Origin of the sequence: Shimia abyssi (assembly GCF_003014475.1) — a bacterium.
Classification (GTDB): domain Bacteria; phylum Pseudomonadota; class Alphaproteobacteria; order Rhodobacterales; family Rhodobacteraceae; genus Shimia; species Shimia abyssi.
Genome location: NZ_PYGJ01000003.1, coordinates 282,599 through 392,277 on the forward strand (window position 1 = coordinate 282,599; position 109,679 = coordinate 392,277).

A 109,679-nucleotide genomic window follows, 5' to 3' on the forward strand; every position below is an offset into this window, starting at 1 on the left:
GCTTGAGAATGTGCCGCGTTCCGGGCCTCTGATCATGATTGCGAACCATCCTTATGGCATTTTGGACGGGTTGATGATGGGCCACATCCTGAGCCAGACGCGGGGTGATTTTCGCATTCTAGCCAATCAGGTGTTTCGCAAGGCCGAAGATTTGAACCGGGTGGTGCTACCGATCAGTTTCGACAACACCAAAGAGGACGTGAAATTGAACCTGCGCACGCGCAAGGTGTCGTTGGATTATCTGGCGAATGGTGGCGCGATTGGCATCTTCCCCGGTGGCACGGTGTCGACCGCAGAAAAGCCGTTTGGCACACCGCTTGACCCCGGTTGGCGCGGGTTTACAGCGCGCATGATCGCCAAATCCGAGGCGTCGGTTTTGCCTGTTTTCTTTGATGGACATACGACGCGTTTGTTCCAACTGGCCAGTCATTTACACGTGACACTGCGCATGGGTTTTCTGATCCGTGAGTTCAAAAAACGTGTGGATACGCCGGTGCGCGTTGTTGTTGGCAAACCGATCGGTAGGGATGTGCTGAATGATCGCGCCATGGACACACGCAACTTGATGGACTTCCTCCGACAAGAGACTTATGCTTTGTCCCCATCGCCCATGAGAAATCTGGGCTATGGTTTTGAATTTGAAGAGAAATACCGCGCTTGATCGGGCGTGTCGGATGGGAAAAGATGGCAGTCGGAATTTTTGACAGTGGTCTGGGTGGACTGACAGTGTTGGATGCCGTGACAAAGCGGCTTCCTGAGCAATCGTTTGTCTATTTTGGAGACAACGCGCACGCGCCTTATGGGGTGCGGGATGCGGACGATGTCTATGGTCTGACGACCAAGGCCGTGTCGCGCATGTGGGATGCGGGCTGTGATCTGGTAATTCTAGCCTGCAACACGGCCAGCGCTGCCGCGCTCCGGCGGATGCAGGAAAGCTGGATCCCAGCTGACAAACGGGTGCTGGGCGTGTTCGTGCCATTGATTGAGGCGCTGACCGAACGTAGCTGGGGCGATAATTCCCCGCCGCGCGAAGTGGAGGTCAAGCATGTGGCGCTGTTTGCGACACCGGCAACGGTTGCGAGCCGTGCCTTCCAGCGTGAGCTGGCCTTTCGCGCCATTGGCGTGGATGTCGAGGCGCAAGCCTGTGGTGGGGTTGTGGATGCGATTGAGGATGGCGATCTGATTTTGGCCGAAGCATTGGTGCGGTCGCACGTCGATGCGTTAAAACGCAAGATGCCCAACCCGCAGGCGGCCATTTTAGGGTGCACACATTATCCGCTGATGCACGAAACCTTTCAGGATGCACTGGGGGCGGATGTGAAGGTGTTTTCGCAGGCCAATCTGGTTGCGGAGTCATTGGCGGACTATTTGCAGCGCCATCCCAAGATGACGGGAACCGGAGCGGATAGCCTGTTCCTGACCACAGGTGACCCGCGACGTGTTTCGGACCGCGCGACGCAGTTCCTGCGACGAAGGATCACGTTTGAAGCAGCGTGAACGCTGCGCCTCTCGTAATTCGTCTATTTCTCGACTACATATCGCCCAGAACTCAGGGCTGTGCGCGTGTGATGTCACGCGTTTCAGAAAGGAACAGGTCGTATCATGACCCATAAAATCGCAATTCTTGGTGCCAGCGGATATACAGGCGCAGAGCTGGTTCGGTTGATTGCCACTCATCCCAACATGGACATTGTGGCACTGTCGGCGGATCGTAAGGCTGGCATGGAAATGGCCGCGGTATTCCCGCATCTACGCCATCTGAGCCTGCCGACCCTTTGCAAGATCGATGAGATTGACTTTGCAGATGTGGACCTGTGTTTCTGTGCGTTGCCACACGCGACCAGCCAGAAAGTGATCCGGAATTTGCCCAAATCGCTGAAGGTTGTGGATCTTTCCGCCGATTTCCGGCTGCGTGATCCTGAAGAATACGCCAAGTGGTATGGCGGTGCGCATGATGCACTGGAGTGCCAAGCCGAAGCGGTTTACGGGCTGACCGAATTTTATCGTGACGAGATCAAGGGCGCTCGGCTCGTGGCGGGCACTGGCTGTAACGCGGCCACCGGGCAGTATGTTTTGTCGCCACTGATCAAGGCCGGTGTTGTTGATCTCGATCATATCATTCTGGACCTGAAATGTGCAGTCTCTGGTGCAGGGCGGTCGCTTAAGGAGAACCTTTTGCATGCTGAACTGAGCGAAGGATATCATGCCTATGCCGTGGGGGGGACGCACCGGCATTTGGGCGAGTTTGACCAAGAGTTCAGCAGGTTGGCAGGGCGCGATGTGAAAATCCAGTTCACACCGCATCTGGTGCCTGCAAACCGGGGTATTCTGGCGACAGCCTATGTGCACGGGAGCGCACAAGAAGTGTATGATACGTTGGTAAAGACTTATGACGGTGAGCCATTTATCAAAGTTCTGCCCTTTGGCGAAGCACCGAGCACGAAACATGTTCGGGCCTCGAATTTTTGTCATATTGGCGTGGTCGCGGACCGGATAGACGGGCGCGTGATCGTGGTTGCGGCGCTTGATAATTTGACCAAAGGCTCCAGCGGGCAGGCGTTGCAGAATGCCAATCTGATGCTGGGAGAAGCGGAAACGGCTGGTTTGATGCTGGCACCTGTTTTCCCGTAAAGGGGCCAAGTAGGGGAAAAAGGATGAAAAACCTCAAGAAGAGACGGCGGATACAAGTGATTGTGGTCGCGTTTGTGGCTTTGGCGGTTTCGACGGCGCTTATCGGGTATGCGATGCGCGACGGGATAAACTTTTTCCGATCGCCTAGTCAGGTGGCCGAAACACCCCCGGATGCGAGCGAAGTGTTCCGTATGGGTGGTTTGGTTGAAGAGGGCACATTGGTGCGCGGTCAGGGCGAGACGGTGACGTTTTCGGTAACGGATGGCGGTGCTTCGATTCCCGTGGCTTATAGGGGTGTGTTGCCTGATTTGTTTGAAGAAAATCAGGGCATGGTTGGCACGGGGCGTTACATCAACGGCGTATTCGAAGCTTCTGAAATCCTTGCGAAACACGACGAAACATACATGCCGAAAGAGGTGGTGGACGCGCTCAAGGAGCAAGGCGTTTACGTGGAGCCTGATACGGAAAGTTAAACTGTTTTTTCTCGTACTTTTGGAAAGGCCCGACCGGGAAAACGGTACGGGCCTTTTTGATGTGTCGCGTCTTGCGTACGGTGGTCTTGGGCGGGATTAACCTCTTTGCGGCAAGGTGATTGGCGTTGCAAATCGCGAGGAAACGCCATGCAGGATGTCAGGCAGATCGCCAAGGAAATCGTTGCTCGTGAAGGGGGTTTTGTAAATGACCCCGACGATCCGGGCGGCGCCACAAAATACGGTGTCACGATTGGCACCGCGCGCCAGCTGGGGCTGGACAAGGACCGCGATGGAGATGTTGACATCAATGATGTTCGCGCGCTGAGCCGCAGCGACGCTGAAGAGGTTTTCCTCAAGCATTACTTTGTGAAACCCGGTGTGAACCGGATGCCATATGCGCTGCAGGCCTCGGTTTTCGATATGTATGTCAACGCCGGTTCAAACGCAGTGAAGATCCTTCAGCGTTTGTTGGGGCAGATGGGGCACAAAGTGACCGTAGACGGCGCGATTGGGCCACAGACGATTGCCGCGGCTGAGGCGGCGGCTGCGGCGGCGCCGGATCATCTGGCCGATGCTTATGGGATCGCGCGGCGGAATTATTACCTGTCAATCGCAGATAAGCGGCCCAAAAGCCGCAAGTATGCGCGTAGTCGTTCCGGGGGCAAGGGTGGCTGGATTCGCCGAGCGGAGGAGTTCATCTCGCCGCGCTACCACCTGAGCGATGAAGAGTTTCAGAAGAGGGTTTCGTCATGGGCGTGATCGAGAAGCTTATCTCGCTGGTGTTTGGTGGTGGCCGCAATGCGGTCAAGGAAACGGCCGAGGTGTTTCGCGAAAACGCCGAAGCCGGCGCGCAGCGGGCAATGGACGTGCAGGTTGCAGCTATGAAGGGGTTTTCGGCCGAGTTTCGACAGGCCGGGCGTGGAAGGTTTGACCGGTTCATGGATGGTATGAACCGGCTCCCACGTCCGGCCATGGCGTTGGGCTGTTTGGGATTGTTCGTTTCGGCCATGGCGAACCCGGTTTGGTTCGCAGAACGCATGGCTGGCATTGCACTGGTGCCGGAGCCGCTTTGGTGGTTGCTTGGCGTGGTCGTGAGCTTTTATTTTGGCGCGCGTCATCAGGCCAAAGGGCAAGAGTTTCAGCGCGCCATTGCCACCAGCATTGCAAGCGTGCCTCAAGTTGTTGAAAACATTCAGGATGTGCGCGCTTTGAAGTCCGAAGAGGGCAATGCGGAAACCGCAAACCCCGCAGATGCGTTACATGATAACCCGGCATTGCGGGACTGGCAGAGGGCGCGGGCGGGGTGACCGCGACAATGTGATCACCCGGAATTGTCGAAACCGATTGGCCGCGCCGTGTGCGCGGCCTATATTCGAGGCATGATAGTAGAGCTCGGCCATTTCGCCCTAATCCTCGCCGCCATCACCGCCATGGTGCAGGCTGTTATCCCTCTTATCGGTGCGCATAAACGCTGGCCCGGCTGGATGGCCGTGGCGGAACCTGCGGCGGTGATCCAGTTTTTGCTCACAGCACTTTCTTTTGGCGCGCTAACCTATGCGTTTGTTCTGTCGGATTTCTCGGTTCAGTTGGTGACAGCCAACTCGCACACGCTCAAGCCGATGCTTTACAAAATTAGCGGCGTTTGGGGGAACCACGAGGGATCGATGCTGTTATGGTTGCTGATCCTGACATTGTTTGGTGCCTGTCTGGCGTGGTTCGGGGGCAACTTGCCACCCAGCTTGCGCGCGCGCGCACTGGCGGTTCAGTCGGCTGTGGGGGTGGCGTTTTTTGGGTTTATCCTGCTGACATCTAACCCTTTTATCCGTATGAAAGATGCGCCCTTTGATGGGCGCGGGCTAAATCCGTTGTTGCAGGATCCCGGCTTGGCGTTCCATCCGCCATTTTTGTATCTGGGGTATGTTGGACTTTCGATGGCGTTTTCATTTGCCATTGCCGCCTTGATCGAAGGCCGGGTCGATGCGGCTTGGGCGCGTTGGGTGCGGCCTTGGACCTTGGCGGCGTGGGTGTTTCTGACCATTGGTATCGCGTTGGGATCGTGGTGGGCTTATTACGAGCTGGGCTGGGGCGGGTTCTGGTTCTGGGATCCGGTTGAAAACGCGTCCTTTATGCCATGGCTTTTGGCGGCGGCGTTGTTGCATTCCGCGATTGTGGTTGAAAAACGCGAGTCGTTGAAAAGTTGGACCATCCTGCTGGCCATTCTGGCCTTTGGATTCTCACTGATCGGGACATTTATTGTGCGTTCTGGCGTGATCACCTCGGTGCATGCTTTTGCCAATGATCCGGAACGCGGCGTTTATATTCTCGCGATTTTGGCGCTGTTTACCGGAGGTGGGCTGACGCTTTTTGCCGCGCGCGCATCGACGATGGAGGCCAAGGGTGTGTTTGGCATGGTCAGTCGCGAAAGCGGGCTGGTGCTGAACAATATCCTGTTGGCAGTAAGTTGTTTTGTTGTGTTTGTGGGTACTATCTGGCCGCTCGTGTCCGAGATATTCTTTGTCCGTAAGCTGAGCGTGGGACCGCCCTTTTTCAACATGGCATTTACGCCGTTCATGATCGTGCTGGGCATCGCCATGCCGATTGGTGGCATGTTGCCGTGGAAACGGGCCAAGCTGGGCAAGGTCATTCGACCATTGCTGCCAGCGTTGGCATTGGCTGTGTTGCTGGGTGGATTGGCGTGGACGTTGCAGACCGGGCGCAGCCTGCTTGGACCTGTCGGCTTGTTTCTGGGCACGTGGATGGTGTTTGGCTCGGTAACGGACGTGTATACGCGCACCGGCAAAGGCGCGATTGGCGCAAGGCTTGGTCGGCTTGGCCGATTGCCGCGCGCGGATTGGGGTAAGGCCGTGGCCCATGCGGGCATGGGAGTGACCATGATTGGGGTGTCTGGCCTGATGGCTTGGGAAGAAGAAGACATCCGCGTGGCCTATATTGATCAGCCTTACATGGTTGGCGCTTATGAGCTGACCTTACAGAATGTGCGCGAGGCGCCGGGTCCGAATTACCTGTCGACCAAGGGCACCGTTCTGGTACGCAAGGATGGTCAAGACGTTGCCGTTTTGGAACCTGAAAAGAGAGTCTACCCGGTATCTGCAATGCCCACGACAGAGGCGGCGATTGATTATCGTCTGATGCGTGATGTGTATGTTGTGGTGGGTGATCCGCAGGACGATGGCGGATATACGGTGCGCACCTATATTAAGCCGCTGACGAACTGGATCTGGATCGGTAGCGCCTTAATGGCGCTGGGTGGGATCTTCAGCCTGTCGGATCGACGCTATCGTGTGGCGGCAGGGGCTCGGAAATCCCCGACTGGGGGAGTGCCTGCAGAATGAGACTTTGGCAAGTTCTGACGCGCGCGGCGATGGTCGTGCTAATCGCATTGCCGGTTTGGGCGGTGCAACCGGATGAAGTATTGGACGATCCAGAGCTCGAGGCGCGCGCGCGGGTTATTTCCAAGGATCTCCGATGTCTGGTGTGTCGCAACGAGAGTATTGATGAATCCAATGCAGACCTAGCGCGGGATTTGCGTATTCTGGTACGAGAGCGCCTGAGTGATGGCGATACCAATGACGAAGTGATTGATTTTGTTGTCGATCGATATGGCGAATATGTGTTGCTGCGCCCGCAAACCGGTGGATCAAATCTGCTATTATGGGCTGCGGGCCCAATGGCATTCCTGCTTGCGCTGGTGTTGGCGGGTGCCTATCTCAGACGGCGTAGCGTCGCGCCTGAACCGGTGGCAAACAGTCTGAGCAATGAAGAGCAGGCGCGTCTGGACGAAATCCTGAAAGACTGACGTCAGGTTCCGCTTGGAGCGGTCTGGCCGGGGTGGCAATGTCACGCTGAAGCGGAGAGAACGAATGATCTACCAGACTATTACCCTTGATATAACGGATGGCGTTGCGATTTTGACGCTGAACTTGCCGGATACGATGAATGCGCTGACCCAGCAGATGCGGGCGGAAATTACCGACGCGATGATTCACGCGGGACAAAACGCGCGTGTTGTTGTTCTTACAGGTCAGGGGCGAGCCTTTTGCTCGGGGCAGGATCTGGGCGATGGTGGTAGTGCGGCGAGCATGGATCTGGAGCGTGGATTGCGGGATGAATACATGCCCATGATCCGGGCCGTTCGCGAGTGCCCGGTTCCGACAATCTGTGCCGTCAATGGCGCAGCGGCGGGGGCGGGGGCAAACCTTGCGCTGGCGGCGGATGTGGTGATCGCAGCAGAGAGCGCTTATTTCATGCAAGCTTTTGCGCGTATTGGCCTGATGCCCGATGCGGGCGGAACCTATGTGTTGCCGCGCGCAATGGGTACAGCCAAAGCGATGGGCGCGGCATTGTTTGCAGACAAGATCACGGCGCGACAGGCGGATGACTGGGGTATGATCTGGGAAGCGGTCGAGGATGATGCGTTTGATGCGCATTGGCGTGACCGTGCAGCACAGCTTGCCGATGGTCCAACCGAAGCTTATCGCCGTATTAAACAGGCGCTTCGCCAGAGCTGGGACAACGATTGGCAGGGGCAGATGGAGAACGAAGCGCGTCTGCAAGGGCGGCTTGGCAAGAGCCGCGATTTCCAGGAAGGCGTTGTTGCGTTTCTGGAAAAGCGCCCCGCGAAATACGAGGGGCGCTGAGCTGCGTTATTGCCTGAGACGGTTGATAAGCGCGAGCGCCTCGGGCGGTGGTTTCTGTTCCAGCCGCCGATATGTGCGCCCGTCGATGGTGCGCGTGGCCAGTTTGTGATCGATCAGCGAACGGCGCAAAAGTACATGATCGGCAAAGGCTAGCCCCTGTTTCAACGCCTCGTTCACCTCTTTTTCGGTCATATCCTGATGCGCAGGTAAGCGCGCCCAGAATGGCCATAGGCACAGGCCCTGCACCTTGGTTTGTTTTGGCCAGCGCGCCATGCGGCCTGTTTCGTCAAACACTCGTAGGGCGCGTTTTAGGGCCAGTTCGTCAAGCGGCTCTGGTGCTGGCTTCGCGCGCAGATGTTGGTGGTTTTTGTACCCGGCAGATTTTGCGATCAAGGCCAGCATGGCGGCGTGGCCGGGTATACCATCTTGATCGGCAAGCGATTTACGCAAGGTTTTGGCGAATCCCGTAACGTCGGGAATAAAAAGTGGGGTCGCGTCTTTTGACATGGCGCGCATCCTTTTGACTGATCGTGCCGCCCAAGGGTGAGGTCGATGGCCGCCCTTGTCGACGGCACGGCGAAAAGCATGCTGTCGTTTAAATCAAACAGGTTTAGCGTGGTCAAATGACCGGCGGCGCCTCGGTGAACTGCGGACCGTGAACCATCGCTAGGCTAAGCCCGCAGGCATTGCAACAAAAAAGGCAAAACTGGAAACCGTTTGGCTCGGGTTTTTGGTGGCCTAATTTGTGGCAATTGGCCTATTGTCAAACGCCTATTCGGATTTGCCTGTCCGCGTAACAGTTTCCATTTTCTGAACCACCCAAAAAAGAAACGCCCGGCATGCCAGATGCCGGGCGTTTTTCTTGGAACTCGGAGCGTATTAGCGGCTCTCGATGTCGACATAGCCGCGCTCGTTTTCACCGAGATACAGCTGGCGCGGGCGACCGATTTTATGCGCCGGATCTGACAGTTGTTCTTTCCACTGCGAAATCCAACCAACGGTGCGCGACAGCGCAAAGATTGGGGTGAACATCGAGGTTGGGAAACCCATCGCTTCGAGAATGATGCCGGAATAGAAATCCACGTTCGGGAATAGTTTTTTATCCGCGAAATAGGGATCTGCCAGCGCGGCTTCTTCCAGGGCCTTGGCGGTGGCAAGCACAGGGTTGTCTTCGATACCTAGCAGGTCCAGCACTTCGTCTGCGGACTGTTTCATCACCTTTGCACGCGGATCGAAGTTTTTGTAAACGCGGTGCCCAAAGCCCATCAGGCGGAAAGGATCGTTCTTGTCCTTGGCGCGTGCTATATATTCAGGGATGCGATCGGGGGTGCCGATCTCCTTGAGCATTTCGAGGCAGGCCTGGTTTGCGCCACCGTGGGCAGGGCCCCAAAGGCAAGCAATGCCAGCAGCAATACACGCAAACGGGTTTGCGCCAGAAGACGAGGCAAGACGGACAGTCGACGTAGACGCGTTCTGTTCGTGGTCGGCATGTAGCGTAAAGATACGGTCCATGGCGCGGCTGAGGATCGGGTTAACCTCATATTCCTCGCAAGGCACGGCAAAGCACATACGCAGGAAGTTGGACGCATAATCCAGATCATTGCGTGGGTACACAAATGGCTGACCAATTGTGTATTTGTAGGCCATTGCAGCAATCGTTGGCATTTTTGCAATCAAGCGGTGCGAAGCCACTTCGCGCTGGCGCGGATCGGTGATGTCGGTGGAGTCGTGATAAAACGCTGACATCGCGCCAACAACACCAGTCATGATCGCCATCGGGTGCGCATCGCGACGGAAACCGCGGAAAAAGTTCATCATCTGTTCATGCACCATAGTGTGGCGCGTGATGGTGGTTTCAAACTCTTCCAGTTCGGCGGCGGTGGGCAGATAACCGTAGAGCAGCAGGAAACAAACCTCAAGATAGTGAGATTTGCCGGCCAGTTCATCGATTGGATAACCGCGGTGCAGAAGGATACCTTCTTCGCCATCGATATAAGTGATTGTCGATTCACACGACGCCGTCGAGGTGAAACCTGGGTCATAGGTGAACACACCTGCTTGACCATAGAGCTTGCGAATATCCAACACATCGGGACCGGCTGTGGGCGAGTGGATCGGCAATTCGTATGACGTGTCGTCAATCGTCAAAGTCGCGGATTTTGGTGTGTCAACCATAGGGTTTCCCTTCATCTTCGGCCCGTGTTCCGCGCGTCGCACGGCCCAGTCGGGCGGTATTATTGGTCGAAGCGCAAACCGGTCAGCCGGTTGGCGTCTCTGTTTCGTACCTGACTGCGTCTTCGAGCCGCGCGATGGTTTCGTCGCGTCCCAAAACGAGCATCATGTCAAACACGCTGGGCGTCACTGCACGCCCGGCGAGAGCTGCCCTAAGGGGGCCGGCCATCTTGCCGAATTTGATATCCTTTGCCTCGGCAAAGCTGCTCGTGACGGCCTCCAGCCCGTCTCGCGACCAGCTAGCATTTTGCAGCTGCGGCGTCAATTCTTTCAGTATACCACGGGATACTGAATCAAGGTTTTTTGATGCTTTTTGATCATAGTCCAGTGGGCGATCAACCATCACAAATTGTGCTTTTTCAAGTAGTTCCGGGAAAGTCTTGGCCCGTTCCTTGAGGCAATACATCGCATCCCGTAGTAATACGGTCTTTGCCTCATTTAAGGTCGGCAGGTCCTTGGCCACTCTGAATTCCACCAATTCTTGCAGCAATGCGGCATCGTCCGAGGCGGCGATATGCTGGCCGCTCAGGTTCTCAAGTTTTTTTGTGTCAAATCGGGCTGGGCTTTTGCCGATGCCATCAAAGTCGAACCAGTCTTTTGCCTGATCATCGGTAAAGAACTCGTTATCACCGTGGCTCCAGCCCAATCGTGCAAGATAGTTGCGCATACCGGCGGCGGGGTACCCCATGCCCTGATATTCTTGCGCGCCCAACGCGCCGTGACGTTTGGAGAGCTTTTTGCCATCGGGACCGTGGATCAGCGGAATATGCGCCCAGACCGGGACGTCCCAGCCCATGGCCTCGTAGATTGTCATCTGGCGCGCGGCATTGTTCAGGTGATCGTCGCCCCGGATGACGTGGGTTACGCCCATATCATGGTCATCAACAACAACTGCCAACATGTAAACCGGTGTACCGTCCGAGCGTAACAGGACCATGTCATCAAGCTGATCATTTCGGATGGTGACATCGCCCTGCACCTGATCGCGGATCACTGTTGCGCCTTCCTGTGGTGCCTTAATGCGAATGACAAAGGGTGCGTCCGGGTGCGTGGCAGGATCTGCGTCGCGCCATGGGCTGCGATATAGCGTCGACTTTCCGGCGGCGCGGGCCTCTTCGCGGAACGCGGCGATTTCGTCCTGTGTTGCAAAACACTTATATGCCTTACCTTCGGTCAGCAGTTGGTGCGCCACCTCTGCGTGCCGTTCAGCGCCGTCAAACTGGCTGATTACGTCACCGTCGTGATCAAGACCCAGCCACGCCATTCCCTGAAGGATTGCCGCTGTTGCTTCGGGTGTTGACCGTTCGCGGTCAGTGTCCTCGATCCGAAGCAGAAATTTGCCATCGCGTCCACGCGCATAGAGCCAATTGAACAGCGCCGTACGCGCGCCGCCAATGTGCAGAAATCCAGTAGGAGAAGGGGCAAAGCGGGTGACGACCTGGCCTGTCATAAGAGGTTTAACCTTTCAGTAACCTTGGGTGTTTAGCGTTGGCGTCTGTCTATCGACCCGTCAGTGAGAGGACAAGGCTTGCGCGCCGTCAATGCACTTGGCTTGGCCCTGTTGGGCCAGCGGGGATACTTGTTTCCTTGGGTGCCAGTTTGGCTGGCGATTGGTATTGGTGTGTTTTTCAGCCAGCCCCGAGAGCCGGATGTGCTGGTGTTGCTGGCCGCTGGTGGGGTGGGCGCGTTTGTCTTTGTTGGTGCGGCCTTCCTTGGTGCGATTGGCCGAATTGTTGCGTTTGCGCTCGCGATGTCTGCGTTTGGGTTTTGCCTTGCTGGGGCGCGCTCACACATGGTTGACGCGCCTGTCCTCGGATTTCGCTATTATGGCCCGGTCGAGGGCAGGGTGGTCGGGCTGGATCGATCTGCTTCGGACGCCATGCGCGTGACTTTGGCCGATGTGCGCCTGTTTGATGTGGCTTCGGACCAAACTCCGGCACGTGTGCGAATTTCGCTGCATGGCGCTGAAACCTTGGCAGAACCGGCGCCCGGAATGTGGGTTGGTATGACTGCGCATCTGTCGCCACCTTCGGGACCGGTTGAGCCAGGTGGCTTTGATTTTCAGCGCCACGCGTGGTTCCAGCGGTTAGGTGCCGTCGGGTATTCGCGGGTTCCGGTGGTTGAATTGGGGCCAAGGCATCGCGGTGCGCATGTGTTTGCATTGCGAATGCGCCTTTCCAAAGCGGTTCAAAACCGTTTGCCGGGTGCCGTGGGCGGTTTTGCGGCGGCGGTGACGACAGGGGATCGTTCGGGCATGCCTGTGGGCACCATCGAGGATTTGCGTATTTCGAACCTTGCTCATTTGCTCGCGATTTCCGGCCTGCACATGGGGCTTTTGGCCGGGTTTGTATTTGCGGCGGTGCGGGTTGGATTGGCGATGATTCCCGCCGTAGCGCTCAGAGTGAACTCCAAGAAGGTCGCGGCTGTCGTCGCGCTGGTGGCATCGGCGGGCTATCTGATGTTGTCGGGAGGGAGTGTTTCGACACAGCGGGCGTTTCTGATGACGTCGGTGATGTTGACTGCGGTCCTGATGGATCGGCGCGCGCTTAGCTTGCGAGCTGTTGCGGTGGCGGCTGTGTTGGTGCTTGTGTTGCGGCCCGAAGCCCTGTTGGGGCCGGGATTTCAGATGTCGTTTGCGGCGACAACAGCGTTGATTGTCGTTTTTGGCTGGTTGCGCGAAAGGGAAGTGTCATTCGGCCCAAAATGGCTCCAACCGGTGATCGCAGTTGTTATTTCCTCTTTTGTCGCCGGAATGGCCACCGCGCCCTTTGCAGCGGTGCATTTTAACCAAATTGCGCATTTCGGTCTGCCGGCAAATCTATTGTCGGTTCCGATTATGGGCACGGTGGTGGTGCCCGCGGCCGTTTTGGCGGCGTTGCTTTCGCCGTTTGGATTGGAACAGGTTGGGTTGGTTCCCATGTCCTGGGGGCTGGAATGGATCCTGCGCGTGGCGGATTTTTTGCGTCACTTGATGGCGCGCGAGGCATGGTTCCCAGCCCAGACCGTTGGGTTCTGCCACTCTTGGCACTCGGTGGAGTGACGATGGCTTTGTGGCAGGGGCGGTTCAGATGGTCCGGCCTTTTGGTGCTGCTGCTGGCGTTTGGGCTTTGGAGCGAAACCGAGCGCCCGAATGTTCTGATCGCTGAAAATGGCGGGTTGGTTGGTGTTTTGACCAAGGACGGGCGCGCCATGTCAAAGGCCAAGGGGCAAGGATTTGTGGCGCGGAACTGGCTGGAGAATGATGGCAGCCCTCTGGATCAGTCGGCGGCAGCCAGCCTTTGGCAAGATGATATGCCGTCGGTGCAGGAAAACGCGCTCGGCGATGGCGGTCGTATTATTCATGTTCACGGAAAAAAGGGGCTGGCGGCATTTCAGAGCTGTGATCCAAGCGATGTTGTCGTCTTTTCAACAGCTTACTTGAAGGACGCGGCATGCGATGTGTTTGATCCGCCCCGGCTAAAGACACTCGGGGCTGTTGCCATTCGGCTGGAAGAAGGCATTCCGCAAGTGATCACCGCGCGGCAGGTGAGTGGTCAAAGACTGTGGAACACCGGACGTGAGCGATAGCGCAAAATTTTTGTGCAGTTGTGTGCCAGTGCGAGGATCAGTAGCTACGGATCAAGCCAACCAGCTTGCCTTGAACTTTGACCTTATCCTCTGGAAAAACGCGGGTTTCATAGGCCGGGTTTGCTGCCTCAAGCGCAATGGACGTGCCGTTGTGGTGAAACCGTTTAAGCGTGGCCTCCTGATCCTCGACAAGTGCAACGACGATGTCACCATTATCTGCCGTGACTGATTCACGAATAATGACCACATCACCGTCATTGATCCCGGCTTCGATCATCGAATCGCCTTTGACTTCAAGTGCATAGTGAGATCCACCAGCCGAAAGCATCTGGCCGGGAACGGCCACATGATGGTCAACATGGCTGATCGCCTCAATCGGGACACCGGCCGCAATTTTACCCATGACAGGCAGCTCGCGCGCATAAAGCTTCACTTCTTCCGGCGTTACGTTGGCTGCTTGCGCGGGCGACGGGTGCGGGCCGTCAATGACCTTGGGCGTAAAGCCCGGCGCAGTTGGTGCACCACCCATGCTTTCAGGGAGCTTCACGATTTCAATGGCGCGCGCCCGATGGGCGAGGCGCCGGATAAACCCGCGCTCTTCCAAGGCCGTGATCAGCCGGTGAATGCCTGATTTGGACCGCAGGTCCAGCGCATCCTTCATTTCATCAAAACTGGGTGGCACGCCATCGCGCGTCATACGCTCGTGAATAAATTCCAGCAGGTCGAGTTGTTTTTTGGTCAGCACGATCAGCCCTCCGCAGCAATTGTTCCTTTTGTTCTATTCATGTTCTGGTTTTGTGTCAATTATTTTGCGAACATAAGGGAAACACGTGCGGATTGTGTGTGCTTATGCGTGTTCGGTGAGCACTGAGTTCGCAGATCAGATCGGCAAGTATTGTAGGTGTGACCCGGCGTTCTGTGCAGGGTCATTTGGCGGGCGAATTGCGAGTGCGTTGGCTTGGGACAGGATAGAAAGTAGCGAGCTGTCCTGGTTTTCAAACACGGTCAAGGTGCCATTTTCCAGCCGCGCGCGCATATAGTGCTCGCGTGGGCCGTTTGGTGGGATAGGTGCGGCGAGCGGGGCCGATAAGCGCGGCGCAGTGGATTGTCCCAGCCCAAGCATGGCCCGGATCACGGGTTGTACAAAAATATGTCCACACACCATGGCCGACACCGGGTTGCCTGGAAGGCCTATCATCATGGCACCATTGGCCAATCGCCCCGCCATAAGAGGTTTGCCGGGGCGCATTGCAATTTTGTAAAAACTGCGCTCCATCCCCAAATCCTGGGCCACGTCACCGACAAGATCGTGATCCCCTACAGAAGCCCCGCCGATGGTGATCATCAGATCCGCGTCATCAGCAAGCGAAAACGCCATTGCCAGCGAATCCTTGGTGTCGCGCGCAATCGGAAGCAGCCGAGCCTCTGCTCCGAGATCACGCAACATTGCCTGAAGGCCAAAACTGTTGGACGCGATGATCTGGTCGGGGCCGGGCACCTCGCCGGGCATGACAAGTTCGTCTCCCGTGGAAAGGATCGCAACGCGCGGTTTGCGCATCACCGGAACCTCGGCAATATTCATGGCCGCCAAAAGGGCAATGTCGGACGGGCGCAGCACGCGTGGCGACTCTATGTGTTGCCCTCGTCGAAAATCGCCACCTGCGGGTCGGATATGGAACCCGTGATCAAGGTTTTCAGAGATGCTGATGGTGTCACCGATACGCTGCACATCCTCTTGGATAATGACCCGTGAGGCCCCTGCGGGAACGGGTGCGCCGGTAAATATGCGCACGGCTTGGCCTTGTGTGACGTGCCCATCAAAGGAATGGCCTGCAGCGGCTTCTCCGATCACATCGAGTGTGGCACCTGGTACGGCGTCAGCTTCGCTTACGGCGTAACCATCCATAGCGGATGCAGAAAACGGTGGTTGATCACGGTTGGCGGAAACAGGCGCAGCAAGACTACGCCCATTTGCCTGCGACAGCGGGATGGTTTCGGCTGGCAGAGAATTGGCCAGCGAAAAGAGGTGATCGAGTGCGTCAGATACGGAAATCATGATGCCTCGTAGCGGCCTGATTTGCCGCCGTCTTTTAGAACCACGCGGATGCCGCCGATTTCCATGGCCTTGTCGACCGCCTTGGACATGTCATAGACGGTGAGCGCGGCGATGTTGACGGCGGTGAGGGCCTCCATCTCGACGCCGGTCTGGCCGGTGGTTTTCACCGTGGCCTCGATACGCACGCCGGGTAAGGAGACGTCTGGGGTCAGTTCAACGGCGACCTTAGTGATGGGCAGCGGATGGCAGAGTGGGATCAGAGTTGAACATTGCTTGGCGCCCATGATCCCGGCAAGGCGTGCGACCCCCAGCACATCACCCTTTTTGGCGCGACCTTCTGCAATGATATCAAAGGTTTCTCGCGCCATCTTGATCCAGCCTTCGGCCACGGCCACGCGTGACGTTACCGCCTTGTCGGACACGTCAACCATATGAGCGTCGCCCTTTGCATCAAAATGGCTGAGATCGTCGGCGCTGGGTGTGTCGTTCATTACATGGCCCCGGCGGTCAGAGGGTCAGTGAGCAGGTCGCGGGTCGCATCTTCAACGTTTTCCTGACGCATCAGGCTTTCTCCGATCAGGAAGATGCGTGCGCCGTAGCGAGCCATGTCAGCAAGGTCAGCTGGTGTGTTGAGACCGCTCTCGGAAATGATCAACCGATCGGCGGGCACCTGCTTGGAAAGGGTTCTGGTGGTGTCCAGTGTGGTCTCAAAGGTTTTCAGATTGCGGTTATTGATGCCCATCAGCTCGGATTTGAGCAAGCTGGCGCGCTCCAGCTCTTCTGCATTGTGTACCTCAAGCAAAACGTCCATGCCCCAATAAAATGCAGCATCTTCGAGTTCCTGCGCCTGCGCGTCGCTAACCGAGGCAAGGATGATCAGGATGCAATCTGCGCCCAAGGCGCGGGCTTCGGCGACCTGATAGGTGTCATACATGAAATCCTTGCGCAGCGCAGGCAGGTTTGTCGCTTCGCGTGCTTGGCTCAGAAAGGATTTGTCACCCTGAAAGCTGGGCGTGTCGGTTAGAACTGACAGGCAGGTCGCCCCGCCGTCTTCGTATGCTTTGGCCAATGCTGGTGGGTTAAAATCGGCGCGGATCAGTCCCTTGGAAGGAGAGGCTTTTTTGACTTCGGCAATCAGCCCATAGCCCGAGCGTGACGCCATTCGCAGCGCATCGGCAAACCCACGTGTCGGGCTGGCTTCGCGCGCTTCCGCCTCGATTGCTTCAAGCGGTTTGGCGGCCTTGTCGGCTGCTATTTCTTCAAGCTTGTAGGCTTTGATTTTATCCAGCACAGTTTGGGTCATGGTGTCGTCCAATTGATGGTTTGCTCGCCGCGATCAGCGAGCCATGTGTTGATACGCGAGAAGGGGCGAGAACCGAAAAAGCCACGCCGCGCCGAAAGGGGCGAAGGGTGGGCGGTTTCGATCATCAGATGGCCCGCATCCGCTTTGTCGCCAGTTTTAGGCGATGTAATGTGAGGTGCAAGGGCCTGAGCCTGTTTTCCCCACAATACAAAGGCTGTGGGACGGTTTGAAACTTCGGCAAGGATCTGGTGGGCGAGGGTTTGCCAACCCAAATGCTTGTGCCCGTTCGCTTCGCCTGCGGGCACAGACAGCACCGTATTGATGAGCAAGACGCCTTGTTTCGCCCAAAACCGCAGGTCGCCGTTAGGGGGTGTGCCGCCAAGATCCTCTTGTAGTTCCTTGTAGATATTGTTGAGCGAGCGCGGCAGCGGGGCCACGTCTGGTTCCACTGAAAAGGCCAGCCCATGCGCGTGTCCGGGGGTCGGGTAAGGGTCTTGTCCGAGAACGACGACACGGGTTTGGCTTGGCGATGTGAGCTCGAGGGCGGTGAAACGCTGGGAGGCGGGGGGCAGGAGGGTGCGTGCATCACCCGCGAGCGCGGCGTCGATGGCTTGTAACGTGTCGCGAAAGAAAGGCAGGTGGGACCAGTTGGCGGGTGGGGTCATAGAGTTACTCACACCGCCTGAGGCGGCAAGATCGCGCAATGCAGGTGAACGACCGGCTCAAGTTGCGGATGTCGCTTTGGCCAGTGCTTCAACCTTAGCACGCGCTGCACCGCTGTCGATGCTTTCACGTGCCTTTTCAACGCCTTCCTTGAGGTTGGCTACTGCATCCGCAACAACAAGTGCCGCCGCAGAATTGAGCAACACCGCATCACGATATGCCGATTGTTCACCGCTCAGCAATGCGCGGAACGCGTTTGCGTTGTCTTCGGGGGTGCCGCCAATGATGTCTTCGAACGGATGCACAGGTAAGCCAGCGTCCTCGGGGTGTAGTTCAACGTCGCGAATGGTGCCGTCGATTTCCAATGCCGAGACCCAGCTGACACCAGTGATGGTCAGCTCATCCGTGCCATCCGAGCCATGTACCAACCATGCGCGTTCTGAACCCAGCTGGCCGAGTGTTTCGGCCATCGGGCGGATAAGATTGCGCGTAAAGGCCCCGGTGAGTTGGCGCTTGACGCCTGCCGGGTTTGTAAGAGGCCCGAGGATGTTGAAAATTGTGCGGGTGCCAAGCTCAGTCCGTGTCGGCATCACATGCGCAATCGCCGGGTGGTGCATGGGCGCCATCATGAACGCAATGCCGCAGGTATCCAGCGCATTTTGCACGACGTCAGGGCCAACCATGACGTTGATTCCCATCTGCGATTGCACATCTGCCGTGCCCGACTTGGATGACAGGTTTCGGTTGCCGTGTTTGGCGACGGTCACACCTGCGCCAGCGGTCACAAAGGCCGTTGCCGTTGAGATATTGAGCGTGTGCTTGCCATCCCCACCTGTGCCGACAATGTCCATCGCACCTGCGGGCGCGGTGACGGCGTTGCATTTGGCGCGCATTACAGCGGCGGCGGCGGCGTATTCATCAACCGTCTCGCCGCGCGTGCGCAAGGCCATAAGGAGGCCTCCGATCTGGCTTGGTGTGGCTTCACCTTCGAACAGGGTTTCAAAGGCCGTCTCGGCCTCGGCTCGGGTCAAAGGACGGTCAGCGGCGAGGCCGATCAGCGGTTTCAGGCGATCACTCATGCCGGAACGCCTTCTGTCATGGTGTCGAGGAAGTTCTGGAGCATCGCGTGACCATGCTCTGACTTGATCGATTCAGGGTGAAACTGAACCCCTTGGATCGGCAAGTCCCTGTGTTGCAGGCCCATAATGGTGCCATCCTCTAGTTCTGCCGTGATTTCAAGGCTTTCCGGAAGAGTCTCGCGTTCGACGATCAGCGAGTGATAACGGGTCGCCTCAAACGGGCTGGGCAGCCCTTTGAACAGACCCTTGCCCGTGTGTTTCATGGTGCCCATCTTGCCATGTACGATCTCGTGGCAGCGGATTACATTGCCACCAAATACCTGCCCGATAGTCTGATGTCCTAGACACACGCCCATGAGAGGTGTGCGCGTTTCTGCGGCGGCCTCGGTCAGGGCGAGGCAAATACCGGCCTGATCAGGATCACAGGGACCGGGAGAGAGCAGAATGCCCGAAGGATTCATGCCCATGGCGTCCTGTACGGTCAGCGCATCGTTGCGCCAAACCTGCACATCAGCGCCGAGTTCGCCAAGATAGTGCACTAGGTTGTAGGTAAAACTGTCATAATTGTCGATAAGAAGCAGCATTTTCTCGGTTCTTGTCCCAAAGATACGAAACAGGGTAGAGGCCGGGGCCTTGGTCGCGGTATACATGCTCAGGCTTGGCACAAAGGGTCAAGGGGGGCGCGGGCAGTATCGCCCCAATAAACGAGACAAAACAGAGGGCAGAGCACATGTTGCGTGGATTTTTGTCAGGTATCCTTTGGGGCGGTGTTGTCGTCGTGGTGGTGGTGAGCGTAGCGTCTTTGTTGGCGCCTTTGCCAGCGACGGTGAGCCCTCAGACCACTGCTGTAGAAGGCATAGAAGGGTCCGAAACCGCACCGAACCAGGGGACGGATGCAGGTGCGTTGACTGAAACGTCGAGCACAGATGCGACCGTGGAAGACCCGTTGCAGACCGATGTTGCGGAACCCGAGGCCGGAGAGATACCACCGCTGACAGATACAGAATCAGCGCCCCGCCCCGAAGTTGGTGCTTCTGATAGTGCGTTGAATACGCCGGATAATCCAGATGCGGGTGGCGCGGTACACGTCGAAAGTGAAAACCCGGTTCTGCCTAATCCGCAGGCGGAAAACCCAAGCACTCCCGCGCCTGAAGACGAGCCGTCGATTTCCAACAACCCGCCACAGCCACAGGCGCCAGAGGTGACAGAGGAAGGCGCGTTCCCGACCCCCGCGCCGACTGAGACGGTCGATGGCGGGGCAGGGGAAGCTGTTGATAATGAAGAAGAAGTTGCTGATCTGACTCCATCGGCCGAAGACGGCGCGCCGGATGCTGAGGCCAGCGACGAGTCACTTTTGACCCCTGCAGGCGACCTAGATGAAAGCTTTGAACAGCGCACATCCGAGCGGTTGCCAACGGTGGGCGAAGACACAAGCGAGACGGAAGAAAGTGCAGCGCCCGCGCCACGCCCCTTTGTGGCAAATGCCGAACCGCTTGATAACCCTGCTGGTCAGCCGGTGATGTCGATTGTGCTGGTGGATGTTGGCGATGAGACTGTGAACACCGAAACATTGCAGAGTTTCCCTTATCCTCTGAGCGTTGCGGTTTCGACTTTGGACGCGCAAGCTGCAGAGAAAGCTACGAAATACCGAGAGATGGGGTTTGAAGTTCTGGCCCTAATCGACCTGCCAGCTGCGGCGGCTGCAGCGGATGTTGAGGTCGCGATGGAAGCACATCTGTCGGTGATGTCAGAGGCGGTTGCGGTCATGGAAGGGTTTGATGACGGGTTGCAAGGCAGCCGCGAAGTGTCGGATCAGGTGACCGATGTTTTGGCTAGCGAAGGCTATGGAATGTTGATGCTTCCCAATGGGTTGAACACCGCACAGAAGCTGGCGGCCAAGGAAGGCGTGCCTTCTGCTACCGTGTTTCGAGACTTTGACAGCAAAGGGCAATCCGCAGTTGTGATGCGCCGTTTTCTGGATCAGGCGGCGTTTAAGGCGGCGCAGACGGATGGCGTGGTCATGGTGGGGCGCATTCGCGAAGATACCATTGCGGCGCTGCTGCTGTGGGGGCTTCAGGATCGCGCGAGTACGGTGGCATTGGCCCCGGTCTCAGCCGCGCTGAACACCATCGACTGAGCGCGCGAATCAGTTGCGCGCAGGCAATAGTTAATAGGCCAAACGCATGTCGGCAGAACGTCGGTATCGCGTCGGTATAACATCGGTATTTTTTCCGCACGAAGAGCGTTACCTGTGCGCTCGGTCGCTTGGGCGTTTGGCAACCTATTTGTTGCAGACTGACGTGTTGGTCCGGGTGCATCGGGGCAGATGCCGCGAATTGCTCTCGCTCAGAATACGGTTTTGCCACCGCGAAGCGGTAGCCTGTGTGGCTTTGTGATTTGGGCTGGCGGGGGGCGGAACGAGCAATGCGAATGCCTGATGATACCCACGCTAACCCCTCGCGCATTGCCTGTTGCAAACCCATAACCGAAAGCCTGACGCATGCGCAGCCGGTTTGGATTTCTGGAGCTTTGCTCGAAACCTCACCGATTCCCGGCTTTTGTGGTACGGTAGAAAAAGTAGGGCAGGAGGGAACGCGATGTCATTGAATGTGGTCGGAAGCGGCTTTGGTCGAACGGGTACGATGAGCATGAAGCTGGCTTTGGAGCAGCTCGGGCAGGGGCGATGCCATCATATGGAGGAAGTATTCGAGAATCCTTGGCAGGCGCCGTTTTGGGCGGCGGCATTGCGTAATGAGCAAGTCGATTGGGACATGCTGCTGAATGGGTACGGGGCCACTATGGATTGGCCTTCAGGGCATTTTTGGCGAGACCTGTTGGCGGCTAATCCGGACGCCAAAGTGATCCACACAACGCGGTCAGCAGAAAGCTGGTGGGCAAGCTATTCCGAAACCATCATGAAGTTTCTGGAAGTCGCCGTTGACGACCCGGCCAATCAAGGGGTGGGGCGCGAAATGAGCGAATGGTGCGTTACAGCGTTTGGTCGCACATTTGGTGCGGACTATCGAGACCGGGAGGGTGGTCTGCGCTCGTTTGAGCGGCGATTGGCAGAGGTGCAGGAAGCAGTGCCTGCGGATCGATTGCTGGTGTATCCGGTAGGTAGTGGATGGGAACCACTGTGTGAGTTTCTGGAGGTTCCGGTGCCAAAGGAAGAATTCCCACGTTCAAATGACCGGTCTGAGTTTTGGGAGAATTTTTCTCCTGATGCCGAGTAAGAGCAGCGTAAAATACTGCACATATCCCGCTTTGCAGGCGGGTTGAAAACCGACTGCAAAGCGTTATGCATTCACATTGTCCAACTGATTTCTTGGCTAGCGTTTAGTCATTTCGGTTGCCGCCAAAGCGGGCTGCATCAGCAGCGGCGCGGCGGATGGCGTTGGATTTGTGCACGGTTTCCATGAACTCGGCCTCGGGATCGCTGTCATAGACAACGCCACCACCGGCCTGCACATAGAGCTTTTGATCTTTGACGATGGCGGTGCGCAGGGCGATGCAGATATCCATGTCGCCACCTGAACTGAAATAGCCCACTCCACCCCCATAGACGCCGCGCTTTTCCGGCTCCAGCTCGTCGATGATTTCCATCGCGCGCACTTTGGGGGCACCGGACACAGTGCCTGCGGGCATACCGGCAAAGAACGCATCCAGCGCGTCTTTGTCATCGGCCAGTTCGCCCACGACGTTGGACACGATGTGCATCACGTGGCTGTAGCGTTCGATGATGAATTGTTCGGTCGGGCGCACGGTGCCGATTTTAGAGACGCGGCCCGTATCATTGCGGCCCAGATCGAGCAGCATGAGGTGTTCGGCCAGTTCCTTTTTGTCCGCGAGGAGATCCGCCTCAAGGGCGTTGTCCTCCTCCGGGGTGGCGCCGCGGGGGCGGGTGCCTGCAATGGGGCGAATGGTGACTTCGTCGCCAAAGACCCGCACGAGAATTTCGGGGCTGGCCCCGACAACCTGAAAGCCGCCAAAGTTGAAGTAGAACATGAACGGCGACGGGTTGGTGCGGCGCAGCGAGCGGTAGAGCGCGAAGGGAGGTTCGCGAAATTCCTGCGTCCAACGCTGTGCAGGCACGACCTGAAAGATGTCACCGGCGCGGATGTAATCCTTGGCCTTTTCGACCGCTTCCATATAGCCCGATTTGGTGAAATTTGACACCGGGGGCGCGATTTCATGCGCGTCGCCAAGGTTGCGGGCGGCCTGAGGCATGGCGCGTTCGAGGTCGCGCACGGCGTCCATCACACGTTCGGCGGCCTGCGCATAGGCGGCACGGGCGGATTGCCCGTCAGAGGCCCAAGCAGGCGAGACCACGGTCACTTCGCCTTTGACGCCATCGAGCACAGCTACGACCGAGGGGCGCAGCATGACCGCATCGGGCAGGCCAAGCGGATCAGGGTTGACGTTGGGCAGGTGTTCCACAAGCCGGATCATGTCATAGCCGAGATAGCCAAAGAGACCAGCTGCGGCCTGTGGCAGATCGTCGGGCAGGTCAATGCGGCTCTCGGCGATGAGGGCGCGCAGGTTGGCAAGCGGGTCGCCATCCTGATCCGTGAAAGCGTCGCCGTCAAAGCGCGCAGTGCGGTTGATGCGGCTGGTGGTCCCGTGGCATTGCCAGATCAGATCAGGTTTCATTCCGATGATAGAGTAACGCCCGCGCACTTCTCCTCCGGTAACGGATTCGAGCATAAAGGCGTCTTTATGCGCGCCGGTCAGCTTGAGCATCAGCGACACAGGTGTGTCGAGATCCGCAGCAAGGCGCGCATAAACGATCTGGTTCTGTCCGGCCTCGTAGGCCGGGGCGAAATCCTCAAAGGAGGGGACGAGATCCACGGAACGATACCTTTCGTGGCTTATTGTATCTGCACGTGCACTGCATCCAGTGCCTGCTGACTGATGTTGATGTCAAAGCTTTGTTGCAGGGCCTGTGCGTAGGCGTCAAAAATGTCCTGCGAGATGCTTTGACCAGCCTGTTGTGTCACACCGGTGACCAAGGCGGCAATCTGGGGCGAGTCGTTTTGCGGCGCGTTGATTGCGTTCAGGCGCACAAGCGTCAGGCCGCCCGCATCCGAAATAGTACGGATTTCGCCCGGCTGCATCTCGAACACCTGAACCATGAAGTTGGCAGGGGTGCCGGGCACAAAGGCTGAGCGATCCTGACCAGTTTCTTCGATGGCATTGAAGCCGAACGAGGTGAAATCGGTGCCTTCCTGAAGGCGTGGCATCAGGCGGGCGACAAGGGCGTCGAGCGCCGCAGAGGTTTCTGCGTTGGTCCACGCAGCAACCACATCGGCGCGCACATCTTCCAGCGGGGCGGGGTGCGCCTCGGTGTCGCCTTCAAGACGCACGGCAAAGATGCCGCCGTCGCGCAGGGTTTCGATCTGTGGGAAGTCGCTGTCGGTGACGGATGCGGCCAAGGCGCGGAATGCCTCGTAACCCGCAATCGGGTCGGTTGCACCGGGGTGCCAGTCAAGCGTGCCGATTTGCATGTCGGTTTCGTCCGCCAGCTCTTCGAGGGTGGCGCCGGCGGCGAGCAGATCGTCGATATCGCTAATCTGGGTTTCGATCACACGGCGGGCACGATCGGCGGCCAGCTCATCGCGCAGCACAGGCAGCGCGTCTTCAAAGCTGGTAGATTGGGCGGGCAGGATGGCGTTGACGCGGAACAGGGCCGGGCCGAGATCGGAGGCAACGGGGCCTGCGATTTCGCCGGATGCGGCGGCAAAGACCACCTCGCCGGATTGACCAAGGTCGGCCTGGGTTACATCGCCCATGTCGACATCAGACAGCGTCAGGCCGCGCGATTCGACCAGCGCCTCAAACGTGGTTTCGCCCGCGTCGATCTGATCTTTGGCAGCCTGTGCTGCTGCCATGTCGCCCAGGACAACACGTTCGACCAGTCGGCGCTCGGGGCGGTTGAATTCGCTGTCACGCTCTTCATAGCGTTCGCGCAGGGCGGTTTCATCCACCTCGACCTGATCGATGATCATGTCGGGCGAGAGCCATGCAAAGGTGATCTGGCGCGTGGCGGGCACCATGAACTGATCAGTGTTGGCGTCATAATACGCCTGAACCTGCGCATCGTCTGGCGCGGGGATCGGGCGGGTGAGGTTATCTGCGCTCAGGCGGGTCCACGTAAAGTCGCGCTGTTCTGCGACATAGGCAATCAACGTATCGGCGTAAGAGGTGGGCATGGTCACGCCCGAGATAATCGCGCCTTGCAGGATCGAGCGGGCGGTGTCTTCGCGCATGCTGTCTTCGAATTCAGACTCGCTCATACCAGCCTGTTCCATGGCAAAGCCGTAGGCGTCGCGGTCAAATTCACCGTCAAGCCCCTGAAAGGCGGGAATGGCGAGCAGTTCGCGGCGCAGGTTTTCGTCGCCAATTGAGATGCCCAACCGGTCGGTTTCTGCATCAAGCGCGCGGCGGACCACGAGCTGGCCAAGAACGGCCCGATCAAGGCCAAATTGCTGGGCCTGAGCAAAGCTGACATTCTGTCCGGTCTGCGCACCCAAGGCGCGCAATTCGTCCTGAAGGGCGCGGAAATACTGGTTAATAGTGATTTCCTTGCCGCCGACATCACCAATGGTGCGGTTGACCCCTGAGAGCGAGGTGGCCCCAAAGCCTGCAAGTCCCAGCATGAGCAGCCCCATGAGGATCCACACAAAGATATTAGAGGTTTTTCCCTTGGACATATCGGCCCCCTGCGGCTTGGGATTTTTTATCTGTCGCGGATGTCTACGCGGTTGGTGCAAGGGGAGCAAGGGGGTGGTGTGGATGAGGGGGAAAGAGAGCGAAATCGGTAATGCAATGTGGGGGCCAGCCCCCACCCCCCCGAAGTATTTTTGGCAAGATGAAGAGCGCGGCCTAGTAGTGCGCGGTTGCGAGACGGGCGAACAACGATTGAATACCGGTTCGGTCGATATTGGCAAAGGCGATACGCAGTTGCCGGCGCCCGGATGGTTCATCGGAAGGCATGAACATGGTGCCGGGTAGTGCGAGAATGTGGTGATCGCGCACGAGCGCCTGTGCGAGCAGGTCGGAGGGCATATCAAATGGGTGTTGCAGGTAAGCGAAATAGGCGCCGTTACCCATCAGCGTCCAGCCTTTGGCCGTAAGGATCGGCATGGCGTCGGTGATCGCGGCGCGGCGGTCGAGAATTTCGTCACGCTCGCCTGCAAGCCATTGGGCAAGATTCTGCATTCCCCATAGGGCGGCGTGCTGGCCCAGCTGATTGGGGCAGATCGCAACTGTATCAAGGAATTTTTCCGCGCCCGCCAGCAGAACGGGGGAGGCGACCATGGCGCCGACGCGGTGGCCGGTGAGGCGGTAAGCCTTGGAAAACGAGTAGAGTTGGATCAGGGTGTTGGGCCAGTCAGGATCGGAAAAGAGATCATGCGGCGCGCCGGTCTGGGCGTGAAAGTCGCGGTAAGTTTCATCAACGATCAGCTTGAGGCCGCGAGATTTCGCCAACTCGTAAAAGGCGCGCACAAGGGAGGCGGGATATTCAACACCGCCGGGGTTGTTCGGAGTGACAAGCACAATCGCGCGGGTGCGTTCAGTGATCAGGCTGGCCGCCCGAACCGGATCCGGCAGAAGTGCCTTGTCTGTCGCCAGAGGCACGGCGTGCAAGCTCATCATATCGAGCCACATTTTGTGATTGAAGTACCATGGTGTTGGCAGAATGACTTCATCGCCCTCGGTGGTCAGGGCGGTGAGCGCGGCGCAGAACGCCTGATTGCAGCCTGAGGTGATGGCGACCTGCTCTGGCGTAATGTTGCCGCCATAGGCGGTGGACCATTGGGTCGCGACTTCGGCGCGCAAGGCAGGCAGGCCAAGCACCGGACCGTAAAGATGAGCCTCGGCCACGTGGAGGGCCGTTTCGGCAATCGCGCGGCGCAAGGGCTCGGGTGGGGGATCGACCGGTGCGGCCTGACTGACATTGATCAGCGGCTTTGCATCCGTAAATGTCACACCGTCCAACCAGCGGCGCGCCTCCATGACGGGTGGGGGAAAGGTGGTGGCGGTCCGGGGCAAGGTCATGGCGCAGCTCCTGAAAAGGCGTTGAGGGCGACCCTAAGTGTGAGCTGTCAGGGTGGCAACGCTCTGCGCCTTAAATGTTCCAAAAATTCTTATGTCGAAATAGGGGCGCCAACCGAGACTGAGTATTCGCGCGGGATGCCTTGGGTGATGGTGAACCAGTCGGACGCCTTGGTGCGGGTTTGATGCGCATCAAAGGCGGCTTGGGTGGTGAATACCTCGGCCACTGTAAAACGCCCCGCGATGTTGGCGTCTTCGACAACGTCAAAGGAGAGGCAGCCCGGTTCCGCGCGGGTCAGGGCGATGTGATCGGGCAAGGCGACACGCACGGCGTCCAGCCGGTTGGCGGGCACGTCTATATGGCCGCTCAGGAACACTCGGAGGTCTTTTGCATCTGTCATTTTGGCTGAAGCCTCCGAGTTGTTGCGTGAGGATTTAGTCGGTACCGCGGTAGGGTTCGACATATTGCAGGGCCATGTCCCATGGGAAGAAGATCCATGTATCCTGTGACACTTCGGTGATGAACGTGTCGACCATTGGGCGGCCTTTGGGTTTGGCATAGACGGTGGCAAAATGCGCGTTGGGATAAAGGTCGCGCACCAGTTCGAGGGTTTTGCCGCTGTCGACCAGATCGTCGATCACCAGAATGCCGGTGCCGTCGCCCATCATTTCCTGGTTGGGGGCTTTGAGTACTTCGGCTTCGCCCTGGCTCTGGTGGTGATAGGATTTCACGCTGATGGTGTCGACGGTGCGGATGTCGAGCTCGCGGCTGACAATCATCGCTGGGGCCATGCCGCCACGGGTAATAGCCACAACAGCTTTCCACGCGCCATTGTCAGGGCCCTGGCCATCCAGCCGCCACGCCAGTGCACGGCTGTCGCGGTGGATCTGGTCCCAGCTGATGTGGAAGCCTTTTTCGTGGGGCAGACGTTCGCTCATCTTGGTGTCATCCTTGCCTTCGATCTGAGTTGCGCCCTTCTATCAGAAGAAACCTGCAGCGCAAATGGAACCGTTTTCTGGCTGGTGCGGCGGGTTTTCGGGTTGCGCTATGTCAACGTGGCCAACGGGGTGGTGGCGTATACTTGATGGGTAAGAGCGGTTTTGTGAGCGGACTTAACGTCTGACACTTGGCCGGGCAGAGTGTCCGGTATCATCGCGATATGCGGCGTTGCGCATCGCTCCCGAACCGCCTTCGGCACAGTGGGAGATGAGATATGTTCAAGACAATTGTTGTGGGGCTCGACGGGTCGGAGACGTCGGACAGGGCCATGCGTGTGGCGTGTGATCTGGCGAAAACCTATGATGCGACGCTGCATCTGGTGCATTCGCCGCAGCCACAAACGGTGGCTTTTGCGACCGGAGCTATAGCGGGGTATCATATGGTCACAACGATGCCGTCCGAAAAGGTGGTTCGCGCTGCGGCCGAAAAAGTGATGGACGCGGCGCGCGAGATTGCGCGGGATGTTGGTGTAACTGTTGGAGAAACCCGCACTGATCGGGGCGACCCGGTGGCTCAGATTATCGATTGCGCCGAAGGGCTTGACGCCGATCTAATTGTGACCGGTCGTCGGGGGCTTGGAAGCTTGGGGGCATTGGTGCAGGGCAGCACGTCTTTGGGTGTTAGTCACAAGGCGCATTGTGCTTGTCTTTCAATTGTTTAGAAGGCGATGTTCATTTTGGATGCCATCCGTTCAGTTGAGAGTTCGGTGCGAGACTTGCAATGTCTGGCCAAGCCTGTAGCTGTTGACGCAACAAGGTTTGTTCCAGAGGCGGTTATATGGTGTTTTGGAAATGGTGCGGCGCGGGCTTGGCGGTTTTGCTGTCTGGCTGTGGGTTTGGCGGCTATGATCCGGTACAGTTTGAGGTGAATGGCGAAGCGATTGTGGCGCGTGGGGTCATTGATGCGTCAACGCTGCGTGCGTTTGACGAGATCACGGCGCAGTACCCGGACAACAAGGTGCTGGTTTTGCAGAATGTTCCGGGCTCGGCAGATGATGAAGCCAATCTGGTTCTTGCTCAGAAAGTGCGGGCGCGAGGGTTCAACACGGTGGTACCTGCCAGCGGAATGGTTGCATCTGGGGGGACGGATTTGTTTGTGGCCGGGGTGAACCGGGAACTGAAAGCGGGGGCCTGTGTCGGTGTACATAGTTGGGCCACGATTTTTTACGAGGGGCGCGATCTGGATCGGGATGATCCGGATCACCAGCCTTATCTTGATTTCTATGACGTCATGGGCATTCCGCAGTCATTCTATTGGTACACGCTGGATGTGGCTTCGGTGGATGACATTCACTGGATGACGGCGACGGAGGCGGACCAGTATCGAATGACGACCAGAGGTGGTGGCGCGTTGGGAGCAGATGCCAGTTGCGAGGCGCGGTTCTGATTTGGCGTAAAAACACCAGCGTTGCGTTGTTGGTGCTGCGCTGACAAGCTGATCCCATTCGCCGCGCCACCGGGGTGCGGCATTTCAGATTAGGATTGTATATGCCTTACCCCAAGTTCATTACAGACTTTCCCAGCATTGATGTACCGTTTCCCGAAGACGTTGTTGAAACGGCGGTAATCCGGTCTGACCAGGGGTTGGTCGCATTCTTCACCTTTCTCAAGGACATGGAATTGCCAACGCATTCGCATGGCGCGCAGTGGGGGACGGTTGTTGAGGGGGAAATTGAGCTGACCATTGGGGATGTGACCAAGGTGTATCGCGCAGGCGACAGTTATGACATTCCGGCCGGCGTGGAGCATGGGGCCAAGATCACGGCGGGTGCGCGGGTAATTGACGTGTTTGTAGAGGCGGATCGCTATCCGCTGAAAGAGTGATGTTGAGCGCTAGTCGCGAGGGATGCCGCGCATGAGCTTTAGGCTGGAATTTGTTGATACATTGCCTGACATACGCGCATTTGAGGCGCTGATGGTTGAATATTACCAAGTGATGGCGGGCAAGGTGGCCGCCATTGGCGGGCCGGTTTTGTCCGCACAGGAGATTGCGGCGGATACGATTGCGCATTTGCCCGAGATGACGCCGCCGGATGGGCGTTTATTACTCGCGATCTCGGATGAGGGCGCGTTGATCGGGTGCGGCGTGATCCGGCGGGTTCGCCCGGATGCAGCGGAGTTGAAACGCATGTATGTGCGCCCAGAGGCGCAAGGTTTGGGGCTTGGTCGACAGTTGTTTGAGATGCGTATCAATGAGGCGCGCAGAATGGGGTGCACAACCCTCTATGCCGATACGGTCAAGGGCAATCGGGCCATGTTAGCGATGTATGAAGGATATGGGTTCCGCTATATCCCTCGCTATGCAGAAAACGCCAATGGCCCGAAATTTGAGCCGTGGTTGGTGTATCTGGAGTACCGCTTGGATTAACGGGTCGCGACCAAGTAGCGCCCGTCAGTCACGGAGATTTGGGGCGGTATGCCGGTTGCCTCAAAACGGGCATAAGCCGGGGCGAGAGATTGCCAGAAGTCGAACCATTGGTGGGTTTTGGCCTGCGCCATTCGTTCGCTGGTCATGCGAAACGGAAAGGCGTGCACCGGAACATGGGCCTGTCCGCCGTTCAGGGCGGCCTCGACCAAGATATAGATTTCCTCGATCCCGGCGTCAGTCATGGCGTAACACCCCACCGAGACGCAATTGCCGTGCACCATGAGGTAGCTGCCGGTGCGCCCTTGAGCGCGGTCAAAGCTGTTTGGGAAGCCGAGGTTGAAGGAGAGATGAAAGCGGCTGTTGGGGTTTAGTGCGGATTTGGCGACGCGGTAGAACCCTTCGGGCGATTGGTGATCGTCCTCGGCGAGTTTGGGGCCAAGCGTGCCGGAATAGTTGCAGATATCGTAGCTGCGAAAGAGCTGGAACCGGTCGCCTGCGTCGACCCAGAGTTCAAGTTCGCTGGTTTCCTTGAAAATACGAATATAGACCGGTGCGCCAATGCGGAGGTTTTGTGCCGACAGGGCTGTCGAGAGGCGGGGCGTCTGGAACGCGCGCACCTCGGCAATGTTGGCGCGTGGACGCAAGGGTTCGGTTATTTGTGGCGGCAGATGGTCGCGCAAAATAAAGGCCCCGCCGATGGCGAGGCCCAAGAAAACAAGGAACCGCAGCAGCCAACGCATCGGCGCGCGCGCTTATTTACCGGCGTCGATGTCAGGCGCGTCGACGGCCTTCATGCCAACAACATGGTAGCCTGCATCCACGTGCAGGTTTTCGCCTGTCACACCACCGCCAAGATCGGAGAGCAGATAGAGCGCCGAATTGCCGACATCGTCGATCGTCACGTTGCGGCGCAGGGGCGAGTTCAGCTCGTTCCATTTCAGGATATAGCGGAAATCGCCAATGCCGGACGCGGCCAGTGTTTTGATCGGGCCTGCCGAAATGGCGTTGACGCGGATACCGTCTTTGCCGAGGTCTTCGGCGAGATATTTGACGGACGCCTCGAGCGCGGCCTTGGCCACACCCATGACGTTATAATGCGGCATGACCTGTTCTGCACCGTAATAGGTGAGGGTGAGGGCAGAGCTGCCTTCGCCCATCAACTTTTCGGCGCGTTGCATCACGGCGGTAAAGGAATAGACCGAGATGTCCATGGTCATCAGGAAGTTGTCTTTGGACGTGTCGACATAGCGCCCGCGCAGCTCGTTCTTGTCGGAAAAGCCGATGGCATGCACGATAAAGTCGATCTTGCCCCATTTGGCTTCGATCTCGGCAAAGGCGGCATCGATTGAGGCGGGATCAGACACATCGCAGTCGATCAGCGTTTCAACGCCCAACTTCTCCGCGAGCGGCACAACCCGTTTTTTGAAAGCGTCGCCCATATAAGAGAAGGCCAGCTCTGCGCCAGCGTCGGCACAGGCTTTGGCGATGCCCCAGGCGATTGATTTGTCGTTGGCCAGTCCCATGATCAGGCCACGCTTGCCCGCCATCAGTTGATTTGACATCCCGTCCACTCCGTCTTTTGTGCGTTGCTGGGCCAGAGAAATTGGTCCAGATCATGTTCGGTCCCGTTTAGGCGATAGTATCTGTTGCTTCAAGGGTCGTGACCTGCATGAGTGACCTTAAGGCAAACTGTAGCGTGGAGAACAGTGTATGAGTGAAAGAACAGGAATATTCGCCGGCGACGATCCGTTCGCGATTGCGCGCAGCTGGCTGGCGGAGGCCGAAAAGAGCGAACCCAACGATCCGAATGCGATTGCATTGTCGACGGTGGATGCAGACGGTTTGCCAAACGCGCGAATGGTTTTGTTGAAGGATATCGAGGACGCGGCGTTTGTGTTCTATACAAATTACGGCAGCGCGAAAGCACAGGAAATCGATGCGTCTGGAAAGGCGGCATTTGTCATGCATTGGAAGTCATTGCGCCGCCAAATCAGGGTGCGCGGAGTGGTCGAGAAAGAAGAGGGGCCGCAGGCGGATGCCTATTACGCATCTCGATCGCTGAAAAGTCGACTCGGTGCATGGGCTTCGCGCCAGTCAGAGCCGCTGTCATCGCGCAGTTCGTTGATGGCAGATGTAGCAAAAATAACAGCCAAGCTGGGGCCCAATCCCGAGCGTCCGCCGTATTGGGGTGGTTTTCGTATCACACCTGTCGAAATCGAGTTTTGGGCTGATGGGGCGTTTCGGTTGCACGACCGTTTCCGTTGGCGGCGCGAAGGCTCTGAAAAGGCATGGGAAATTCACCGATTGAACCCATGACATTCACGTAACGTGAATGACAACGCCTTGAAGGGGCGTTGTTTTTCCGCTTGCCGCGCCGGATCAATTGCCGCAGAGTCTTTGTCATCATGGGGATGATATATGACTAAGGTAAACGTTTTGACGGCAGATGATGATGGCGTCACGAGAATCTTTGGTGAGGTTAAGTGGTTCGATCCGGTAAAAGGTTTTGGGTTCGTCGTGTCAGAAGAAGGTGGGCCGGATATTTTGCTACACGCAAATGTCCTGCGCAACTATGGACAGAGTTCGGTCGCGGATGCGGCCAGAGTAGAGATCGGGATTCAGGAAACGGATCGCGGTGTGCAAGCGGTGGAAGTGTATCGAATAGATCCGCCCACGCAACAATTGGCGATCCCGTTGTCGGATTTTCAGGATCTGGACGAGGAAACCATTCGCTCGGCTCCGCTGGAACCGGCTCGAGTGAAGTGGTTCGACAAGGGCAAGGGGTTTGGGTTTGCAAACGTGTTTGGCAACTCGGACGACATTTTCCTGCATATCGAAGTGCTGAGACGGTCGGGGCTGGCGGACCTGCAACCGGGCGAGGCGCTTGCTTTGCGGGTGATCGAAGGACGTCGGGGCAGCATGGCGACCGAAGTGCAGGCCTGGGAAAATGCGGCGATCCTGGATGGGGACATGTTCGAGGATTGATGCGCCTGACATTGTACTGGCGGCGCACAGTCGCGCCGCTGGGAGCATTGATTCTGGCGATTGGCCTGAGTGCAGGGACCAGTGACGCGGCTTGTTCCGACGCGTCGTTAGAAATTCGCGGCGACTGGGGACAAGCGCGGTTTTCCGTGGAAGTTGCCGATACCGAGCGTTTGCGCAATATCGGTCTGATGCACCGCACACAAATGCCGAGCAGTGCCGGAATGCTGTTTGTCTATGACAGACCGGGACCGGTGTCTTTCTGGATGCGTAATACACTTATTCCCTTGGACATGTTGTTTGCAGATGAGACCGGAGTGGTGCGCCGCGTGCATTCGCGCGCTGTCCCGTTGGATGAGACAGCGATTCCCGGTGGGAATAAGATACAGTATGTCCTTGAGATTAATGGTGGATTGGCCGAAGCGATGGGAATCGTGGAAGGTAGCCAGATGCGCCACCCTGCGATAGCGGGTGATGTCGCGGCGTGGCCTTGTGGCGAATAAGGCCAAAACAAACTTTCTCGAAAAATTCTTTCGACAGGCGCGATTTGGGGCTTTTCATTCCGCAAGTGCAGCGCTAAACACCCGCCACGGTCCGGGGCGTAGCGCAGTCTGGTAGCGCACCTGTTTTGGGTACAGGGGGTCGCAAGTTCGAATCTTGCCGTCCCGACCATTTTCTACAAGAATACAACGTCGGTGGGTGTCAGTTTCTGACACCCACGTCGTATTTGCAGAACTGCGTATATTGCAGAACAACGCTGTCATCTTCGATATGCAACACACCGTAGTGCGGTGGTTCCTGTGCGGGTTCGAAGCTGTTCCAATCCCATTCCGGCCGTGGCGGCGGTGCCTGAATTGACAAGGCGCCAAGTGTGGCAAATGGAATACCGCGTACTGTGCCGGCGGTGGGGCGATGAACATGTCCGGCAAAGAGGTGTTTGACGTGATTGTGTCTCGCAAGCAGGCCGAGCAGGGAATCGGCTTCCTCCAGCATGATCTCATCCTGTTTGGGCAGGTGTAGCGCCAGTGGCGGGTGATGCATGAAGATATACGCGGGTTTATCAGCGGAGTGGGTGAGCACGTCATCAAGCCACGCAAGGCGCGTCGCACAATAGGTGCCAGCGTCTGAACCGGGCTTGTGGGTATCCAGACAGAGTATCGTACAATCGGGGAGTTCGACGACGAATTGCACGAATTCCGACGTTGTGGTTTCCGGCAACGTCAGGTTTCTGCGCAATGCCGGGCGATCATCATGATTCCCCATCATTGGATAGAAAGGGATGGCGGAGGCGTTTAGATGTATTGCGAGACTTTGATAGTCACGCTCAATGTCGTCGCCCACCAGATCACCGGATAAGACAATAAGGGCTGCGTCGGCGTGATGAGTATTTGCATGCTCGATGGCGGCCTCGAGGCGGGTGCGTGGGTTGAGACCCCTGATTGTGCCTTCGGTCTGAAAATGCGGATCGGTCATCCAGATCAGTTTGGTCATGTGGGCCTCTATATGTTGTGGCTGGATCGCGGAATTGTCAGATGTGTGCGCTGGTAGGATGTGGAGGAGGCTGCCGCAATTTTGAGCAGAGCGGAAGGGCGCAACGGACCATACGCCAGCGAATCGCAATGAGGTGGTTGGTGGTATTGTGTCGTTGTCGCAACGTTAGGGTAAATGTTGTATGCAGTAGAATTTTATCCCCAGATGTTGTGGGGAATTAGGGCAGGGTTTATGCCTCAACTCGTTTTTTTCTTGTGCCACAAGGCATTCCGCGACGGTCCTGAAACAGGTAGGGCACGCGCGTTAATCACCCGTTAACTTTTGGAATCGCAAACACCGTCCGAGCGGCATGGCACGGCGAAGTGGTCAACCGGGAAAATCTTACCGAATCGAAAATAAAGGCGTTGACCAAATGCGCGGTGATACGTCAGATTGTGGGGGCGGTTCAGCACAGCCACAAGATATAGTGGTTTCGAGCCAGGCAGGGACGGGTATCCAGTGAACTCCGGTAAGTCCGGAAGAAGGCCATCGGCAGCGTAAAGCTTTGCCGTGCCGGAAGAGTTTTCCTTGCCGCCACGTGAGTGGACCGTTCGCAACGCACACGCAATGACGTGGGCCGGGGACTATGACAGCTGGATTAATGGGGCAGCAATGAAAATTGAACGTAGATTCACCAAGGCAGGGCAGGACGCTTACACAGAGCTGGATTTTGTGACCACAGAGTCCGAAATCCGCAACCCGGATGGGACCATTGTGTTCCGGCTGGACGAAGTAGAAGTTCCCGCGCGCTGGAGCCAAGTGGCCAGCGATGTGATTGCGCAGAAGTATTTCCGCAAGGCAGGTGTGCCCAGCGAAATGAAGAAAGTGCGCGAAAAGGGCGTGCCTGAGTTTCTGTGGCGCTCGGTTCCGGCCAATGACGATGTTGAGATCGGTGGCGAAACCAGCGCCAAGCAGGTGTTTGACCGTCTGGCAGGGGCATGGACCTATTGGGGCTGGAAGGGTGGCTATTTCACCACCGAAGAAGATGCCCGCGCCTATTTTGACGAGATGCGCTATATGTTGGCGACACAGCGTGCGGCGCCAAACTCGCCCCAGTGGTTCAACACAGGTCTGCATTGGGCCTATGGGATCGATGGACCGGCGCAGGGGCATTATTATGTCGACTACAAGAGCGGCAAGCTGACCAAATCCAAGTCGAGCTATGAGCATCCTCAGCCGCACGCCTGTTTCATTCAGTCGGTTGCTGACGATCTGGTGGGTGATGGCGGCATTATGGACCTGTGGGTGCGTGAAGCGCGGCTGTTCAAATATGGGTCTGGTACAGGCACAAACTTTTCCTCCTTGCGCGCTGATGGCGAGAACCTTTCGGGCGGCGGCAAGTCGAGCGGGTTGATGGGTTTTCTCAAGATCGGGGACCGGGCGGCAGGCGCGATCAAGTCGGGCGGCACCACACGCCGCGCGGCCAAGATGGTGATCGTCGATGCGGATCACCCCGATATCGAGGAATACATCAACTGGAAGGTCAAAGAAGAACAGAAGGTTGCCTCAATCGTGGCAGGTTCAAAAATGCACGAGCAAAAGCTCAACGGCATTTTTGCAGCGATCAAGGCGTGGGATGGGGCCGAGGTTGACGCCTATGATCCCAAGGTCAACGACACGCTGAAAGCGGCCATTCGCGATGCGAAAAAGGTCATGATTCCAGAGACATATGTCAAACGCGTACTGGACTATGCCAAGCAAGGTTATGCCAGCATCGAGTTCCCGACCTATGACACGGATTGGGACTCTGAGGCTTATGCATCTGTGTCGGGTCAGAACTCGAACAACTCGATCCGGGTGACGGATGCATTTCTGAAAGCTGTGAAAGACGATGCAGACTGGGAACTGATCCGCCGTACGGATGGAACGGTTGCCAAGACGATCAAGGCACGCAAGCTGTGGGAAGATGTGGGACACGCTGCATGGGCCTGTGCCGACCCCGGTATTCAGTATCATGATACGGTGAACGCATGGCACACATGCCCCGAAGATGGCGAGATTCGCGGATCGAACCCGTGTTCGGAATACATGTTCCTGGACGATACGGCCTGTAACCTTGCGTCGATGAACCTGTTGGCGTTCCTCAAGGATGGGGAGTTTCAAGCAGAGGATTACATCCACGCCACACGCCTGTGGACGGTTACGCTGGAGATTTCGGTGACGATGGCGCAGTTCCCGTCCAAGGAAATCGCGCAATTGTCCTATGATTTCCGTACCTTGGGGCTAGGATACGCCAATATCGGTGGCCTGTTGATGAACATGGGCCATGGATATGACAGCGACGAAGGCCGGGCGATGGCCGGGGCATTGACAGCGATCATGACCGGTGTGGCCTATGCCACCTCGGCGGAGATGGCCGGTGAGCTGGGCGCGTTTGACGGGTATGCCCGCAACGCCGAGCACATGAAGCGGGTGATCCGCAACCACCGGCGCGCCGCGTATGGTCATACCGAAGGGTACGAGGATCTGGCGGTGAAGCCGGTTGCGCTGGATATTAGTAACTGTCCGGATCAAACGCTGGTGGCGTTGGCGAAGTCAGCGTGGGACGAGGCGCTGAGCCTTGGCGAGAAAAATGGTTACCGGAACGCGCAGACATCTGTCATCGCGCCGACGGGTACGATTGGTCTGGTCATGGATTGTGACACGACCGGGATCGAGCCTGACTTTGCGCTGGTGAAGTTCAAGAAGCTAGCGGGCGGCGGCTATTTCAAGATCATCAACCGGTCTGTGCCAGCCGCACTTGAGAACCTTGGCTATTCCAGCGCGCAGATCGAAGAGATCGTGTCTTATGCGGTGGGACATGGCAGCATTGGTAATGCGCCGGGCATCAACCACACGTCATTGATTGGGCACGGGTTTGGCCAGAACGAGATCGACAAGGTTGAGGCGTCGCTGGCGTCGGCCTTTGATATCCGGTTCGTGTTCAACCAGTGGACACTGGGCGAGGCGTTCTGCACCAATGTGCTGGGCATTCCGACCGAGAAGCTGAACGATGCGGGATTTGATCTGCTCACGCATCTCGGGTTTTCGAAGAAAGATATCGACGCAGCCAATGACCACGTCTGTGGGACAATGACGCTTGAGGGCGCGCCGTTCCTGAAGAAAGAGCATTATCACATCTTTGATTGCGCGAACCCTTGCGGGAAAAAAGGCAAGCGTTATCTAAGTGTTGACAGCCACATCACTATGATGGCCGCTGCGCAGTCGTTTATTTCGGGTGCGATTTCCAAGACGATCAATATGCCAAATGACGCCACAATCGAGGATTGTCAGCAGGCCTATGAATTGTCGTGGTCGTTGGGTGTGAAGGCCAATGCGCTGTATCGAGACGGTTCAAAACTGTCGCAGCCATTGGCGGCGGCGCTGGTCGAGGATGACGACGACGCGGCGGAAATTCTGGAAAGCGGATCGATGACCGAAAAGGCCGCGGTGCTGGCTGAAAAGATTGTCGAGAAGATCGTCGTTAAAGAAGTGGCCCGTGGCCGCGAAAAGATGCCGGAGCGCCGCAAAGGCTATACCCAAAAAGCGGTTGTTGGCGGGCACAAAGTGTACCTGCGCACGGGTGAATATTCGGACGGATCTTTGGGCGAAATCTTTATTGATATGCACAAAGAAGGTGCCGGTTTCCGGGCGATGATGAACAACTTTGCCATCGCGGTGTCGGTTGGGCTTCAGTATGGTGTGCCGCTGGAAGAGTTCGTGGACGCGTTCACGTTCACCAAGTTTGAACCGGCGGGCATGGTTCAGGGCAATGACAGCATCAAGAATGCGACCTCGATCCTGGACTATATCTTCCGCGAGTTGGCGGTGAGCTATCTGGACCGGACCGATCTGGCGCATATCAAACCGGAAGGAACGTCGTTTGACGATCTGGGCCGTGGCGAAGAAGAAGGTGTGTCCAACGTGTCAGAGCTGAGCGAAAGCACGGCGACGCGGTCTTTGGAAGTGCTTAAGCAGATTTCGTCGACCGGATATCTGCGCAAGCGTCTGCCACAAGAGCTGGTGGTGCTGAACGGGGGCGCTGGTGCGACCGCGCTAAGCAGTGCGGCGGATCCTGTGGCGACATTGGAGACATTGGTGCCGGAAACCGCGACGTCAACAACAACAGCTGCTTTGTCTGGCACAACGGTGGCGAGCTCGGGCGGTATGGACGCACGGGTCAAGGCCAAGATGCAGGGCTATGAGGGCGAAGCCTGTGGCGACTGTGGAAATTACACGCTGGTGCGCAACGGCACCTGTATGAAATGTAACACTTGCGGGGCAACCAGCGGGTGCAGCTGATCCTGGGGGAGGACCTTGGGTAGGGGGCTCCGGCCCCCGACGAAACAAAGAGACACGGAGCGGGTGCGCTCGCTTCGACGACATTCAGGCCGCAGGCAAAAAACATCGAGCGGTAATATAGAGTGAGCCTGAATGGCGAAACTGGGGGGCTGGATAGCCCCCCATTTTTTTGCCGACTCGAAATGGCGATGTGGCGGTGGCTTGCCGATGGTGGTTTGGGGCTGTTCTTGGCAGGGAATGGCCCGTTTTGAGCGAGCAGGTTGCCGGGATTTCGCCGAAATGGCCGAGACGCATTTGCGCAGGCGTGGCACCGCGCATGGTTTGCTGGGTTAACGGCAATTATTGGCGGGAAATGGTGTGGTTGGCGATTCCGGTGTGACGAATGTGCGGCGGAGTGGTGTGACTGAGGGCGTCCGGACACGACACATACAGTCATATAGGAGAACCAGACATGACTATGATAAAACCCGTATTGGGCACCGCCCTGACCCTGATCATTGCCGCATCTGTGCACGCACAATCAAACGCGGATGCAAATGGTGACGGGCTTTTGACCATTGAAGAGGTGGTTGCGGTTTACCCTGATCTGACCAATGACGTCTTTTCTGCGATGGACACCAATGGCGACGGTGTTTTGGATGCGGATGAGGTCGGGGCCGCACAGGACGCGGGCCTGATGCCGCCAGCGGACGGCTAACGAGAGACTGGCGGCGGTGGGGATTTCCTCACCGCCGCATTTTTTGTGGGTTTACGCGGGCAGATGGATATTGAACCGGCGGCGCAACGCATGATCCAGAATCGGATCAAAGCGGGCGGTTGACGGTTCGGACAACATTTTCTGTTTGCGCGTAGTGGCGTTTGTGATCAGGTCAGGTTTGTCTTTTTCGGCCCATTCTTTGGGTGAGGTTCGATCTCCAAGTGTAGGATAAACATGATCAATCTGCATTCGGCTAAGGGTGGCGTCCGTACCAAGATAGTGACCCGGCCCGCCGACGCAAACCTCGCGGATTTGTTCGAGCGCAAGCGTGGCGTCGTCGACCTCGATCCCGCGCACACAGCGCAGGGCCTGTCCGATCAGATCATCGCCTAGGATCAGGGATTCGTGGCAAAATCCCAGCAGTGAGGCGTGCATCCCGGCGGCTTCGTAGACCATGTTGAGACCGGAAAGACCGGCCATCACATTAGAACACATCTGTTCCCAACCGGCCTGCATGTCGGGCAGTTTTGAATCGCTGGCCCCGGCAGCGGCACCGCCGGGCAGGCCGTAGAATTTGTGCATCTGCGCGCAACCCGCCGAAAGCAAAGCCTGCTCGCCGGACCCGACGCTCATTGCGCCAGTCCGCAGGTCAAGGCCAAACGGCCATGTGCCAAAGATCGCCGGATGCCCGGGTTGAATCGCGTTGACATAGACCAGACCAGCAAGGCATTCGGCGGTGGCCTGAACGATGGCCCCGGCGATGGTAGAGGGCGCGGTGGCACCTGCCATTCCGGCAGAGAGCAGGAGCACGGGCATACCACCGCGTATGCATGCCTCCATCACCTCGCAGGATTCGGTGGCAAATTTCATCGGCGGCACGACGAAGCAATTGGAATTGCTCAAAAAAGGCCGCTCGCGCCATTTGTCTTCTCCGCCCGCGATCATGTATAGCATTTCAAGCGCGTCGGGGATGTAGGCCGGGTCAGTAAAGGAGGTGCCAATGTGTTTGGTGGTGCCAGAGCAGCACGCGTAGATGGTGTTGAGGTCCATCTCGCGGTTGTCGACCACGTCGCGTGCGACCATGGGGCGCTGGAGGAAGTGGATATTGTCGAGCTGATCGGTGATGCGGGCCGCGTCGTGCAGGTCCTGGAGGGTGCTTTCGCGGTAGGTGCGTCCGTCGGGTTCGACCATATGCACGGCAGCGCCCGCCGTACCATAATGCACGCGGTGGCCCGATAGATGCATATCATTGGCTGGGTCACGACCCGGTAAAGTGATGTCTTTACAGGCAATTGCGAGCGTGTCTTCGACCAGCGCACGCGGAAAACGCAAGCGTCCGTCATCGCCGAGAATGGCACCTGCGGCCGTCATGATGTCGATGCCGCTTTGGGGGGCGTCGATCAGGCCGATCTGTTCAAGCGCGTCCATTGCCGTTTCGTGGATACGCTGCATATCGGCGTCGCTGAGGGTGCGCAGGGTGCCGCCCTCCATACCGGGACGAATGGGGCGGATATCCTGGGCGAGCGGGGCAGCACGAGCGGCGCGACGCGCGGCGCGGCCTCCGGAACGACGGGTAGCGGGTGATGTCATGTGAGTTAAGGTCCTGTTCTGTCTGATAAAACTAAATTTCTTCAGACAGTCAGGGGCGCCCACGCGCTGCACGACCGCGTTCGGCCCCAATGGTGATGACCACCAGCTGAATTTTACAGCGAATACCCTGCATCACGTCTCCCTTGGGTGAACTGTGCGGGGGCGTAGGGGAGCTGTCTTATCCAAAAGCGACATATGTCGCTTTTGGACCAGCTTACATAGGTTACGAGGCGTTTGCAGAGGGTACTGCAAGGGTTTGGGCAAACGTCACAAGGGTCTGCAAAGATTTGGTGAACTTGGAGTCTTCGACCGTCATGGCTACACGTATGTGGCCCGCCGCAGATTTGCCAAAGCTTTCGCCGGGCATAACGGCGATGTGGTGGGTATCCAGCAGGGCATTGGCGAAGTCTTCGCCGCTGAGACCGGTTGGGCGGATATCGAGCATGAGGTACATTGCGCCCTGCGCCGGGATCAGGCTAACCGTGTTTTGACCGGCAATAATGTCACGCGCCAAGGCGCGGCGGCGGCGGAAAGGTTCGGCTATTTTTGCTTCAAGGTCAGGGCCTTGGGTCAAGGCGTACTCGGCTGCATCCTGAATAAAGCCGGGCACGCCGTAGGTGGTGTGCGTGGCGAGGTTTGCCAGGTGGTCGATTACCTCATCCGGGGCACATATCCAGCCGATGCGGGAGCCGGTCATGGCGTGGGATTTGGACATGGAGCCCACCACGAGCGTGCGCTTGGCCATGTCGGGTAGCGCGCGGGGCGAGATGTGTTCACCTTGCCAGACCTGAGTGTCATAAACCTCATCCGAGATCAGCCATAGATCATGCTCGCGGCAAGTCTGGGCGATGCCTTCGAGGGTTTCACGGCTGTAGACCACGCCAGTTGGATTATTGGGGCTGTTGATCAAGAGAGAGCTGGCGCCTGCGGCCTCGGCGGCGATGTCTTCTGCGCGCGGTTGGAACGCTTCGTGCGCGCGGGTGGGGATGGCGACAGGGATGGCCCCTACGCCGCGGATCGTACCGGGGTAAGTGGCATAATAGGGGGCAATGTAGAGGGCGCGGCCGCCGGGTGAGCACGTTGCCATATGGGCTGCAAACAAGGCCGACTGACCGCCGGGTGTGATCAGAATATTTCGGCTAGTGGTTGGCACGCCGGTGCGGTCCTGAATGCGGGCGGCGACCGTGTCGCGCAAGGTTTGGATGCCGGGCACAATGGCGTAGCCGGTGTGCCCACCTGTCGCGGCACGATCCATCGCGGCAAGGATCGTGGGATCGGTGCGGATATCGTGTTCGCCAATGGTCAGTTCGGTGACGGGCACGCCGTCTGCGATCATGCGGCGGGCCTTGTAAAACACGTCCCAGCCGTCAGAGCCGCCGCCGGTTATATTGGAAATGCGTTGAGATATCTGCATGGTCGTCGTGCCTTGAGAAATGGTCGATTGACCGAGTGGGTCAGAGCGCGTGAGATTCGTCAAATGAGAAATTGAAGGCGCGGTGTTTTGGGGGCACTGCCCCCCATCGCCATGGCGATGTCCCCCGGGATATTTGGGCGAAAGGAAGGGCAGGGTTGCGTGTGCGTTTGAAGCTTTCGGAATTGGCGTGAATGGGCGGCGCAATGCGGATGTGGAGATAAAAGGCGATTTCTGCGCGGTTGGATTGGAAGATGTGCAAAGGGCAGATGACGGCGTGCAGTGGACTGAAGGCCGCAGTGCATTCAGACTGGCAAGCACGCCGACCTTGAGCAGGTCGTGCAAGATTATTTTCCCACGTCTGAGGGCGTGTCGCCCATGAGGTAGCGCGGGCCGGTGCCACGGGAATGTGCGCGGTCGTCTGGGTTGTAGAGCTTGCATTTTTGTAGCGAAAGACAGCCGCAGCCGATGCAACCATCCAGTGTGTCGCGCAGTTTTTGCATTTGCGCGATGCGTTGATCGAGGTGGCGGCGAAAGCGGGCAGAAATGCGTTCCCAGTCGCGTTTGGTGGGTGTGCGGTTTTGCGGCAAAGTGGAGAGCGCGCTGCGGATTTCGGAGATTGTGAAGCCAAGATTCTGTGAAATTCGCACAAAGGAAAGGCGGCGGATATCGGCGCGTTCGAACCGGCGCTGTCCGGAGGCGGTGCGTGTGGGGTGCACGAGGCCTTCGTCTTCGTAGAATCGGATAGCGGATTGGGCGAGGCCCGTGCGGGCCGAAATATCGCCAATTGTCAGGCCGCGTGTGGCAAGTGGTTTGATTTGCATGATTAAAATCATTTGACCTCAAGTTAACTTGAGGAATTAGGATAGTGTCATATCAAGTTCAGGAAAAGGAAAAATTGAAATGAGACTGGAACATGTGAACGTGACCGTGCCCGACCCCAAAACCTGTGCAGCAGTTTTGTGTGAGGTATTTGGGTGGCACGTACGCTGGGAAGGGGAAGCCAAGGATCAGGGCTTTACGGTGCATGTGGGGGATGCGGACAGTTATCTCGCGCTATATGCGCCAAATGCGGAGTTGCAACCGATGGGTAACACCTATGTCCGCGTTGGCGGGTTTAATCACGTGGGCGTGGTGGTGGATGATCTGGCGGCGACCGAAGCACGGGTGAAGGCGGCGGGGTTTGAGCCGCATAGCCATGGAGATTATGAGCCGGGGACGCGGTTTTACTTCGATGGCCCGCATGGGATCGAGTTTGAGGTGGTGCATTATGATTAGTGTATTCAGGCGCTTTCAACGCTGGATGGGTGCACCGTTTTTGAACCCGATCGGGCGGCGAACGCGCGGGCGGCTTTATGCAAGGTGCTCTGGCTGTTAGGTGCGTGGCGCGAGCGTGGCTTGAAGCTTTTTGGTCAGGCTTGAACGGATGATGTCGTAAGATATGGCGATCCGGTGGGTGAGTTCCGCCGGGTCGCTGTCGAGTGGAAGATGGATCCAGCTGCGATGAAAATAGGGGGCCTTGATGCCGATACCCGCGTCGATCAGCATTTGGGCAGTGTCGGTATCTGGGGTTTTGACAGAAACGCCAGTGCCCGCGCTGCCGATGCATGCAAACATCTTGCCGCCCACTTTCCATGCGTCGTGACCACCACCGAAAGGATCGGAACATTCGGTGCCGGGTAGGGATGCACAGATCTGGTTAACGGTTTCGCGGCTCATGCGGGCAGAGTGCCGCGACAAGGTGGGAGACGTCAACAGGGTTGACCCTCTGAAGTCGCCTGCCTATGGTCGCCGTCATGAACACGCTGTGCACCATCATTATTTGCTGCATTCCCTGCTGAGACAACTCGGCGGGCCGTTCTTCTGTTTCCAACATGATCTGAAGTTGTTAAGCCCGCCGCGAGGTTAACTGTGCCTTTTATCCGGCGCGTGAGGACGAGATATGACGACGATCAGACTGCATAACACCAAGACCCGCAAGAAAGAGGTTTTTGAGCCGATTGAGCCGGAAAATGTGCGGATGTATGTCTGTGGGCCGACGGTGTATGACCGCGCCCATATCGGCAATGCGCGCCCGGTGGTGGTGTTTGATGTGCTCTATCGTTTGTTGCGCCATGTTTACGGTGCCCAGCATGTGACTTATGTGCGCAATTTCACGGATGTGGATGACAAGATCAACGCGCGCGCAGCCGAGAGCGGGCGCTCGATCGGGGAGATCACGGCTGAGACAAGTCAGTGGTATCTGGACGATATGGGTGCGTTGGGTGCGTTAGAGCCGGATCATATGCCGCGTGCGACCGCGTATATCGCGCCCATGGTGGCCATGATCGAAAAGCTGATCCAAGATGGGTTTGCCTATGCGCGTGATGGGCATGTTTTGTTCCGGGTGCGGGCATATAAGCATTACGGCGCGCTATCGGGGCGCTCGGTTGATGACATGATCGCCGGGGCGCGGGTTGAGGTGGCGCCCTATAAGGAAGATCCGATGGATTTTGTGCTGTGGAAGCCGTCGAGCGACGATTTGCCGGGATGGGGCAGTCCCTGGGGGCGTGGGCGTCCCGGTTGGCATATCGAGTGTTCGGCCATGGCAAAGGATCTGCTGGGCGAGACTTTCGACATTCACGGCGGCGGCAACGATCTGCAATTCCCGCACCATGAAAACGAAATTGCGCAGAGCTGCTGTGCCTCGGGTCATGCCGAGGATGGTGAGGGCTTTGCCAATTACTGGCTGCATAATGAGATGTTGCAGGTCGAGGGTAAGAAAATGTCCAAGTCTTTGGGCAATTTCTTTACCGTGCGCGATTTGCTGGATCAGGGTTTTGCTGGGGAAGTGGTGCGGTTTGTGTTTTTGAGCACGCATTATGGCAAGCCGATGGATTGGACGGCCAAGAAGGCGGGCGAGGCAGAGGCGACGTTGCGCAAGTGGCGGACGCTGACCGAGGGCGTCGAGCCCTCGGACAACGTGCCCGCGCAGATTGTGGCGGCTTTGGCGTATGATCTGAACACGGCAGGGGCCATTGTTGAATTGCATAAACTGGCGAACGCGGGCGATGGTGCGACGTTATTGGCGGGTGCCGGGCTGCTTGGGCTGTTGGGCGAGGAGATGGGCGACTGGGCGCGGGGTGTTGATCTGAGCGCGTATGCCGATGCTTTGGCCGTTGCGCGGGAGGCAGCGATGGCGAGCAAGGATTTTGGGGAAGTGGATCGGCTTAAGGCGGCGTTTGTGGCCGCTGGGGTTGAAGTGCGTATGAGCAAGGCTGGTGTGGAGCTGTTGCCGGCCGCTGGGTTTGATGCGGGCAAGCTGGAAGGGGTGCTGTGATGAGCAAAGAGCGCCTTTATCTTTATGACACCACGCTGCGAGATGGGCAGCAGACACAGGGGGTACAGTTTTCCACCGGGGAAAAGGCGCAGATCGCCGATGTGCTGGACGCCTTGGGGGTGGATTATGTCGAGGGCGGCTGGCCCGGTGCCAATCCGACCGATAGCGAATTTTTCGAGAGCAAGCCAAAGCTGAAAGCGACATTTGCGGCCTTTGGCATGACCAAGCGGGCGGGCATGTCGGCGGAGAATGACGATGTGCTGGCGGCTGTAATGAACGCCGGAACGCAAGCGGTGTGTCTGGTGGGCAAGACCCATGATTTCCATGTAGAAACCGCGCTGGGGATCACGTTGGCCGAAAATGCCGAGAATATCGCCAAATCGGTAGCGTATCTGGTGGCGCAGGGGCGAGAGGCCCTCTTTGATGCCGAGCATTTTTTTGACGGGTACAAGGCCAATCCCACCTATGCGCTGGAGGCGGCAAAGGCAGCTTATGACACGGGCGCGCGCTGGGTTGTGTTATGCGACACCAATGGTGGCACGCTGCCCAGTGAGATTGGCGAGATCACGGCGGCGGTGATTGCGGCGGGGATACCGGGGGATCACCTGGGCATTCACACCCATAATGATACAGAAAACGCGGTGGCCGGGTCACTCGCAGCGATTGACGCGGGCGCGCGGCAGGTGCAGGGCACGTTGAACGGGCTGGGCGAGCGGTGCGGCAACGCCAATCTGACCACGTTGATCCCGACTTTGCTGCTGAAAGAACCCTATCGCAGTCGGTTTGAAACTGGTGTGAAGGTTGAAGCGTTGGCGGGGCTGACACAGGCGAGCCGGTTGCTGGATGATATCCTGAATCGGGTGCCGATGCGGCAAGCGCCTTATGTGGGGGCGAGTGCCTTTGCCCATAAGGCGGGGCTGCATGCCAGTGCGATCCTGAAAGACCCGACAACTTATGAACATATTGCGCCGGATGTGGTGGGCAATGCGCGCATCATTCCGATGTCGAACCAGGCCGGGCAATCAAACCTGCGCCGTCGTCTGAGCGAGGCGGGGTTGGTTGTAGAAAAGGGTGATCCTGCCCTGGGGCGAATTCTGGATGTGATCAAAGCGCGCGAGGCCGAAGGGTATAGTTATGACACTGCGCAGGCGAGTTTCGAGCTGTTGGCGCGTGATGAGCTGGGCCTGAGCGAGCGGTTTTTTGATGTGGAACGCTATCGGGTGATTTCAGAGCGGCGGCGAAATGCACGCGGCAATCTGGTAGTGGAGTCCGAGGCGGTGGTGACGGTGCAATTGCCAAGCGGGTCCAAGCGCAGTTCGTTCTATAAGAATGAACATGCCGACGAGATGAGTGATGATGGTCCGGTGAACGCGCTTTGGCAGGCCTTGAAACAGGATCTGGGGCCGTATCAGGAAAAGATTGCCGATGTGCGGCTGGTCGATTTCAAGGTGCGCATCACCAATGGCGGCACGGAGGCGGTCACGCGTGTGATCATAGATTTCGAGGATGACACAGGGCGGCGATGGGCCACGGTGGGCGTATCGGCCAATATTGTGGATGCCTCGTTTGAGGCCTTGCTGGCGGCGCTGAACTGGAAATTGACCAAAGACGGAGCCGTGCGGGCAGGGTGATGGATTGGGACGCTTTCTTTGCGGTGCACAAGGACCTGCCACGCGAGGGGCCGGGATCGGATAGGGATGTAGCCTGGGCGCTGGCTTTGGCAGAGTTGCCAGAGGGTGCGTCTATTTGCGATGCCGGTTCAGGGCCGGGGGGCGATGTGGCTGCATTGTTGCGGGCACCGGACGCGCGGGTTCTTGCGGTCGATAAATTTGAGAGTTTTGTAGCGCAGGCGGCAGCGCGGTACCGGGATACGCCGCGTGTACAGGCCGTGGTTGGCGATATGGGCGCGTTGGAGCAGTTGAACAGCGCGCCGTTTGATCTGATCTGGTGCGCCGGGGCCCTTTATTTCTATGGTATCGAAGAAGGTTTGCAGCGGTTTTCCAAGGCGTTGAAACCGAAGGGCGTGGTTGCCTTTTCCGAGCCGTGTTTCTTTGTTGATGCACCGTCGGAGCGGGCGGTTGCGTTCTGGGATGGATACGAAGCCGGTTCGGTGGATGCGGTGCTGTCGCGGGTGGCGGCGCAAGGGTTTGAAGTTTTGGGACACCGCGCAGTGTCTGATGCGGGATGGGAGGCGTATTTTCAGCCGATGGAGGCCCGGATTGCCGGTTTGCGGGATGTCGCGGATGCCCGTTTGAGAGAGATGCTGGATATCTGCGCTGAGGAAGCGATGCATTGGCGAGAGGTGCGCAAGGAAACCGGTTATGTGTTGGTGGTAGCGCGTAAATGTGAGGCGACATCGTGAGCGACGTTGATATGGCGTCCTGTGCTGGGATTGTTGAGCGTGGCGATCCGGACCGGTTCATAGCAGTGATGGCGGCAGCGCCCGCAGCGCGAGAGACGCTATTTCCGATTTATGCCTTTAATGTCGAAGTGGCGCGCGCGCCTTGGGTGACGCAGGAAACCATGATTGCTGAGATGCGGTTGCAATGGTGGGCGGATGCCCTGGGCGAGATCGCAGAAGGACCTACAGAAGAGCGTTTAGTGCGCCGCCATGAGGTGATAACACCCATGGCGGCGGTTGTGGATGCGACCGGAGCAAAAGTGCTGCAGTCGCTGGTCGAGGCGCGGCGCTGGGATATCTATAAGGATCCGTTTGAGGATGAGGCGCATTTTGAGCGGTATCTTCAGGCCACGGCAGGTGGTTTGATGTTTGTCGCAGCGCGCGCCTTGGGGGACGTGCCTGAAGAGGTTGCGCGCGATGTGGGCTATGCGCAAGGGCTGGCCAATTGGTTGCGTGCCATTCCGGCGCTGGAGGCGGAGAAGCGGATACCGTTGGTTGATGGGCGCGAGGAGCCTGTGGCGCGTTTGGCCGCAAGTGGTTTGGAACGTCTGAAACGCGCGCGGTCGCGTCGGTCGGCTGTGAGCAGAGCGGCGCGAACTGCGTTTTTGGCGGCATGGCAAGCGGGCGCGATATTGCAGCAAGCAGCAAACGAGCCGCAGCGCGTGGGTGCCGGGGCGCTTGGGCAGAGCGAGTTCGCCCGTAAGGGTGGCTTGATGCTGAAGGCGATGACAGGACGCTGGTAAAAGAGCCGGGTGTGGGGGCGCTGCCCCCTCTTGGCACCAGGGCCAATTCACCCCCGGGATATTTTGGGCGAAAGGAAGATATGGGCGCTTGAGGAGGGGTTATGCCTCTTTCGGGCGCAGCATCAGCCAAAGCAGGGAGCCGCCGGCGAGCATCAACAGGGGAGCCATGGCGAGGTTGACAGATGTCCAGCCAGCCACCGCGCTTCCGCCTGAACAATTCATCAGGCCGCCTGAGGCCAGCGACGCGACGGTGACCCCGCCAAAGACGATGACGTCGTTGAGGCCTTGAATGCGCCCCTGTTCTTCGGGTTTGTGTGCGGCTGCGAGCATGGCGGTGGCGCCGATGAAGCCGAAATTCCAGCCAATGCCCAGCAGAATCAGGGCGAGGAAGAAATTTTCCAGTTCGACTCCTTGAAGGGCGACGGCCCCGGCTGCGGCGAGAATGATCAGGCCGGTGCCGACGATTTTTTCAACGCCAAAGCGGGCAATCAGGTGACCGGTGAAGAAAGACGGCGCGAACATTGCAAGTACGTGACCGGTGACAATATCGGCGGCGTTGTTCTGGTCAAATCCACAGCCCACCACAGCCAGCGGTGTGGATGTCATAACAAGGTTCATGAGCGCGTATGTCACCATGGCACAAATGACGGCCACCGCGATACGGGGTGTGGTGATCAGCTGCCAACGGGTACGGCCCTTGGGGCTGTCGGCGCTTGCTGGGGTGGGAGGCGGAATGTTGATGAACAGGAATAGCGCCGAGCCGACCACATTGATCACGATCACGGCAAGGTAGGCGCCGAGAAAGGGTATGATCATGGCGTCAGCCGTGACCTTGACCAGCTGCGGCCCGATGATAGCGGCGGCCAAACCGCCGGCCATGACATAAGAAATCGCCTTAGGGCGGAATTCTGGTGTGGCGGTATCGGCGGCGGCAAAGCGGTAAAAACCTTGCGCGCTCATGTAGATACCGGTCAGGAACGAGCCCGCGAGGAAGACAGGAAACGAGCTTAGGTAAAGGCCATAAGCCCCGACGGCACCGCCAAGCGCGCCGCCCAAAGTGCCGACCATAAAGCCGACGCGGCGGCCATAACGCTGCATGATGGCCGAGATGGGGGTGGCCGAAACCATTGAGCCAAGAACAATCAGCGAGATCGGCAAGGTGGCGAAGCACACATTGGACGCCAGCGACTGGCCGGCAAGGCCGCCAATGGTAAAAATCATCGGCATCTGCGCGCCCAAAAGCGCTTGGGCCAGCACGAGAATGATCACGGTGCGGCGGGCGGTTGTGTCGTTTGAGCGGGCGTCAGGAATTGCTGTCATGGGCAAAGCGTTAACTTGTTCACAGAGCAAGGTCCAGTGCTTGCGATCAGGCACGGTACCAACGTAGTGTGGCGCGTATAAAAGTGGGGCGCGCCATGTCGGTTGGACGGATTATTAAGAGCGATGCCTGTGTGGCGGAAGGTGCGGCATGGCTGGCCGATCGAGACGTGCGATTTGCCCGCGCGTTGGAGGAAACCGGGCCGTTGCCGTTGCGATTGCGCGCGGATGGGTTCGCGCAATTGCTGAGCGCGATTGTCAGCCAGCAGATCAGTGTTGCGTCGGCCAATGCGGTGTGGGGACGCCTTAAGGAGGCCAAACTGACCGGGCCCCGCAAAATCATGTGGGCCAGTGATGAGGATTTGCAGGCCTGTGGCCTTAGTCGTCAGAAAATCCGCTATGCGCGGGCCTTGGCCGAGGCGCGGATCAACTATCGCGCATTGCGCTCAGCGCCCAGTGATCAGGTGATTGCAACCCTGACCGAGGTCAGCGGGATTGGGGCATGGACCGCCGAAGTGTACGCGATGTTTTCGTTGGGGCGGGCGGATGTGTTTGCGCCGGGGGATCTGGCGCTTCAGGAATCGGCGCGGATTTTGTTTGAGTTGGACGCGCGCCCCAAGGAGCGGGCGTTTCGTGACATGGCCGAAGATTGGGCGCCGTGGCGATCGGTGGCGGCGCGGCTCTTGTGGTCATACTACCGTGTGGCCAAGGCGCGTGACGGGATCAGGTAAGCCCTTGCAACCCGGGATCAGAGCGGGCAGGACGGTGCGCAAGTCTGAGACAAGAAAGGGATGGCCATGACACGGGTTTTGAATACGCAGCGCCGCGAGCCGGTTTCCGGTGATACACGCTCGGCAGTGATCTTTCTGCACGGCTATGGCGCGAATGGCGCGGACCTGATGGGGCTGGCGGATCCGTTGGCGGAGCATCTGCCCGATACGTTGTTTCTGTCGCCGGATGCACCTGAAGAAATACCGGGCATGCCTATGGGGCGGCAATGGTTCCCGATCCCGTGGATCGACAATTCGTCGGAAGAAGAAAGCGAGCGCGGGATGCGCGCTGCGGTGGATGATCTGAATGCGTTTCTGGATGCGGTGATGGTTGACGAAGACCTGTTGCCGGAACAGGTTGTGCTGTTCGGGTTCAGTCAGGGCAGCATGATGAGCCTGCATGTGGGACCACGGCGCGAAGATGAGCTGGCCGGGATCGTGGCGTTCTCGGGGCGGTTGTTGTCGCCGGACCTGCTGGAGGATGAGGTGGTCAGTATGCCGCCGATCCTTTTGGTACATGGGGACCAGGACGACGTGGTGCCAGTGCAATCCTTGCCTGAGGCGGCAGAGGCCCTGCAAAAGGCCGGGTTTAAGGACGTTTACGCCCATATCATGAAGGGCACCGCACATGGGATCGCACCGGATGGCCTGAGCGTGGCGCTCGCGTTCATGCGTGACAAGTTGCATTTGGGTTAATCCATGCGCGACGTTTTCAACGCCTGACACATGCGTTCGATTGCCGCGCGAACACCGGGCAAGTGGCGGTCATCATTGTGAGTGACAAGCCATTGATCATGGCTTAGTTCTTCGATGATGTTGTCTTTGCGTTCAAGTACCGGAAAGGCGTCACCAATGAAGGTGGGTAAAAGCGCGATGCCATGGCCTTGTATTGCGAGGTCGAGGCTATTGCGTGGTGTGTTGACTTCGCATCCAAACCGGTCGGCGCCGTGCCGTGCCAGCCATCGCGCCGATGGAGTTTCTGCCAGCACATTGATCCATAAAGGTGAAGCATTTTCAGTGCCGTATGGCGCAAAGCTAATCTTTGATAAGCGGCGGCTGGCGAGGTTGCCACCAGTTGGGCGCTCGTTTCGAAACCCGATTACGATCTCGCGTCGCGTGAGGCTGAGTTTTTCTTCAGACGCAAAGAAGCGCAGGCGGATATCTGGGGGTGAGCCGAGAATGTTGTTAATGTTGTTGAGCAATGCGAGCGATGTCCATGAGCCGGCAGACACCTTGACCAGTGGGAGTGCGTCCTGTTTTGCGGGTGCGAGAATGCGGGCAAGACGCGGTTCCAGATCTGTCAGATCGCTCAACAGCGTTTGGCCCTGGGCTGTTAAAGTATATCCTCGGTCGTGGCGGTGAAACAGGTCGCGCGCCAGTCGTTGTTCTAGTGCCATCATGCGTCGCCCCAGTGTGGCGGGGCTGTTGCCGGTTTCACGGGCGGCGGGAGAGAGCCCGCGATGGCGGGCCACCGCGAGAAATAAGCGCAAATCATCCCAGTTTTCTGAATTCATCATGTTCTTTTCATCCATGAAACGATCTTTGCATTTTGTTTCGTTTCGTTGTGGCACGATGCTCGCTAGATCTAGGGGCGGTCAAGGGTTTATTAGAGCCGGGACGTTAAGAGGTGTTTAGAGATTGTTTCCGCAATCAGTGTCCATTCCCTGAGGCGCGGCCAGCTGTCGAGCTGTTGCGCGAAGATGCGTTTATGGAATGCCACGGGAGTGCGGGGAGTGTGATGGTTTGGCGAATTGTTCAAGTTCCCGAAAATCTGATTGGGCTAATCCGTATTGTGGGGCGTAGGTGTGTGAAACGGTGCAAGGCACGGTTCGTCTGATAGGCGTTTTGGGGATCTTCACTCAGAAAAGCTGAACTGAAAGCAGCGCGTTTAGAATGGCTGTCGGAGAATCCTACGGTTGATCCGACCTTGGTGGCGATACAGTTCAATCAATATCTGATCGGCACTAACGTGCGGCTATTGGATCAGGGTAGCATCAACCTGTTCACGATGTTGGCGTGCATTTTTTGAGCAGATCGGCTTGTGGATAAGTGTCATGGGAGCGTTACGTAACCGGGATAGGCATTTTGCTGTGCCTACATTATCGTGAGACTTGCCAGAGGCTTGCCACGAGATATAGTGGACGAAACTGCAAGGGCGAGTGCTCTCGCCCTCGAATGGGATACCGGCAATTGGCGGCCGGAGTTCGAAGGGGCAAAAGGCTACGCGATATGGACGGCGATTTCAGGACAGAATTTACCAGACAACCCGCCGGTGCGCGGCAACATCCGGCATTGGTGTTAAACGCGGATTATCGCCCATTATCCTATTATCCATTGTCGCTGTGGCCGTGGCAGGATGCGGTCAAGGCAGCCTATATGGACCGGGTCGATATTGTGGCTGAGTATGACGAGGTGGTGCGTAGCCCGTCGACGGTGATACGCATACCCAGTGTGGTGGTTCTGAAAGACTATGTGAAACCTCAAAAGCGCGTGGCCTTCACGCGCTTTAATTTATTTCTGAGGGACGAATTTTGCTGTCAGTATTGTGGGAGCAAGGGGGATCTGACGTTTGATCATGTGGTGCCGCGCGCGGCGGGCGGTGTGACCAGTTGGCAGAATGTGGTGGCTGCGTGCAGCCCGTGTAACCTCAGGAAAGGGTCCAAAAGCCTGCGACGCGCGGGTATGAGCCTGCGCAAGCCGCCACGTCAGCCGGGCGCAGAGGAGCTACGCAATATGGGGCGCAAGTTCCCGCCGAATTTCCTGCATGAGAGCTGGATGGATTTTCTCTATTGGGACGCCGAGCTGGACGCGTGAATTGGGAACCTGACCCCAAATGAGCGCCCGGGTGCCCGGGCGCGCAGGATGTGGCGCTGGCGCGCCGGAATGGGGGCGCTGCCCCCGTTACAGCAAAGCTCTGACGCCCCCGGGATATTTTGGGCGAAAGGAAGCGATGGTGTTCGTTAGGCCTTGGCCCGCGTGAGCATGCCATAGAGATCGCGGGGATCGTCCGGGTCGGCGAGCATGTCGAGATCGATGTGGAACGGGGTATCTGCCACCTTGTCGCGGATGTATCGCAGGGCGGAGAAATCCTCTATGGCGAAGCCAACGCTATCAAACAGAGTGATTTGGCGCTGATCGGTGCGCCCTTGTGTGGCGCCGGTGATCACTTGCCAGAGTTCGGTGACAGGGTGATCTGGGGCAAGTTGTTGAATTTCGCCTTCGATCCGGGTTTGAGGGGGGTATTCCACAAAGATGTCGGAGCGGGTGAGAATGCCGGAGGCCAGTTCAGTTTTGCCAGGGCAGTCGCCACCTATCGCGTTAATGTGCACGCCTGATCCAACCATATTGTCGCTGAGTATGGTGGCGTTTTGTTTGTCGGCTGTGCAGGTTGTGAGTATCTGCGCGCCTTCAATTGCCTGTTCCGGCGAAGTGCAGGGGATGACTGTAAGGCCGGTGTGCGCGAGGTTGGCGGCGCATTTGCGGGTTGCGGCCGGGTCTTTGTCATAAAGGCGCACGGTATTGAGGCCAATGATGGCTTTCATCGCCAGGGTCTGGAACTCGGATTGAGCGCCATTGCCGATCATCGCCATGGTGTGGCTGCCCTTGGGGGCAAGGTGTTTGGCGGCGACGGCGGACATCGCAGCTGTACGCAGGGCGGTGAGGATTGTCATTTCCGTGAGCAGCACCGGGTAGCCGGTGTAAACATTGGCCAGAAGGCCAAAGGCGGTCACGGTTTGCAGGCCTTCGGATGTGTTCTTGGGGTGGCCGTTGACATATTTGAAGCCATAGGATTCGCCATCGGAGGTTGGCATAAGCTCGATCACACCGACGTCGGAATGGCTGGCGACCCGTGGGGTTTTGTCGAAAAGTTCCCAGCGGCGGAAATCTTCTTCGATGTAATCCGCCAGATCACGCAGCACGGTTTCGATGCCAATGTGATGCACAAGGCGCATCATGTTGTCGACGGATACGAAGGGAACGAGGGCTTTTTCAGAGGGGGGGAGCATTCAGGATATCCTCGGGTTGCGATGGGTCAGGTGGATGCCAGCCAGCATACAGCGTACGGATCCACCTGCGGTTTCGATTGTAGGAATGGAAAGGGGAATTGGTTGGGCCGATGTCTCGATTGTGGTGATTTGATCGGGGCGCAGCGCATCAAGCGCGCGCGAGGAGAGAGCAAGGATGCGATGGGTGCCGGAGAGCTCTAGCGCATTGCCTGCAAAATGCGCGATCTGGTCACGGGAAAGATCAATAACCTGGCGGCCGGATTGTTCCAGACGTTCGGTGATAACGGTGCGGCGGCACGGGTCGACGATCATGTCGAGGCAGATCAGCGCGTAGTTGGTGCCAATGCCCATCATCACATTGGTGTGGTAGACCGCATGACCATTGGCGTCGCGGGCCTCAAATGCGATGGGTTCATAGTTGAAGTGCGTGCAAAATCGTTCGAGCAGTACCGGATCTGCGCGGTTGGATTGTACGGTATAAGCGACGCGCTCGATGTGATCGAGTACCATGGCTCCGGTACCTTCCAGCGCGAGGTCGTCGGCCTCGAGCCCGGAAAAGTCAATCACGTCTTGTACGCGATAGTCGCGTTTGAGCATCTCGATAATGTCATAGCGCCTCTCAAGGCGGCGGTTTTGAGCAAACATCGGGTAAATGGCGACATGGCCCCCGGCGTGGGTCGAAAACCAGTTGTTGGGAAAAACGCTGTCTGGTGTGTCGGTGGAGGTGTCGTCAAAGACATGTACAATGACACCGGCACGGCGCAGGGTTGCGACAGCGTGGTCAAATTCACGGAGCGCGGTCTTGGCAATGTCAGGCGATGCATCAGTAGTTTGAAACGCATTATCGCCCGAAGTTTCGGGGTTGGAACAAAAATTGTGTGGGCGCACCATCACAACTGCATTTGGGGCTTGCATCGTCGTCATGAGAAGCTCCGGGTAGGGCGGTCAAAGACGCGGCGACCAAGAGCAGAGGCGGCGAGATCGACCATGAGTTTGGCGGTTCGGCCACGCTCATCAAGGAAGGGGTTCAATTCAACAAGATCCATCGAGGTGACGAGGCCGCTGTCATGAAGCAGTTCCATGACGAGATGTGCCTCCCGCACGGTGGCCCCACCCGGGACGGTGGTGCCGACGGCGGGGGCGACGGATGGATCAAGGAAGTCCACATCGAGCGAGACATGCAGCATGCCGTTTTGGGCGGCGACATCGGACAAAAAGGCAGTGAGAGGTTTGCTAATACCGAATTCGTCAATCTCGCGCATGTCATGGGTGCGGATGCGGGTTTGCTGGATGGCGTGGCGTTCGGCTGTATCGACCGAGCGCAGGCCTAGCAGACAGATATTTTCTTGTGGCACCGGATCAGCGACCGGTGGGAACTCATCAAAACCAGCACAGCCCGAAAAATACGCCACTGGTGTGCCATGCAGATTGCCCGAGGAGGTTGAATGCGGTGTGTGAAAGTCGGTATGGGCGTCAAGCCAGAGCACAAATTGCGGGCGGTTCTGGCTGGCTGCAAAATTTGCCACACCGGTGACTGTGCCTGCAGAGAGGCTGTGATCGCCGCCCAGAAATACCGGCGTGCCGCGCTCCATTGCCGATCGGGCAGCTTTGGTCAGGGCCTTGGTCCATGCAACGGTTTCGTTTAGGGCGAATGTTTGCACATCATTCGTATCGGGTTCAAATGGGGCCGGGGTCACATTGCCGAGGTCCTGTACGGTGTGTCCCAAGTCGGTAAGGCTCTGTTCAAGGCCGGCGGTGCGATAGGCATCTGGGCCCATGAGGCAGCCGCGTCTGCGTTTTCCCGAGTCAACGGGGGCTCCGATCAAAAGGCAAGTAGTGGTCATTTTTGTATCCGGTTCGCAATGGGTTATCCATTTGTGTCTCCGTAATGGGTTGAGTTACAGTGCCAATTTTGAGCATTATGAGCGCATTATTTACAAAACGGATGCAAAAATGGCCATAATGGATGACGTGGATCAAAGGCTGATTTCAGCGCTGCGCCATGATGCGCGCGCGTCGCTTTCTGATCTTGCGATTCTGCTAGGTGTGTCGCGCACGACAGTGCGCGGACGGATCGAGAAATTGCGACAGCGCGGGGATATCGTCGGGTTCACAGTCGTTCTTCAGGGCGACACCAAGCGTGATCCTGTGCGCGGACTGATGATGATCGGGATCGAAGGGCGCGGGGCGGATAGGATTTCGCGCCAGCTGGCTGGTTTAACGGCGGTACGGGCGATCCATTCGACCAATGGGCGCTGGGATCTGATATTGGAAATCGGCACCGACACGCTTGAGGAGCTGGACGCGGTACTGGAGCGCATTCGGCGGCTGGATGGCATCGCCAATAGCGAGACTAACTTGCTTTTGGCGACAAAGAAGGCGGGTTAGGTGCGCATGCGGGCGGCGTAGAGCCAGAGAATTGCTGCGCCAAGTGAGAATATCGCGTTTAGGTTGGCCATGGTAAGGCCGAGCATTTCCCACGGTATTTCATCACAGCGCACCATGGGGGCGGTCATAATCTGGTTGAACAGTTCGTCCGCAGAGAGGTTTTCGATGCTGCCAGAGGTGCATGTTGAGGGACCTTCCCAGAGGCCGCGCTCGACACCGCTGTGAAAAACACCGATGGCGCCGGTGGTGGCAGCGGCGAGGGCGGCGAGATAGGGCAGGGCGACGCCGCTAAACAGTAGGGCAAGGATACCAAAGCCCGCTGCGCCCCAATGTGGGTAGCGTTGGTAATAGCAGAGTTTGCAGGGCGGATACCCGCCGATATATTGAAACGCCCAAGCACCAAGGATCATCGAGACCGAAAAGGCGGTGAGCAGCAGGATCAGGGTACGGCGCGAGATCATCATAGATACCTTACGAGCATAAAGCCGCCAAAGAGCAGCACGAGAAAGAGCGTGGCGACCAGCCCGAGGCGCTTTTCAATAAAGTCGCGCACGGGTTCGCCAAATTTCCACAACAGCCCTGCGACAAGAAAGAAGCGGATACCGCGCGCAAGGATGGATGTCATAAAGAAGGTCATGATTGGCATTCCGGTCCAGCCGGACATTATGGTGATGACCTTGTAAGGAAAGGGCGTGATGCCTGCACCGAGAACGGCCCAAAAGCCGAAGTCATTGAAGCGGGTCGAAAATTCGGCCATGGCGTGCTCCTTGCCCAGAGAGGCAAGGATCGGCTGGCCGATCTGTTCAAAAGCAAATGCACCAATCGCGTATCCCAAAAGACCGCCCAGCACGGACGACACCAGCGCCACCAGCGCGATCAGCCATGCGCGGGATGGCCGGGCGAGAATCATCGGGATCATCAGGATATCGGGCGGGATTGGGAAAAACGAGCTTTCCATAAAGCTGATGATCGCGAGCGCCCAGAGCGCGAGGGGATGATCCGCGAGCCGCATTGTCCAGTTGTAGAGCCCTTGCAACATTGGATTTCTGACCTCTTGATATGATGTCTTGGGTAGGGGATTGCGCGCGAAGTGCAAGCAAAATTTGTTGCGTCTTTTTGTGCCTTTTTGGGCTGGACGTCGCCCGCAGGCTTGGGTAGATCAAGGGCGTTGCCCAAGTGGCGGAATGGTAGACGCAGGGGATTCAAAATCCCCCGTCCTAGCGGACGTGCCGGTTCGAGTCCGGCCTTGGGTACCATGGAAAAGGCAGAACGCGGTGAAAGCCGGTTCTGCCTTTTTCTTTGGTGTGCTTGCTTCTTTACTGGCGTAACTCCAGCTGCTGACCAAAGAAAATAATATGAGCCAACAGGTGATTGAGTGGTGCGCCGAGAGAGTGCGTGGCTTGACTCTTTCCAAGCCAAGGGTGCGGGCTAATGCCTCTCTGTGCAGACCACGAAAGCAACACGCTGCTTGACACGTCCAAAATGCTTCACCTAATTTGATCCGGTCTGGGCAGGGCTTTTCAGAAAAAAAGGCTGCCGTAAGCTGCATGGCACATAGCTTAATCCGACAGGGCCGATCCGCGACTTTTTGTTGCGCGTCTGTTCGAAAGGATAAAAAAATGGACACATTGGTCTCAATCAACATCGCCGCCCTGTTCGAGGATAGCCATTCTGCGCGGCGCGCTGTCGATGCACAGATCGCTGACGCGATCCAGCGACATGGCGGATTCGTTATTTCGGATTACCCTGGTGCGAAAGACATCGATCGCTGTGCAGAAGAGATGTTGCGGTATTTCGATCTTGACGACGTTGAGAAGCTGAAAACGGCAAAAATCTGCACAAGGGCGGACGCGCCCAATATCTATCGCGGTTACGAGTCGAACCTTAAGCCAGGCGGTTTTGCGTATAACGAGATGTTTGACGTTGGTCCCAAAAGCCCGTCAGCCGCGCCTACTTTAGGGGCGCTTCCATTTGCCGAAGAAAACGTTTGGCCTGAGACTGATCCTACGTCCGGCTGGCGGCAAGCGATGGACTGGTATTATGAGACGTCTCATTCTGTTGCGATGGCGGTGCTTCATTCGGTGGGGCGGTCGATTGATCTCCCGGCCGCGACGCTGGAAAAGATCTTTTCAACGGGCAATTCGACATTGCGCCTGATCAACTATCCGCTCCCACCGGAGAGAGAGGCTGTTTCGCGCGAAAGCAACCCGGACGGTTTGATCATCTCAACCTCGTCGCACACAGATGGTTCAGGTTTGTCTATTTTGTGGTCTGCTCAGCGCGGGCTACAGGCTTGTTCTCCGGAAGGAGTTTGGCGCGATGTTCCGCAGCAGGCCAATTGCCTGTCTGTGCATCTGGGAGATGTTGTCGATGCGATGAGTGATGGGCGTATACCCGCAACGCCGCATCGCGTGGTTGGCCACGGGGTCCAGCGACGGTCTGTCGGATTTTTCCTCGAGCCGCGATTGGATGCGCAGCTGGGGTCTGCCGCCTTTGCAGGAACGATTGATGATATTCGAAACAGTTATGGTTGGATGCTGCAAAAACGCTTTAGCCGCTATGAAGGATATCAGGGTATTATTGAAGCGCCGGATTGACCAGTTTCCCCTTTTTGATTTTCACGCTGGCCGCGCACAGAGGAAGGTGAGCCAATCGCTGATGCGCCGGTGACGGTGTTGTATGCACCATATTTGCGGTTCAGGTGACAGTGAACTGTCCCATCATGCCGCAATCTTCGTGTTCAAGGATGTGGCAGTGATACATGTATGGCGCGTCGGCGTTGGCCTGATAGTCGAACTTTACCAGAACCTCGGACCAGCCTTCTTCGACATGCACCATGTCTTTCCAACCTTGTGCATAGTTGGGCGGGGGGGCGCCGTTTTGCGTTAGAATGCGGAAAGAGCAGCCGTGGATATGAAATGGATGCAACATGTCATCCACGCTGATCCGCCAGATTTCGGTGTCGCCTTTGCGCACTTGTTCGTCGATCCGGTCCATTTTCATCGGCTGCCCGTTGATGCCCATTACACCTTCGCCACACACATTGCCCCATGCGAGAGCGAGCGCGGCGAGGTCTGCGTTTCCGTCCATATTGAGCTGGAAGCTACGCGTGACAGTCGCCTGTGACGGGTCAGGCGAGGACAGGTTTGCAAGCCGGTTAGGCATTGTATCTGCGGCGCCTTTGGTCCCGTTTGAGATTAGCGAGAGCGCGGTGAGGGTTTGATCGCCTCCGAAAAGGTTGGCAAGGAAGCCACCATTGCCACCGTTTAGGTTTACTTCAAGGGCATTGGCCCCAAAGGCTGCCATGTCCACCAGCACTTCGTAGCGTTCGCCGGGCGACATAAGAATGCTGTCAGCTTCGACCGGTGACGGCAGGAAGCCGCCATCCGAAGCGATAACGGTGATCGGGCCGGATGCCATGGACAGCCCCAGAAAGCGCGCGTTGCAGGCGTTGAGGATACGCAGACGGACGAGGCCTGTTGGAACTGGCTGGGACACTGGCGCGATCGCACCATTAACGATCAGCGTGTCACCTTCGAATCCGTCTTCAAAGACTTCGCCAGTCAGTACGTATGACATTTTTCCGTTTGAATCGAAGGTCTTGTCCTGAAGGACAAGCGTGAAGTCATCGACACCATATGTCTTGGGAAGGTCAGCCGAGAGGCTGGCGTCGTCTTCGATCAGCATGACGCCAGCCAGCCCCTTGTATGTCTGTTGGGCTGTGTTTCCGTGCATGTGGGAATGAAACCAGTTCATCGAGGCGTGCTGGACAATTGGGACATCAGGCGACCATGTCGCATTCGGTGCGATTTCCTGGTGAGGGCCACCGTCTACGTCGCCGGGAATGTGCAGGCCGTGCCAGTGGAGTGTTGACGTCTCGCCAATGCCGTTTGTGATGTCAAACGGCAGAGTTTGCCCCTGTTTCACTCGGATCACGGGGCCCAGGTAGCTGTTATTGATGCCAAATGCTTGACTGGCCGCGCCATTGCCAAAGTCATGCGTGGTATTTGAGAGGCTCAGTGCGATGCGTCCATCTATGCCGTCAATCAGGTCAGTCATCTGGATTTTTGGAAGCGGTCGTGTGCCCGATTGCGCCCAAGAAACAGTGCCTCCGGCGAGAATAATCCCGGCGCTGGTTGTTTTTAGAAACCCTCGGCGATTCATTGAGCTCTCCAGTTTTGTCAATTATGGTTGATAAAGTGGCGTGTTGGAAAGGTTTGTCAACTGTGATTGATAAAAAAGACAGCGATTTTCTAGGGCAAAATATCAAGGGCATGATGATGGTGCTGATCGCGCAGTGGAATGCTGAGATGGATGGCGCACGGGCAGACACCGAGTTTGCGGCGGTGCGCCCGGCTGATATTCGTGTATTTGCCCAGCTGCGCGGGCGGGATATCAAACTATCAGACATTCACCGCGAAATGGGGTTCTCGCGTCAGGCGGCGCAACAGGCGGTGGATCGGTTAGTGTCCCAGGATATGCTGACGGTCAGTTCGGTACCGGGCAGTAAACGTGATAAGGTGGTGTCGATTACCGAAAAGGGCCAGCGCTGGCGCACGATTGCGGCCAGCCAGATCCGTCGGATCGAAGCACGCATTGCGGATGCGCTAGGGGAATGTGGCAAGGAAGAGCTGCGGCAAGGTCTGATCACATTGATGAAACAGTCCTGACTTCGGACTCAGGCAGCCATGTTGACGATTTTGCTGACGGATTGGCCCAGGTTGGCCGCACTGTAAGTCGCGCGTAAAGGTCGGCTTGTGACGTCGACCTCGCGCTTGATCCAGCTGTGAATTTCCATTTGTTTCAGGGCGAGCGACAGGGACCTGTCGGTGATCGCGCCCAGATCATGTTTTATCTGGCCAAAGAGTTTTGGAGAATGCGTGACCGAAAGAATTGGAACCGTCCAATTCTTGCGCAGCAATGCGAACGCTTTTTCGCCCGGCGCGAGTGCTACAATATCATGCGCGATTTTTGCATAATGCGCGCCCTTTACTGTCAGACGAAACTCCGGGCGCAATGGGTGGCCGTGACCGGGGTTTCGTTCCAGCAACTGCAATTCGATGAGGTGTTGTAAGCTGGCCCCAAACGATGTGCGTCCGGCGGCGGTTGCCGCAAGCAAAGGGGCCTGTCGTCCGGCTACACCTGTGTGAAGTAGCGCCAGAATTTTTAGCGACCATGCGCGCGACGTCAGGTTGACAAGCAGATTAATGTCCATAAAGTATAGTAACTATATTTTTGAAAAGGAAAAGCGTGATGTCTGTCGTTTCACTGGAAAATACGATCACTTTAGCCATTTCTGTTAAGGATCGGCACGCAAGTGCGAATTGGTACAGTGAAATGTTGGGGTTTGAGGTGCTGCACCACTTTGATGAGGCGGGTTGGAGTGAAATGCTCACCAAGACAGCGGGCGTTACTTTGGGGCTGGGCGAGCAGGTCGAGCCGACACCGGGCAATTCGGTGCCTGTCTTTGGGATTGGTGACATCGCAACGGCGCGGCGCGATTTGGAGGCAGCTGGTGTCAAGTTTGACGGGGAAACAGAAACCGTAGAAGGCATGGTCAGTACCGCGACGTTTTTTGATCCTGACGGGAACGCCATGATGCTGGCGCAGGATTTGTCGGGGGGCACCTGACCCAAACTTTCGGCGATCTGGAGCGAGCAGTTAAGGGCGCTCTGATCGCAATGCTGCGTTAGGCCACAAGAAAAACCGGTGCGTAGAGCGGCACCGGTTTTTCTAGAATATTTGAAACCCTAGTTACAGGGAAACGCCTCTTTCATGGTTTCCATTAGTGCCTCTGACGCATGCATCTCGCGGCGAGGGCTGAAATCCTGATGCACCCAACGCATGAAGGCCCAGCGAACCTCGTCCGGGGTGTTTTGTTCTGGGGGACAAATCATGCTGCCAGCTCCGGCGTTTCCGGTGGCCTTGAGAGCTGCGACAAAACCGTTGATGTATTGTTCGCACTCTGTCTCGGCGGCTTCGCCCCAGCGGGCAGAATTATCGGCCTCCTGACAGGGCGACATCAGGTCCATCGCCTTGTAATTGTCTGCCTGAGCCGCGCCAGTAATTCCGGCTGTAGCGATGGCAGCGATGAGAACTGAACGCATTGTTCTACTCCTCTGGTGAAAGGGTGCGGCCCGACCAGAAAGGCCGGGCCGGCGTGTGGCTTAATCGACGGCCTGTTCGGCAGCGTAGGCACGTAGAGCGGCGTCCATGACGGCTTTGTGCTTATCGTTGGTCACAAAGTCGTCCTTGTTCACCTTGGCCCAGAGCTCTTCGTCAGCCATATTCTGGTGACAACCCATACACAGGCCGGTGCGTTCGATGCGCTCGCGCATTTCCTGCGGCAGCGGGCCGGTAAGATCCCAGTGGGAGCCAACCGAGACCAGCTGTTTGCCGTCCTCGGTCACGATCCGGCTGAGGTCATGATCAAGGCTTGGGATCGCCTGAGACTGAATTTTGGTCTGCTGAGGGATCAGCTGGCCGTCTTCAGTTTTCAGATCGATCGTAAAGCCTTTGTCGTAGCCTTGCAGGAAGCGACCACCGCTGATGCCGTACCCAAGTGCCTTAGGATTATCATGGCAGCTTTCGCAGGTGCGGGCCTCGCGACCAGCAGTGTGGGGCTGCACAGCAGCATGTTCGGTCCCTTTGGTCCCTCCGGCGTCCGGTGTCATCCAGGTTTCGTTCTGAACAATCGTGTTGCCGTCTTTGTCGATCACCGTGGTGATGACCTGGCAACCCGGCATGAGCGGCGAAACGCGACCCTCACCGTTGATGCCCAGTGTGGGCTCTTCCCAGCGCAGATAGCTGCGTGTTTCAGAGACCTTGCCGGGGCTTGTCAAACCGTTTGTCCCAAGTCCTGCATCCGCCGTAAGACCATCTTCGCCGCGCGAGTTGGCGTTGGTGATCCAGTCGACATCTGTCTTGCCTTCGGAATAGTCCACCGTCACGTGACAGCCATAGCACTGTGGTGCCCAGTCAGCGTGGCAAGCATAACATTCCATGCTTTCCATGTGCTGGCTGACCGAAGCCATGGCGACCTTGGCATTGGGTGATTTCCATGTTCCGTCTGTCGCAATTTGCTTTAGAACAGGGACTTCGAAATCCAGTCCGCTGGCCGAGTGCATGATGACCTTGGTGCCCGATTTCACAACGTTGCCAAACGGGTTGCCGCGGGTGGTCAGCAGATAGCCGTCCTGTGCGTCGTATTCGTAGGCAAAATATTGTTCGTCGGTCAGATCTTCGGTCAGGCCCCGGGCCGTATTGTCCGCCAGTTCGGTTCCGAACTCTTCTCCATAACCAATAGGCAGATCCCAAGGGAATTTGGAGACGGTGCCGTGACAGTCTTCACACTCGATTTCCACCTGAGCCAGCGTGGTGCCGGGCAAGTTACCATCGCCATGCATGTCAATGGTTGTGTGACAGTCCTGACAGAGCAGGCCACCTTGGGGGTTCTCTGGGCGCGACTCGGTCGAGTGGTGCAGGTCTTCCTTGATGTAGAGGTAGTTCTTGGTGTGAAGTTTCGGCTGTTTGCCGCCCTTTTCATCGTAAGGAGAGCCATACGGGAATTCCATGATGCCCTGATAGCTGACGCCAATCCGCTTGCCGCGGTTGTGGCAGCTGACGCAGGATTCAGTTGGAATACCGGAATACTCGATGTCACCATGTTTGACCTTGGATTTCCGGGTTGCCTGCAATTGATGTGTCAGCAGTTTTCCGGGTTGTTCCTTGGAAATGGTGGGGTCGCCGCCTTCGTAAAGACCTTCGTTCGAGTATGGCACGTGGCACGATGAACAGCCGGCGCCGCGATAGTCACCGCGTTTCTCACGACCGTTCACACCCACGTGGCAGCGCTGACACTGCTGGCGTGAATAGGTGATACCGGCGAGATTGGGGTGTTCGGAAATCGCGTCCACATCCACTTCAGGTACCTGCTCCATGGAGTCAGGGATCTGATCTGGATGGGCTTCAGCATAGGCTGTCATGTATTCTTTGTACTTTTCGGTACCAACAGAAGGTGTTTTGCCGTCTTCGTCGACGAGGTCATAGTTGCCGTAAACAGCGCGCCGTGTGTCAATGACACCCCAGCTCCACAGGTTGCCCTGTAGTTTGCCTGCCTCGGTGTTCATCAAAGAGAGCGTTAGTCTCTCGGCGTAGCCATCGTGACACTGACCACAGGCCTTCTCGGCCACCGGAAGCGCGCCCGGATCGGGGTAGAACGTGTGGGGGCCACCGGCCTCGGTCAATTCGGGATGCGCTCCTGCGTGCGCCTCTTCTTTTGTCAATCCGGCGGCATTGCCGCCGTGACAGACCACGCAGCCGCCCGGATCACCGTAATCCGGGCCCATGCTGACGATGGTTTCCATCATCACCCCCTGGGTGAAGTCCTCGATCCCTTCGTGACAGGAAAGGCAACCCTTTTCCTGAGCGACGGCGGGGTCGACGGTTTCGGGCACGCCTTGGGCGTTGGCGATGCCGACAAGCCCAATCGTGACCAAAGTTGCGTACATTAAGTGTTTCACTTGGAATCACTCCTCCGTTTTAACCGTCGTGGTTATGGAGGAATCTTAGCGAGGGGGGGTGGTCGGCTTCCCTGACAAAAGTCAGGTTTGATCACTTTGACCTCACGCATACCGGTGATTTGTAGGGGAATTCAGGCGCCGATGTGTCAGATGTTGTCCATCTGATCGAAACGATCGTTCATCATGATTCAAATCAAAGATGTGTGCGCTTGACTGGAATATGCTGACTTCATCGCGTTTCTGGAGAACGTAGCTTCACTCATACGCCAATTCGCCCAATTCGCCCGGGGCGATCTCAGGGCAGTTATGTCTTGGGCTCGGCATTGTGTGGCTAAGCTTTGTTCAGAAGAGCTTGAACCAAGGAGCTAATTCAAGGTGGCTCGATAGGGAGAGTACCGCTGATGTATGATGTCGCCGGAGCCAAAAAGGCCGTGCCAGCACCAGACTCGGGTTTGTGCGACGGGTGTAGGCAGGGGGTGTGTGCGCTCAGTCATCTGCAAAAAGACTTGCCCGATCGCCGCTTTATCAACCTTGCAAAAGGTGGGCGGCTGGAAGCCACCGGCCCGTATGACTGTATGCAATTCTGGATTGTAACCAAGGGCACGGCGGCCAGTTGTACAACCTTTGCCGACGGGCGACGCCAGATTGTGGGGATCGAATATACCGGTGATGTGGTGTGCGGGTTGATGTCAGCGCCCAGCACGCAACACTGGCTGGAGGCGCTGGAAGAATGTGAGGTCTGCCAATTTGACCTGACGCGACGTGCCAATGCCCTGCGCCATGATCCCGAGTTTCTGGCCGCTACGTTCGCCATTGTGCACCGTCGGCTGACTGTCTCGCAGGATCGCATTTCGATGCTGGGGCGGCTGGACAGCCAAGAACGGGTACTTCTTTTTCTGGCGGAACTGGTGCAGCGACACACAGCATTAGACCCGATGGCACCTGTTACTGCACTGAGTATGTCACGCGAAGATATTGCTGATTATCTCGGCCTCAATGCCGAGACCGTGTCGCGCGTCCTGACCAGGATCAAGAAATCGGGATTGGTGAAATTCCTGAACCGTACCGAATATGTCATGCCTGATTTTGAAGCCGTTCGCCGCCGTGTTCCCGTCGAAATTCCAATGCCGCATGGCGCCTGCAATGCGCGCATTCTGATGGAGGCCTTCAAATGATCGTCGAACTTGGACATTTTGCGCTGTGCCTGGCGCTGGCGGCTGCGATTGTTCAGTCGGTTGTACCGCTGGTGGGGGCCTTGCGTGGCTCAGCGTCTGGAATGCGGGTGGCGGACACGGCGGCTCAAGTGCAGTTTCTGGGCGCGGCGGGGGCCTTTGCTGCGCTGACTTATGGCTTTGTTGTTTCAGACTTTTCCCTCAGGGTTGTGGCGCTGAATTCGCATTCGGCGAAGCCGATGCTTTACAAAGTGACGGGAGTTTGGGCCAACCACGAAGGCTCGATGCTGCTTTGGGTGGTGATGCTGGCGCTGTTTGGGGTGATGATCTCGGTCTTTGGCAAGATGATCCACACTCCGGTCCGTGCAATTGTGCTGGCCGTGCAAGCGATGATCGGGGTGGGCTTTTACCTGTTCATTTTGCTCACTTCGAACCCGTTTGACCGTTTGCCGATGCCACCTTTGGACGGGCAGGGCATGAACCCTTTGTTGCAGGATCCCGGTGTCGCGTTTCACCCGCCGCTGCTTTATCTGGGCTATGTCGGTTTTTCGACAGCGTTTAGTTTTGCAGTAGCGGCGTTAATTACCGGCCGGATTGATCCAGCATGGGCGCGCTGGATGCGGCCTTGGGTGCTGATTGCGTGGTCGGGCCTGACCGCTGGCATCGCGCTGGGGTCTTGGTGGGCCTATTATGAGCTGGGCTGGGGTGGGTTCTGGTTCTGGGATCCAGTTGAAAATGCGTCCTTTATGCCGTGGTTAATTGGCACGGCGCTGCTGCACTCGGCCATTGTTGTGGAAAAGCGGAACGCCTTGCTGACATGGACAATATTGCTCGCGATCCTGACGTTCTCACTCTCTTTGATTGGCACGTTCCTTGTACGTTCGGGTATCCTGACATCTGTACATGCCTTTGCGACCGATCCCGAGCGTGGTGCCTTTATCCTCTTGTTGCTGTTCCTTGCCATTGGCGGCGCTTTGACGTTGTTTGCATGGCGCGCAAACAAGATTGGCGAGGGTGGCGTTTTTGCGCTCTGGTCGCGAGAGACTGGTCTGTTGGTGAACAACCTTTTGCTAACTGCGGCCTGTGGTGTCGTGTTTGTCGGTACTCTTTATCCGCTTGCTCTGGAGATGGTAACAGGCGACAAGATCACCGTGGGCGCGCCCTATTTCAACCAGACATTCCTGCCGATATTTGCCTTCACCATGCTGGCGGCATCTGTGGGCCCGTTCCTGAGCTGGAAACGGGCGCGCAAGGACGTCGTGTTGCGCCGATTGGTAGTGACATTGGCTGTCTCTGTATCGGGTACGCTTAGTATGAGTTTTGTTTGGCTGGGTTTTGATGCCGTCGGTCTGTTTGGCGTTTTTGTCGCCGTATTCCTTTTGGTGGCGACGCTACAGGATCTGGCCGGGCGCATTGGGTTGCCGGGTGTTCCGGCGTCGGTCGCGCTACGTCGGTTGATGGGGCTGCCACGGTCAGCATGGGGCCTGTATTTGGGGCACACTGGGGTGGCGATTGCGGCGGCGGGTGTCGTCGTTGTGTCGATCTGGAGTTCCGAAGTGATCCTGACCGTGAAAAAGGGCGAACCGGTGCGGGTTGGCCCCTATGATTACACGCTCATGGATATCGAAAACACGACCGGGCCGAATTACCAGACCTCAATTGCATCCGTGCACGTATCGAAAAAAGGAGAGGCGCTAACGGTCCTTTTTCCAGAGCGGCGCTGGTATCCGGTAGAGCAAAAACCCACGACAGAGGCTGGCATAGAAACCCGATGGCACGGCGACTTGTACGCGGTGCTGGGTGACCCGAACGGGCAGGGCGGATTTGTGGTTCGCTACTATTACAACCCTGGCGTGCCGTGGATGTGGTTGGGGGCGGTTTTGATGTCGCTTGCGGCACTGATCTCGCTGGCGGATCGCCGGTTGCGAATAGGGGCACCAGGCGGGCGCAAGCTGCCTATGCCTCAGCCTGCAGAATAAGGAGAGCGTTATGCGATTGATCCTGAGCGCCATTTTTGCGTTATTGGTCGCGATGCCTGTCTGGGCGGTTGATGCAGATGAAATGTTTGCAGATCCCGCACTGGAAGAACGCGCACGCGAGGTCGGCCGACAGCTCCGTTGCCTGAAATGCCGCAATCAATCGATTTTTGACAGTAACGCCGGGATCGCCAAGGACCTGAGGGTGGCCGTGCGAGACCGTATGGTTGCGGGCGACAGCGATCAGGAGATCCTCGAATATGTGAGGGTGCGCTTTGGCGACTATGTGCTGATGAAGCCACCAGTTGAGGGGCATACCTATCTGTTGTGGATGACCCCAGTGGTTCTGATGCTGCTCGCCGGTGTCGGGTTTGCCGGGTACATGCGTGGCCGCTCGAGCGCGTGTGCAGATCACACGCTGAGCGACACAGACCGCGCCGAGGCGCAACGCATTCTGAAAGAAGGAGGGGCTTCATGACCCTTTGGAGTGTCATAACAGGTATTTCACTGGTGACGGGTGTTTGGATGGCGTGGCCTTTTCTGCGGGCGCGCAGCATGGAGATGAGCGGAGCTGAAGGTGCCATTTCGATTTATCGCGACCAGATGGACGAAATTGAGCGGGATCGCCGGCAGGGACTGATCAATGAAACCGAAGCCGACGCTGCGCGCCAAGAGGTAGAACGTCGTGCGCTGTTTGCCGCGCGAAATCTAGACAGTGGATTGGCCAGTTCAAGCCGATCGTGGCGCGGCGCTTTGAGCGTCGTGATTGTCGCCAGTGCCTGTGCCGTAGGGTTGTACGCCTATCTGGGCAAACCAAACCTGCCGGATGCGCCCTTGGCCGAACGTCGCACCGAGGCGTTGATCAAAAGTGCAAATGCCGGTGATATCAACGCGCGTATCCAGATTTTGGTGAATCGAACCAAGGCAAATCCTGATGGCTTTGACGATTGGCTGAATCTGGCCCAGTCCTACGCGGCGGTGGGCAACCACGCCGCTTCGGTGGAGGCGTTTCAGGTTGCGGTTGTGCTAAGCGATGATCGCTCGGATGTCTTGTCAGGCTATGCCGAGGCGATGACGTTGGCCAATGGAAACAAGGTGCCTGGCGCAGCGAGGGTCATTTTTGAGCAGGTGGCGCAGCAGACGAACGATCCGCGCGCCGCTTACTATGTGGCATTGGCCAAGGCGCAGTCACAGGATTTTCTAGGCGCAATTGAGGGGTGGGCGGCGCTGGCGGCGGCGTCGCCCCCTGATGCGCCATGGATGGGGCTTGTGCGCCGCGATATCGTGAATATGGCGCGTTCATTAGAGGTGGACGTGCGGGCCTATTTGCCAGCTGCTACGGCGGAAGAGATCGCGGTGGCTGATGGCCAACCAGCAGAAGGGCGCGCAACAAACAAAGACACGATTGCGTCGCTGGAACGGGCATTGATGAGTGAGCCAAAGGACTATGAAGGCTGGATTGCTCTGGCGGCGGCGCGGGCTGAAGACGGTGATGCGGAGGCCGCGCTTCGGGCGCTGACAGTGGGGCGCGAGCATTACGCTCTGGCGCCCTTTGTGCTTCAGAAGTTCGACGATGCAGAGCGGGCGCTGGGGTTGGATATTGTTACGCATGAACCGCGCGGGCCCGACGCCGAAGATATGGCAACTGCGGCAGAGTTGACCCAAGAGGAGCGTGACGCGATGATTGACGGCATGGTTGCAGGGTTGGCTGCACGACTTGAGGATGAGCCGCGCGATCCGGATGGCTGGGTGATGTTGATCCGATCCTATGCCACTCTGGGCCAAGAAGATCAGGCGGCTGCCGCGCTTGGGCAGGCGCGCGAGACCTTCAAGGATAATCAGAACATACTGGCAGAGATGATGTCGAGCCTGTCAGATTTGGCGCTGTAAATGTTTAGGAGTGCGTCAGGCGTTTGCAGCCTGACGGTATTCATTGATGCGCTCTTCGAGCAGATGTGTTGCGTTCACACCTTGGCGGCGGGATTGATAAGCCACCGGCCGGGCCAAGGGCACCGCATGCATCGCTGGGTTGAGCTGGTTCATGATGTGGTCATAGAACCTAGTCTGTTGACGTTGACGCGCGGGCACCTGCATGGCCGTCTTAAAAATTAACCGGTCACTGCCCGGTGCCACAAGGAACATTCGATTATACCCGTGGAAATTGGCCATTGGCGGTGCCGTTGTCAGGTCCATGTAGGTGAAGTCATGGAAATGTCGTTCAAAATCATACTCAAAGCTTTTTGACCAAGCACGCAGTTGCTCCATCTTGCGCGCCCGGTCAGCGTCGTCGCCAAGGCCGACACGGATACGTTCCAGCGTGTAGTCCATGTCTTCTTCGTATGTGCCGGGGCGGCGGGGCCACCATCGGGCGGTAGCAATTTCGAGGAAGTTGCCGCGGATCCAGACACCGCCTTTGTCGAGCTTGCGAGCAAAACCGCGTTGCCACCAGTCGTCGCCCATATGCATCAAGCCGGTTGAAATCGCGAACTGATGGCGCAGTGGGATCGAACGACGTTTGCGAGGAAGGAATGAGCCGCGAAACCCATCGTCAGGCACCTGGCCCAAGAGCGGTTGTCCAACGACTTCGGCAATCTCTTCAGCGACACGAAGGTCGAGTGTGGTGATGTAGTTATTGGCATAACAATAGAGCTTGATTCCAGAGTCGGTCAGGTCCGGGCTGGCGGCAAGCAACATGCGCGAGTCCCGCCCGCCGGAAATGGCAAAATACCCGTCGAGATTATTGCACAGCGCGCTCATTGTCTGGCGCATACGCCGGGTGATAATCTGCGCGGCCTTGCGCATCGAAATGGGTTCAAAATCTTCGTCACCGGGCCAGAAGCGATGTTCTTTGAAAGTGTCCAGATCGACATAGCGGTTCGCCAGCAGCCGACGTACACGCGCGTCCAGCGTTTCGCCGAAACCATAGCCACCGGCAGGCAAGTTTGGGTCAAAGTCCGGCAAGAGCGACGAGATTGTTTCATCGGCCATAACGTCGTCATGCGGGCGATAATTTGCGCTGGGGTCGATATCACGTTCGAGGCATAGAAACAGGCTGGAAGCCAGCACACGTGTTTCGGGGTCATAGACCAGACCAAAGGAGCCAACCGGATCGTGATAGGCCCGGCGTACAGGCGTTTGGGTCGGCAAGTCGAGCAGCAGCGCATAGCGCCCGCTGACCCATTTCACCCAGTTTTCCAACTTGTCAGCAAGTTCTGTATCATATGCAGAGAATTCGAGGCGATGCCTGTCTTTGAGCAAATTACCATCTGCGTCGACACCTTGTCCCAGAAGCAGCCCAAGCGGCGTGCCTTCGACCGAGGTAATCTCGCACAAGGCCAACTCAGGGCTGACATGCAAATAACGATCTGCAAAGCGGCGAATTCCAAAGCCGGGTAGGCGGCGTTGTTCGGGGCTGAGGACAAATTGGAAACGAAAGCTGTTCTCGAAATCGAGATTGAGGGCGTCACAATACTTTTGCCCCAACAGCAGGGAACTGGTGCCTGTCATACTAAATTTACCGCTCGTTTTTTTTGAACTGTGCCACAGGCTTGCAGTGTCGGCTAGAAAAAACTGCGCAGTTTTCAGTGACTGCGCCTTGCGCGCCACGCGGCCCATTCTTCGGGGGTGTCGAGATCCGTCAGGGCGTTGTTGGCAGGAAGGGCAACCATTTGTATGTCACCAGTAAAGGCGCGGATCACGGGTTTTGCGCCTTCATCGCCGGCTAAATTGGCGATGTCGGCAAAGCAGTTGCGCGGAAAGATAACTGGATGGCCAGGTTTTCCATCGGCGCTGGTGCCGCGAAGGATCGCGTCAGGCGCGGTATGATGGGTGGCAATCATAACGTTCATATCCTCCGTGGTGATGTCGGGCATGTCAGCAGGAAGCACCATGGCGGCCGTGGCGGTCTCTGGCAGCGCGTTGATCCCGGTGCGGATGGAAAGGGACATGCCAAGATCGGTATCCGGGACTGGGACAATGTTGAGGGGCAGGTTGATGATTGACTGGTGGCGCGCCCCAGCATCGACAGGCAATGTGACTGTGACCGTGTGATCGGTGGCAAGAGCACGTTTGCACATGGTATTGATCAGTGACCTGTTATCAACGAGCTGCATAAGCTTGTCCGCCCCGCGCATCCGCGAAGAACGTCCAGCGGCGAGAAGAAGGATATGAAGCATGGCGAAGGGGCCTTTGGCGCGTTTCCGGAGGCACGGTTGGATGCCTCCGGCGGGGGTATTTGCGGAACATTGAGAAATGTAGGGCCTTTGCGCCGATGAGGGAAGGCGATTTGGGGAGTGTTAGCCGCGCATTCGGATGCCTTCGGGATCAAACAGGGGCGCGTTGAGGATGCGGGCCCGGTGCATTTGGCCAAGGATCTCGATTTCGACCGTAAGGTCATCAGCGATCATGTAGGTGGGTACAAACCCCAGCGCGATGGATTTTTTGGCGTAGTGGCTATAGCCACCTGATGTGCAGAAGCCGACCACGTCGCCATCGAGCCAGATGGGTTCATATGCGTTAACATCGGTGTCCTGTGCATCAACCTCGAACGCGCAGAGGCGGCGGGCGGGGCCCGTGTTGCGTTCCGCCTCAGCGGCGTTTCTTCCAATGAAATCAGTATTTTTCTTGAAAGAGATAAAGCGATCAAGGCCGGTTTCTGAGGCAGTGTAGTCGGGTGAAAACTCGCTGAGCCACGAGCCAAAGAATTTGTCCAGCCTGAGGGACATCATGGCCCGCATGCCAAATGGTTTCATGCCGTGTGGTTGACCTGCGTCCCAAAGAGTGGACCAGAGTGTGCGTTGTGCCATGGGGTCGCAATAGATTTCGTAGCCAAGATCGCCGGTATATGAAACCCTTTGCACAAGGCAGTCGACCATACCGACCGTCAGGTGGCGCAGGTCCATGAAACGCATGTCGGACAGGTCGGTACGGGTGCACGCCTGCAAGACATCACGCGACTTCGGGCCAGCGATCTGAAAGCCGTTGAGCTGATCGGAGATGTTTTCGACGGTCACGCCGTCGGCTTCGTTCTTTTCAAACCAACGCATGTGAAACGCCTGGCTGCCGTAAGACGCTGTAAGCTGGAACGCAGTGTCGGACAGGCATGAAATGGTGAAATCACCAATCAGGCGGCCTTTGGGCGACAGCATGGGGGTGAGAGAAAGCCGGCCCGGTTTGGGTACGCGACCTGCCATAATGCGATCAAGCCACTCTCGCGCACCGGGGCCGGTGACGAGGTATTTTCCAAAATTGTGAACCTCATTGATTCCAACCGCTTGGCGAACGGCATTCACCTCGCGCGCGGTGGCCTCAAAGGCGTTGGAGCGGCGGAATGACGGTGTTTCATAGCGGGGTTCATCTTCAATCGCAAAGTAATTGGGGACTTCAAGTCCGTATTGCTGGCCCCAAACGGCGCCCATTTGATCGAAAACGTCATACATCGGGGTTTGGCGGAATGGCCGGGCGGCAGGGAGTTCTTCGTTCGGGTAGGAGACTGAAAAACGCTTCTGATAGTTTTCGATCACCTTTGGTCGGGTATATCCGGGGGTGATCCAGTCGCCGAAGCGGGCGCAGTCCATGGCGAAGGTGTCGCGTTCGCACTCGCCTTCGACCATCCATTGGGCAAGCATCAGGCCAACGCCACCGCCCTGAGAGAAGCCTGCCATCACGGCACAGGCGGACCAGTAGTTGCGCATGCCCGGCACCGGGCCAACAAGAGGGTTGCCGTCTGGTGCAAAGGTGAATGGGCCGTGGATCACAGATTTGATGCCTGCCTGTTCCAGTGCGGGGAAACGCTGATAGGCGAATTCAATCGAGGATTCGATCTTGTCAAAGTCATCCGGCAGCAATTCATGGCCAAAATCCCAAGGGGTGCCGTCGACCGCCCAAGGGCGGCAGGGCTGTTCGTAAAAACCGATGCAGAGGCCGCGACCTTCCTGACGCAGATAGCTTTCGCCGGCGGGGTCCATGACATGGGGATGTTCGCCGCCAGCATCGATGATTTCAGCAATCATCGGCACCTCTTCGGTCACGAGGTATTGGTGTTCCATCGGGTGCAGCGGGAAATAGACCCCGGCCATGGCACCCACTTCGCGCGCCCATAGACCGGCGGCGTTGACGATGTGTTCGGCGTGGATAGAGCCTTTGTTGGTAACAATGTCCCATGTGCCATCTGCGCGCTGGTTGGTTTCAAGAACCTTGCAGTGGGTTTCGATGGTTGCACCGCCCATACGCGCGGCTTTGGCATAGGCGTGGGTGGTGCCGGACGGGTCGAGATGCCCGTCAAGTGGATCGTAGAGACCGCCGATAATGCCGTCTGTGTTGGTGACAGGAGCAATTGTCTTGATTTCGTCGGGGGTGACGATTTCGGTTTCCAGCCCCATGAAGCGGTGCTTGGCCCGTTCGGCAACCAGCATATCAAATCGGTCCTGATTGTCCGCAAGAGTCACCCCGCCCACGTGGTGCAACCCGCAGGACATCCCGGTGATTTCTTCGAGTTCTTTGTAAAGTCGGATCGTATAGCCCTGAAGCGCGGCCATATTGGTGTCGCCGTTCAGCGTGTGAAAGCCCCCAGCGGCGTGCCATGTGCTGCCTGACGTCAGTTCGGAGCGTTCCAACAGCATAACGTCGGACCAACCGAGCTTGGTCAGGTGGTACAGAACTGAACAGCCGACAACACCGCCGCCGATCACGGCGACTCTTGTGGTGGTTTGCATTGGGAACCTCCTCGTTTGTTGTGCATATGTGAAACTGGCCAGGCAGATGTGGCAAGTCGGAATGCGACGAGATCTGTCGTTTTCCGAAGATCAATGGTGGCCATCGCCTCTTCTTGCTTTGACAAGCATGGACAGCTCATCTTTGCGGTCGTTTGGAGATGTTGTGCAACCGCTGGGACTTGGTCAAAACTGGCCGGGTTTACCGGAAGGGAAAGTGATGCCGCCGATTGAGAGATGGAACATTTCTGCGCCGTTGAGGCCGCTGGCAGGCGGGTTTCGCAATGTCGTGTTGCGCACGGTTGGTTTGAATCGCGAGTTGGTTTTTAAGACGACGCTGCGGTCTGAGGACGCGATGGTATGGGTGAGTGAGGTTCAAGACGTCGCGCGCGGTTGTGGCCTTGTCGTGCCTCAAATGGTTCAGAGCACAAGCGGGCAGTTCGTGGAGGAGGGGTGGGTTTGCGAAGCATTCAGTGACGGGGCATCGGCGAAGGCGGAGGATATGACTACCATGACGCCGATGATGAGCGCGTTTCACGCGCGGACATCGGCGGTTTTTCAGCGGCCCGGTTTTTTGTCATCGACCGAACTGTTGGATTCGGAACGAGGTGGTGACGTCGATCTGAGCGGTATGCCGCAGCAGTTGGTCGAGATCTGTCGCGCAGCGTGGGAGGCAGTGGTGCAGACGCAAGAGGCCGTGGTGCATGGAGATATCAACGTCAATAACCTGTTGCGTTGCCCGGATGGGCGGTTAGTGCTTTTGGATTGGGACGAGTGTCGCTTTGACAAGGTGCTGTTTGATCTGGCTGCACTTGGAGAGGTCAGTCCAGCGGAACGACGTGCGGCACTTGCGTGGGAGGTTGCCTGTTCGTGGCAGATTGAACCCGAGCATGCGCAAGCCTTGGCGGCGCGTCTTTGAAGGCTATTTACGGATCGGCACACCGTAAAGTTCGAGCTTGTGCCCCTTGAGTTTGTAGCCCAGTTTTTCAGCGATCTTTTCCTGCAAGGCTTCGATCTCGGGATCGACAAATTCGATGACCTCGCCCGAGTTAATGTCGATCAGGTGGTCATGATGTTCGCGCTCGGCATCTTCGTAACGCGCGCGTCCGTCGCCAAATTCGAGCTTATCCAGAATGCGTGCTTCTTCGAACAATTTGACGGTGCGATAGACCGTCGCAAGCGAAATCCCCGCGTCGCGGGCCGAGGCGCGAGCATAAAGCTCTTCTACGTCTGGGTGATCTTTGCTTTCTTGCAGAACACCGGCAATGATACGGCGTTGTTCGGTCATGCGCAGCCCTTTGGCTTCGCAACGTGCAAGGATAGTATCGTTTTTGCCCATGTTCGATCCTGGCTGTCTTTGAGGGACCTGTTTAGCCAATGCACGGGGCGCTGGCCACAGGTTTTGGCGGCTTGTCCACAGGGAAATGACCTTGACACTTTGACGGCGAGACGCCATGTGATGCGCAACGCCTACTGCCGCGTGAGCAGCGGGGCCGCCTTTTGATGTCGCGAAGCGATGTGTGCGGTCCGTTTCAGGCAAAGATTTGATCCCAATATCACGCGTGGGGCCAGGGTTTTGATCGGCTGATTTGCATGTGGCAAGCGGTTGGGATCGGGGCCTACCACCAAACGCCCGACGGATCGGGCATGTACAGGGTTCTGCGCATGGGCGCGGGGCCGGAAAGATAGTATTTTGACGACGTTTAATGATTTGGGCCTGCCCGAAAAGATGGTGAGCCGACTGGACGAACTCGGGCTGACCACACCAACACCTATTCAGGAACGTGCCATTCCTCACGCCCTTGATGGACAGGACGTGATGGGGCTTGCCCAGACCGGGACAGGCAAGACGCTGGCCTTTGGTCTGCCTCTGATTGCGCGGATGCAATCTTATGGACAAAAGCCTGAACGCAAGACCGTACGCGGGCTGGTTCTGGCGCCGACACGCGAGCTGGCTGCTCAGATATGCCACAGCCTTCGAGAGCAGGTTGACGGCACGCCTTTTAAGGTGGGCCTTGTGGTAGGGGGTGTCGGCATCAACCCACAGATCAAGCGGTTGGAAAAGGGCACGGATATTCTGGTGGCAACACCGGGCCGTCTGATCGACCTTTTGGATCGTCGCGCACTCACCTTACAAAGCACGGATTTTCTTGTGTTAGATGAAGCCGACCAGATGCTGGATATGGGCTTTATCCATGATCTGCGCAAGATCGTGCAATGGCTGCCCGAAGAGCGTCAGACCGTGCTGTTCTCAGCAACCATGCCCAAACTGATGAACGAGATTGCGGATGCCTATTTGCAAAACCCGGTCAAGGTACAGGTGTCGCCCCCGGGCAAGGCGGCGGACAAAATCACGCAGGAACTGCATTACATTGCCAAGGCAGAAAAGACGTCGCTGTTGATCGAGCTGTTGGACAAGCACCGTGACGAAGCGGCGATTGTGTTTGGACGCACCAAACACGGTTCTGAGCGTCTGATGAAAGCGCTGGTCAAGGCGGGTTATGCCGCAGCTTCGGTGCATGGCAACAAGAGCCAGGGACAGCGTGAGCGCGCGATCAAGGCGTTCCGCGAAGGCGAGATCATGGTACTGGTTGCCACCGATGTGGCGGCGCGCGGATTGGATATTCCACAGGTGCGGCATGTCTATAACTTTGATTTGCCAAACGTGCCCGAAAACTATGTGCACCGGATCGGCCGCACCGCGCGCGCGGGGATGGACGGTGCAGCCGTTGCATTCTGTGCACCTGACGAAGTGGACGAGCTGAAGGCCATTCAGAAAGTTATGAAGATCTCCATTCCCGTCGCCTCGGGCAGCCCATGGATGGGTATGGACGAACCCGCCAAAAAGGGCGGTGGACGTGTTCGCGGCCGTGGGCGTGGTGGACCACGTGGTGGCGGTGGCGACAACGCGGGGCAGAAGCCCGGTGGCGGCCAGCGCAACAAACGTCGCGGTCCTCCGCGCGGAAAACGGGGCCCCAAGGCGGCTTAATACACCAGTTTACCTTGCATTGTTCGCACGGCGTGGCCAGAGATAGTCACGCCGTTTGCATTGGTGGCAAGGGTGATCACGCTGGGGCGACCCATGTCGTCGCCCTGATGAATGGTCAGGGTCTGATCCGTGCCCATAACCTCGGTCAAAAGCGCGCCAAGTGTGGCACACGCACTGCCTGTGGCGGGATCTTCCGGGATATTATCGAGCGGTGCGAACATACGGGCGTGGATTGTGTTGCCGTCGCGCACATAGGCAAATTGCGCAAAGTCCAGACTGGATGGATAGGCGTCACGTCCACGGCGAAACGCGCCAACATCCGGTGTTAGCTTCGCCAGAGACTGGCGGCTGTTGAGTTCGGTGATGGTAAAGGCCAGCCCCAGCGACGCCATGGTCGGCGGATGGTTGGAATGCACGATGTTTGAGATATCCGTGCCAAGAGTTTCAGCAACAAGCGCGGGGTCGGGCGTATACATGTGCTCAAGTTGGGCCGATGTCGTGAACTTGGCAGTCCCATTTTGGGCATGGCAATTCAGCGGGCCTATGCCCAACTCCAACACCATATCCGGCCCCAAGCCCGCATCCGCCAGCGCGACACAAGTGCCCACCACCGGATGTCCAGCAAAGGGTATTTCCATCGTGGGCGTAAAGATGCGGACCTGTGCCGTGTGAGAGGCATCTTTGGGTGGGTACACGAAAGTGGTCTCGGAAAAATTGAATTCGCGCGCGATGCGCTGAAGGTCATCCTCGGGCAGATTTGTTGCATCAGGAATGATTGCCAACTGATTGCCACCAAAAGGCTTTTGGGAAAAAACGTCATAGACGAGATAATCGGTCATGGTTTTACATCAACTCCGGTTCGCGGCCAACTTTTCTGGCCAGTGGGGCCACGGTCAGACCTTGGACAACAATCGAGAAAATCACCACTACATAAGTGGCGGTCAGGATTACGGGCTTCCATTCACCATCTGGCAGCGACAAGGCCAGAGCAACGGATATCCCGCCTTTGAGGCCGCCCCATGTCATAATGGGCACCACACCACGGCTGAAATCGCGGAAGGGTTTGAGCATCAGAACCGGCACCGCCACTGCGGCCAAGCGGGCGACCAGAGCAAGGCCAATCGCTATGACCCCGGCCACAAGGAAGTGGGTTTCAAAGGCGATTGCAAAGACTTCGAACCCGATCAACAGGAACAGTACAGCGTTCAGGATTTCGTCGATCAGTTTCCAGAAACTGTCAACATATTCGCGTGTTTGGGCGCTCATCCCGTGTTTTGTGCCGATGTCACCTATCAACAGGCCAGCACAGACGGCCATGATTGGGGCAGAGACATGCAGCGCGACGGCCAGCTCGTAGCCGCCAAAAGCGAGACCAAGCGTTAGCAGCACTTCCAGCGAATAATCATCAATCAGGCGCATGACGCGAAACGTCAACCAGCCCAGTGCAATGCCCAATACCGCGCCGCCAAATGCCTCTTGCACGAAGAGGATGGCCGCGTCGTCAAGCTCAGACGCGCCGTGATCTGTGCCATGGGATGCGCTGGTAAACGCAATGCCAGAGAGGACAAGGAAGACGACATAGCCGACGCCATCGTTGAACAGGCTCTCTCCGGCGATCTTGGTTTCCAGCGACTTTTGCAAGTTCGCTTCGCGCAGCACGCCAAGCACCGCGACCGGATCCGTGGGCGATATCAACGACCCAAACACCAGCGCAATCATGAGCGGCATACCCGTGATCCAGCTGAACCCAACCCCAACGATTAGCGTGGAAAGGCCAACGCCTAGCGTTGCCATCAGCGCCACAGGTACCCATTGGGCGCGCAAGTCCGCCAATTTGACATGCAGCGCCCCGGCAAAAAGCAAGAGTCCCAACATGCCTTCGAGTAGGGCGTCAGAAAAGTCGATGCCGATGATGACATGTCGGGCACTGTCTGCAATTTCCAGAGCTGGCCAGATCAGGTCGACGATCAGCACGCCAAACGACGCAAACAACGCTACGACAAGGATGCCAATGGCGGAGGGGAGCTTGAGAAACAGATAATTGATGGCACCAAAAACGCCAGCCAAAACAATAAGTAACGATGTGATCTGAAGAATATTCATGCCAGTAACCCGTGGATCCAAATTCCAAATTGCCTAGCACGACCCAAATGGTATGGCTAGGCCGCGGCGAGGTCGATGGAAACGGGCAGGTGATCAGAAGCAATGGCCGCCGGGCGACGTGCGTGTACCCGGTGATCGAGCACACGTAGCTCATTGCTCAGAGCAAAACTATCGAGGGAAGCAATGGGACGCGCCGCCGGAAAGCTGTGTCCAGGATTAACAAAGTTCAGGCCCGGCGTTGCCGCGTCGAGCGCGGTTTTTGGGCCCCATTCGTTGAAATCCCCGGCCAAAACTGTTGGCATTTCAGGGAGTTGGCGCAAGGTTCGAGTGATCGCCATAAGCTGCAACAACCGATAGCGGCGCATCAGGCCAAGGTGAACACCAACCACTCTGAGCGGCCCAATTGTGGTATCAAACTCGGCACGAACCGCGCCCCGAGGTTCCAGACCCGGCAGTTCAAGCCGCGAAGTTGTGCGGAGCGTGACCGAAGGGCGGATCAGCATGGCATTGCCGTGAAACCCCAGTGAGCCACTCGGCTGGCCAAAATCGACGGCCGTGTACCCGCGCGTTTCGATCATCTCGAAGGGCAATGCCGTGGGGCGGGGAGGCAGGCGCTTGTCCGCCTCTTGCAACACCACGACGTCGGCGCGCAATGACCGGATAACCACCATGGTGCGATCCGGGCGGCGCTGCATGTCCAGACCGACGCATTTTTGCAGATTATAGCTGGCGAGGCGAAATAGGGTCATGAAGTGATTTTCATGTTAAATTTTATCTAAATCAATGTCTTATGTACCGCAAAACGTGGCGCGGACGCGTTCTGCTTCCTCTGGAGGCTTGCGCAAATCGGAATACGCCTCATTTGGTTCAAACGGGGCGGAATACGCCTGCATAAGGCGGTGGAACGGATCATAATCCCCCTGAACAGCGGATTGGATCATCTGTTCGATCTGGTGGTTGCGCGGAATGAGCACAGGGTTGGCGGCGTCCATTGTTTCGGTTGGGGCGGTTGTTTCTTTAGCAAGGCGGGTGCGCCACCGGGTTTCCCACGCAAGAAATGCGTTGCGATTGGTGAAATGATCAACTGGAGAATCGCCGGATAGTGCTTTGAAACTATTTGTGAAATCCAGACGATCTTGAGCCATCAGCGACAGAACGTCAGAGATGAGCTCGGCATCGCCCTGCAATTCGGAGGTCAGTCCGATCTTGGCCCCGAACCGGTTCAGCCAATACCCTTCGATTTTCTTGGGCATGGCGTGCACGGCAGAAGTGAACTCTTCCACGGCAGCCTCTGCATCAGGCATCAGAGGGATCAGGGCTGTGGCCAACTGGGCCATGTTCCAAACGATAATCTGCGGCTGATTGGAGAAGGCATAGCGCCCTTGCCGGTCGATAGAGGAGAACACCGTCTCGGGGTGGTAGGTGTCCATGTAGGCGCAGGGGCCATAGTCGATGGTTTCCCCTGAAATCGCGCAATTGTCGGTATTCATGACACCGTGGATAAAGCCGACAGACATCCACGCCGCAATCAGTTGTGCCTGTTTGTCGATCACTGCTCTTAGGAAATCTGTCGGCGTTTGCGCGTCTGGGTAATGCCTGGAAATGGCGTGTTCGAACAAAGCCTTTAGCCCGCTAAGATCTTGTCTGGCGGCGAGTATTTGGAAAGTGCCCACGCGAAGGTGGCTGGAAGCAACGCGGGTAAGGACTGCACCGGGAAGCGCACTTTCACGGTAGACATCTTCGCCGGTTTCCACTGCGGCCAAGGCGCGGGTCGTGGGGATGCCCAGTGCGTGCATCGCCTCGGACACAACATATTCGCGTAAAACTGGTCCGAGCCACGCGCGGCCATCACCGCGCCGTGCGTATGGGGTCGGGCCGGATCCCTTTAACTGAATATCGTAACCTTTTGCTTCCCCTAGTAAAATCGCGCGCCCGTCGCCCAGTTGAGGGTTCCAGTTTCCAAATTGATGCCCGGCATAAAGTTGGGCCAGAGGTTCGGCGCCCGGTGGCAAAGTATTGCCTGAGAAGATCATCGCCAAAGTGTCATCATCAGCGTCACCGGTGATGCCAAGTTGTTCGGCCAGCGCGCGGTTGAACGCAACGAGGCGCGGCGCGGCTACAGAGGTTGGCGCGTGTTTGCTAAATAGCTGTGCGGGCAGGCGCGCATAGCTGTTGTCAAAGGGGATGTGCAGGTTCATGTGGGAAAGATAGAGGTTGGGCGCGAGAATACCAGTACCAGAATGCGCCAATCGACCGGGTTTTTGTCAGCTGACCCGACGGGTCATCAGCGTGTATCGGTCGCGTCTTTCAAACCCCGCACGGGCATAAAGTCTTTGAGTATCAGTGTCTTGTTTATCGACCTCAAGGTGAAACGCGCGAATGCCAGCGCTGGCCAAGGCCTTGGGCAGTGCGCTGAGGACATCGCCACCTACACCGCGACGGCGCACACCGGGGCGTATAAAAATTTCATCAATGAAGGCGTCCAGCCCGCCAAACTCAACAGACCAACCAAACGTGACCACAACATAGCCAATAGGCGCGCGCCGGGGCCCTGCGAGATAGCAGACGCCGTAGGGCGAGCCATCGAGCAACGGATAGATCGCGTTCTGACGAGTTTCGTCAGCCTGCTCGATCTGCATTTCCGCGTGAAAGGCTGTGACCAGCTTGAGCAGCGGCGCAAGATCGTCCGGTCCGGCGAGGTGAAGGGCGGTGCTCATAAGCGGGCAAGTCTTTCTGTCAGAAGCGAAAAGAAGCCATCAGCATCCACATCACCCATAAACATAGCGTTTGGGTCGCGGTCGGTGACGCCCCACCAGTCGGCAACTGTCATGCCCATGGTGAGTTCGGAGTGGGTCTCGATCTCGACGTTGATGTGTCGACCAGAGAACAGTTCGGGGCGGATCAGGTATGCAGTTACACATGGATCATGCAAGGGCGCGCCGATGGAACCGTATTTCTCCTTGTCGAATCTCTCAAAGAAATCAGTCATTTCCGCGACAGCGATACCCACGGGGGTGCCGATATTGCGGAAAGCATCATTGCGGGGTTTTGTGACCAGCGCCTTGTGGGTTACATCCAGCGGCATGACAACAATAGGCGCGCCTGAGCGGAACACGATGTTTGCAGCTTGCGGGTCAACATAAATGTTGAATTCCGCAGCTGGGGTAATATTGCCCACCTCAAAATAGGCGCCGCCCATTAAGACGATTTCTTGAACCTTTTCAATGATATCCGGGGCTTTCTCAAAGGCCATTGCGATGTTGGTTACCGGCCCAAGCGGGCAAAGGGTCACGGTGCCGGACGGGTGCGCGCGTAGCGTTTCGATGATGAAGTCGACGGCGTGCTGTTCCTGCAAAGGCATGGTGGGGTCAGGCAGAGACGGTCCGTCAAGGCCAGTCTTGCCGTGAACATGTTCCGCTGTGACAAGTTCGCGGCCCAAGGGACGGTCGCACCCGGCAAAAACTCTAACATCTGCTTTGCCTGCTAACTCGCAGATAATACGAGAGTTTTTGCTGGTCAGTGATAGCGGAACGTTGCCCGCGACTGCCGTGATTCCGAGAACATCGATATCTTCGGGGCTGGCCAGTGCCAACAGGATTGCAACCGCGTCATCCTGTCCGGGATCGGTGTCGATAATGATTTTGCGCGCGCTCATGACTGTCCTCGTCGGTGTGTTGCGGACACAGTGTCAAGGGTGTGCGGGGATGGCAAGCGAATGCGCCATGCGGGGCGGAAAACCGCAAAAATGCTACGTCGGCATAGCGTCGGTATTACGTCGGTATTGCGTCGGTGTGGTTTTCGGTGAGTAGCGAGGAATGTTGGGCGACTACATTGCCGAAAACCGTGTTGCGGTCGCTAAATGTAATGTTATAACATTATAATGCAAATTCGCGCTGGTTGGGCAATCACGTGCTGACCGCAACACGGCGCACATGCTTTGATAAAGGATATTTGACCGATGACAGACAACCGCCTTCCTGTAACTGTGCTCTCTGGCTTTTTGGGGGCCGGTAAGACAACGCTGCTCAATCGCGTTCTCAATAACCGGGACGGGCGCCGGGTTGCTGTGATTGTGAATGACATGTCCGAGGTGAACATCGACGCGGATCTGGTGCGGGCGGACACCGAGCTGAGCCGGACAGATGAGACACTGGTTGAGATGTCCAACGGCTGCATCTGTTGTACGCTGCGCGATGATCTGTTGGACGAGGTGCGCCGACTGGCAGGCGAGGGTCGCTTTGATTACCTGTTGATTGAGTCCACGGGTATTTCCGAACCATTGCCTGTTGCGGCTACGTTTGAGTTTCGCGACGAGGACGGCAACAGCCTTGAGGATGTGGCGCGGCTGGACACGATGGTGACAGTGGTGGATGCGGCTAATTTGCTTCGTGACTATTCCTCGCATGATTTTCTTAAGGACCATGGCGAAACCATGGGCGAGGAGGATGACCGAACACTGGTGCATTTGTTGACGGATCAGATCGAATTCGCCGATGTGGTGATCCTCAACAAAGTTGACGATGCGGGACCGGAAAAGGTGGACGCGGCGCGCAAGATAATCCGCAGCCTTAATGCGGATGCAGAGATCATTGAGACCAATCAATCGAATGTGGCGGCTGAAAAGATACTCGATACCGGGTTGTTTGATTTTGAGCAGGCGCATGATCATCCAATGTGGGCCAAGGAGCTTTATGGCTTTGCGGACCATGTGCCGGAGACCGAAGAATATGGCGTTGCATCTTATGTGTACCGGGCGCGGCTTCCGTTTGTACCAGAGCGTATTCTGGACGTGCTGAACAGTGAGCTGCCCGGCGTGATCCGCGCAAAAGGGCATTTCTGGATCTCGACACGCCCTGATTGGGTGGCGGAGTTTTCGCTGGCGGGCGCGTTGTCGAGTGTCAAACCGCTGGGCACATGGTGGGCGTCGGTTCCCCAAGAGCAGCGGCCGATGCATGAGAGCGCGCAAGCCTATATGCAGGCCCATTGGCAGGAACCGTGGGGGGATCGCCGACAGGAGATCGTATTTATCGGTGCCGGTATCGACTGGGCCGCGATCAAGGCGCGGTTGGATGCGTGCCTTGTGCCGATGGTTGCGGTGACGGGGCCGGATAATTTGCCGGACTATCCTGACCCGTTCCCGATCTGGAAGCGGGCCGAGGACGCGGCATGACGCGAGTGCAAAGCATTGTGGGGGCTGCGCCGGTGGGTGTGGATTACACGGATGAACCGGATTTGCTGTCAGCCATTGCAAAGCCCGGCACATCTGCGGTGATCTGGCGGCGGCAAATGCCTGGCTCAGTTCGGTCCTGGTTGAAGGGGCTGACGTCGGCGCATCTGCCATCCGGGCAGCTTGTTCTGCGACCAAATGCGGTGGCTGCTGCGGTGGCACAGCTGTGTGACATCTGCGGTATGCCCAAAGGGCGCGAACGGGACTGGCTGGAGACAGATATCGCGTCGCTGGCTGATGTGTTCGGGCATGTCATGTCGACCGAGTATGTCAGGCTCAGGTTGGATGTGGTGCGCACCAACGCCTGTCGCAAATTCCACATGGATGCGGTTACGGCGCGGCTGGTATGCACCTATCGCGGAACCGGTACGCAATATGGCAATTCGAACGACCGGAGCGATCCGGAGCGCATATTCACCGTTCAGACCGGGGCACCGGTGTTGTTGCGGGGAACGTTGTGGCCAAGCCGGTCGCGGGCCGGGCTATTGCATCGTTCGCCGCCGATTGAGGGCACGGGCGAGACGCGGTTGGTGTTGGTGATGGACCCGATGTCAGAGCCGTTTGAAGAAACGGAAAGGCCCCCATTGGCGCGCACCGCACCTCGAGTGCACTAATTTTGGAGCAACGAGGTGGGCTTTATCCCGCCCGCCTCTCGTCTAAAAAGAGCGGCTTGTTGTTGGCCTGATGGCGGGCAACAAGATTGCGCATGCGCTTGCCTTTCTTGGGGATATGCCGGGCGGATGCTGCCGCGAAATCTGGTGTACAGATCTGTGGAAAAAGGTCGATAATTTCCTGACGCGCGGCAGGAGATACCGATTTGAGCGCCTCTGGACCGGTGAAGAGGCTTTCGGTTGGGGTGCCGTTGGACCAGACGATCTGATGGGTATCAAACAGTATGTGGAAATAGGTCACACCGCCCTGTGGGTCATCGAGTATGTCAACGCCAGCCAATGGAAGCAGTTTGTTGGCCGGGATCAGAACATCGCGGCTGTTGAACATGCGCTGAGCAATCGCGGAGGAGACCAGAACGCGGTGTTGCGGCGAGACGATGAGGTCATGCTTGGGGAAGCCCGCGCCGAGCGCATCGGCGCGGATGCGGATTGGCTTGAGCCTGGGCTTGGCGTCAAGCTGGCCCTTGGTCAGGGTGATGGAGCCGATCCAGCGAATGGGTTGAGGGCCGTGGTCGTAGGTGAGGATCAGATCGGCAACCTTTAGATCATCGATTGTGACCGGGCCATTGGCTGTCTCGATCCGCGTGCCCGAGGCAAAGCAGATGGCGTCTTCGATGTCGCCGCTGGCGTTGGTTGGGCCAGTCTGAAGCTGGTCGATCTCGATCGTATTGGTGCCGGTGTCATTCCATGCTGCTTGAATAGCTGCGGTGTTGACGCTCATCCCGTTGAAGAGTTCCAGCGGTTCAAGCGTGCCATTGTTGGCCTTTACCCCAAAGAACGAGATGGTCCCGTCCGGGTTAACTTCCAGACGAACCACAGGAGAGCCATCTGAATTGCCAAGCTGCCAGACCGCGGGCGTGTTTATCTCGTATCGGTCGCCATCAGCAAAGCGGACCGTTTGACCGGGGGTGCTGGATATTTGGAATTCGGCTTCGTTTGGTGCACCGGCAGGCCCGCCAACAAACAATTCAACCCCGTTGATCTGAACGCTGAAGCTGTTGTCGAGAGATGCAAAATCGATGACGAACCCTGTGTTGGGTGTCGTGTCTGTGAAATCGGTAGAATCACCGTTACTGATACTAAAACTTGCCATCGTGCCTTTGTGCGCTCGCTTAGACCCACATCAAATGTGAGGTCGCCTCTGTTGTCTTTGGATTTCTAGGTGCGAACTGGTGCCTTTCTTAGTTGGATCCGTGACAACTCTGTGTTTTTTTTGACATAGATTGCGCATTATTTCCGTGGGTTACAGAACGCCAGTTGGGCGCTGTTTTGCGGTTTTCGTCAGCGGAAATCTGTCAGAATTTGGCGTGGGTCGTGTGGTCGTTTCGCCAACAAAAAAAGCCCCCGCAGTTGTCTGCGAGGGCTATCTATTTGCTTTTCGTTAACTGTGTTTAGCCGTCGAAATCGACTTCTTCGATCAGGCGCAGGGCGGTGGCGCGGTGGCCTGCTAGTGTCATCAGGTTCACTGGATCGGCCTCAAAGCTGCCCCAACCTTCGACCAGCGGATCGGCGCTGGTGCCGGGGGCGATGGGGTATTCGAAGTTGGCTTTGGCGTAGATTTCCTGAGCGGTGGGCGAGGTCAGGAATTCCATCAGCTTGAGGGCGTTTTCCTTGTTTGGGGCGGATTTGGTCATCGCGACGCCGGAGATGTTGACGTGGGTGCCGCTGTCCTCAAATGTCGGGAAAAGCACGTTTACGCTGTTGGCCCATTCCTTTTGCTCGTCGTCGGCCAGCATTTTGCCCATGTAATAAGTGTTGCCGATTGCGATGTCGCATTCACCAGCCCAGATCGCCTTGACCTGTGCGCGGTCGTTGCCTTGTGGTTTGCGGGCGAGGTTGTTTTTCACGCCTTCGAGCCACGTTTTTGCACCTTCTTCGCCGTGGTGTTCCACAACCGCAGAGGCCAGAGCGACGTTATAGGCGTGGGTGCCGGAGCGGGTGCAGATGCGACCTTCCCACTTGGGATCGGCGAGGTCTTCGTAGGTGGTGACGTCGCCCTCGGCCACGCGGTCCTTGGAGGCGTAAACGATGCGGGCGCGGGTGGTCAGCCCGTACCAGTGGCCATCAGGATCCTGATACTGGGTCGGGACATTGGCACTGAGCGCGGCGCTTTCGACCGGCTGTGTCACACCAGCGGCGACCACGGCGGCAAGGCGCGAGATGTCGACGGTCAGAACCACGTCAGCCGGGGACCGGTCGCCTTCGGCAACGAGACGCTCGACCATTCCTTTGGAGAGGTAGGCGACGTTTACGTCGATACCGGTTTCGGCGGTGAAAGCATCGGTCAGCGGTTTGATCAGTTCGGGCTGGCGATAGGAGTAGATGTTGACCTCGTCAGCGACGGCGGGTGCGGCGACCGCGATCAGCGTGGAGATGGCAGTGGCAGCTTTGGGAAGGTTGAACATTGCAGGTCTCTTGTTGTTGCAAATCAGTTGCAGAGCTTAAACCTGAGTTTTTTGCTCGGGTCAATACCTGAATAAAATATTCAGGTATTCATTTTGCCGCAGCTTTCTCCTCTGTTTTAATGGTGTTCCAGAGGTCATCCATCTCTTGTAATGTTGAATCTTCGGGGCGGGAGCCTTTGGCAGCGAGGCGGTTTTCGACCTCTTCAAAGCGGCGGATGAATTTCTGGTTGGTCCGGCGCAGCGCGGCCTCTGGGTCGACAGAAAGGTGGCGGGCGAGATTGGCGAGGACAAAGAGCAGATCGCCCATTTCATCCTCGATCGCGTCCTGGGTCATGCTGTCTTTGGCCTCAACCAGCTCGTTTGCTTCTTCGGTGAGCTTGTCGAGCACCTGAAGGGTTTCGGGCCAGTCAAAGCCAACGCGGGCGGCGCGTTTTTGCAGTTTGACCGCGCGCAGAAGGGCAGGAAGACCAACGGCGACACCTTCGAGCGCGCCTTTTTGCGATTTGCCCGCGCGTTCCGCCGCCTTGATGGTTTCCCAGTCGCGGGTCTGCTGATCGGCGGATTTGTCGCGGGACTCGTCGCCAAACACATGTGGATGGCGGGCGACCATCTTGTCCGACATCGTGTCGGCCACCTGATCAAAGGTGAACAGGCCCTGTTCGGTTGCCATTTGGGCGTGAAAGACGGATTGGAACAGCAAGTCGCCCAGTTCGCCCTTGAGCTCATCCCATGCGTGCCGCTCGATCGCGTCGGCAACCTCGTAGGCTTCTTCGATGGTGTAGGGGGCGATGGTGGCAAAGCTCTGCTCGATGTCCCACGGGCAGCCGGTTTCCGGATCACGAAGGCGGCGCATTATTTCGAGCAGGCGCGGCATTCCGCCGTTTGGATCGTGAACAAGCGTGTCGTCAGCCATTGCCGTGGGCTCCTTTTTTGGTTTGACTGCATCAAAGGCAAAGTTTGTGAGGGGAGTCCAGCCATGCCTGTGGTGAATCGTATCGCCGATTACGGTGAAGAGATGAAAACGTGGCGCCGGTATTTGCACCAGCATCCTGAGCTGGAGTTTGCCTGTCATAAAACGGCGGCGTTTGTGGCCGAGCGGTTGCGAGAGTTTGGCGTCGACGAGATTCATGAGGGCATTGCTCAGACCGGGCTGGTGGCGATCATAAACGGGCAGGGGGATGGCCCGACCATTGGGTTACGCGCCGATATGGATGCGTTGCCGATGGAGGAAATGACGGGGGTTGACTATGCCTCGAAGGTGGAAGGGATGATGCATGCCTGTGGGCATGATGGGCATTCGGTGATGCTGTTGGGGGCGGCGAAGTATCTGGCCGAAACGCGGAAGTTTTCCGGGCGGGTGGCGTTAATTTTTCAACCGGCCGAAGAGGAGGGCGCTGGCGCCGAAGTGATGGTTGAAGAGGGCATCATGGAGCGGTTCGCGATTGGCGAGGTGTATGGGATACACAATATTCCGGGCATTGCCTTTGGCCAGTTTGAGACCAAGGCGGGCCCGATCATGGCGGCAGTGGATACGTTTACGGTGAATATTCAGGGGCGCGGCGGACATGGGGCCTATCCGCAGGAAACCTGTGATCCGGTGGTGGCCGCGGTAGCGATGGTGAATGCGATCCAGACAATCGTGAGCCGCAATCACGACACCCGCAAGCAGATCGTGGTGTCGGTGACGCAGATCCACGCGGGGACGGTGAACAATGTGATCCCAGATACTGGTATGATCAACGGCACCATTCGCACCTTTGAGAAAGATGTGCAGGAGATGGTGCATACCCGCTTGCGAGAGATTGTTGCGGGCACTGCGGCTGCCTATGGGCTGGAGGCGGAGGTTGACATTGTCGTGGGGTACCCGGCGACAGTGAACCACGCCGAACAGGTGGATTTTGCCGCAGATGTCGCGCGCGATGTGTCAGGTGCAGAGGCAGTCCTGGCGGATGTGGATGTAGAGATGGGGGCAGAGGATTTCGCCTATATGCTGGAGGCGCGGCCAGGGGCGTATCTGTTTCTGGGCGCGGGTGAGGGTGCGGGGCTGCACCACCCGAAGTTTGATTTCAATGATGAGCTTTCGCCCATTGGTGCATCGTTTTTTGCACGGCTGGTGGAGCGGGCGCAACCGGTGTGATCTTGGCGGGGATTTGCATGGCAGATCGGCCCACCCGCCCACCCCCGATCCGCCATGCAAATCGTTGTTGTCCGCCAGACACGCTTGCTACTTGATGTTTTGCGCGTTTGGAGGTCTGTTTGATGTGCGGGGGTTACGCCGTTTGATAAGTTGATTTTGTTTCTGAGTACCGTTTTGAGGGAAAAGGATTGAAGAAAATGATTTTTGTCTGGGCTGTTTTGGGCCTGTTCATTGCCGTGTTTGCCTATGTGCGGCTGGCGCCAAGCGATCCGGTGCGGTGGCATGAGCGGATTGCGATCAGCGAAGACGCAGTCATGAGCAACGGAGTTGTTCGTGTGGTTATGATCGGCAAAAACGGATTGCGGCGGTTTGCGTCCGTGGTGACGGATGATCCGCGCACAGAAGTTCTGGCCGGGTCCGTTGAAGAGGGCATGATCACTTTTATAACACGCACGCGCACCGTGGGCTTTCCAGACTACACCACCATTTATCAGGACGGCGAACAGCTCAAGATTTTTGCACGCTCACGTTTTGGGCGGAATGATCTGGGTGTCAACGCCGCCCGAGTGGATCGATGGATTGGTGCTTTGCGGACCTACTAGCGGGCTCGCGTCCGAGCTCAGGCAGCCGGGGGCGATTTCGCGCCACATTGGGACGTTGAGAGACATCTGACATTGGGCCATGAACATGCGACCGTCGACTTGTAGGCAGATGGTTTCGCCCACTTCGATGCGCTGGCCCTGTTTGTCGGTGCAATAACAATCGACCGGTACGCCATTCATGTAGCCATCCGCGATGGCAGGCGTGGTGAGCAGACAGAGGATTGTAGCAAGGCGTTTCATGAAGATAGTATACACTCCTGTGCCCTCTTGACCAAGTCCGCGGATTGTCTCAGGTAGCGGTATGGTTCCTATAGTGCGTTTAGAACAGATCACCCAGCGTTTCGAATTTCTGGAAGCGCAGATGGCCGAGGGCGGTGGCGCGGATATTGCGGTGCTGGCCAAGGAGTATTCCGACCTGCGCCCGGTGGTGGAGCAGGTGGCGGCGTATAAGCGGCTGTTGGCCGATATCAGCGAGGCCGAAGACATGCTGGCCGACCCGGATATGAAAGAGCTGGCTGAAGAAGAGTTGCCGGCGTTGCGCGCCGCGTTGCCGGAGGCAGAGCGCGCATTGCAATTGGCGCTGTTGCCCAAGGACGCAGCAGATGCGCGACCCGCGATACTGGAAATCCGGCCGGGCACGGGGGGCGATGAGGCGGCGCTGTTTGCCGGGGATTTGCTGCGAATGTACCAGCGATATTGCGAGGCACAGGGCTGGAAGCTGGAAATTCTGGAAGAGGCTGCGACGGAGCTGGGGGGCATCAAGGAAGTTGTGGCCCATATCAAAGGTGTGAACGTGTTCGCTCGGCTGAAATATGAGAGTGGTGTGCACCGGGTGCAGCGGGTGCCCACAACCGAAAGCGGCGGACGTATTCACACGTCGGCGGCGACGGTGGCGGTGTTGCCCGAAGCCGAGGACGTGGACATTCAGATTGACGCCAATGATTTGCGGATCGATACGATGCGTTCCTCGGGTGCGGGTGGTCAGCACGTGAACACCACGGATTCGGCAGTGCGGATCACGCACTTGCCCAGTGGTATTGTGGTGACCAGCTCGGAGAAATCGCAGCACCGGAACCGGGAGATTGCGATGCAGGTCCTCAAGACGCGGCTGTATGACATGGAGCGGCAGCGGATTGACAACGAGCGGGCAGCGGATCGGGCTGGACAGGTTGGGTCCGGGGATCGGTCGGAGCGGATCAGGACCTATAACTTCCCACAAGGGCGCATGAGCGATCATCGCATCAACCTGACGCTTTATAAGTTGGACCAAGTGATGGCGGGTGATCTGGACGAGATCATTGACGCGCTGACGGCGGATGCACAGGCGACTGCGTTGGCGGAGATGGAAGGGTGAGCCTGACATGGGGCTGATTGTGGCCGACCTGGTGAAGGCGGCGGCCGAGGCGTTGGGTAAGGCGGGGATTGAAAATGCAGGCCGCGAGGCGCGGGCATTGGTGGCGCTGGCAACGCGGCGGCGGGCGGACCGGCTGAGCCTTGAGATGCGCGAAGACGCGGGTAGCGCGGATGAGCAGGCCTTGGCGGATATTCTTGCGGCGCGTTTGCGGCGGGTGCCGCTGAGCCATATTCTCGGGCGAAGGGCGTTTTTTGAGCATGAGTTTCATGTCACGCCCGACACGCTGGACCCGCGGCCCGAGACAGAAGTTTTGGTGCGTGAGGCGCTTGCGGGTTCTGTCCGGCGGGTTCTGGATATGGGGACCGGAACAGGGGCAATTGCCATTTCCATTCTGGCTGCGCGGACAACGGCGCAAGGTGTTGCGAGCGATGTATCGACGGCGGCATTGGCCGTGGCGGAAAAGAACGCCACGCGGATCGGCGTGTCGGATCGGCTGGCGTTGATCGAGAGCGATTGGTTTGGTGCGGTGCAGGGGCGGTTTGATCTTATCGTGTCGAACCCGCCTTATGTCGCGCTGGACGAGATGGAGGCGCTGGCGCCTGAATTGGCGTTTGAGCCAAGGATTGCCTTGACGGATGAGGGCGATGGGTTGGCGGCCTATCGTGCGATTGCGGCGGGGGCCGGTGATCATTTGACCGCCGGGGGACGGTTGCTGGTCGAGATTGGCTGGCAACAGGGCGCGGCGGTTTCCGCGCTGTTTGAGGCAGCTGGGCTGGCAGATGTGCGGGTTTTGCGCGATCTGGACGGACGTGACCGGGTGGTCGCAGCACAAAAAACACAGGATTGATTGCGATATTTTTACAATATCGGGGTTTGATCATCAAAAGGCACTTGTGCAGCGGCGCAAGGGCGATTACTCAGGAACTGTCCTTTTGGTGGATGCCCTGGCCGGGCGGTCCCATTGGACATCAAGCCAGAAATTGTCGCAACCGGAATTTTCAGAGCGCACGAGGCGCAAAACGGTTCAAGCGACTGCAATTGACCAAGGCTGGATTGCAAGAATTATGAGATCTTCAAAGTCACGTTCGCGAAACAAATCTAACCGTAACCGCCCTTCCGGTAACATCGTCAACCGTGTGTTTGACAGCTCGGGTCCTGAGGGAAAAGTGCGCGGTACGCCGCAGCAGATTATCGACAAGTATAACCAGTTGGCGCGCGATGCGCAGTTGGCCAACGACCGGGTTGCGACGGAAAACTTTCAGCAACACGCTGAGCATTATATGCGGATGCTGAGCGAAGCACAGCGCGAGCAGGATGCCCGCCGCGAGGAGCAGGATCGCCAGAACCGCGAACGTCAGGCAGATCGGGATCGTGAGCGTCGTGAACGGATCGAACGCCAAGAGCGTGAAGCCAATAACAATAGCAACGAGACAAAGCCTGATGCGGCGGCTGTTGATCCGTCTGAGGCGGATCAGCCTGACGTGATTGCGCCGGCAGAGGATGCGGGATTGGTGGAAACACCTGAGGCGAGCGCTGAAGAAGAGCCGCCAAAGCCCGCGCGCAAACCCGCGCCACGCAAACGTGCGCCGCGCAAAAAGAAAACCGAGGATGCGCCCGCGGCTGAAGCGGCAACAGAAGAGAGCAAGGCAGCAGAATAAGCTTGCTCCTCCGCCCTTGCGGGCGTCCTCGCAGATAATGAAACCTGGCCCGGTTGGGCCGGGTTTTTTTATGCCTTGAGAGCGCGGGCCAAGGCGCAGAATTGTTCGAGGCTGACCTGTTCGGCGCGTTCGGTCGGTTTAATGCCCGCGGCAATCAGGCGATCTTCGATATCGGGGGCCTGACCTTTGAGCGCGGCGCGCAACATCTTGCGGCGCTGATTAAAGGCGGCTGCGACAACGCGCGAGAGCGTTTTTGCGTCGGCGTCAAAGCGCGGTTTCTCCAGAGCGGTCAGGTGCACGACGGCAGAATGGACCTTGGGCGGTGGAGAGAACGCCTCGGGGGGGAGTGACATAACAATCCGCGCCTCGGTACGCCACTGAGCGAGGAGCGCGAGGCGTCCGTAGGCCTTGGAGCCGGGTTGAGCGACGATGCGCTCGGCCACTTCGCGCTGGAACATCAGGGTGAGGCTTTGCCAGAAGGGGGGCCATGTGGGCGGTGTGAGCCAGCGCACCAGCAATTCGGTGCCCACGTTGTAAGGCAGGTTGGCTGCCACGCGGATCGGGGGGGTGAGATGGGCGAGCGGGTCGATATCCAGCGCGTCGCCATTGATCACTTCGAGCTGGCCGGGATAGGCCGCCGAGATTTCCGCCAGAGCGGGTAGGCAGCGCGGGTCCTTTTCAATAGCAAGAACGCGGCGGGCGCCTTCGGCCAACAGGCCTCGGGTGAGGCCGCCAGGGCCGGGGCCAATTTCAAGGATGTCCGAACCAGAGAGATCACCGGCCTGTCGCGCGATCTTGGACGTGAGGTTCAGGTCGAGCAGGAAGTTCTGGCCGAGAGATTTGCGTGCGGACAAGTCATGTGTGGTGATCACGTCGCGCAGAGGCGGGAGAGTGTCTATGGCGCTCATGATATTATTGTGCCGCCTTTGGGGGCCGATGCGCCAGAGATTTGAGGCCTCCGGCGGGGGTATTTTGAAAACATTGAGAACATCACCGGCTTTTGGCCATTTGATGCGCCAGTTTTAGCGCGTGGATCGTGCTGGAGGGGTTGGCGATGCCTTGGCCTGCGATGTCGAATGCGGTGCCGTGATCAGGGGATGTGCGGATGAAGGGAAGGCCAAGCGTGACATTGACGCCTTCGTCAAAGGCGAGGGTTTTGGCAGGGATCAGGGCCTGATCGTGGTAGGCGCAGATGGCGGCGTCGTACTTTGCGCGCGCACTGGCGTGGAACATGGTGTCGGCGGGCCAGGGGCCGGTAACGTCCAGCCCGTCCGCCTGAGCGCGGGCAATGGCAGGAGCGATCACGGTGGCGTCTTCGTGCCCCATGGCACCACCTTCGCCCGCATGAGGGTTGAGGCCCGCAACGGCGAGGCGCGGTGCGGCAATTCCGAACTGGGTTCTTAATCCATCGGCGGTGATGCGGATGGTTTCATAAAGCCCATCCGTGGTCAGTGTGGCGGGCACCTCGGAAATGGGAATGTGAATGGTTGCGGGCACGACGCGCAGGGCGTCAGAGGCGATCATCATTACCACATTGTCGACATTGCCAAGATAGGCGAGGTATTCGGTATGGCCGGGATAGGGGAATTCCGCGCCGTCCTTGAGCGCCTTTTTGTGGATGGGCGAGGTGCACAGCGCGCTGGCAGCACCTGATTGTGCAAGGTCTGCGCCGCGCGAGATCACTTCGACCACGCCCTCGGCGTTCTCGGGATCGGGGGTGCCGGGAATGCATCGGCCAAAGAACGGGTGCGGCAGGACTGGCAGGGCGTTGGGCATGACATCCAGCGCCTCGGCTGGGTCCTGAATTACGGAAATTGGTGTATCGCCGCTCAGGTGGTCTGGGTCCGCGAGGAGGAAGAATGGCAGGTCCAAGCGCAATGCGGCCCATGCCTTTTCGGCCAGTTCCAGACCGATCCCGGCGGGTTCGCCACAGGTGAGGGCGATGGGGGCGAGAGGCATGACGGCTCCGGTCTATTTTTCGACGATGTGCGCATCAGCGCGCAATTGAGCGAGGTAGCTGTCGGCGAAGGAATCCAGACGCTGTGCGCGCAGGGCGCTGGCCACATCTTCTCGAGAGAGTTCCTCGCCCAGTTCTGCGGTGCGACCGCAGAGCATGACCATCATCAGCAATTCGCCATTGGGCGAGGTCAGGTTCATCGAGATTTCATTGTCATCCAAACGGGCCAGTTCGAGCGCGATGTCGCGCGGGATGTCGGCGGGTGGCAGCGCTTCGCGGACGACGGTTCCGAGAGGGCGGTCCTGCGAGAAGCCGTAAAGGTCGTCGCAACGATCGACAGCATCGCGGATTTTGCGGGCGTCTTTCAGCGTGTCTGCAGAACGTCCGCCGGGCAGGTAGAACAAGGCGTAATCAATGGCGGAATAACGCGGCGTGGTGCGCGAGGTTTCTTCGACGCCGCGCATCTGGAACAGGGCCACCGCGTTTGGAAGTTGAACGGGATCAGTGACTTCGCCGGGGCCAAGGGCAGAGAGAATCGGTCGCAGCTGAGGGGGCAGATTAGTAATCGACATCCATTCGATTTTGCCACCCTGTTCTTTGGTCGCAGAGGCCGAGTAGGTGCGCGCGGCGGCCTCAAAATCGGCAAAACTGCGAATATCGGCGAGCTGAAGCGCCAGTTGCGTGACCTGTTCGCGGGTTTGTGGCGTTGCGGGGATGACAATTTCCGACAGCAGAACGCGAATGCCGCCTGCGCCTGTGTTGGAGGCGATGGCGCGATCGATTTCCTCTTCGGTGATCTGAACACGAGGGCCGAAACGGGTTTGGACAACACCGCGCCACGCAATACCAGCATAGGTGAAATCATACATGGTTTGGGGATCAACGCCTTCGGCAGCGAGTGCCTTGAGAAAATCGTCTGCCTCGAGGTTCGCGCGTGAGGCAAGTTCTGCGATACCAGCCTGAACGCCGTCTTCGCTGGGTTGGATCCCTGCGATTTCGGCGGCTTCCAGTTTCAGGCGGTCTTCGATCAGATCCTGACGTGCGAGTTTGCGCGGATCGCCGGGGCGGTTCAGAACAGCCATCAAAAGAGCGCGCTGTTCGATTTCGTAATAGGTGATCACCCGGTCATTTATCGTGATGGCCGGTGAATACGCGCTCTGGGCCGCGATTGGGGCGGCGGCGAGGGGTGTCAGGGACGCGGCCAGCAGACCGGCGAAGAGGCGGCGAATGTTTGCGCGTAACGTCATGGTGCGTGTCTTTCTGCTCATTCGTTCTGGCCGGTCAGGTTCCACAGGTGCGGGTATAGCTTTGGTCGCTTGAGTTAACCGAAAAGCCCAGCAGTGCAAAGGAGAGACCGATACTCGTGCTTGAATTAACACTAGTGGATGTGGAGAAGCGGCGCGAGACGGAAAGTTCGATCATCGTGCATTCGTTGCGATATTCGAGGCCCAATCCGGCCTCGGCCGTGCGGCCGCTGCCAGCGTCGTAGCGCCAGTCAAAAAGGCCGGTCCAATGGCGCGCCAGTCGGTAGCGACTGTCCAGCGCAATTTCGGAGACCGTGTCGGGCCGGTCCTCGGCGAGATCGGGGCCGAGCCACACATAAGATGCGTCGAGCCACAGGTCTGTGTTGCTCCAGCCAACCCGCGCCGAGGCTTTGTTGAGGCCCTCATTGGGATCAAATAACGTACGCCCCACCAGTTCGAGACCGTTTTGGGTGCGATATTGCCCGGCGATCAGGAAGTCGGAGACTGTGTCAGAGAGGCCGGAGGAATCTGTGAAGTCAGCCTGGGCCTCTTGATGATAAACCTGACCAATGGTCAGATTGCCTTGCCAGCTGTCGGTTGAGTGGCGTGCCCAGTTCAGACCAACGGCGCCAGTGACACCGCGTTCGCGCCGGTCGTAGGATGGGAACCGAGAGAGGGCGAGCAGGTTGCCTTCGTCAAACTCGACCCGTGTGCTTTCATCATTGGCGATATCCAGATCACTGCCGCCGGTCCACCCGATCTGTGCCACGGGCTCTAGCAGGTAGGTCGCGCCATCTGCGCCGCGTTTGCTCATTGGGTAACGAAGATAAGCCGCGACGGTTGGGGTGATCTGGCTTTCATGTGTGGAGACGGTGGCGTCGTCTTCGGTGCGATAAGCGTCAAAAGACAGTTCGCCGGTTACACCGGTGCGCAGCCCGTTGGACATGGTCCAGTTGCGACGCCAGAGTGCCGAGGCGTTGAAACGGCCCACATCTCGACCGTCTACTTCGGTGTCAGGATCGCCACTGTCCATGTCGAAATCGGAGTCGCGTTGATGTGCATGCAACTCTAGCGTGGTGCGTATTTCGCCACCGATTGCGGACGGGTAATAGCGACGTTCCGTTTCCGCAACAGCCACAAGCGTCGGCAATGTGTTGTTGTCTTCGTCTTCACGCAAGGATCGGTAATGCAACAGGGCAAAACGGGTGTTTTCGTTGCGTTTAGAGCGGCGCGCGGTGATGTCGCTAACCAGTCGGTCTTCATCAGAATAATCATAATCGGTTAGATAGCTATCATCTGTTACCGATTTGATATTGAATGATAATGTGTAGTCGCGGGGCAGCTCGAACCGACCATCAATGAACACATATCCGCGGATTTGGTTTGGCAAGATGGTATCGTCGGAAATCGCGCCGTAAAAGTTGATACGCCCCTTTTTGAACGCCTGACGGTAACGCAGCTCAAGAGTGCGGGTTTCCGACGAGAGATAGGGAGTCAGCGTCAGGTCGCGATGGTTTCCCATGGTTATGAAATACGGCACTTTGAAGCCATAGCTGAGCTGCGAGGTGCTGCGGAAGGACGGAATCAGAAAACCATTGGCGCGGTCCAGTGTCGGGTCTGGCAAGCGCAGGTGCGGAAAGTAGAGAACGGGCACGTCACGCACCAAAAGACTGGCGTGATCAAAGTAGATCTGGCGTTCCTGTTCGTCGTGAATCACCCGGCGCGCGCGGATCTGCCAGAGCGGAGGATCATCAGTGTCGCACACCCGGCAGGAGGAGACACTGGTCTTTGTCAGCACATTATAGCGCCCATCGACGCGGTCCATCTGGTTTGCAGCCAATTGGACCTGTTGACCGAGCACGACACGGGCGCTGCGCATCAGGCCATTGCGAAATTCGCTGTCTAGTTCGGCAGAGGAGGCAACGATGGTGGTTTCATTGCCCTGAACGATGCGAATTGGACCTTCGAGTGTGACCTTGTCAGCAACGGAATCATAGACGATGCGCGTCGCCATAAGGCGCGTGCCATCCATGAGCGCCTCGACGTGGCCCTCGGCGGTCAGCACCGAGTCGCCGGTGACATAGACACGGTCGGCCACAAGCACGATATTGCTCGCTCCGGGGAGCGATTGCGCGTGGACAGACAGGGCCAGCGCAACCGACAGGGCCAGGCCAGAAAGAAGACGAGTGGCAGCGTTCATCCGTCCTCCATATGCAACAAGAGGCCGAGTGCCAACATCACACTTGCCACCGGCGGAGCCCACGCGGCGAGCAAGACCGGAATCTGTCCGTTTTCCCCAAGTATCTGTGCAAAATTCCGGACGAAATAGAGCGCGAATCCGATCAGCACAGACACCAGAACCGCGACGCCGGTTTTACCAAACCGGGTGTGGCGCATGGTAAAGGCCGACGCGATAAGGACCATTGCAATCAGGAACAAAGGCTGCGCCAATTCCATATTAAGCCAAACCTGATGGCGGCGGGCGGAAAAGCCCGCCTCTTTTAGTTCATTGATAAATCGAGGCAAATCCCAGATCGGGATTGCAGACGGGGTGCCAAAGCGGTCGCGGATGCGGTCCGGGGTCAGCGTGCTGTCAAGGCGCAGAACTTCGTGCGATTTGGCGTTGGCCTCGGAATTGATACCGTGCACCAATGGCCATGCCTTGGCGTCATAAAGCTCCCATGCGCCTTCGACGAGGCGGGCTGAGCGGGCCTCGATCCGGGTGCGCGGCCCGCCGTCGGGCTGATAGGCGACAATGGTGACATTTGAAAACCGGGTCGCGTCGGCGTTGGTTTGTTCAGCGTGGATCACCGCCTGACCCTGAGCGCCGCCCTGACGCAACCAGAGACCTTCGCTGGACAATGACAGTGCGTCGCGCCCGCCAGAGCGCAGCTCATCGGCCAGTTGGTCATGTCGGATCGATGTAGACGCAACAATCGGGTTGAACATAGTGACCGCAAAGAGGCCGATCAAAAGAGCGACGGTCACCGGGGACAGCAGCGACAGGATTGCGGATCGCCCGGCCGCCCGTACGACGACGAGTTCGGACGTGCGTGACAGAGTGATAAACAGAGTGACGGTCGACAGGATCACCAGAAGCGGCAGGAGTTCGTAAAGCCCTTCGGGAGATTTTAACATTGAAAGCAAAAGGATGGAGCCAAAGCCAACCTCGTCAACGTTAAAACGGCGTACCTGTTCCATCAGGTCGACCAGTGCCATAAGCACAAAGAAGACGGTCGTAAGGCCCAGAAAGATCAGGCAGAATTTGCGGGCAAAATAGAGATGGATCTTCATGACGCGGCCTTTCGCCGGAACCGGATCGGGCGCGCAGATAGCTGAAGAAGCAGCCCCACCAAAACGCACCCGGTCAAGGCGGGCAGATACGTCAGCGGCCACATGTTGGGATCATCGCCCACGGGATCGCTGACAGCGCCCTTCATGGTTTCAAGGCCAACAAGAAGCACAAATGCGATAAGGATTTGAGGCCAGACGCCAAAACGGCTGAAGCCACCCAAGAGCAACATGGCAAAGCCGACCAGCGGAAAAACGATCACGATCAGCGCCTGTGCTATACGCGCGTTTCCTTCGTAGACAACCCAGCCTCGTTTGGTCTCAAGTTCCTCAGCCACCGAGTGGCTGTCGAACAGCAGTCGATAAGTTGAGAGATGTTCAAGGCGCAAACGTTGGGTCGCGTCGATGTCCACCAAGGCGCTGATATCATACGAAAAATCTGAGAAGTTTGTGGTGATCAGGCTGTCGTTGGTCAAAGTATGAACCTGCGCAAGCCCGTTGACCATGACCAGCTTGGGGCCGCTTTCATCCTGCACAAGATAGGCTTCCTCGGCGGTATAAGTTGTCGTGTGATCATCTGTACGCTGATCGGATAGAAAGACATCACGCAACACGCCGTCAGGTGCAATTTCACGGATATAAAATGTGACACCATTGGTAGGGTGCAAAAAGCTGCCCTCGGTCAAGAGACGGGCAGTGACGTTTTCGGTGATTTCCTTTTGACGACTTGTCAGTTCGCTGAGACTGGCAGGCACAAGAAAGTGGGTCAGGATCGACATCATCACCGCAACAATCATGCCAAAGAAAAACACAGGCCGCGCCAGACGCCACGGGCTGAATCCGGTGGCCTGCATCACGGTCAGTTCGCTTTCGCTGGACAAACGGTTGATCGCATAGACGGCGGCAGCAAAGACCGACACCGGCAATACGATGCGGATCACATTGGGCAGGCTAAGCACTGTAAGCTCGAAAAACACGCTCACGTTCTGGCCGCTGGCGATCAGCGTATCAAACAGCACAACCGCCCGATTGACCCAATATACCGACACCAAAACCAGCGCGAAAAAGCCAAACAGCGTCAGGAGCTGCGACAGGATATATCTGTCGAATCGACGCACTGCTCGAGAATCCCCCAATTCTTCTTTTGCAGCCGACATTAGAGGAAATGCGAGACTGGGAAAACTGCTATCTGGTCAAGACCATGTGTGCGCGCTAGGACTCACATACATCATGCAGGAGAGTGAGCCGTGACCAAACCCGTCAGCGTCAGTTTTGAAGAAACCAATCTGGATGCCATCGCGAGCGCCCAGGGGCGAGTTTGCATTCTGGTGCCGGTCGAGGGCAATCTGGGCCAAGAGGCGCGCCGAGTGAACCGGGTGACAAAAGGGGCGATTGCACGGTTACACGAGGCGCGCGAGGACGACGCCAAGGTAGGCGATATTGTCACGCTGGACTGGCCTGTGGGCATGGCAGCAGAGGCAATTGACGTTGTGTACCTGCCACGGCGCTGCTCGATCGAAGAGGCGCGCAAGGCCGGGGCTGCGCTGGCACAAAAACGTGGTAGCAAGGCGATGTTGGTGTCGGCCGGTAATCACCCAAAAGCCGCGGAAATCGCGCTTGGGTTGGCGTTGCGGGATTATATGTTTGCCGATCACAAGACAGACGAGGCCCCCGAAGACGAGCGGGCGGTGCGCATAATGGTGTCGCGTCCCGAAGATATTGAGGCCAAGGCAGCGCCTCATTTGGCGGTGGCAGAAGGGGTTTTCTTTACCCGCGACTTAATCAATGAACCCGCAAATGTGCTAACCACCACCGAATTTGCCAACCGCCTTGAGGCGATGCGCGACATCGGCCTTGATGTCGAAGTGCTGGACGAAGATGCGCTGACCAAGCTGGGCATGGGGGCGTTGTTGTCGGTTGGACAGGGTTCGGACAGCCCGTCCAAGGTCGTGGTGATGCGCTGGAATGGCGGCGAAAAGGACGCCGCACCGCTGGCGCTGGTTGGGAAAGGCGTGGTGTTTGACACCGGCGGGATTTCGCTGAAACCGGCAGGTGGCATGGAAGATATGACCATGGATATGGGCGGTGCAGGGGTTGTTGCGGGTGCGATGCGCGCGATCGCGCTACGCAAGGCAAAGGCGAACGTCGTCGGGCTTGTTGGACTTGTCGAGAACATGCCGTCGGGCAATGCGACACGCCCCGGCGATGTGGTGACTTCGATGAAGGGCGACACGATTGAGGTGATCAATACTGACGCCGAAGGGCGGCTGGTGCTATGTGACGTAATGCACTACGCCCAAGAGCGGTTTAAACCGGCGGCGATGATTGATCTGGCCACCCTGACGGGTGCTGTGATCATCGGGCTGGGTCACGAGAATGCCGGCGTCTTTGCCAATGACGATCAGCTTTGCAACAATTTCCTGCGCGCCGCGGAGCTGGAAGGTGAGGGGGCATGGCGGATGCCGCTTGGCAAGGGATATGCCAAGCAGCTGAAATCGCGGATTGCGGATGTAAAGAATGTCGGCGGGCGGCCCGCCGGTTCGGTCACGGCGGCCGAGTTCCTGCACCGTTTTGTGCAGGACGGAATGCCTTGGATCCACCTTGATATAGCCGGTGTGGCCTCCGTCAAATCAGCCACGGATTTTGCCCCCGCAGGGGCGACTGGCTGGGGGGTTATGGCGCTGAACCGGTTGGTGGCGGATCGCTTTGAGAACGCGGAGTAACACATTGTGGGCGCTGCCTATTTCTATCATCTGACACGGGCACCGCTTGAAGTGACGCTGCCACAACTGCTGAGCAAGGCGCGCGGTGCCGGGTGGCGGGTGGCCGTTCGCGGGCGCGATCCGGGGCGGATGGAATGGCTGGACCAGAAACTGTGGTTGCTGGGCGACGAAAGCTTTCTGCCGCATGGTCTGGCGGGGGGCGCGCATGATGCGCTGCAACCCGTCCTGCTGACCACGTCACCTGAATGCCCAAACGGCGCCACATGCGTCATGGCAATCGATGGCGCCGAGGTGTCGGTGGATGAGGTGAACACCGCTGAACGCGTCTGCATCCTGTTTGACGGGCACGACCCAGAGGCGGTGCAGCGTGCACGCGGCCAATGGAAAGAGCTGAGCGACGCGGGGTGCAGTGCGCAATACTGGTCCGAAGAAGACGGTGCCTGGCGGAAAAAAGCCGAAACCGGCGCTTAGCGCGTCAGGATCATCTGGTTTCCGGTGATCGTAATTTGCTCAAAGCGTTGCAGATAAGACATCCCAAGGAGCGACTGGCTTAACTCGCCGCCATTGATCCGCGCGGGGATGTTCCGGTCGGTCAGGCCATCCAGCGACACTTGGTCCAGTGTGACGGGGGCGGTGCGCACTTCGCCATTGGCAGTCATGGCGCGCCCGTAAAACGGTAATGCATCGGGGTCAAACCCAACCTTGCGGGCATCCTGCTTGGACAAAACAATGTCCGTCGCCCCAGTGTCGACAATAAAGGTCAGCGGCGTGTCGTTCACATCCAATGTCAGGCGATAATGCCCATCCGGTCCGCGCGGTATCTCGATCCGGCCCGCATCCGCAAAAACGGCCTGCGTTGGGCGCACGGTCTGGCGAATATCGTCCCACAGGCCAACGGCGGCAATCATGCCAAGGATAATCAACCCCCATAGCACCGCATGTTGCAAGGATTTGCCCAGCGACCGGCGATTGCTGACAAAGAACCAAAACCCGATCACTGCGGTTAATAGGACAAGATAGGCCAGACGGCCCAAATCATAACTGCTCATGCCTTGCATATAAGCGCGTTGGTGCGGGCTGAAAAGATGCGCTTTGCTCTCTCATACCGACCCATGCTTCCTTTCGCCCAAAATATCCCGGGGGTGAATTTTGCCTGCTAGGCAAAAGAGGGGGCTGGCCCCCTCATCGGTCGGATCGGCACCGCCGATCCGAACCCTCTCAAGCCAAGTCACCCGGCAAAGCCAAAATCCCGCAGCCCTTCGAGGATGAACTGAACAGCCAACGCCGCCAGCAGCATCCCCAATAGCCGCGTCACCACGACAATCCCCGTCCGCCCAAGAGCGCGTTCAAACAGCCCGGCCATCAGGAAAAGAACCAGACACACAACCAAGACCGCCAGCGCGACACCTAGTACTAGAAACGTGGTCTGAACACCCGGATGCTGCCCTGCAAGCAGTATAACAGTGGCAATTGAACCAGGTCCGGCGATCAGCGGGATAGCGATGGGAAAAACCGACGGATCAGGGTGATCGTCGTCTTCAGCCTCTTCCGCGCGGTCTTCACGGCGTTTGGTACGTCGTTCAAACAGCATATCAAGCGCGGTCAGGAACAAAAGCGCGCCGCCAGCAATGCGAAAGGCGGGCATCGAAATGCCGATAAATCCCAGCACTGCCTCACCAAGAAACGCAAACAACGCGAGGATGCCAAAAGAAATCACACATGACCGGATCGCGATGGCACGCCGTGTCTGGGCTGGTACGCCTTGGGTCAACGCGACAAACATCGGCATCAGACCGATTGGGTCAATGATCACAAATAGCGTGAAAAACGCGGTGATGAGTGCGGCGCTGTCCATTTGATCACGCTAGTCCTTAGGCATGTGCTTTTTCAAGCTTTTCCAGGGCGCGCATCCAGAGTTCTTCGGCGCGGTCCTGCGCGTCGCGAACTTCGGCGTATTTGCGTTGCCAGACTTCCATTTCGCCAATTTTTGCGCCTTCGTAGAGGGTTGGATCGGCCAGTTTCACAGAGAGTTTCTGGGCCATATCCTCTAGCTTTTCAACACGCTGCTCGCATTTACGCACCTCAGCCTTGAGTGCGAGAACTTCGTCGCGTGTGGCTTTGCGGGGGGCCGGCTTGGCTTTGGCCTTGCCGGTGTTCTTGCCAATCGGCTTGTCTGCGCTGAGCAAAAGCTTGCGATAAGCTTGCAGGTCTTCCTCGTAGGGTTTGACGGTACCATCCTTAACCAGCCAGAGTCGGTCTGCGACCAGTGTGAGCAAATGCATATCGTGGCTCACCAGGATGACCGCGCCAGAATATGCGGTCAGCGCTTCTACGAGCGCTTCGCGGCTTTCGATATCAAGGTGGTTTGTCGGTTCATCAAGGATCAGAAGGTGTGGCGCGTCCAATGTCGCAAGCAGAAGCGACAGCCGCGCTTTCTGACCACCTGACAAACGGCCCGCTTCGGTTTCGGCTTGTGCCGCGCCAAGGCCAAAACCGGCAAGGCGCGCGCGCAGTTTGGCTTGGCCTTCTCCGGGGCGCTCGCGCATCAGGTGCTGGATGGGGTTTTCGTCGACATAAAGCTCATCTACCTGATGCTGGGCGAAAAAACCGATGCGCAGTTTGCTGGATTGCGTGAATTTGCCGCCCATGGGTGCCAGCCGTGACGATAGCAGTTTGGCGAGCGTGGATTTGCCCTGACCGTTCTTGCCCAAAAGCGCGATACGGTCGTCCTGATCAATGCGCAGGTTGAGGTTCTTGAGCACAACCGTGTCGCCATACCCGGTCGAGCCACCTTCGATGGCGATAATAGGGGGCGAAAGCTCTTCTGGCTTTGGAAAGGAAAACACCACGCGGGCCGCGTCTTCTGGTGCGGTGATCGGGGTCATTTTTTCCAGCATTTTGACACGCGATTGGGCCTGTTTAGCCTTGGATGCCTTAGCTTTGAAACGGTCTACAAAGGCTTGTAGATGGGCGCGTTGGGCGTCTTGTTTCTTGGCCGCGGCCGCCTGAACCGCACGCTGTTCGGCGCGCTGGCGGGCAAACTGGTCGTAGGGGCCGGTATAGTAGGTCAGTTTACGCTCGTCCAAATGCAGGATTGCGCCGACAGAGCGGTTCAGCAATTCGCGGTCGTGGCTGATGATCAGCACGGTGCCTGGGTATTTGACCAGATAGTTTTCTAGCCACAGCGCGCCTTCGAGGTCGAGATAGTTGGTCGGTTCGTCAAGCAGCAGATAGTCAGGCTGGGAAAACAGCACAGCGGCAAGTGCGACGCGCATACGCCAGCCGCCCGAAAAGGCAGAGCAGGGCATCAGCTGTTCGGCGTGATCAAATCCGAGACCTTTGAGAATCGATCCGGCGCGGGCTTCGGCGCTCCAGGCGTCGATGTCGGAGAGACGGGTCTGGATATCGGCAATTCGAGCCGGATCGGTGGCCGTTTCGGCCTCGGCCAACAGGTCGGCGCGTTCGGTATCTGCAGCCAGAACCGTGTCGATCAGCGACACCTCGTTGCCGGGAACCTCTTGGGCGACGCCGCCTATACGGGCGCGCTGGGGCAGGGTGATGGTGCCGCCTTCGAGCGAGAGCTCGCCCCGGATGAGGCGGAAGAGCGTGGTCTTGCCAGCGCCGTTGCGCCCGATCAGGCCAACCTTGTGGCCGGGTGGAATCGTGGCAGAGGCGTCCTCAAACAGGGGACGACCTTCGACGGAATAGCTGATGTCTGAAATCTTGAGCATGGGGCACCGTGTGACCGAACAAGAGAGCGGCGTCAATCACCGCTTTTCATGCGCCAAAACCCGTGTTATCGGAGCGCCAATTCAAACATTGGTCTGGCATGTCGCACGGACCCCCAATTGGAGAGACAGACATGGCTCTGGAACGCACCTTCTCGATCATCAAACCCGATGCCACACGCCGCAACTTGACCGGCGCGATCAATGCTAAGTTCGAAGAAGCTGGCCTGCGCATTGTTGCACAGAAACGTATTCATCTGACCAAAGCACAGGCTGGCGTGTTCTACGCTGTGCACGCCGAGCGCCCGTTCTATGACGAACTGTGCGAGTTCATGGCGTCGGCCCCGATTGTGGCCCAAGTTCTGGAAGGTGAAGGCGCCATTGCCAAGAACCGCGAAGTAATGGGTGCCACCAACCCTGCCGACGCAGCCGCCGGCACCATCCGCGCAGAGTTTGCTGAGTCGGTCGGCGAAAACTCGGTTCACGGTTCGGATGCTCCTGAGACAGCAGCCGTTGAAATCGCGTATTTCTTCTCTGGTCTCGAACTGGTCGGCTAAGCCTACTGGTTTTCGGATCGCTTGGGCGATCCGGCTGGGGTCTTGCTGGTTTAGGATCGCTTGGGCGATCCGACCGGGGCGAGGGGCGCTGCCCCTCGCGCTCCCCGAAGTATTTTTGGCGAAATGAAACACGAAAGCGCGCGCCGATTGGTGGGCGCTTTTGTTTTTGAGTAGGGCACTACGAGGGAACGGCGCGTTTTTCGATGACGCCGATTCGATCAAGGACAGCTTCGAGATCAGAGCGCCCCTTGTCATGAGCGCGGGCCTTGATGGCGTCGAAACGTTTTCGTAGGTCTGCTTTTTCCTTGCCCTTGCAGTCGTTCCACGGGCGACCCTGGAGGCCCATAACGATCACGTAATAGCCAATGAAATGAGGTTTGGTGCCGTTTTTTAAGAGGCGTGCATACACCTCGTCTGCGCCTAGAGCGCGCAGATCATCTGCGCTGTGGATGCCTGCACGCGCGCAGGCAGCGTCCATGGCGGGGCCGAGGTTTCGGATCGATGAGACTGGGTCAGACATAAGTGCAGAATACCCCGCGCTGCGAGCAAGGTGAACAGGTCGCGTCAGATCATAGCCCAATCGCTGAAAATCGGTTTCTTGGGGTCTGGCGTTGCCTCTGATTTTGGGGGTCTTTAGGGGCGCTGTCCTTGGGTGGCGTGGGTTGCGGGCGGGGGTCGCTCACATATGGCATGGGTCTGCTCCTTTTGGTTTGCAGGCCAGCCGGAAGCGCCGACTGGCGCGTTTTGGTAGGGTCAGAATGGCATCTCGATGGGGCGGCAGAATGCCGGAGTGCGGGTCATTTTCAGCCGAAATTGTGGCGCTTGGTGTTCTTACTTGTGCATTTATACGAGATCGGCGACGCGTTGCACTTTTAGCCGTGACCGCTGTTAAGGATCTACTGGCCTAAGGCGTGGCGTCGATTGAGACGACGTGAGTTGATGATTTCAAACAATTTTTCGAGGACAGTAAAGCCGAACTGTCTCGTGTTGCTCAAGAACCCCACAGATGCCGAATACAGGTATACCAAGAGCGGTAAAGCGGTTGAGTGCCGCGATGCGGATTTGGACCTCAGCGACCTGACGATCGAAGTCACCCGCCATCAAGGATTGGCCAAGTCGTTTCACGCAATGCG

106 protein-coding genes, 2 tRNA genes and 1 pseudogene (1 of these 109 cut by a window edge) are annotated in these 109,679 nt (G+C 57.6%); 52 read left to right on the forward strand and 57 right to left on the reverse strand.

Going from position 1 to position 109,679, the window contains the following annotated elements; all coding sequences use genetic code 11:
- From CLV88_RS07960 to CLV88_RS08000, 9 genes are all read left to right on the forward strand, one after another.
- A protein-coding gene (locus tag CLV88_RS07960) for a lysophospholipid acyltransferase family protein (protein WP_106607842.1) crosses the window boundary here: on the forward strand, positions 1-661 show its 3' portion. It extends 218 nt beyond the left edge of the window; 661 of the gene's 879 nt are visible here — the last part of the coding sequence; its start codon lies off the left edge, out of view; its stop codon occupies positions 659-661.
- Positions 662-684: 23 nt separating this feature from the next.
- Positions 685-1,497, forward strand: a complete 813-nt coding sequence (murI, locus tag CLV88_RS07965) for a glutamate racemase (protein WP_106607959.1) — start codon at positions 685-687, stop codon at positions 1,495-1,497.
- A gap of 105 nt (positions 1,498-1,602) precedes the next feature.
- On the forward strand, positions 1,603-2,631 hold the full coding sequence (argC, locus tag CLV88_RS07970) for an N-acetyl-gamma-glutamyl-phosphate reductase (protein ID WP_106607843.1): 1,029 nt from the start codon (positions 1,603-1,605) through the stop codon (positions 2,629-2,631).
- Positions 2,632-2,654: 23 nt separating this feature from the next.
- Positions 2,655-3,104: a cytochrome c maturation protein CcmE gene (gene ccmE, locus CLV88_RS07975; RefSeq protein WP_106607844.1), complete on the forward strand. Its 450-nt coding sequence runs from the start codon at positions 2,655-2,657 to the stop codon at positions 3,102-3,104.
- A 147-nt stretch (positions 3,105-3,251) separates the two neighbouring features.
- A complete protein-coding gene (locus tag CLV88_RS07980) occupies positions 3,252-3,863 on the forward strand; it encodes a holin-associated N-acetylmuramidase (protein WP_106607845.1) in 612 nt (203 codons plus the stop codon).
- Complete coding sequence (locus CLV88_RS07985) at positions 3,854-4,411, forward strand: holin family protein (RefSeq protein WP_106607846.1); 558 nt, start codon at positions 3,854-3,856, stop codon at positions 4,409-4,411. The genes CLV88_RS07980 and CLV88_RS07985 overlap by 10 nt, the downstream gene beginning before the upstream one ends.
- Before the next feature lie 72 nt (positions 4,412-4,483).
- Positions 4,484-6,457 carry a heme lyase CcmF/NrfE family subunit gene (locus CLV88_RS07990; RefSeq protein WP_106607960.1) on the forward strand — a complete coding sequence of 658 codons (1,974 nt, stop codon included), beginning with the start codon at positions 4,484-4,486 and terminating at the stop codon, positions 6,455-6,457.
- On the forward strand, positions 6,454-6,921 hold the full coding sequence (locus CLV88_RS07995) for a cytochrome c-type biogenesis protein (protein ID WP_106607847.1): 468 nt from the start codon (positions 6,454-6,456) through the stop codon (positions 6,919-6,921). The genes CLV88_RS07990 and CLV88_RS07995 overlap by 4 nt, the downstream gene beginning before the upstream one ends.
- A 64-nt stretch (positions 6,922-6,985) precedes the next feature.
- A complete protein-coding gene (locus CLV88_RS08000; protein ID WP_106607848.1) occupies positions 6,986-7,762 on the forward strand; it encodes an enoyl-CoA hydratase-related protein in 777 nt (258 codons plus the stop codon).
- 6 nt (positions 7,763-7,768) lie between these two features.
- Here the strand turns inward: CLV88_RS08000 and CLV88_RS08005 are convergent, their stop codons facing one another.
- The 3 genes from CLV88_RS08005 to gltX form a co-directional block, all read right to left on the reverse strand.
- Positions 7,769-8,269 carry a DUF2087 domain-containing protein gene (locus CLV88_RS08005; RefSeq protein ID WP_106607961.1) on the reverse strand — a complete coding sequence of 167 codons (501 nt, stop codon included), beginning with the start codon at positions 8,267-8,269 and terminating at the stop codon, positions 7,769-7,771.
- Positions 8,270-8,641: 372 nt separating this feature from the next.
- Entirely contained in the window at positions 8,642-9,937 is a 1,296-nt protein-coding gene (gene gltA / locus CLV88_RS08010; protein ID WP_106607849.1) for a citrate synthase, read from the reverse strand.
- An 82-nt stretch (positions 9,938-10,019) separates the two neighbouring features.
- The gene (gene gltX / locus CLV88_RS08015) at positions 10,020-11,444 is read right to left on the reverse strand and encodes a glutamate--tRNA ligase (protein WP_106607850.1); all 1,425 of its coding nucleotides are present in this window, start codon (positions 11,442-11,444) and stop codon (positions 10,020-10,022) included.
- A gap of 78 nt (positions 11,445-11,522) precedes the next feature.
- Here gltX and CLV88_RS08020 point away from each other — a divergent pair, with 78 nt between their 5' ends.
- Together CLV88_RS08020 and CLV88_RS23675 are read left to right on the forward strand one after the other, a co-directional pair.
- Positions 11,523-13,034 carry a ComEC/Rec2 family competence protein gene (locus CLV88_RS08020; protein WP_341477149.1) on the forward strand — a complete coding sequence of 504 codons (1,512 nt, stop codon included), beginning with the start codon at positions 11,523-11,525 and terminating at the stop codon, positions 13,032-13,034.
- A gap of 2 nt (positions 13,035-13,036) precedes the next feature.
- Entirely contained in the window at positions 13,037-13,561 is a 525-nt protein-coding gene (locus CLV88_RS23675; protein WP_341477150.1) for a hypothetical protein, read from the forward strand.
- Between the two features lie 37 nt (positions 13,562-13,598).
- Here the strand turns inward: CLV88_RS23675 and lexA are convergent, their stop codons facing one another.
- The 7 genes from lexA to CLV88_RS08055 all read right to left on the reverse strand — a co-directional run bounded on the left by lexA (position 13,599) and on the right by CLV88_RS08055 (position 19,246).
- Positions 13,599-14,306 (reverse strand): transcriptional repressor LexA, encoded by a 708-nt coding sequence (gene lexA / locus CLV88_RS08025; protein WP_106607851.1) that lies wholly within the window; start codon positions 14,304-14,306, stop codon positions 13,599-13,601.
- Positions 14,307-14,441: 135 nt separating this feature from the next.
- Positions 14,442-15,617 (reverse strand): molybdopterin molybdotransferase MoeA, encoded by a 1,176-nt coding sequence (locus CLV88_RS08030; protein WP_106607852.1) that lies wholly within the window; start codon positions 15,615-15,617, stop codon positions 14,442-14,444.
- Entirely contained in the window at positions 15,614-16,108 is a 495-nt protein-coding gene (moaC, locus tag CLV88_RS08035) for a cyclic pyranopterin monophosphate synthase MoaC (protein WP_106607853.1), read from the reverse strand. Before moaC ends, CLV88_RS08030 begins: the two co-directional genes overlap by 4 nt.
- Positions 16,108-16,920 (reverse strand): indole-3-glycerol phosphate synthase TrpC, encoded by an 813-nt coding sequence (gene trpC / locus CLV88_RS08040; protein WP_106607854.1) that lies wholly within the window; start codon positions 16,918-16,920, stop codon positions 16,108-16,110. Before trpC ends, moaC begins: the two co-directional genes overlap by 1 nt.
- On the reverse strand, positions 16,917-17,585 hold the full coding sequence (locus CLV88_RS08045) for a uracil-DNA glycosylase (RefSeq protein ID WP_106607855.1): 669 nt from the start codon (positions 17,583-17,585) through the stop codon (positions 16,917-16,919). The genes trpC and CLV88_RS08045 overlap by 4 nt, the downstream gene beginning before the upstream one ends.
- 57 nt (positions 17,586-17,642) lie before the next feature.
- Positions 17,643-18,662, reverse strand: a complete 1,020-nt coding sequence (trpD, locus tag CLV88_RS08050) for an anthranilate phosphoribosyltransferase (protein WP_106607856.1) — start codon at positions 18,660-18,662, stop codon at positions 17,643-17,645.
- Entirely contained in the window at positions 18,659-19,246 is a 588-nt protein-coding gene (locus CLV88_RS08055) for an anthranilate synthase component II (protein WP_106607962.1), read from the reverse strand. The genes trpD and CLV88_RS08055 overlap by 4 nt, the downstream gene beginning before the upstream one ends.
- Before the next feature lie 146 nt (positions 19,247-19,392).
- Here CLV88_RS08055 and CLV88_RS08060 point away from each other — a divergent pair, with 146 nt between their 5' ends.
- The gene (locus CLV88_RS08060; RefSeq protein WP_106607857.1) at positions 19,393-20,799 is read left to right on the forward strand and encodes a divergent polysaccharide deacetylase family protein; all 1,407 of its coding nucleotides are present in this window, start codon (positions 19,393-19,395) and stop codon (positions 20,797-20,799) included.
- 460 nt (positions 20,800-21,259) lie between these two features.
- Positions 21,260-21,895 (forward strand): sulfotransferase family protein, encoded by a 636-nt coding sequence (locus tag CLV88_RS08065; protein ID WP_106607858.1) that lies wholly within the window; start codon positions 21,260-21,262, stop codon positions 21,893-21,895.
- Between the two features lie 103 nt (positions 21,896-21,998).
- On the opposite strand, the gene trpE is transcribed toward CLV88_RS08065, so the two are convergent.
- From trpE to gpt, 5 genes are all read right to left on the reverse strand, one after another.
- Complete coding sequence (gene trpE, locus CLV88_RS08070) at positions 21,999-23,510, reverse strand: anthranilate synthase component I (RefSeq protein WP_106607859.1); 1,512 nt, start codon at positions 23,508-23,510, stop codon at positions 21,999-22,001.
- A 20-nt stretch (positions 23,511-23,530) separates the two neighbouring features.
- A complete protein-coding gene (locus tag CLV88_RS08075) occupies positions 23,531-25,372 on the reverse strand; it encodes a peptidylprolyl isomerase (protein WP_106607860.1) in 1,842 nt (613 codons plus the stop codon).
- 172 nt (positions 25,373-25,544) lie between these two features.
- A complete protein-coding gene (locus tag CLV88_RS08080) occupies positions 25,545-26,720 on the reverse strand; it encodes an aminotransferase (protein ID WP_106607861.1) in 1,176 nt (391 codons plus the stop codon).
- Positions 26,721-26,809: 89 nt separating this feature from the next.
- The gene (locus CLV88_RS08085; RefSeq protein WP_106607862.1) at positions 26,810-27,118 is read right to left on the reverse strand and encodes a putative quinol monooxygenase; all 309 of its coding nucleotides are present in this window, start codon (positions 27,116-27,118) and stop codon (positions 26,810-26,812) included.
- Positions 27,119-27,152: 34 nt separating this feature from the next.
- Positions 27,153-27,656 (reverse strand): xanthine phosphoribosyltransferase, encoded by a 504-nt coding sequence (gpt, locus tag CLV88_RS08090; protein WP_106607863.1) that lies wholly within the window; start codon positions 27,654-27,656, stop codon positions 27,153-27,155.
- Between the two features lie 275 nt (positions 27,657-27,931).
- Here gpt and CLV88_RS08095 point away from each other — a divergent pair, with 275 nt between their 5' ends.
- The 4 genes from CLV88_RS08095 (at position 27,932) to CLV88_RS08110 (ending at position 30,084) form a co-directional block, all read left to right on the forward strand.
- A complete protein-coding gene (locus CLV88_RS08095) occupies positions 27,932-28,378 on the forward strand; it encodes a universal stress protein (protein WP_106607864.1) in 447 nt (148 codons plus the stop codon).
- A gap of 116 nt (positions 28,379-28,494) precedes the next feature.
- On the forward strand, positions 28,495-29,103 hold the full coding sequence (locus CLV88_RS08100) for a COG3904 family protein (protein ID WP_106607865.1): 609 nt from the start codon (positions 28,495-28,497) through the stop codon (positions 29,101-29,103).
- 101 nt (positions 29,104-29,204) lie between these two features.
- Positions 29,205-29,540, forward strand: coding sequence for a cupin domain-containing protein (locus CLV88_RS08105; protein ID WP_106607866.1), 336 nt, complete (start codon positions 29,205-29,207; stop codon positions 29,538-29,540).
- A gap of 31 nt (positions 29,541-29,571) precedes the next feature.
- Positions 29,572-30,084 (forward strand): GNAT family N-acetyltransferase, encoded by a 513-nt coding sequence (locus tag CLV88_RS08110; RefSeq protein ID WP_165798837.1) that lies wholly within the window; start codon positions 29,572-29,574, stop codon positions 30,082-30,084.
- On the opposite strand, the gene CLV88_RS08115 is transcribed toward CLV88_RS08110, so the two are convergent.
- Positions 30,081-30,824, reverse strand: a complete 744-nt coding sequence (locus CLV88_RS08115; protein ID WP_106607868.1) for a L,D-transpeptidase family protein — start codon at positions 30,822-30,824, stop codon at positions 30,081-30,083. The two genes, CLV88_RS08110 and CLV88_RS08115, sit on opposite strands and share 4 nt — an antisense overlap.
- 12 nt (positions 30,825-30,836) lie before the next feature.
- A complete protein-coding gene (fabI, locus tag CLV88_RS08120) occupies positions 30,837-31,646 on the reverse strand; it encodes an enoyl-ACP reductase FabI (protein WP_106607869.1) in 810 nt (269 codons plus the stop codon).
- 148 nt (positions 31,647-31,794) lie between these two features.
- On the opposite strand from fabI, the gene pdxH reads away from it, so the two are divergent.
- The 4 genes from pdxH (at position 31,795) to CLV88_RS08140 (ending at position 33,738) form a co-directional block, all read left to right on the forward strand.
- Positions 31,795-32,400, forward strand: coding sequence for a pyridoxamine 5'-phosphate oxidase (gene pdxH, locus CLV88_RS08125; protein WP_106607870.1), 606 nt, complete (start codon positions 31,795-31,797; stop codon positions 32,398-32,400).
- A gap of 102 nt (positions 32,401-32,502) precedes the next feature.
- Positions 32,503-33,069 (forward strand): cold-shock protein, encoded by a 567-nt coding sequence (locus CLV88_RS08130; RefSeq protein ID WP_106607871.1) that lies wholly within the window; start codon positions 32,503-32,505, stop codon positions 33,067-33,069.
- Positions 33,069-33,569 (forward strand): DUF192 domain-containing protein, encoded by a 501-nt coding sequence (locus CLV88_RS08135; protein WP_106607872.1) that lies wholly within the window; start codon positions 33,069-33,071, stop codon positions 33,567-33,569. Before CLV88_RS08130 ends, CLV88_RS08135 begins: the two co-directional genes overlap by 1 nt.
- Positions 33,570-33,661: 92 nt before the next feature.
- Positions 33,662-33,738, forward strand: a tRNA-Pro gene (locus CLV88_RS08140).
- Between the two features lie 30 nt (positions 33,739-33,768).
- Here CLV88_RS08140 and CLV88_RS08145 read toward each other — a convergent pair.
- Positions 33,769-34,557, reverse strand: a complete 789-nt coding sequence (locus tag CLV88_RS08145) for a phosphodiesterase (RefSeq protein ID WP_106607873.1) — start codon at positions 34,555-34,557, stop codon at positions 33,769-33,771.
- A 651-nt stretch (positions 34,558-35,208) separates the two neighbouring features.
- Between CLV88_RS08145 and CLV88_RS08150 the strand changes: the two genes are divergently transcribed.
- Positions 35,209-38,877, forward strand: coding sequence for a vitamin B12-dependent ribonucleotide reductase (locus CLV88_RS08150; protein WP_106607963.1), 3,669 nt, complete (start codon positions 35,209-35,211; stop codon positions 38,875-38,877).
- Between the two features lie 451 nt (positions 38,878-39,328).
- Complete coding sequence (locus CLV88_RS08160; RefSeq protein WP_243403603.1) at positions 39,329-39,574, forward strand: EF-hand domain-containing protein; 246 nt, start codon at positions 39,329-39,331, stop codon at positions 39,572-39,574.
- Positions 39,575-39,625: 51 nt separating this feature from the next.
- On the opposite strand, the gene CLV88_RS08165 is transcribed toward CLV88_RS08160, so the two are convergent.
- The 3 genes from CLV88_RS08165 to soxR all read right to left on the reverse strand — a co-directional run bounded on the left by CLV88_RS08165 (position 39,626) and on the right by soxR (position 43,399).
- A complete protein-coding gene (locus CLV88_RS08165) occupies positions 39,626-41,164 on the reverse strand; it encodes a trimethylamine methyltransferase family protein (RefSeq protein WP_106607875.1) in 1,539 nt (512 codons plus the stop codon).
- A 223-nt stretch (positions 41,165-41,387) separates the two neighbouring features.
- Positions 41,388-42,578 (reverse strand): pyridoxal phosphate-dependent aminotransferase, encoded by a 1,191-nt coding sequence (locus CLV88_RS08170; RefSeq protein ID WP_106607965.1) that lies wholly within the window; start codon positions 42,576-42,578, stop codon positions 41,388-41,390.
- A 344-nt stretch (positions 42,579-42,922) separates the two neighbouring features.
- The gene (soxR, locus tag CLV88_RS08175) at positions 42,923-43,399 is read right to left on the reverse strand and encodes a redox-sensitive transcriptional activator SoxR (protein WP_106607966.1); all 477 of its coding nucleotides are present in this window, start codon (positions 43,397-43,399) and stop codon (positions 42,923-42,925) included.
- Positions 43,400-43,472: 73 nt separating this feature from the next.
- Between soxR and CLV88_RS08180 the strand changes: the two genes are divergently transcribed.
- Positions 43,473-43,853, forward strand: coding sequence for a VOC family protein (locus CLV88_RS08180; RefSeq protein WP_106607876.1), 381 nt, complete (start codon positions 43,473-43,475; stop codon positions 43,851-43,853).
- A 96-nt stretch (positions 43,854-43,949) separates the two neighbouring features.
- Here the strand turns inward: CLV88_RS08180 and CLV88_RS08185 are convergent, their stop codons facing one another.
- Positions 43,950-44,294 carry an MmcQ/YjbR family DNA-binding protein gene (locus CLV88_RS08185; RefSeq protein ID WP_106607877.1) on the reverse strand — a complete coding sequence of 115 codons (345 nt, stop codon included), beginning with the start codon at positions 44,292-44,294 and terminating at the stop codon, positions 43,950-43,952.
- Between the two features lie 223 nt (positions 44,295-44,517).
- Between CLV88_RS08185 and cysS the strand changes: the two genes are divergently transcribed.
- From cysS to CLV88_RS08205, 4 genes are read left to right on the forward strand one after another with little or no spacing between them, the layout of a single operon-like run.
- Positions 44,518-45,894, forward strand: a complete 1,377-nt coding sequence (gene cysS / locus CLV88_RS08190; protein ID WP_106607878.1) for a cysteine--tRNA ligase — start codon at positions 44,518-44,520, stop codon at positions 45,892-45,894.
- Entirely contained in the window at positions 45,894-47,525 is a 1,632-nt protein-coding gene (gene cimA, locus CLV88_RS08195) for a citramalate synthase (protein ID WP_106607879.1), read from the forward strand. The genes cysS and cimA overlap by 1 nt, the downstream gene beginning before the upstream one ends.
- A complete protein-coding gene (locus tag CLV88_RS08200) occupies positions 47,525-48,256 on the forward strand; it encodes a class I SAM-dependent methyltransferase (protein ID WP_106607880.1) in 732 nt (243 codons plus the stop codon). Before cimA ends, CLV88_RS08200 begins: the two co-directional genes overlap by 1 nt.
- Complete coding sequence (locus tag CLV88_RS08205) at positions 48,250-49,038, forward strand: squalene/phytoene synthase family protein (protein ID WP_106607881.1); 789 nt, start codon at positions 48,250-48,252, stop codon at positions 49,036-49,038. Before CLV88_RS08200 ends, CLV88_RS08205 begins: the two co-directional genes overlap by 7 nt.
- 99 nt (positions 49,039-49,137) lie before the next feature.
- Here CLV88_RS08205 and CLV88_RS08210 read toward each other — a convergent pair whose 3' ends face one another.
- Positions 49,138-50,358, reverse strand: coding sequence for an MFS transporter (locus tag CLV88_RS08210; protein ID WP_106607882.1), 1,221 nt, complete (start codon positions 50,356-50,358; stop codon positions 49,138-49,140).
- Between the two features lie 95 nt (positions 50,359-50,453).
- On the opposite strand from CLV88_RS08210, the gene CLV88_RS08215 reads away from it, so the two are divergent.
- Together CLV88_RS08215 and CLV88_RS08220 are read left to right on the forward strand one after the other, a co-directional pair.
- Positions 50,454-51,086, forward strand: coding sequence for a DNA-3-methyladenine glycosylase family protein (locus tag CLV88_RS08215; RefSeq protein ID WP_106607883.1), 633 nt, complete (start codon positions 50,454-50,456; stop codon positions 51,084-51,086).
- Positions 51,087-51,152: 66 nt separating this feature from the next.
- Positions 51,153-51,821, forward strand: coding sequence for an alpha/beta hydrolase (locus CLV88_RS08220; protein WP_106607967.1), 669 nt, complete (start codon positions 51,153-51,155; stop codon positions 51,819-51,821).
- Here the strand turns inward: CLV88_RS08220 and CLV88_RS08225 are convergent.
- Positions 51,818-52,657 (reverse strand): LysR family transcriptional regulator, encoded by an 840-nt coding sequence (locus tag CLV88_RS08225; RefSeq protein ID WP_106607884.1) that lies wholly within the window; start codon positions 52,655-52,657, stop codon positions 51,818-51,820. The two genes, CLV88_RS08220 and CLV88_RS08225, sit on opposite strands and share 4 nt — an antisense overlap.
- 697 nt (positions 52,658-53,354) lie before the next feature.
- Here CLV88_RS08225 and CLV88_RS08230 point away from each other — a divergent pair.
- On the forward strand, positions 53,355-53,939 hold the full coding sequence (locus CLV88_RS08230) for an HNH endonuclease (RefSeq protein WP_106607885.1): 585 nt from the start codon (positions 53,355-53,357) through the stop codon (positions 53,937-53,939).
- 146 nt (positions 53,940-54,085) lie between these two features.
- On the opposite strand, the gene CLV88_RS08235 is transcribed toward CLV88_RS08230, so the two are convergent.
- The 3 genes from CLV88_RS08235 to rocF are packed head-to-tail and all read right to left on the reverse strand — an operon-like array spanning position 54,086 to position 56,976.
- Positions 54,086-55,132: an ornithine cyclodeaminase gene (locus tag CLV88_RS08235; RefSeq protein ID WP_106607886.1), complete on the reverse strand. Its 1,047-nt coding sequence runs from the start codon at positions 55,130-55,132 to the stop codon at positions 54,086-54,088.
- Complete coding sequence (gene ctlX / locus CLV88_RS08240) at positions 55,133-56,056, reverse strand: citrulline utilization hydrolase CtlX (protein WP_106607887.1); 924 nt, start codon at positions 56,054-56,056, stop codon at positions 55,133-55,135.
- Positions 56,053-56,976 carry an arginase gene (rocF, locus tag CLV88_RS08245; protein ID WP_106607888.1) on the reverse strand — a complete coding sequence of 308 codons (924 nt, stop codon included), beginning with the start codon at positions 56,974-56,976 and terminating at the stop codon, positions 56,053-56,055. Before rocF ends, ctlX begins: the two co-directional genes overlap by 4 nt.
- A gap of 118 nt (positions 56,977-57,094) precedes the next feature.
- Here rocF and CLV88_RS08250 point away from each other — a divergent pair, with 118 nt between their 5' ends.
- A complete protein-coding gene (locus tag CLV88_RS08250; protein WP_106607889.1) occupies positions 57,095-57,520 on the forward strand; it encodes an Lrp/AsnC family transcriptional regulator in 426 nt (141 codons plus the stop codon).
- Here CLV88_RS08250 and CLV88_RS08255 read toward each other — a convergent pair.
- Positions 57,517-57,981, reverse strand: a complete 465-nt coding sequence (locus tag CLV88_RS08255) for a disulfide bond formation protein B (RefSeq protein ID WP_106607968.1) — start codon at positions 57,979-57,981, stop codon at positions 57,517-57,519. The two genes, CLV88_RS08250 and CLV88_RS08255, sit on opposite strands and share 4 nt — an antisense overlap.
- Complete coding sequence (locus CLV88_RS08260; RefSeq protein WP_106607890.1) at positions 57,981-58,559, reverse strand: YqaA family protein; 579 nt, start codon at positions 58,557-58,559, stop codon at positions 57,981-57,983. Before CLV88_RS08260 ends, CLV88_RS08255 begins: the two co-directional genes overlap by 1 nt.
- Before the next feature lie 131 nt (positions 58,560-58,690).
- On the opposite strand from CLV88_RS08260, the gene CLV88_RS08265 reads away from it, so the two are divergent.
- Together CLV88_RS08265 and CLV88_RS08270 are read left to right on the forward strand one after the other, a co-directional pair.
- Positions 58,691-58,776, forward strand: a tRNA-Leu gene (locus tag CLV88_RS08265).
- Positions 58,777-59,139: 363 nt separating this feature from the next.
- Entirely contained in the window at positions 59,140-60,117 is a 978-nt protein-coding gene (locus CLV88_RS08270; RefSeq protein WP_165798838.1) for a 2OG-Fe(II) oxygenase family protein, read from the forward strand.
- A gap of 100 nt (positions 60,118-60,217) precedes the next feature.
- On the opposite strand, the gene CLV88_RS08275 is transcribed toward CLV88_RS08270, so the two are convergent.
- A complete protein-coding gene (locus tag CLV88_RS08275; RefSeq protein ID WP_106607892.1) occupies positions 60,218-61,684 on the reverse strand; it encodes a multicopper oxidase domain-containing protein in 1,467 nt (488 codons plus the stop codon).
- A gap of 62 nt (positions 61,685-61,746) precedes the next feature.
- Between CLV88_RS08275 and CLV88_RS08280 the strand changes: the two genes are divergently transcribed.
- Positions 61,747-62,190, forward strand: a complete 444-nt coding sequence (locus tag CLV88_RS08280) for a MarR family winged helix-turn-helix transcriptional regulator (RefSeq protein WP_165798839.1) — start codon at positions 61,747-61,749, stop codon at positions 62,188-62,190.
- A gap of 8 nt (positions 62,191-62,198) precedes the next feature.
- On the opposite strand, the gene CLV88_RS08285 is transcribed toward CLV88_RS08280, so the two are convergent.
- Positions 62,199-62,735, reverse strand: coding sequence for a winged helix-turn-helix transcriptional regulator (locus CLV88_RS08285; protein ID WP_106607894.1), 537 nt, complete (start codon positions 62,733-62,735; stop codon positions 62,199-62,201).
- Positions 62,736-62,773: 38 nt separating this feature from the next.
- Here CLV88_RS08285 and CLV88_RS08290 point away from each other — a divergent pair, with 38 nt between their 5' ends.
- On the forward strand, positions 62,774-63,151 hold the full coding sequence (locus tag CLV88_RS08290) for a VOC family protein (RefSeq protein WP_106607895.1): 378 nt from the start codon (positions 62,774-62,776) through the stop codon (positions 63,149-63,151).
- A gap of 119 nt (positions 63,152-63,270) precedes the next feature.
- Here CLV88_RS08290 and CLV88_RS08295 read toward each other — a convergent pair whose 3' ends face one another.
- Positions 63,271-63,627 carry a Rap1a/Tai family immunity protein gene (locus CLV88_RS08295; protein ID WP_106607896.1) on the reverse strand — a complete coding sequence of 119 codons (357 nt, stop codon included), beginning with the start codon at positions 63,625-63,627 and terminating at the stop codon, positions 63,271-63,273.
- A 60-nt stretch (positions 63,628-63,687) separates the two neighbouring features.
- The gene (locus CLV88_RS08300) at positions 63,688-66,030 is read right to left on the reverse strand and encodes a hypothetical protein (protein ID WP_207797031.1); all 2,343 of its coding nucleotides are present in this window, start codon (positions 66,028-66,030) and stop codon (positions 63,688-63,690) included.
- A gap of 413 nt (positions 66,031-66,443) precedes the next feature.
- Between CLV88_RS08300 and CLV88_RS08305 the strand changes: the two genes are divergently transcribed.
- From CLV88_RS08305 to ccmI, 4 genes are read left to right on the forward strand one after another with little or no spacing between them, the layout of a single operon-like run.
- Positions 66,444-67,217: a Crp/Fnr family transcriptional regulator gene (locus CLV88_RS08305; protein WP_106607898.1), complete on the forward strand. Its 774-nt coding sequence runs from the start codon at positions 66,444-66,446 to the stop codon at positions 67,215-67,217.
- Positions 67,214-69,193, forward strand: a complete 1,980-nt coding sequence (locus CLV88_RS08310) for a heme lyase CcmF/NrfE family subunit (RefSeq protein ID WP_106607899.1) — start codon at positions 67,214-67,216, stop codon at positions 69,191-69,193. Before CLV88_RS08305 ends, CLV88_RS08310 begins: the two co-directional genes overlap by 4 nt.
- Before the next feature lie 10 nt (positions 69,194-69,203).
- Positions 69,204-69,668 (forward strand): cytochrome c-type biogenesis protein, encoded by a 465-nt coding sequence (locus CLV88_RS08315; protein ID WP_106607900.1) that lies wholly within the window; start codon positions 69,204-69,206, stop codon positions 69,666-69,668.
- Positions 69,665-71,080 carry a c-type cytochrome biogenesis protein CcmI gene (gene ccmI / locus CLV88_RS08320; protein ID WP_106607901.1) on the forward strand — a complete coding sequence of 472 codons (1,416 nt, stop codon included), beginning with the start codon at positions 69,665-69,667 and terminating at the stop codon, positions 71,078-71,080. The genes CLV88_RS08315 and ccmI overlap by 4 nt, the downstream gene beginning before the upstream one ends.
- 15 nt (positions 71,081-71,095) lie before the next feature.
- Here ccmI and CLV88_RS08325 read toward each other — a convergent pair whose 3' ends face one another.
- From CLV88_RS08325 to CLV88_RS08335, 3 genes are all read right to left on the reverse strand, one after another.
- Entirely contained in the window at positions 71,096-72,697 is a 1,602-nt protein-coding gene (locus tag CLV88_RS08325) for a hypothetical protein (RefSeq protein ID WP_133169928.1), read from the reverse strand.
- A gap of 74 nt (positions 72,698-72,771) precedes the next feature.
- On the reverse strand, positions 72,772-73,365 hold the full coding sequence (locus tag CLV88_RS08330; protein ID WP_106607903.1) for a nucleotidyltransferase family protein: 594 nt from the start codon (positions 73,363-73,365) through the stop codon (positions 72,772-72,774).
- 120 nt (positions 73,366-73,485) lie between these two features.
- Positions 73,486-75,903 carry a GcvT family protein gene (locus CLV88_RS08335; RefSeq protein ID WP_106607904.1) on the reverse strand — a complete coding sequence of 806 codons (2,418 nt, stop codon included), beginning with the start codon at positions 75,901-75,903 and terminating at the stop codon, positions 73,486-73,488.
- Positions 75,904-75,964: 61 nt separating this feature from the next.
- Here CLV88_RS08335 and CLV88_RS08340 point away from each other — a divergent pair, with 61 nt between their 5' ends.
- Positions 75,965-76,819 (forward strand): phosphotransferase, encoded by an 855-nt coding sequence (locus CLV88_RS08340; RefSeq protein ID WP_165798840.1) that lies wholly within the window; start codon positions 75,965-75,967, stop codon positions 76,817-76,819.
- Positions 76,820-76,822: 3 nt separating this feature from the next.
- Here the strand turns inward: CLV88_RS08340 and CLV88_RS08345 are convergent, their stop codons facing one another.
- Positions 76,823-77,239, reverse strand: coding sequence for a Fur family transcriptional regulator (locus CLV88_RS08345; RefSeq protein ID WP_106607906.1), 417 nt, complete (start codon positions 77,237-77,239; stop codon positions 76,823-76,825).
- Positions 77,240-77,593: 354 nt separating this feature from the next.
- On the opposite strand from CLV88_RS08345, the gene CLV88_RS08350 reads away from it, so the two are divergent.
- On the forward strand, positions 77,594-78,889 hold the full coding sequence (locus CLV88_RS08350; RefSeq protein WP_106607907.1) for a DEAD/DEAH box helicase: 1,296 nt from the start codon (positions 77,594-77,596) through the stop codon (positions 78,887-78,889).
- Here the strand turns inward: CLV88_RS08350 and CLV88_RS08355 are convergent.
- From CLV88_RS08355 to CLV88_RS08380, 6 genes are all read right to left on the reverse strand, one after another.
- Positions 78,886-79,728, reverse strand: a complete 843-nt coding sequence (locus CLV88_RS08355) for a PhzF family phenazine biosynthesis protein (RefSeq protein WP_106607908.1) — start codon at positions 79,726-79,728, stop codon at positions 78,886-78,888. The two genes, CLV88_RS08350 and CLV88_RS08355, sit on opposite strands and share 4 nt — an antisense overlap.
- A gap of 4 nt (positions 79,729-79,732) precedes the next feature.
- Positions 79,733-80,992: a cation:proton antiporter gene (locus CLV88_RS08360; RefSeq protein WP_106607909.1), complete on the reverse strand. Its 1,260-nt coding sequence runs from the start codon at positions 80,990-80,992 to the stop codon at positions 79,733-79,735.
- Positions 80,993-81,048: 56 nt separating this feature from the next.
- Positions 81,049-81,741 (reverse strand): endonuclease/exonuclease/phosphatase family protein, encoded by a 693-nt coding sequence (locus tag CLV88_RS08365; protein ID WP_106607910.1) that lies wholly within the window; start codon positions 81,739-81,741, stop codon positions 81,049-81,051.
- A gap of 39 nt (positions 81,742-81,780) precedes the next feature.
- Positions 81,781-83,190: a protein adenylyltransferase SelO gene (locus CLV88_RS08370; protein ID WP_106607969.1), complete on the reverse strand. Its 1,410-nt coding sequence runs from the start codon at positions 83,188-83,190 to the stop codon at positions 81,781-81,783.
- Positions 83,191-83,256: 66 nt separating this feature from the next.
- Complete coding sequence (locus CLV88_RS08375; RefSeq protein ID WP_106607911.1) at positions 83,257-83,709, reverse strand: GNAT family N-acetyltransferase; 453 nt, start codon at positions 83,707-83,709, stop codon at positions 83,257-83,259.
- Positions 83,706-84,647: a nucleoside hydrolase gene (locus tag CLV88_RS08380; RefSeq protein WP_106607912.1), complete on the reverse strand. Its 942-nt coding sequence runs from the start codon at positions 84,645-84,647 to the stop codon at positions 83,706-83,708. The genes CLV88_RS08375 and CLV88_RS08380 overlap by 4 nt, the downstream gene beginning before the upstream one ends.
- A 303-nt stretch (positions 84,648-84,950) precedes the next feature.
- Between CLV88_RS08380 and CLV88_RS08385 the strand changes: the two genes are divergently transcribed.
- Together CLV88_RS08385 and CLV88_RS08390 are read left to right on the forward strand one after the other, a co-directional pair.
- Positions 84,951-86,162 (forward strand): GTP-binding protein, encoded by a 1,212-nt coding sequence (locus CLV88_RS08385; protein WP_106607913.1) that lies wholly within the window; start codon positions 84,951-84,953, stop codon positions 86,160-86,162.
- Entirely contained in the window at positions 86,159-86,833 is a 675-nt protein-coding gene (locus CLV88_RS08390; protein ID WP_106607914.1) for a DUF1826 domain-containing protein, read from the forward strand. The genes CLV88_RS08385 and CLV88_RS08390 overlap by 4 nt, the downstream gene beginning before the upstream one ends.
- 22 nt (positions 86,834-86,855) lie before the next feature.
- Here CLV88_RS08390 and CLV88_RS08395 read toward each other — a convergent pair whose 3' ends face one another.
- The 3 genes from CLV88_RS08395 to mazG all read right to left on the reverse strand — a co-directional run bounded on the left by CLV88_RS08395 (position 86,856) and on the right by mazG (position 90,208).
- Entirely contained in the window at positions 86,856-87,983 is a 1,128-nt protein-coding gene (locus CLV88_RS08395; RefSeq protein ID WP_243403604.1) for a Hint domain-containing protein, read from the reverse strand.
- Between the two features lie 298 nt (positions 87,984-88,281).
- Complete coding sequence (locus tag CLV88_RS08400) at positions 88,282-89,295, reverse strand: Fe(3+) ABC transporter substrate-binding protein (RefSeq protein ID WP_106607915.1); 1,014 nt, start codon at positions 89,293-89,295, stop codon at positions 88,282-88,284.
- An 88-nt stretch (positions 89,296-89,383) separates the two neighbouring features.
- The gene (gene mazG, locus CLV88_RS08405) at positions 89,384-90,208 is read right to left on the reverse strand and encodes a nucleoside triphosphate pyrophosphohydrolase (protein ID WP_106607916.1); all 825 of its coding nucleotides are present in this window, start codon (positions 90,206-90,208) and stop codon (positions 89,384-89,386) included.
- Between the two features lie 63 nt (positions 90,209-90,271).
- Between mazG and CLV88_RS08410 the strand changes: the two genes are divergently transcribed.
- From CLV88_RS08410 to CLV88_RS08435, 5 genes are all read left to right on the forward strand, one after another.
- A complete protein-coding gene (locus tag CLV88_RS08410) occupies positions 90,272-91,432 on the forward strand; it encodes a M20 aminoacylase family protein (protein WP_106607917.1) in 1,161 nt (386 codons plus the stop codon).
- Between the two features lie 197 nt (positions 91,433-91,629).
- Positions 91,630-92,034 (forward strand): DUF1499 domain-containing protein, encoded by a 405-nt coding sequence (locus CLV88_RS08415; protein WP_106607918.1) that lies wholly within the window; start codon positions 91,630-91,632, stop codon positions 92,032-92,034.
- A gap of 301 nt (positions 92,035-92,335) precedes the next feature.
- Positions 92,336-93,388, forward strand: a complete 1,053-nt coding sequence (gene prfA / locus CLV88_RS08425) for a peptide chain release factor 1 (protein ID WP_106607920.1) — start codon at positions 92,336-92,338, stop codon at positions 93,386-93,388.
- A 7-nt stretch (positions 93,389-93,395) separates the two neighbouring features.
- Positions 93,396-94,235 carry a peptide chain release factor N(5)-glutamine methyltransferase gene (gene prmC, locus CLV88_RS08430; RefSeq protein WP_106607921.1) on the forward strand — a complete coding sequence of 280 codons (840 nt, stop codon included), beginning with the start codon at positions 93,396-93,398 and terminating at the stop codon, positions 94,233-94,235.
- Between the two features lie 217 nt (positions 94,236-94,452).
- Positions 94,453-95,046: a DUF4167 domain-containing protein gene (locus tag CLV88_RS08435; protein ID WP_106607971.1), complete on the forward strand. Its 594-nt coding sequence runs from the start codon at positions 94,453-94,455 to the stop codon at positions 95,044-95,046.
- Between the two features lie 68 nt (positions 95,047-95,114).
- Here the strand turns inward: CLV88_RS08435 and rsmA are convergent, their stop codons facing one another.
- The 6 genes from rsmA to lptF form a co-directional block, all read right to left on the reverse strand.
- Positions 95,115-95,954 (reverse strand): 16S rRNA (adenine(1518)-N(6)/adenine(1519)-N(6))-dimethyltransferase RsmA, encoded by an 840-nt coding sequence (gene rsmA, locus CLV88_RS08440; RefSeq protein WP_106607922.1) that lies wholly within the window; start codon positions 95,952-95,954, stop codon positions 95,115-95,117.
- An 82-nt stretch (positions 95,955-96,036) separates the two neighbouring features.
- Complete coding sequence (gene pdxA, locus CLV88_RS08445; RefSeq protein WP_106607923.1) at positions 96,037-97,005, reverse strand: 4-hydroxythreonine-4-phosphate dehydrogenase PdxA; 969 nt, start codon at positions 97,003-97,005, stop codon at positions 96,037-96,039.
- 12 nt (positions 97,006-97,017) lie between these two features.
- Positions 97,018-98,271, reverse strand: coding sequence for a peptidylprolyl isomerase (locus CLV88_RS08450; protein WP_243403605.1), 1,254 nt, complete (start codon positions 98,269-98,271; stop codon positions 97,018-97,020).
- A 13-nt stretch (positions 98,272-98,284) separates the two neighbouring features.
- Positions 98,285-100,447 carry an LPS-assembly protein LptD gene (locus CLV88_RS08455; protein WP_106607925.1) on the reverse strand — a complete coding sequence of 721 codons (2,163 nt, stop codon included), beginning with the start codon at positions 100,445-100,447 and terminating at the stop codon, positions 98,285-98,287.
- A complete protein-coding gene (gene lptG / locus CLV88_RS08460; protein ID WP_106607926.1) occupies positions 100,444-101,541 on the reverse strand; it encodes an LPS export ABC transporter permease LptG in 1,098 nt (365 codons plus the stop codon). Before lptG ends, CLV88_RS08455 begins: the two co-directional genes overlap by 4 nt.
- The gene (gene lptF / locus CLV88_RS08465; protein ID WP_106607972.1) at positions 101,538-102,656 is read right to left on the reverse strand and encodes an LPS export ABC transporter permease LptF; all 1,119 of its coding nucleotides are present in this window, start codon (positions 102,654-102,656) and stop codon (positions 101,538-101,540) included. Before lptF ends, lptG begins: the two co-directional genes overlap by 4 nt.
- Positions 102,657-102,785: 129 nt before the next feature.
- Here lptF and CLV88_RS08470 point away from each other — a divergent pair, with 129 nt between their 5' ends.
- Both CLV88_RS08470 and CLV88_RS08475 read left to right on the forward strand, forming a co-directional pair.
- Complete coding sequence (locus CLV88_RS08470) at positions 102,786-104,261, forward strand: leucyl aminopeptidase (protein ID WP_106607927.1); 1,476 nt, start codon at positions 102,786-102,788, stop codon at positions 104,259-104,261.
- Positions 104,262-104,267: 6 nt separating this feature from the next.
- Positions 104,268-104,732, forward strand: coding sequence for a DNA polymerase III subunit chi (locus tag CLV88_RS08475; RefSeq protein ID WP_106607928.1), 465 nt, complete (start codon positions 104,268-104,270; stop codon positions 104,730-104,732).
- Here CLV88_RS08475 and CLV88_RS08480 read toward each other — a convergent pair.
- The 3 genes from CLV88_RS08480 to CLV88_RS08490 form a co-directional block, all read right to left on the reverse strand.
- A complete protein-coding gene (locus tag CLV88_RS08480) occupies positions 104,729-105,310 on the reverse strand; it encodes a retropepsin-like aspartic protease family protein (protein WP_106607973.1) in 582 nt (193 codons plus the stop codon). The two genes, CLV88_RS08475 and CLV88_RS08480, sit on opposite strands and share 4 nt — an antisense overlap.
- 179 nt (positions 105,311-105,489) lie before the next feature.
- Positions 105,490-106,116, reverse strand: a complete 627-nt coding sequence (locus CLV88_RS08485; RefSeq protein WP_106607929.1) for a MarC family protein — start codon at positions 106,114-106,116, stop codon at positions 105,490-105,492.
- Between the two features lie 16 nt (positions 106,117-106,132).
- The gene (locus CLV88_RS08490; protein WP_106607930.1) at positions 106,133-107,992 is read right to left on the reverse strand and encodes an ABC-F family ATP-binding cassette domain-containing protein; all 1,860 of its coding nucleotides are present in this window, start codon (positions 107,990-107,992) and stop codon (positions 106,133-106,135) included.
- A 131-nt stretch (positions 107,993-108,123) separates the two neighbouring features.
- On the opposite strand from CLV88_RS08490, the gene ndk reads away from it, so the two are divergent.
- Positions 108,124-108,546: a nucleoside-diphosphate kinase gene (gene ndk / locus CLV88_RS08495; RefSeq protein WP_106607931.1), complete on the forward strand. Its 423-nt coding sequence runs from the start codon at positions 108,124-108,126 to the stop codon at positions 108,544-108,546.
- 178 nt (positions 108,547-108,724) lie between these two features.
- Here ndk and CLV88_RS08500 read toward each other — a convergent pair whose 3' ends face one another.
- Both CLV88_RS08500 and CLV88_RS08505 read right to left on the reverse strand, forming a co-directional pair.
- Entirely contained in the window at positions 108,725-109,066 is a 342-nt protein-coding gene (locus CLV88_RS08500) for a TfoX/Sxy family DNA transformation protein (RefSeq protein ID WP_106607974.1), read from the reverse strand.
- 425 nt (positions 109,067-109,491) lie between these two features.
- A pseudogene (locus tag CLV88_RS08505) lies at positions 109,492-109,679 on the reverse strand (hypothetical protein); the annotation flags it as partial.

What these genes read in the sequence shown, in the direction of transcription:
- murI (WP_106607959.1), top strand. Translation starts at nt 685, where the DNA reads ATGGCAGTCGGAATTTTTGACAGTGGTCTGGGTGGACTGACAGTGTTG.
- argC (WP_106607843.1), top strand. Translation starts at nt 1,603, where the DNA reads ATGACCCATAAAATCGCAATTCTTGGTGCCAGCGGATATACAGGCGCA.
- ccmE (WP_106607844.1), top strand. Translation starts at nt 2,655, where the DNA reads ATGAAAAACCTCAAGAAGAGACGGCGGATACAAGTGATTGTGGTCGCG.
- CLV88_RS07980 (WP_106607845.1), top strand. Translation starts at nt 3,252, where the DNA reads ATGCAGGATGTCAGGCAGATCGCCAAGGAAATCGTTGCTCGTGAAGGG.
- CLV88_RS07985 (WP_106607846.1), top strand. Translation starts at nt 3,854, where the DNA reads ATGGGCGTGATCGAGAAGCTTATCTCGCTGGTGTTTGGTGGTGGCCGC.
- CLV88_RS07990 (WP_106607960.1), top strand. Translation starts at nt 4,484, where the DNA reads ATGATAGTAGAGCTCGGCCATTTCGCCCTAATCCTCGCCGCCATCACC.
- CLV88_RS07995 (WP_106607847.1), top strand. Translation starts at nt 6,454, where the DNA reads ATGAGACTTTGGCAAGTTCTGACGCGCGCGGCGATGGTCGTGCTAATC.
- CLV88_RS08000 (WP_106607848.1), top strand. Translation starts at nt 6,986, where the DNA reads ATGATCTACCAGACTATTACCCTTGATATAACGGATGGCGTTGCGATT.
- CLV88_RS08005 (WP_106607961.1), bottom strand. Translation starts at nt 8,269, where the DNA reads ATGTCAAAAGACGCGACCCCACTTTTTATTCCCGACGTTACGGGATTC.
- gltA (WP_106607849.1), bottom strand. Translation starts at nt 9,937, where the DNA reads ATGGTTGACACACCAAAATCCGCGACTTTGACGATTGACGACACGTCA.
- gltX (WP_106607850.1), bottom strand. Translation starts at nt 11,444, where the DNA reads ATGACAGGCCAGGTCGTCACCCGCTTTGCCCCTTCTCCTACTGGATTT.
- CLV88_RS23675 (WP_341477150.1), top strand. Translation starts at nt 13,037, where the DNA reads ATGGCTTTGTGGCAGGGGCGGTTCAGATGGTCCGGCCTTTTGGTGCTG.
- CLV88_RS08030 (WP_106607852.1), bottom strand. Translation starts at nt 15,617, where the DNA reads ATGATTTCCGTATCTGACGCACTCGATCACCTCTTTTCGCTGGCCAAT.
- moaC (WP_106607853.1), bottom strand. Translation starts at nt 16,108, where the DNA reads ATGAACGACACACCCAGCGCCGACGATCTCAGCCATTTTGATGCAAAG.
- trpC (WP_106607854.1), bottom strand. Translation starts at nt 16,920, where the DNA reads ATGACCCAAACTGTGCTGGATAAAATCAAAGCCTACAAGCTTGAAGAA.
- CLV88_RS08045 (WP_106607855.1), bottom strand. Translation starts at nt 17,585, where the DNA reads ATGACCCCACCCGCCAACTGGTCCCACCTGCCTTTCTTTCGCGACACG.
- trpD (WP_106607856.1), bottom strand. Translation starts at nt 18,662, where the DNA reads ATGAGTGATCGCCTGAAACCGCTGATCGGCCTCGCCGCTGACCGTCCT.
- CLV88_RS08055 (WP_106607962.1), bottom strand. Translation starts at nt 19,246, where the DNA reads ATGCTGCTTCTTATCGACAATTATGACAGTTTTACCTACAACCTAGTG.
- CLV88_RS08060 (WP_106607857.1), top strand. Translation starts at nt 19,393, where the DNA reads ATGTTGCGTGGATTTTTGTCAGGTATCCTTTGGGGCGGTGTTGTCGTC.
- CLV88_RS08065 (WP_106607858.1), top strand. Translation starts at nt 21,260, where the DNA reads ATGTCATTGAATGTGGTCGGAAGCGGCTTTGGTCGAACGGGTACGATG.
- CLV88_RS08075 (WP_106607860.1), bottom strand. Translation starts at nt 25,372, where the DNA reads ATGTCCAAGGGAAAAACCTCTAATATCTTTGTGTGGATCCTCATGGGG.
- CLV88_RS08080 (WP_106607861.1), bottom strand. Translation starts at nt 26,720, where the DNA reads ATGACCTTGCCCCGGACCGCCACCACCTTTCCCCCACCCGTCATGGAG.
- CLV88_RS08085 (WP_106607862.1), bottom strand. Translation starts at nt 27,118, where the DNA reads ATGACAGATGCAAAAGACCTCCGAGTGTTCCTGAGCGGCCATATAGAC.
- gpt (WP_106607863.1), bottom strand. Translation starts at nt 27,656, where the DNA reads ATGAGCGAACGTCTGCCCCACGAAAAAGGCTTCCACATCAGCTGGGAC.
- CLV88_RS08095 (WP_106607864.1), top strand. Translation starts at nt 27,932, where the DNA reads ATGTTCAAGACAATTGTTGTGGGGCTCGACGGGTCGGAGACGTCGGAC.
- CLV88_RS08100 (WP_106607865.1), top strand. Translation starts at nt 28,495, where the DNA reads ATGGTGTTTTGGAAATGGTGCGGCGCGGGCTTGGCGGTTTTGCTGTCT.
- CLV88_RS08105 (WP_106607866.1), top strand. Translation starts at nt 29,205, where the DNA reads ATGCCTTACCCCAAGTTCATTACAGACTTTCCCAGCATTGATGTACCG.
- CLV88_RS08110 (WP_165798837.1), top strand. Translation starts at nt 29,572, where the DNA reads ATGAGCTTTAGGCTGGAATTTGTTGATACATTGCCTGACATACGCGCA.
- CLV88_RS08115 (WP_106607868.1), bottom strand. Translation starts at nt 30,824, where the DNA reads ATGCGTTGGCTGCTGCGGTTCCTTGTTTTCTTGGGCCTCGCCATCGGC.
- fabI (WP_106607869.1), bottom strand. Translation starts at nt 31,646, where the DNA reads ATGTCAAATCAACTGATGGCGGGCAAGCGTGGCCTGATCATGGGACTG.
- pdxH (WP_106607870.1), top strand. Translation starts at nt 31,795, where the DNA reads ATGAGTGAAAGAACAGGAATATTCGCCGGCGACGATCCGTTCGCGATT.
- CLV88_RS08130 (WP_106607871.1), top strand. Translation starts at nt 32,503, where the DNA reads ATGACTAAGGTAAACGTTTTGACGGCAGATGATGATGGCGTCACGAGA.
- CLV88_RS08135 (WP_106607872.1), top strand. Translation starts at nt 33,069, where the DNA reads ATGCGCCTGACATTGTACTGGCGGCGCACAGTCGCGCCGCTGGGAGCA.
- CLV88_RS08145 (WP_106607873.1), bottom strand. Translation starts at nt 34,557, where the DNA reads ATGACCAAACTGATCTGGATGACCGATCCGCATTTTCAGACCGAAGGC.
- CLV88_RS08150 (WP_106607963.1), top strand. Translation starts at nt 35,209, where the DNA reads ATGAAAATTGAACGTAGATTCACCAAGGCAGGGCAGGACGCTTACACA.
- CLV88_RS08160 (WP_243403603.1), top strand. Translation starts at nt 39,329, where the DNA reads ATGACTATGATAAAACCCGTATTGGGCACCGCCCTGACCCTGATCATT.
- CLV88_RS08165 (WP_106607875.1), bottom strand. Translation starts at nt 41,164, where the DNA reads ATGACATCACCCGCTACCCGTCGTTCCGGAGGCCGCGCCGCGCGTCGC.
- CLV88_RS08170 (WP_106607965.1), bottom strand. Translation starts at nt 42,578, where the DNA reads ATGCAGATATCTCAACGCATTTCCAATATAACCGGCGGCGGCTCTGAC.
- soxR (WP_106607966.1), bottom strand. Translation starts at nt 43,399, where the DNA reads ATGCAAATCAAACCACTTGCCACACGCGGCCTGACAATTGGCGATATT.
- CLV88_RS08185 (WP_106607877.1), bottom strand. Translation starts at nt 44,294, where the DNA reads ATGAGCCGCGAAACCGTTAACCAGATCTGTGCATCCCTACCCGGCACC.
- cysS (WP_106607878.1), top strand. Translation starts at nt 44,518, where the DNA reads ATGACGACGATCAGACTGCATAACACCAAGACCCGCAAGAAAGAGGTT.
- cimA (WP_106607879.1), top strand. Translation starts at nt 45,894, where the DNA reads ATGAGCAAAGAGCGCCTTTATCTTTATGACACCACGCTGCGAGATGGG.
- CLV88_RS08200 (WP_106607880.1), top strand. Translation starts at nt 47,525, where the DNA reads ATGGATTGGGACGCTTTCTTTGCGGTGCACAAGGACCTGCCACGCGAG.
- CLV88_RS08210 (WP_106607882.1), bottom strand. Translation starts at nt 50,358, where the DNA reads ATGACAGCAATTCCTGACGCCCGCTCAAACGACACAACCGCCCGCCGC.
- CLV88_RS08215 (WP_106607883.1), top strand. Translation starts at nt 50,454, where the DNA reads ATGTCGGTTGGACGGATTATTAAGAGCGATGCCTGTGTGGCGGAAGGT.
- CLV88_RS08220 (WP_106607967.1), top strand. Translation starts at nt 51,153, where the DNA reads ATGACACGGGTTTTGAATACGCAGCGCCGCGAGCCGGTTTCCGGTGAT.
- CLV88_RS08225 (WP_106607884.1), bottom strand. Translation starts at nt 52,657, where the DNA reads ATGGATGAAAAGAACATGATGAATTCAGAAAACTGGGATGATTTGCGC.
- CLV88_RS08230 (WP_106607885.1), top strand. Translation starts at nt 53,355, where the DNA reads ATGGACGGCGATTTCAGGACAGAATTTACCAGACAACCCGCCGGTGCG.
- CLV88_RS08235 (WP_106607886.1), bottom strand. Translation starts at nt 55,132, where the DNA reads ATGCTCCCCCCCTCTGAAAAAGCCCTCGTTCCCTTCGTATCCGTCGAC.
- ctlX (WP_106607887.1), bottom strand. Translation starts at nt 56,056, where the DNA reads ATGACGACGATGCAAGCCCCAAATGCAGTTGTGATGGTGCGCCCACAC.
- rocF (WP_106607888.1), bottom strand. Translation starts at nt 56,976, where the DNA reads ATGACCACTACTTGCCTTTTGATCGGAGCCCCCGTTGACTCGGGAAAA.
- CLV88_RS08250 (WP_106607889.1), top strand. Translation starts at nt 57,095, where the DNA reads ATGGATGACGTGGATCAAAGGCTGATTTCAGCGCTGCGCCATGATGCG.
- CLV88_RS08255 (WP_106607968.1), bottom strand. Translation starts at nt 57,981, where the DNA reads ATGATCTCGCGCCGTACCCTGATCCTGCTGCTCACCGCCTTTTCGGTC.
- CLV88_RS08260 (WP_106607890.1), bottom strand. Translation starts at nt 58,559, where the DNA reads ATGTTGCAAGGGCTCTACAACTGGACAATGCGGCTCGCGGATCATCCC.
- CLV88_RS08270 (WP_165798838.1), top strand. Translation starts at nt 59,140, where the DNA reads ATGGACACATTGGTCTCAATCAACATCGCCGCCCTGTTCGAGGATAGC.
- CLV88_RS08275 (WP_106607892.1), bottom strand. Translation starts at nt 61,684, where the DNA reads ATGAATCGCCGAGGGTTTCTAAAAACAACCAGCGCCGGGATTATTCTC.
- CLV88_RS08285 (WP_106607894.1), bottom strand. Translation starts at nt 62,735, where the DNA reads ATGGACATTAATCTGCTTGTCAACCTGACGTCGCGCGCATGGTCGCTA.
- CLV88_RS08290 (WP_106607895.1), top strand. Translation starts at nt 62,774, where the DNA reads ATGTCTGTCGTTTCACTGGAAAATACGATCACTTTAGCCATTTCTGTT.
- CLV88_RS08295 (WP_106607896.1), bottom strand. Translation starts at nt 63,627, where the DNA reads ATGCGTTCAGTTCTCATCGCTGCCATCGCTACAGCCGGAATTACTGGC.
- CLV88_RS08300 (WP_207797031.1), bottom strand. Translation starts at nt 66,030, where the DNA reads ATGTACGCAACTTTGGTCACGATTGGGCTTGTCGGCATCGCCAACGCC.
- CLV88_RS08305 (WP_106607898.1), top strand. Translation starts at nt 66,444, where the DNA reads ATGTATGATGTCGCCGGAGCCAAAAAGGCCGTGCCAGCACCAGACTCG.
- CLV88_RS08310 (WP_106607899.1), top strand. Translation starts at nt 67,214, where the DNA reads ATGATCGTCGAACTTGGACATTTTGCGCTGTGCCTGGCGCTGGCGGCT.
- CLV88_RS08315 (WP_106607900.1), top strand. Translation starts at nt 69,204, where the DNA reads ATGCGATTGATCCTGAGCGCCATTTTTGCGTTATTGGTCGCGATGCCT.
- ccmI (WP_106607901.1), top strand. Translation starts at nt 69,665, where the DNA reads ATGACCCTTTGGAGTGTCATAACAGGTATTTCACTGGTGACGGGTGTT.
- CLV88_RS08325 (WP_133169928.1), bottom strand. Translation starts at nt 72,697, where the DNA reads ATGACAGGCACCAGTTCCCTGCTGTTGGGGCAAAAGTATTGTGACGCC.
- CLV88_RS08330 (WP_106607903.1), bottom strand. Translation starts at nt 73,365, where the DNA reads ATGCTTCATATCCTTCTTCTCGCCGCTGGACGTTCTTCGCGGATGCGC.
- CLV88_RS08335 (WP_106607904.1), bottom strand. Translation starts at nt 75,903, where the DNA reads ATGCAAACCACCACAAGAGTCGCCGTGATCGGCGGCGGTGTTGTCGGC.
- CLV88_RS08340 (WP_165798840.1), top strand. Translation starts at nt 75,965, where the DNA reads ATGCGACGAGATCTGTCGTTTTCCGAAGATCAATGGTGGCCATCGCCT.
- CLV88_RS08345 (WP_106607906.1), bottom strand. Translation starts at nt 77,239, where the DNA reads ATGGGCAAAAACGATACTATCCTTGCACGTTGCGAAGCCAAAGGGCTG.
- CLV88_RS08355 (WP_106607908.1), bottom strand. Translation starts at nt 79,728, where the DNA reads ATGACCGATTATCTCGTCTATGACGTTTTTTCCCAAAAGCCTTTTGGT.
- CLV88_RS08360 (WP_106607909.1), bottom strand. Translation starts at nt 80,992, where the DNA reads ATGAATATTCTTCAGATCACATCGTTACTTATTGTTTTGGCTGGCGTT.
- CLV88_RS08365 (WP_106607910.1), bottom strand. Translation starts at nt 81,741, where the DNA reads ATGACCCTATTTCGCCTCGCCAGCTATAATCTGCAAAAATGCGTCGGT.
- CLV88_RS08370 (WP_106607969.1), bottom strand. Translation starts at nt 83,190, where the DNA reads ATGAACCTGCACATCCCCTTTGACAACAGCTATGCGCGCCTGCCCGCA.
- CLV88_RS08375 (WP_106607911.1), bottom strand. Translation starts at nt 83,709, where the DNA reads ATGAGCACCGCCCTTCACCTCGCCGGACCGGACGATCTTGCGCCGCTG.
- CLV88_RS08380 (WP_106607912.1), bottom strand. Translation starts at nt 84,647, where the DNA reads ATGAGCGCGCGCAAAATCATTATCGACACCGATCCCGGACAGGATGAC.
- CLV88_RS08385 (WP_106607913.1), top strand. Translation starts at nt 84,951, where the DNA reads ATGACAGACAACCGCCTTCCTGTAACTGTGCTCTCTGGCTTTTTGGGG.
- CLV88_RS08390 (WP_106607914.1), top strand. Translation starts at nt 86,159, where the DNA reads ATGACGCGAGTGCAAAGCATTGTGGGGGCTGCGCCGGTGGGTGTGGAT.
- CLV88_RS08395 (WP_243403604.1), bottom strand. Translation starts at nt 87,983, where the DNA reads ATGGCAAGTTTTAGTATCAGTAACGGTGATTCTACCGATTTCACAGAC.
- CLV88_RS08400 (WP_106607915.1), bottom strand. Translation starts at nt 89,295, where the DNA reads ATGTTCAACCTTCCCAAAGCTGCCACTGCCATCTCCACGCTGATCGCG.
- mazG (WP_106607916.1), bottom strand. Translation starts at nt 90,208, where the DNA reads ATGGCTGACGACACGCTTGTTCACGATCCAAACGGCGGAATGCCGCGC.
- CLV88_RS08410 (WP_106607917.1), top strand. Translation starts at nt 90,272, where the DNA reads ATGCCTGTGGTGAATCGTATCGCCGATTACGGTGAAGAGATGAAAACG.
- CLV88_RS08415 (WP_106607918.1), top strand. Translation starts at nt 91,630, where the DNA reads ATGATTTTTGTCTGGGCTGTTTTGGGCCTGTTCATTGCCGTGTTTGCC.
- prfA (WP_106607920.1), top strand. Translation starts at nt 92,336, where the DNA reads ATGGTTCCTATAGTGCGTTTAGAACAGATCACCCAGCGTTTCGAATTT.
- prmC (WP_106607921.1), top strand. Translation starts at nt 93,396, where the DNA reads ATGGGGCTGATTGTGGCCGACCTGGTGAAGGCGGCGGCCGAGGCGTTG.
- CLV88_RS08435 (WP_106607971.1), top strand. Translation starts at nt 94,453, where the DNA reads ATGAGATCTTCAAAGTCACGTTCGCGAAACAAATCTAACCGTAACCGC.
- rsmA (WP_106607922.1), bottom strand. Translation starts at nt 95,954, where the DNA reads ATGAGCGCCATAGACACTCTCCCGCCTCTGCGCGACGTGATCACCACA.
- pdxA (WP_106607923.1), bottom strand. Translation starts at nt 97,005, where the DNA reads ATGCCTCTCGCCCCCATCGCCCTCACCTGTGGCGAACCCGCCGGGATC.
- CLV88_RS08450 (WP_243403605.1), bottom strand. Translation starts at nt 98,271, where the DNA reads ATGAGCAGAAAGACACGCACCATGACGTTACGCGCAAACATTCGCCGC.
- CLV88_RS08455 (WP_106607925.1), bottom strand. Translation starts at nt 100,447, where the DNA reads ATGAACGCTGCCACTCGTCTTCTTTCTGGCCTGGCCCTGTCGGTTGCG.
- lptG (WP_106607926.1), bottom strand. Translation starts at nt 101,541, where the DNA reads ATGAAGATCCATCTCTATTTTGCCCGCAAATTCTGCCTGATCTTTCTG.
- CLV88_RS08480 (WP_106607973.1), bottom strand. Translation starts at nt 105,310, where the DNA reads ATGAGCAGTTATGATTTGGGCCGTCTGGCCTATCTTGTCCTATTAACC.
- CLV88_RS08485 (WP_106607929.1), bottom strand. Translation starts at nt 106,116, where the DNA reads ATGGACAGCGCCGCACTCATCACCGCGTTTTTCACGCTATTTGTGATC.
- CLV88_RS08490 (WP_106607930.1), bottom strand. Translation starts at nt 107,992, where the DNA reads ATGCTCAAGATTTCAGACATCAGCTATTCCGTCGAAGGTCGTCCCCTG.
- ndk (WP_106607931.1), top strand. Translation starts at nt 108,124, where the DNA reads ATGGCTCTGGAACGCACCTTCTCGATCATCAAACCCGATGCCACACGC.
- CLV88_RS08500 (WP_106607974.1), bottom strand. Translation starts at nt 109,066, where the DNA reads ATGTCTGACCCAGTCTCATCGATCCGAAACCTCGGCCCCGCCATGGAC.